This is a genomic window from Mesorhizobium sp. M0626, from assembly GCF_040320665.1.
Taxonomy (GTDB): Bacteria; Pseudomonadota; Alphaproteobacteria; order Rhizobiales; family Rhizobiaceae; genus Mesorhizobium.
Map to the genome: position 1 here is coordinate 1 of NZ_JAMYQD010000024.1, position 97,212 is coordinate 97,212.

The 97,212-nt window shown below is 63.0% G+C and carries 76 protein-coding genes and 4 pseudogenes; 33 read left to right on the top strand and 47 right to left on the bottom strand.

Annotated features, from left to right (window positions below; translation table 11 throughout):
* Positions 1-136: 136 nt before the first annotated feature.
* Positions 137-9,016, bottom strand: a complete 8,880-nt coding sequence (locus NKI37_RS26930) for a Ulp1 family isopeptidase (RefSeq protein WP_352724208.1) — start codon at positions 9,014-9,016, stop codon at positions 137-139.
* Between the two features lie 696 nt (positions 9,017-9,712).
* On the opposite strand from NKI37_RS26930, the pseudogene NKI37_RS26935 reads away from it, so the two are divergent.
* From NKI37_RS26935 to NKI37_RS26965, 7 genes and pseudogenes are all read left to right on the top strand, one after another.
* Positions 9,713-10,090 (top strand): annotated as a pseudogene (locus NKI37_RS26935) (type IV secretory system conjugative DNA transfer family protein); the annotation flags it as partial.
* Between the two features lie 641 nt (positions 10,091-10,731).
* Positions 10,732-13,266: a two-component system VirA-like sensor kinase gene (locus NKI37_RS26940; RefSeq protein ID WP_031210047.1), complete on the top strand. Its 2,535-nt coding sequence runs from the start codon at positions 10,732-10,734 to the stop codon at positions 13,264-13,266.
* A 932-nt stretch (positions 13,267-14,198) separates the two neighbouring features.
* Positions 14,199-14,390: a hypothetical protein gene (locus NKI37_RS26945; protein WP_023679698.1), complete on the top strand. Its 192-nt coding sequence runs from the start codon at positions 14,199-14,201 to the stop codon at positions 14,388-14,390.
* A 192-nt stretch (positions 14,391-14,582) separates the two neighbouring features.
* Positions 14,583-15,015, top strand: a pseudogene (locus tag NKI37_RS26950) (carbohydrate kinase family protein); the annotation flags it as partial.
* A 181-nt stretch (positions 15,016-15,196) separates the two neighbouring features.
* Positions 15,197-15,739: pseudogene (locus NKI37_RS26955) on the top strand (transposase); the annotation flags it as partial.
* Between the two features lie 128 nt (positions 15,740-15,867).
* Positions 15,868-16,137, top strand: a complete 270-nt coding sequence (locus tag NKI37_RS26960) for a DUF6916 family protein (protein WP_023672960.1) — start codon at positions 15,868-15,870, stop codon at positions 16,135-16,137.
* Between the two features lie 72 nt (positions 16,138-16,209).
* Positions 16,210-16,788 (top strand): 2OG-Fe(II) oxygenase, encoded by a 579-nt coding sequence (locus tag NKI37_RS26965; RefSeq protein ID WP_352791144.1) that lies wholly within the window; start codon positions 16,210-16,212, stop codon positions 16,786-16,788.
* Between the two features lie 15 nt (positions 16,789-16,803).
* On the opposite strand, the gene NKI37_RS26970 is transcribed toward NKI37_RS26965, so the two are convergent.
* The 5 genes from NKI37_RS26970 to NKI37_RS26990 all read right to left on the bottom strand — a co-directional run bounded on the left by NKI37_RS26970 (position 16,804) and on the right by NKI37_RS26990 (position 31,967).
* Positions 16,804-17,331: a GNAT family N-acetyltransferase gene (locus NKI37_RS26970; protein ID WP_023835059.1), complete on the bottom strand. Its 528-nt coding sequence runs from the start codon at positions 17,329-17,331 to the stop codon at positions 16,804-16,806.
* 10 nt (positions 17,332-17,341) lie between these two features.
* Entirely contained in the window at positions 17,342-17,869 is a 528-nt protein-coding gene (locus NKI37_RS26975; protein ID WP_023685706.1) for a phage tail protein, read from the bottom strand.
* A 9-nt stretch (positions 17,870-17,878) separates the two neighbouring features.
* On the bottom strand, positions 17,879-18,400 hold the full coding sequence (locus tag NKI37_RS26980) for a phage tail protein (protein WP_023672956.1): 522 nt from the start codon (positions 18,398-18,400) through the stop codon (positions 17,879-17,881).
* Positions 18,401-18,412: 12 nt separating this feature from the next.
* The gene (locus NKI37_RS26985; RefSeq protein WP_023672955.1) at positions 18,413-18,919 is read right to left on the bottom strand and encodes a phage tail protein; all 507 of its coding nucleotides are present in this window, start codon (positions 18,917-18,919) and stop codon (positions 18,413-18,415) included.
* A 118-nt stretch (positions 18,920-19,037) separates the two neighbouring features.
* Complete coding sequence (locus NKI37_RS26990; protein WP_352791142.1) at positions 19,038-31,967, bottom strand: inverse autotransporter beta domain-containing protein; 12,930 nt, start codon at positions 31,965-31,967, stop codon at positions 19,038-19,040.
* A 270-nt stretch (positions 31,968-32,237) separates the two neighbouring features.
* Here NKI37_RS26990 and NKI37_RS26995 point away from each other — a divergent pair, with 270 nt between their 5' ends.
* On the top strand, positions 32,238-32,777 hold the full coding sequence (locus tag NKI37_RS26995; protein ID WP_502896401.1) for an invasion associated locus B family protein: 540 nt from the start codon (positions 32,238-32,240) through the stop codon (positions 32,775-32,777).
* 55 nt (positions 32,778-32,832) lie between these two features.
* On the opposite strand, the gene NKI37_RS27000 is transcribed toward NKI37_RS26995, so the two are convergent.
* From NKI37_RS27000 to NKI37_RS27040, 9 genes are all read right to left on the bottom strand, one after another.
* On the bottom strand, positions 32,833-34,341 hold the full coding sequence (locus NKI37_RS27000) for an aldehyde dehydrogenase family protein (protein WP_352791140.1): 1,509 nt from the start codon (positions 34,339-34,341) through the stop codon (positions 32,833-32,835).
* A 20-nt stretch (positions 34,342-34,361) separates the two neighbouring features.
* Positions 34,362-34,706: a cupin domain-containing protein gene (locus NKI37_RS27005; protein ID WP_023672951.1), complete on the bottom strand. Its 345-nt coding sequence runs from the start codon at positions 34,704-34,706 to the stop codon at positions 34,362-34,364.
* A gap of 23 nt (positions 34,707-34,729) precedes the next feature.
* A complete protein-coding gene (locus NKI37_RS27010) occupies positions 34,730-35,071 on the bottom strand; it encodes a cupin domain-containing protein (RefSeq protein WP_023672950.1) in 342 nt (113 codons plus the stop codon).
* A gap of 21 nt (positions 35,072-35,092) precedes the next feature.
* Positions 35,093-35,443, bottom strand: coding sequence for a cupin domain-containing protein (locus NKI37_RS27015; RefSeq protein ID WP_023672949.1), 351 nt, complete (start codon positions 35,441-35,443; stop codon positions 35,093-35,095).
* Positions 35,440-36,714, bottom strand: coding sequence for a glycosyltransferase (locus tag NKI37_RS27020; protein ID WP_023672948.1), 1,275 nt, complete (start codon positions 36,712-36,714; stop codon positions 35,440-35,442). The genes NKI37_RS27015 and NKI37_RS27020 overlap by 4 nt, the downstream gene beginning before the upstream one ends.
* 9 nt (positions 36,715-36,723) lie before the next feature.
* On the bottom strand, positions 36,724-37,797 hold the full coding sequence (locus NKI37_RS27025; RefSeq protein ID WP_352757865.1) for an ABC transporter ATP-binding protein: 1,074 nt from the start codon (positions 37,795-37,797) through the stop codon (positions 36,724-36,726).
* Positions 37,794-38,585: an ABC transporter permease gene (locus tag NKI37_RS27030; RefSeq protein ID WP_023672946.1), complete on the bottom strand. Its 792-nt coding sequence runs from the start codon at positions 38,583-38,585 to the stop codon at positions 37,794-37,796. Before NKI37_RS27030 ends, NKI37_RS27025 begins: the two co-directional genes overlap by 4 nt.
* 186 nt (positions 38,586-38,771) lie before the next feature.
* Positions 38,772-39,614, bottom strand: a complete 843-nt coding sequence (locus NKI37_RS27035) for an ABC transporter permease (RefSeq protein ID WP_352791146.1) — start codon at positions 39,612-39,614, stop codon at positions 38,772-38,774.
* Between the two features lie 94 nt (positions 39,615-39,708).
* Positions 39,709-40,773 carry a polyamine ABC transporter substrate-binding protein gene (locus NKI37_RS27040; RefSeq protein ID WP_023698839.1) on the bottom strand — a complete coding sequence of 355 codons (1,065 nt, stop codon included), beginning with the start codon at positions 40,771-40,773 and terminating at the stop codon, positions 39,709-39,711.
* Between the two features lie 235 nt (positions 40,774-41,008).
* On the opposite strand from NKI37_RS27040, the gene NKI37_RS27045 reads away from it, so the two are divergent.
* From NKI37_RS27045 to ggt, 5 genes are read left to right on the top strand one after another with little or no spacing between them, the layout of a single operon-like run.
* Positions 41,009-41,947: a GntR family transcriptional regulator gene (locus tag NKI37_RS27045; protein ID WP_023824664.1), complete on the top strand. Its 939-nt coding sequence runs from the start codon at positions 41,009-41,011 to the stop codon at positions 41,945-41,947.
* Positions 41,948-41,957: 10 nt separating this feature from the next.
* Positions 41,958-43,241 carry a glycosyltransferase gene (locus NKI37_RS27050; RefSeq protein ID WP_023685713.1) on the top strand — a complete coding sequence of 428 codons (1,284 nt, stop codon included), beginning with the start codon at positions 41,958-41,960 and terminating at the stop codon, positions 43,239-43,241.
* 6 nt (positions 43,242-43,247) lie between these two features.
* The gene (locus NKI37_RS27055; protein WP_352791137.1) at positions 43,248-44,630 is read left to right on the top strand and encodes a glutamine synthetase family protein; all 1,383 of its coding nucleotides are present in this window, start codon (positions 43,248-43,250) and stop codon (positions 44,628-44,630) included.
* Positions 44,631-44,632: 2 nt separating this feature from the next.
* Positions 44,633-45,934, top strand: coding sequence for an NAD(P)/FAD-dependent oxidoreductase (locus tag NKI37_RS27060; RefSeq protein ID WP_352791135.1), 1,302 nt, complete (start codon positions 44,633-44,635; stop codon positions 45,932-45,934).
* 35 nt (positions 45,935-45,969) lie between these two features.
* Complete coding sequence (gene ggt / locus NKI37_RS27065) at positions 45,970-47,556, top strand: gamma-glutamyltransferase (RefSeq protein ID WP_352791133.1); 1,587 nt, start codon at positions 45,970-45,972, stop codon at positions 47,554-47,556.
* A 22-nt stretch (positions 47,557-47,578) separates the two neighbouring features.
* Here the strand turns inward: ggt and NKI37_RS27070 are convergent, their stop codons facing one another.
* From NKI37_RS27070 to NKI37_RS27090, 5 genes are all read right to left on the bottom strand, one after another.
* Entirely contained in the window at positions 47,579-47,743 is a 165-nt protein-coding gene (locus tag NKI37_RS27070) for a hypothetical protein (protein ID WP_023701459.1), read from the bottom strand.
* A complete protein-coding gene (locus tag NKI37_RS27075) occupies positions 47,740-48,795 on the bottom strand; it encodes an ABC transporter ATP-binding protein (RefSeq protein WP_023685718.1) in 1,056 nt (351 codons plus the stop codon). The genes NKI37_RS27070 and NKI37_RS27075 overlap by 4 nt, the downstream gene beginning before the upstream one ends.
* Before the next feature lie 11 nt (positions 48,796-48,806).
* Positions 48,807-49,640, bottom strand: coding sequence for a carbohydrate ABC transporter permease (locus NKI37_RS27080; RefSeq protein ID WP_352521611.1), 834 nt, complete (start codon positions 49,638-49,640; stop codon positions 48,807-48,809).
* Positions 49,641-49,650: 10 nt separating this feature from the next.
* Positions 49,651-50,580: a carbohydrate ABC transporter permease gene (locus tag NKI37_RS27085; protein WP_155923309.1), complete on the bottom strand. Its 930-nt coding sequence runs from the start codon at positions 50,578-50,580 to the stop codon at positions 49,651-49,653.
* Positions 50,581-50,647: 67 nt separating this feature from the next.
* Positions 50,648-52,036: an ABC transporter substrate-binding protein gene (locus NKI37_RS27090; RefSeq protein ID WP_352791131.1), complete on the bottom strand. Its 1,389-nt coding sequence runs from the start codon at positions 52,034-52,036 to the stop codon at positions 50,648-50,650.
* A 162-nt stretch (positions 52,037-52,198) separates the two neighbouring features.
* Here NKI37_RS27090 and NKI37_RS27095 point away from each other — a divergent pair, with 162 nt between their 5' ends.
* The 5 genes from NKI37_RS27095 to NKI37_RS27115 are packed head-to-tail and all read left to right on the top strand — an operon-like array spanning position 52,199 to position 57,236.
* On the top strand, positions 52,199-52,876 hold the full coding sequence (locus tag NKI37_RS27095) for a beta/alpha barrel domain-containing protein (RefSeq protein ID WP_023712278.1): 678 nt from the start codon (positions 52,199-52,201) through the stop codon (positions 52,874-52,876).
* Positions 52,876-54,333, top strand: coding sequence for a xylulokinase (locus NKI37_RS27100; RefSeq protein WP_352791129.1), 1,458 nt, complete (start codon positions 52,876-52,878; stop codon positions 54,331-54,333). Before NKI37_RS27095 ends, NKI37_RS27100 begins: the two co-directional genes overlap by 1 nt.
* A 14-nt stretch (positions 54,334-54,347) precedes the next feature.
* Positions 54,348-55,640 (top strand): iron-containing alcohol dehydrogenase, encoded by a 1,293-nt coding sequence (locus NKI37_RS27105; protein WP_352791127.1) that lies wholly within the window; start codon positions 54,348-54,350, stop codon positions 55,638-55,640.
* 7 nt (positions 55,641-55,647) lie between these two features.
* Positions 55,648-56,451, top strand: a complete 804-nt coding sequence (locus tag NKI37_RS27110; RefSeq protein WP_027048953.1) for an HAD-IIB family hydrolase — start codon at positions 55,648-55,650, stop codon at positions 56,449-56,451.
* Between the two features lie 2 nt (positions 56,452-56,453).
* A complete protein-coding gene (locus tag NKI37_RS27115; RefSeq protein WP_352791125.1) occupies positions 56,454-57,236 on the top strand; it encodes a DeoR/GlpR family DNA-binding transcription regulator in 783 nt (260 codons plus the stop codon).
* Between the two features lie 11 nt (positions 57,237-57,247).
* Here the strand turns inward: NKI37_RS27115 and NKI37_RS27120 are convergent, their stop codons facing one another.
* The 6 genes from NKI37_RS27120 to NKI37_RS27145 form a co-directional block, all read right to left on the bottom strand.
* A complete protein-coding gene (locus NKI37_RS27120; protein ID WP_023704257.1) occupies positions 57,248-57,757 on the bottom strand; it encodes an L-2-amino-thiazoline-4-carboxylic acid hydrolase in 510 nt (169 codons plus the stop codon).
* Positions 57,754-58,539, bottom strand: coding sequence for an ATP-binding cassette domain-containing protein (locus NKI37_RS27125; protein WP_352791124.1), 786 nt, complete (start codon positions 58,537-58,539; stop codon positions 57,754-57,756). The genes NKI37_RS27120 and NKI37_RS27125 overlap by 4 nt, the downstream gene beginning before the upstream one ends.
* Entirely contained in the window at positions 58,536-59,531 is a 996-nt protein-coding gene (locus NKI37_RS27130) for an ABC transporter ATP-binding protein (protein WP_352791123.1), read from the bottom strand. Before NKI37_RS27130 ends, NKI37_RS27125 begins: the two co-directional genes overlap by 4 nt.
* A complete protein-coding gene (locus NKI37_RS27135) occupies positions 59,528-60,358 on the bottom strand; it encodes an ABC transporter permease (RefSeq protein ID WP_352794610.1) in 831 nt (276 codons plus the stop codon). Before NKI37_RS27135 ends, NKI37_RS27130 begins: the two co-directional genes overlap by 4 nt.
* Positions 60,355-61,341, bottom strand: coding sequence for an ABC transporter permease (locus NKI37_RS27140; RefSeq protein ID WP_352791119.1), 987 nt, complete (start codon positions 61,339-61,341; stop codon positions 60,355-60,357). Before NKI37_RS27140 ends, NKI37_RS27135 begins: the two co-directional genes overlap by 4 nt.
* Before the next feature lie 249 nt (positions 61,342-61,590).
* A complete protein-coding gene (locus NKI37_RS27145; RefSeq protein ID WP_352791262.1) occupies positions 61,591-63,195 on the bottom strand; it encodes an ABC transporter substrate-binding protein in 1,605 nt (534 codons plus the stop codon).
* A 363-nt stretch (positions 63,196-63,558) separates the two neighbouring features.
* Between NKI37_RS27145 and NKI37_RS27150 the strand changes: the two genes are divergently transcribed.
* On the top strand, positions 63,559-64,749 hold the full coding sequence (locus NKI37_RS27150) for a M24 family metallopeptidase (protein ID WP_023744055.1): 1,191 nt from the start codon (positions 63,559-63,561) through the stop codon (positions 64,747-64,749).
* 169 nt (positions 64,750-64,918) lie between these two features.
* On the opposite strand, the gene NKI37_RS27155 is transcribed toward NKI37_RS27150, so the two are convergent.
* From NKI37_RS27155 to NKI37_RS27165, 3 genes are read right to left on the bottom strand one after another with little or no spacing between them, the layout of a single operon-like run.
* Positions 64,919-65,335: a cupin domain-containing protein gene (locus NKI37_RS27155; protein WP_023753232.1), complete on the bottom strand. Its 417-nt coding sequence runs from the start codon at positions 65,333-65,335 to the stop codon at positions 64,919-64,921.
* 4 nt (positions 65,336-65,339) lie between these two features.
* Positions 65,340-66,194, bottom strand: coding sequence for a phosphoenolpyruvate hydrolase family protein (locus tag NKI37_RS27160; RefSeq protein ID WP_352791265.1), 855 nt, complete (start codon positions 66,192-66,194; stop codon positions 65,340-65,342).
* A 10-nt stretch (positions 66,195-66,204) separates the two neighbouring features.
* Complete coding sequence (locus NKI37_RS27165) at positions 66,205-67,401, bottom strand: Tm-1-like ATP-binding domain-containing protein (protein WP_352791267.1); 1,197 nt, start codon at positions 67,399-67,401, stop codon at positions 66,205-66,207.
* 111 nt (positions 67,402-67,512) lie between these two features.
* Here NKI37_RS27165 and NKI37_RS27170 point away from each other — a divergent pair, with 111 nt between their 5' ends.
* The 8 genes and pseudogenes from NKI37_RS27170 to NKI37_RS27205 form a co-directional block, all read left to right on the top strand.
* Complete coding sequence (locus NKI37_RS27170) at positions 67,513-68,196, top strand: TetR/AcrR family transcriptional regulator (RefSeq protein WP_023704248.1); 684 nt, start codon at positions 67,513-67,515, stop codon at positions 68,194-68,196.
* A 302-nt stretch (positions 68,197-68,498) separates the two neighbouring features.
* Complete coding sequence (locus tag NKI37_RS27175) at positions 68,499-69,611, top strand: ABC transporter ATP-binding protein (RefSeq protein WP_031237758.1); 1,113 nt, start codon at positions 68,499-68,501, stop codon at positions 69,609-69,611.
* A 46-nt stretch (positions 69,612-69,657) separates the two neighbouring features.
* Positions 69,658-71,091: an ABC transporter substrate-binding protein gene (locus tag NKI37_RS27180; RefSeq protein WP_023728574.1), complete on the top strand. Its 1,434-nt coding sequence runs from the start codon at positions 69,658-69,660 to the stop codon at positions 71,089-71,091.
* Positions 71,092-71,171: 80 nt separating this feature from the next.
* Positions 71,172-72,233 (top strand): carbohydrate ABC transporter permease, encoded by a 1,062-nt coding sequence (locus NKI37_RS27185; protein WP_023835039.1) that lies wholly within the window; start codon positions 71,172-71,174, stop codon positions 72,231-72,233.
* A gap of 3 nt (positions 72,234-72,236) precedes the next feature.
* The gene (locus NKI37_RS27190) at positions 72,237-73,175 is read left to right on the top strand and encodes a carbohydrate ABC transporter permease (protein ID WP_023728572.1); all 939 of its coding nucleotides are present in this window, start codon (positions 72,237-72,239) and stop codon (positions 73,173-73,175) included.
* Position 73,176: 1 nt separating this feature from the next.
* On the top strand, positions 73,177-74,265 hold the full coding sequence (locus NKI37_RS27195) for an ABC transporter ATP-binding protein (RefSeq protein ID WP_023733630.1): 1,089 nt from the start codon (positions 73,177-73,179) through the stop codon (positions 74,263-74,265).
* Positions 74,262-74,702, top strand: a complete 441-nt coding sequence (locus NKI37_RS27200) for a hypothetical protein (RefSeq protein ID WP_023728570.1) — start codon at positions 74,262-74,264, stop codon at positions 74,700-74,702. Before NKI37_RS27195 ends, NKI37_RS27200 begins: the two co-directional genes overlap by 4 nt.
* 80 nt (positions 74,703-74,782) lie before the next feature.
* Positions 74,783-75,587: pseudogene (locus NKI37_RS27205) on the top strand (ABC transporter ATP-binding protein); the annotation flags it as partial.
* 62 nt (positions 75,588-75,649) lie between these two features.
* Here NKI37_RS27205 and NKI37_RS27210 read toward each other — a convergent pair.
* Together NKI37_RS27210 and NKI37_RS27215 are read right to left on the bottom strand one after the other, a co-directional pair.
* Positions 75,650-76,033, bottom strand: a complete 384-nt coding sequence (locus NKI37_RS27210; RefSeq protein ID WP_352791279.1) for a DUF4437 domain-containing protein — start codon at positions 76,031-76,033, stop codon at positions 75,650-75,652.
* 217 nt (positions 76,034-76,250) lie between these two features.
* Positions 76,251-76,598 (bottom strand): GFA family protein, encoded by a 348-nt coding sequence (locus NKI37_RS27215; protein ID WP_352791269.1) that lies wholly within the window; start codon positions 76,596-76,598, stop codon positions 76,251-76,253.
* Positions 76,599-76,714: 116 nt separating this feature from the next.
* On the opposite strand from NKI37_RS27215, the gene NKI37_RS27220 reads away from it, so the two are divergent.
* Positions 76,715-78,010 (top strand): amidase, encoded by a 1,296-nt coding sequence (locus NKI37_RS27220; protein ID WP_352500401.1) that lies wholly within the window; start codon positions 76,715-76,717, stop codon positions 78,008-78,010.
* A gap of 22 nt (positions 78,011-78,032) precedes the next feature.
* Here NKI37_RS27220 and NKI37_RS27225 read toward each other — a convergent pair whose 3' ends face one another.
* The 5 genes from NKI37_RS27225 to NKI37_RS27245 all read right to left on the bottom strand — a co-directional run bounded on the left by NKI37_RS27225 (position 78,033) and on the right by NKI37_RS27245 (position 82,259).
* Positions 78,033-78,410: a hypothetical protein gene (locus tag NKI37_RS27225; RefSeq protein WP_023692018.1), complete on the bottom strand. Its 378-nt coding sequence runs from the start codon at positions 78,408-78,410 to the stop codon at positions 78,033-78,035.
* A gap of 3 nt (positions 78,411-78,413) precedes the next feature.
* Positions 78,414-79,394, bottom strand: a complete 981-nt coding sequence (locus NKI37_RS27230; protein WP_023686626.1) for an NAD(P)-dependent oxidoreductase — start codon at positions 79,392-79,394, stop codon at positions 78,414-78,416.
* Between the two features lie 79 nt (positions 79,395-79,473).
* On the bottom strand, positions 79,474-80,190 hold the full coding sequence (locus tag NKI37_RS27235) for a FadR/GntR family transcriptional regulator (RefSeq protein WP_023683008.1): 717 nt from the start codon (positions 80,188-80,190) through the stop codon (positions 79,474-79,476).
* Between the two features lie 2 nt (positions 80,191-80,192).
* Positions 80,193-81,362 carry a mandelate racemase/muconate lactonizing enzyme family protein gene (locus tag NKI37_RS27240; RefSeq protein WP_023683009.1) on the bottom strand — a complete coding sequence of 390 codons (1,170 nt, stop codon included), beginning with the start codon at positions 81,360-81,362 and terminating at the stop codon, positions 80,193-80,195.
* A 9-nt stretch (positions 81,363-81,371) separates the two neighbouring features.
* Positions 81,372-82,259, bottom strand: coding sequence for a sugar phosphate isomerase/epimerase family protein (locus NKI37_RS27245; RefSeq protein ID WP_023692016.1), 888 nt, complete (start codon positions 82,257-82,259; stop codon positions 81,372-81,374).
* 398 nt (positions 82,260-82,657) lie between these two features.
* On the opposite strand from NKI37_RS27245, the gene NKI37_RS27250 reads away from it, so the two are divergent.
* From NKI37_RS27250 to NKI37_RS27260, 3 genes are all read left to right on the top strand, one after another.
* A complete protein-coding gene (locus NKI37_RS27250; protein WP_352791271.1) occupies positions 82,658-83,713 on the top strand; it encodes a sugar phosphate isomerase/epimerase family protein in 1,056 nt (351 codons plus the stop codon).
* Positions 83,714-83,731: 18 nt separating this feature from the next.
* Positions 83,732-84,919: a Gfo/Idh/MocA family protein gene (locus NKI37_RS27255; protein WP_023683012.1), complete on the top strand. Its 1,188-nt coding sequence runs from the start codon at positions 83,732-83,734 to the stop codon at positions 84,917-84,919.
* A gap of 125 nt (positions 84,920-85,044) precedes the next feature.
* Positions 85,045-85,896: a sugar phosphate isomerase/epimerase family protein gene (locus tag NKI37_RS27260; RefSeq protein WP_352791273.1), complete on the top strand. Its 852-nt coding sequence runs from the start codon at positions 85,045-85,047 to the stop codon at positions 85,894-85,896.
* An 80-nt stretch (positions 85,897-85,976) separates the two neighbouring features.
* Here NKI37_RS27260 and phnE (NKI37_RS27265) read toward each other — a convergent pair whose 3' ends face one another.
* The 8 genes from phnE (NKI37_RS27265) to NKI37_RS27300 form a co-directional block, all read right to left on the bottom strand.
* Positions 85,977-87,344, bottom strand: coding sequence for a phosphonate ABC transporter, permease protein PhnE (phnE, locus tag NKI37_RS27265; protein ID WP_023669832.1), 1,368 nt, complete (start codon positions 87,342-87,344; stop codon positions 85,977-85,979).
* Positions 87,345-88,301 (bottom strand): phosphonate ABC transporter, permease protein PhnE, encoded by a 957-nt coding sequence (phnE, locus tag NKI37_RS27270; protein ID WP_023669831.1) that lies wholly within the window; start codon positions 88,299-88,301, stop codon positions 87,345-87,347.
* Positions 88,302-88,357: 56 nt separating this feature from the next.
* Positions 88,358-89,266 (bottom strand): phosphonate ABC transporter substrate-binding protein, encoded by a 909-nt coding sequence (gene phnD / locus NKI37_RS27275; protein WP_352791275.1) that lies wholly within the window; start codon positions 89,264-89,266, stop codon positions 88,358-88,360.
* 148 nt (positions 89,267-89,414) lie between these two features.
* On the bottom strand, positions 89,415-90,272 hold the full coding sequence (gene phnC, locus NKI37_RS27280) for a phosphonate ABC transporter ATP-binding protein (RefSeq protein ID WP_023669829.1): 858 nt from the start codon (positions 90,270-90,272) through the stop codon (positions 89,415-89,417).
* Between the two features lie 130 nt (positions 90,273-90,402).
* On the bottom strand, positions 90,403-91,020 hold the full coding sequence (locus tag NKI37_RS27285) for a DapH/DapD/GlmU-related protein (RefSeq protein WP_023669828.1): 618 nt from the start codon (positions 91,018-91,020) through the stop codon (positions 90,403-90,405).
* Complete coding sequence (phnL, locus tag NKI37_RS27290; protein ID WP_352791277.1) at positions 91,017-91,724, bottom strand: phosphonate C-P lyase system protein PhnL; 708 nt, start codon at positions 91,722-91,724, stop codon at positions 91,017-91,019. Before phnL ends, NKI37_RS27285 begins: the two co-directional genes overlap by 4 nt.
* A gap of 208 nt (positions 91,725-91,932) precedes the next feature.
* Positions 91,933-92,709 carry a phosphonate C-P lyase system protein PhnK gene (gene phnK / locus NKI37_RS27295; RefSeq protein WP_023669826.1) on the bottom strand — a complete coding sequence of 259 codons (777 nt, stop codon included), beginning with the start codon at positions 92,707-92,709 and terminating at the stop codon, positions 91,933-91,935.
* A complete protein-coding gene (locus NKI37_RS27300; protein ID WP_023726432.1) occupies positions 92,706-93,605 on the bottom strand; it encodes an alpha-D-ribose 1-methylphosphonate 5-phosphate C-P-lyase PhnJ in 900 nt (299 codons plus the stop codon). Before NKI37_RS27300 ends, phnK begins: the two co-directional genes overlap by 4 nt.
* Before the next feature lie 65 nt (positions 93,606-93,670).
* Here NKI37_RS27300 and NKI37_RS27305 point away from each other — a divergent pair, with 65 nt between their 5' ends.
* The gene (locus NKI37_RS27305) at positions 93,671-93,874 is read left to right on the top strand and encodes a hypothetical protein (protein WP_023669824.1); all 204 of its coding nucleotides are present in this window, start codon (positions 93,671-93,673) and stop codon (positions 93,872-93,874) included.
* A gap of 2 nt (positions 93,875-93,876) precedes the next feature.
* Here the strand turns inward: NKI37_RS27305 and NKI37_RS27310 are convergent, their stop codons facing one another.
* Genes NKI37_RS27310 through phnG form a run of 3 tightly spaced genes read right to left on the bottom strand, consistent with a single transcriptional unit; the run spans position 93,877 to position 96,062 of the window.
* Complete coding sequence (locus NKI37_RS27310; protein ID WP_023669823.1) at positions 93,877-94,989, bottom strand: carbon-phosphorus lyase complex subunit; 1,113 nt, start codon at positions 94,987-94,989, stop codon at positions 93,877-93,879.
* Positions 94,990-95,601 (bottom strand): phosphonate C-P lyase system protein PhnH, encoded by a 612-nt coding sequence (gene phnH, locus NKI37_RS27315; RefSeq protein WP_023669822.1) that lies wholly within the window; start codon positions 95,599-95,601, stop codon positions 94,990-94,992. It lies immediately after the preceding gene.
* Positions 95,601-96,062 (bottom strand): phosphonate C-P lyase system protein PhnG, encoded by a 462-nt coding sequence (gene phnG / locus NKI37_RS27320; RefSeq protein WP_023669821.1) that lies wholly within the window; start codon positions 96,060-96,062, stop codon positions 95,601-95,603. The genes phnH and phnG overlap by 1 nt, the downstream gene beginning before the upstream one ends.
* A gap of 96 nt (positions 96,063-96,158) precedes the next feature.
* Between phnG and phnF the strand changes: the two genes are divergently transcribed.
* Positions 96,159-96,929 (top strand): phosphonate metabolism transcriptional regulator PhnF, encoded by a 771-nt coding sequence (gene phnF / locus NKI37_RS27325; protein ID WP_245261350.1) that lies wholly within the window; start codon positions 96,159-96,161, stop codon positions 96,927-96,929.
* Positions 96,930-97,212: the final 283 nt, after the last annotated feature.

Genomic DNA, 97,212 nt, shown 5'->3' on the forward strand with positions numbered 1-97,212 from the left:
AGATTGGGGTGACGAGGCTGATCAAGCCTTCCAACAGTACCAGCCTGATCAATTACAGCGAGAGCTACCGGTCCGGAGATCGCATCAGCGCCTCTGTCGTCAAGAGAGCTGTTCTGCTTGACCCCAGCCATGGAGCTCAACGCCCCGCGTCGGAGCGCTCCCTGCTTCTGAAGGAAGCCATTAGGTCCGCTCGGGCTTGATCGGAGGCTTGGCTGATGGACGTCGTGGTTGCTTCGCTCAGTTGCCGCCCCATGGCGCGGCTTTGCGGATTATCAGTCCTCTGCCTCTTCGCCGGTCTCAACAGCGCTGTGTAATGTTCATTGTTTATGATGACGCCCCCGCTGTTCACGAGGTTGCTCCTGTCAAGTGTACTCGTCAGTCCGTCCTGGGCCTCACGCTTCTTGCCCAAGTGCCGTTCAAGCGGCGCTGGCGCGACTTGTTGAGCTCGAGAGATGGGTCCCTGCTCTCCTGCGTGGCCATGAGCTTGTGCCGCGGTCTGCGCAGCGGCGTCCCCAATGGCACGAGCCTCCATGCCGACTGCGTCTTCCGGACGAGCAGCAAGGGCAATTTCGCGCCCGAGTGCGAACTTCCGGACATGAGTTAGTGCACTGATGTCAGCGGTTTTCATATAGCGCTTGGCATCTTCATCCAGCGACCGCTCGTGAAGCCGATCCGCAATCCCCGGCTTTTTATTTTCAACCAGGCATTGACTGAAACGTCTAAGAGCAGACCCATAGACCTCAACGGTACGGGGTTTCGGCCCGGTCGGCGCTGCCTCGTACGCTTTGATGAGAGCCGCTGTGTACTCTCTGATGAGCACGGCGTCGGCAGGGTGGGGATTCAGGGCAGGGCGGCCCACCACTGGCGCTCCGCCCGCCCACGTCTTGAGACGACCCAGTGACCCAGCCACGGCCGAGGGGCCGCCACCCCAGATCTCGTACTCCTTGCGATCCCGATCCAGCGACGAATCGTGAAGCCGATCCGCAATCCCCGGCTTGTTATTTTCAACGAGCCAATGACCAAAGCCGAAAAGAATATCTACATGGCGCTTGACCGTGATCTCCCCGACCTTACCGGCATAGAGTGCTGACCTCAGCCCTTCGACAAGGGTCGCATCGTTGGAATAAAGAGGACCCTTGTCGGGACCGGAGACCACTTTTGGGCGATCTGGCTGCACCGCCGCCGGCACAGAACGAGCATGGTCACGCAACTCGGACGGTGCGGGGGGATTCAGATCAACCACTGACGAATCCGGCGCATGATGATGGCGCGCCGTTGAGTGACCCGGCTGCAGCACCGAGGCACCCAGCATCGACCCACTGCCTCCGGCGTACGGCGCCGCGGCGTGTTCTTGTCCGCTCCCTTGCATCATGGGCTGCGCCTCCCATGGCAATGCACCCACTTGATGGGTGGGGGCCTGCATCAGCACGCGAGCGCCTGAATTGCCGATCTCGCTCAGCTGCGGCTCAGTGGCAACGTCCTGCAGACGACTGTTCGGGGTCCTTTGCCTCTTCGCTGGTCTCAACTCCGCTGTATCATGCTCACGGTTGATGAGGACCTCCTCGCTTGGTAGCTGGTTGCTCCTGTCCTGTGCAGCGATCCGCTCGTCCGGCGCGCGCTGGTCGCCGTCGCGCCAGCTCAGGGGACGAAAGGACCCTGCGGGATCCGAGGCTTGGTGATGGGGCCCAGTTGGCACGAAAGACGATGCCAGAACAGCGTCGTCTTCATTAGCTTTCCCAGGGGGGAGATACTCTGGCCAACTGTATTCCTCCTGCGGCCCGCTGCGCTGCGCAGCGGCGTCCCCCTTGCTCTCAAGACTTTGAAATTTAAATGGGTCCCCGGGAGCAACGTCTGGCGCTGACTGGCCGAGCCGCTTGATCTGCTGGTGAAACGTCCCAACGGGGCTTTCCTTAACCGCGTCTCGGGCCTGTCGGTCCATGAGTTCAAAGTTCGTAAGATTATTTGCCGTTCCGAATGTATTGTCACCCCTGAGGCGGGTTTGTAGTGCCTGCCGATTGACGACGAGGTTGTTGAGGTTCAGGTTATCTGGCTGCGATTGCAATCGCCCAACCAGCGCCCGCGTGCCGTCCACCACGTAGACTCCGCAATCCACCACGTTGCTCTGCTGGGCGATGCGGGATACGCCCACGCGGGTCTCCAGGCTGGCGCCCAGATTTTCTGCGAGCTCTTTTGCAAGCGTGTCATTGCATCCGTTGTAGGAGTCATAATGATAGGCAACCGGCCGTTCCCGGTCGCTGCGATCAACGAACAGCAGCGACCAATGGGTGCCGCGCTCCGCAAGAGTCTTACCGCCATCGCTCACTGGCACGAACAGGAAGTCGGCTGTGTCGTTACCGTTCTGATGGACGATGCGCTGGAATGCGCTTAGCATGACGCTCTCGGAGCCCAAGCGCAGATGATAATTGGCTACGAGGGGATCCACGAACCGCGTCCGGGCGGCGAGATCTGGATTGTTCCCCTGCAACTCCTGCTCCAGGAGTTGGTAATCCCTCTGGATATGTTCGTCGCCTAGCCATTCCAATGCGCCGAGCACCCGCCCGTCTTTAGCTTTCCCAGGGGGCCTCTCTGGCCGACCCAATGCCTCCTGCGTCCCGCTGCGCTGCGCAGCGGCGTCCCCAATGGCACGAGCCTCCATGCCGACTGCGTCTTCCGGACGAGCAGCAAGGGCAATTTCGCGCCCGGGTGCGAACTTCCGGAGATGAGCTAGTGCACTGATCCTCCGGTTACCACCGGAGTTCACATAGCGCTTGGCATCTTCATCCAGCGACCCCTCGTGAAGCCGATCCGCAATCCCCGGCTTTTTGTTTTCATGCAGGTATTCACTGAAACGTATAAGAGTAGATCCATAGACCTGAATGGTACCGCGATTCGGCCCGGTCGCAGGCGCTTCTTTGTACTCTTTGATGAGAGCCGCTGTGTAATCTCTGATGAGCGCGGCGTCGGCAGGGTAGGGATTCCGGACAGGGCGGTCGACCACTGGCGCTCCGCCCGCCAACGTCTTGAGACGACCCAGTGCTCTAGCCACGATCGAGGGGCCACCCCTGCTCTCGTACTCCGAGGGGCCACCCCTGCTCTCGTACTCCTTGCGATCCTGATCCAGCGACGATTCGTCAAGCCGAGCAGCAAATCCCGGCCTGTTATTGTCAAAGAGCCAACGACCAAAGCCGAGAAGAGAATTTACATGGCGCTTGACCGTGCTCTCCTTGACCTTACCCGCGTAAGCTGACCTCAGCCCTTCGACAACGGTCGCATCGTTGGAATAGAGGGGACCCTTGTCGCGACCGGAGACCCCTATTGGAGGATCTGGCTGCACCGCCGCCGGCACAGAACGAGCATGGTCACGCAACTCGGACGGTGCGGGGGGATTCAGATCAACCACTGACGAATCCGGCGCATGATGATGGCGCGCCGTTGAGTGACCCGGCTGCAGCACCGAGGCACCCAGCATCGACCCACTGCCTCCGGCATACGGCGCCGCGGCGTGTTCTTGTCCGCTCCCTTGCATCATGGGCTGCGCTTCCCATGGCAATGCACCCACTTGATGGGTGGGGGCCTGCATCAGCACGCGAGCGCCTGAATTGCCGATCTCGCTCAGCTGCGGCTCAGTGGCAACGTCCTGCAGACGACTGTTCAGGGGCCTTTGCCTCTTCGCTGGTCTCAACTCCGCTGTATCATGCTCACGGTTGATGAGGACCTCCTCGCTTGATAGCTGGTTGCTCCTGTCCTGTGCAGCGATCCGCTCGTCCGGCGCGCGCTGGTCGCCGTCGCGCCAGATCAGGGGACGAAAGGACCCTGCGGGATCCGAGGCTTGGTGATGGGGCCCAGTTGGCACGAAAGACAATGGCAGAACAGCGTCGTCTTCATTAGCTTTCCCAGGGAGCTCGCGCCCGAGTTCGGACTTCCGGGGATGAGCTAGTGCACTGATCCCACCGGAGTTGTTATAGCGCTTGGCATCTTCATCCAGCGACCCCTCGTGAAGCCGAGCCGCAATCCCCGGCTTTTTGTTTTCAACCAGGTATTCACTGAAACGTCTAGGAGCAGATCCATAGGTCTGAATGGTAGCGGGATTCGGCCCGGTCGGCGCTGCCTTGTACTCTTTGATGGGAGCCGCTGTGTAATCTCTGATGAGCGCGGCGTCGGCAGGGTCGGGATTATTCAGGACAGCGGCGCGGTCCAGCACTGGCGCTCCGCCCGCCCACGTCTTGAGATGACCCACTGCTCTAGCCACGTCCGAGGAGCCACTCTTGCTCTCGTACTCCTTGAGATCCGGATCCAGCGACTCCTCGTGAAGCCGAGCAGCAAATCCCGGCCTGTTATTATCAAAGAGCCAACGACCAAAGCCGAGAAGAGAATTTACATGGCGCTTGACCGTGCTCTCCAATGCTGACCTCAGCCCTTCGACAACGGTCGCATCGTTGGAATAAAGAGGACGCTTGTCGGGACCGGAGACCCCTATTGGAGGATCTGGCTGCACCGCCGCCGGCACAGAACGAGCAGGGTCACGCAACTCGGACGGTGCGGGGGGATTCAGATCAACCACTGACGAATCCGGCGCATCATGATGGCGCGCCGTTGAGTGACCCGGCTGCAGCACCGAGGCACCCAGCATCGACCCACTGCCTCCGGCGTCGGGCGCCGCGGCGTGTTCTTGTCCGCTCCCTTGCATGAGTTGCGCCTCCCATGGCGATGGTAGAAGGTCCGCGTGCGGAATCGAGTCGAAATATCCCGACAAATCAGCGTCGACCATCTGCTTTTGCGACCGAGCCAGCGTTTCGGCCACCGCGGCCTCGCCAACCGCGGAGGGCGTCTCCTCAGCCCTGGCGAACGCTGGCCCGGCAGGCGCCGCCGGCACAGAACGAGCATGGTCACGCAACTCGAACGGTGCGGGGGGATTCAGATCAACCACTGACGAATCGCGCGCCGTTGAGTGACCAGGCTGCAGCACCGAGGCACCCAGCATCGACCCACTGCCTCCGGCGTAGGGCGCCGCGGCGTGTTCTTGTCCGCTCCCTTGCGTCATGAGTTGCGCCTCCCATGGCGATCGTAGAAGGTCCGCGTGCGGAATCGAGTCGAAATATCCCGACAAATCAGCGTCGACCTTCTGCTTTTGCAACCGAGCCCACCTTTCGGCCACCGCGGCCTCGCCAAGCGCGGAGGGCGTCTCCCCAGCCCTGGCGAACGCTGGCCCGGCAGGCGCCGCCGGCACAGAACGAGCAGAGTCACGCAACTCGGACGGTGAGGGGGGATTCAGATCAACCACTGACGAATCCGGCGCATGATGATGGCGCGCCGTTGAGTGATCCGGCTGCAGCACCGAGGCACCCAGCATCGACCCACTGCCTCCGGCGTAGGGCGCCGCGGCGTGTTCTTGTCCGCTCCCTTGCACCATGAGTTGCGCCTCCCATGGCGATGTATCCACTTGAGGGCCGGGATCATGCACTGGTTCGTCCATTTGCTTTTGCAACCGAGCCCACCTTTCGGCCACCGCGGCCTCGCCAACCGCGGAGGGCGTCTCCTCAGCCCTGGCGAACGCTGGCCCGGCAGGCGCCGCCGGCACAGAACGAGCATGGTCACGCAACTCGAACGGTGCGAGGGGATTCAGATCAACCACTGACGAATCCGGCGCATCATGATGGCGCGCCCTTGAGTGACCCGGCTGCAGCACCGAGGCACCCAGCATCGACCCACTGCCTCCGGTATGCGGTGCCAGGTGCTCGTCCCCCAGCATCATGGGCTGCGCCTCCCATGGCAATGCACCCACTTGATGGGTGGGGGCCTGCATCAGCACGCGAGCGCCTGAATTGCCGATCTCGCTCAGCTGCTTAGCTTTCCCAGGGAGCTTCTCTGGCCGACCCAATGCCTTCTGCGGCCCGCTGTGCTGCGCAGCGGCGTCCCCAATGGCACGAGCCTCCATGCCGACTGCGTCTTCCGGACGAGCAGCAAGGGCAATTTCGCGCCCGAGTGCGGCGTACGGCGGGAACTTCCGGAGATGAGCTAGTGCACTGATCCACCGGTTACCACTGGAGTCCAAATAACGCCTGGCATCTTCATCCAGCGACCCCTCGTAAAGCCGAGCCGCAATCCCCGGCCTGTTGTTTTCATGCAGGTATTGACTGAAACGTCTAAGAGTAGCCGCATAGTCCTGAGTGGTTTTGGGATTCGGCCCGGTCGCAGGCTCTGCCTCGTACTTTTTGATGAGAGCCGCTTTGTAATCTTTGATGAGCACGGCGTCGGCAGGGTCGGGATTCAGGGCAGCGCGGCCCACCATTGGCGCTCCGCCCGCCGACTCTTTGAGACGACCCAGTGCTCTAGCCACGTTCGAGGAGCCACTCTCGCGCTGGTACTCCTTGAGATCCTGATCCAGCAACGGATCGTCAAGCCGAGCAGCAAATCCCGGCTTGTTATTATCAAAGAGCCAACGACCAAAGCCGAGAAGAGAATTTACATGGTCCGTGACCGTGCGCTCCCCGACCTTACCGGCATAGAGTGCTGACCGCAGCCCTTCGACAACGGTCGCATCGTTGGAATAAAGAGGACGCTTGTCGCGACCGGAGACCACTACTGGAGGATCTGGCTGCACCGCCGCCGGCATAGAACGAGCATGGTCACGCAACTCGAACGGTGCGGGGGGATTCAGATCAACCACTGACGAATCCGGCGCATGATGATGGCGTGTTTCCCCGGGAACAACGTCCCGTACGAACACCGAGTCTGGGTTGCCTTGGTCCGGCGCGACTGGAGCCAGGGCTCTGTCGTGCAACGCTCGCGCTGACTGGCCGAGCCGCTTGATCCGCTGGTGAAACGTCCCAACGGGGCTTTCCTTAACCGCGTCTCGCGCCTGTCGGTCCATGAGTTCAAAGTTCGTGAGATAATTTGCCGTTCCAGATGTATCGTCACCCATGAGTCGGGTTTGTAGTGCCTGCCGATTGACGACGAGGTTGTTGAGGTTCAGGTCTGGCAGGTCTGGCAGGTCTGGCTGCCATCTTTGCAATCGCCCAACCAGCGCCCGCGTGCCGTCCACCACGTAGACTCCGCAATCCCACTCGTTGCTCTGCTGGGCGATGCGGGGTAAGTCCACGCGGGTCTCCAGGCTGGCGCCCAGCCTTTCTGCGAGGTGTTTTGCAAGCTTGTCATGCCATCCGCTGACGGAGTCATAATGATAGGCAACCGGCCGTTCCCGGTCGCTGCGATCAACGAACAGCAGCGACCAATGTTTGCCGCGCTCCGCAAGAGTCTTACCGCCATCGCTCACTGGCACGAACAGGAAGTCGGCTGTGTCGTTACCGTTCTGATTATGGACGATGCGCTGGAATGCGCTTAGCTTGTCGCTCTCGGAGCCCAAGCGCAGATGATAATTGGCTACGAGGGGATCCACGAACCGCGTCCGGGCGGCGAGTTCTGGATTGTTCCCCTGCAACTCCTGCTCCAGGAGCTGGTAATCCCTGTGGATATGTTCGTCGCCTAGCAATTGCAATGCGCCGAGCACCCGCCCGCTGGGGTCGCCGAAAACACCAAAAAACCCTTCGACCGCGGGGGACATCCCCTCAGGAAAGAGCTCTGGCGAGGCGGAATTCTCCGCCCGCAAGCTGGGCGGAGCGAATTCCGGTGGCCTCAGCGGCACCTCCTCGCTTGGTAGCAGGTTGCTCCTGTCCTGTGCAGCGATCCGCTCGTCCGGCGCGCGCTGGTCGCCGTCGCGCCAGATCAGGGGACGAAAGGACTCTGCGGGATCCGAGGCTTGGTGATGGTGCCCAGTTGGTACGAAAGACGATGGCAGAACAGCGGCGTCTTCATTAGCTTCCCCAGGGAGCTTCTCTGGCCGACCCAATGCCTTCTGCGGCCCGCGGTGCTGCGCAGCGGCGTCCCCAATGGCACGAGCCTCCATGCCGACTGCGTCTTCCGGACGAGCAGCAAGGGCAATTTCGCGCCCGAGTGCGGCGGACGGCAGGAACTTCCGGAGTTGAGCTAGTGCAATGATCCTCCGGTCACCACTGGAGTCCTTATAGCGCTTGGCATCTTCATCCAGCGACTCCTCGTGAAGCCGAGCCGCAATCCCCGGCTTGTTGTTTTCAACCAGGTATTCACTGAAACGTCTAAGAGTAGCTCCATAGTCGTGAATGGTTTGGCGATTCGGCCCGGTCGCAGGCGCTCCCTTGTACTCTTTGATGAGAGCCGCTTTGTACTCTTTGATGAGCACGGCGTCGGCAGGGTCGGGATTCAGGACAGCGCGGCCCACCATTGGCACTCCGCCCGCCGACTCTCTGAGACGACGCAGTGCCACAGCCACAGTCGAGGAGCCACCACTGCTCTCGTACTCCTTGAGATCTTCATCCAGCGACTCCTCGTGAAGCCGAGCAGCAAATCCCGGCTTGTTATTTTTAAAGAGCCAACGACCAAAGCCGTAAAGAGAATTTACATGGCGCTTGACCGTTTCCTCCTTGGCCTTACCCGCGTAGAGTGACCTCAGCCCTTCGACAACGGTCGCATCGTTGGAATAAAGTGGACGCTTGCAGCCGCGACCGTCGGAGACCACTACTGGAGGATCTGGCTGCACCGCCGCCGGCACGGGGGAACGAGCATGGTCACGCAACTCGAACGGTGCGGAAGGATTCAGATCACCCACTGACGAATCCGGCGCATGATGATGGCGCGCCGTTGAGTGACCCGGCTGCAGCACCGAGGCACCTAGCATCGACCCACTGCCTCCGGCGTACGGCGCCGCGGCGTGTTCTTGTCCGCTCCCTTGCATCATGGGCTGCGCTTCCCATGGGGCCGCGCCTTCGATGAGGCTCAGGTCTCCCTGAGACGGATGAGGATGGAACGGGTCTGGCAGAGCCGGAACGCCGGGGGCGGGAATTTGGGCAGCGGCTTGGCGCGCCTCGCCCGAGCGCTGCTCAAAGCCCTCTTGCCCGGCCTGTGCCGCTTGCTCTTGAGTTGCCGGGGGCTGCACCTGCCGCCAACCTGTTACATTGGATAGGTCAAATTTGTGCCGGTTCACGCTAGCCTCACGTCCACAGATCAGCTGAGCAACCTACTCGGGCATACTTACGAGAAGCTGACGAGGTCCGCGGTCCCGGAGCGGGTAGGCCTAATTTTCTGCGCGCCGATTGCGCTGGCGCGACGTAGCCCGGCCTTTTGCCAGCTCGGCAGCTACGGCTCGCAAAGAGCGCCGTAAGGCTTGCGGAGCCGCCCCTCAGCTCCCGTCAAGGAGCAATCCACAATTCACATATTTGGAGATGGCTCGCTGGTTTACCGGTCTGCGAGCCCCTGCAAGCCCATGCTTCAGATGCCGCCCGTGCAGAGGTATTTCATTTCGAGGTAGTCCTCGAGGCAATGGCGGGAACCCTGCGTCAGCGGGAGCGTCAGCTACATAGTCGATAACACGCGCTTTTTACCTCGGTCTCGGCTCGCAACGATGGATTGCTAACGGCGAACTCATGCTGGTCGGCAAGGCGATACTGGCTGGAGCATCAACTCGGCCGACGAGAGTGGCCACACCATCCTAGACAGGATCGGCCGATATGCCCGGCATCGCCGCTCTGCAAAAAGCACAGCGGGCATCCAGACGTTGCCGGGTTGACTATGGGTGTCCGAACCGCGAAAAGAGGCCGCTCTTTATGAGTGGCGTGCGCTGGCAGTCTAACCCCAAGCCCCCCGCCCGGGCTGCCGGCGCGCTTCTAGGAACATCGAGGTAGATGACGAGACTCCGAACTACATTTCCAAAGCTATCGGTGGATTCACATTTCAAGCCCAATCGATTTCCTACGGCCAGGCGCGAACGTTCGATTGGAACATTCAGAATTCACATCAAGGTGCACCGCTATTGCGTCCCGAACAGGTTCGGCTGCTCGATGACGACTACGAGATTGTTCTCATCAAAGGTCTGCCACCATTAAAAATTGAGGAAGGTGCGATATTTTCGGATCGCATTCTGAAACGCATCTTTGAAAGCCAGACAGGCGCCCTCCCGGAGCCGGCGCCCTTGACGGGAGCAGAGGAGGCGCTCTCCGCAGAATCTCAACTCGATGACCCGCTGTGTGAATTGGCGCAGGACTTTGACGATACAGTTTGATGTGAGGCTAGTATGAACCCGCGAAATAGTAATCCATCCCGTGTAACAGCTTTGTCGCAGGTGCAGGACGCCGGCTTGGAAGACGGGCAAGCGGTCCAGGCCCGGCGAGTGGGCTTTGAGCAGCACGTGTCCGAGGCGCTCCGGCCGCTGTTCGATGGTCGAGCTGACGAGCCGCCTACCGGTCCAGATGAGCTTCTGCGACTGGAAAAGGGGTTTCGCGAGGTGCTTCAGCGAGGGCAGGATCATCAAGCCGCCTCGTCTTTTTTCAGCGATCCAAGGATGCCCGCCGGACGGGATGACCCCAAGGGAAGCGTGTCGGACGCTTTCGCAGCAGCCGGCTCTAGGCACGCCGGAGTTGAGGCCGCCGCCCCGCCAGTGTTAGCTGCCAGCCAACAGCAGATCCGGCCCTCGCCAGTTGCGTTTGACCGACCGGTATCATCCTCGGCTGCTGCAGGCGTGCGCTTGTATGCCCCTTCGATGATCTCTCGGAAGACCAGTTCCGAAAACTGCGATCAGTTGCCCGCCTTGTGCTGCCGCCTCGCCGTCGAGGTCGAAACGCCCGCGAATCAATGGAAGGTCAGCGGGCCATGGGGGCAGAGTGCAACGGCGTCTACACCGCCTATTTGAGGGGAGAGGTACACTTGGCTTTCCTGTTCCAGCAGCATCCGGCCGCACACCGACGCGATGGGGAGCTAGAATTCAAATCGGACCTTCGCAAGGCACGCACCGCGGATCAAACGCCGTTCGTTTGGGAAAAATGGCTCAGTACCGACAAAGCTTCTGTAATGGCCCTAGTGGCCTCGGTCGCGCTCTTGGTCGCGATACAGTGGCAAGACCCCCAGATCAACGAGGCGGTCCTAAGCGAACTGCGGACGATTCAGATCAACTACGCATTGCTCCAGCGAGACGTCGCCCGCGCAGACATGGTATTGGACTTCCGTTCCGTTGCTTCTACCGGGCAAGCATTAAAAAGGAACCTTCAAAACTACCAACGCCTTGTTGAGATCTCGCCCAATGAGAGCTCCGGGGTGCACTCCAGGTTGGTTGCACAGCTCAAAAATTCCCTCGAAAACACAGAAGCTGCCATCTCGGCCTCGGCCGCGCAAAATGAGCTTCTGCAAAGCTCTCTGGTACGCTTTGCTCGCTCGGCTAATCGCCTTCGGGGGGGAGTGTCGAACAGGCCTGAATTTTCCAATCTGATCCTTCAATTTTCGGCCAGACCGGGATTCAGCCTCGCATTACAAATCGATCAGTCTCTCCGCCGACTTCCTCCTAGCCAGGACCAAGTCACGGAGGATGTTGCCCGCGAGGGCCGCGCTATCCTGTCCTCAATGTTGAGGTTGGACCGCGCTGTCAATCGGATCCCATCCTTCGACACGTTCGCCAAGGCTGCCGAATTGGAGCGAGAACATCTGAAAGCCTACAGCTTCGCCAGCGCGCAAGCGCAGCGTACACGACTTTTCTTTGGCTTGGTGTCCATATGCCTCTGCTTGTTTGCGACCATTCGAGCCTCCACGCTGCATGTGCGGACGAACCGGTTGGAAAGGCGGTTAGAGCTTGAAGCGGCGATGAGTGAGATCGAAGCTTGTTTCATCGACAGTCAAGCAACGAAGGCTTCGCGGCGCTTCTCCACCGAAGCAGCGCTTAGACTCATTCAATGCGTTTTCGATGCAGATCAATGCGCGCTTGCTCTGGTGGATCCGAGTATCAGCAGGAATACCGAGTACTTTGTCGCGAACAAGCGCATGCGCGTCTGGAACGCCACGCTAATCCATGAAGTCGTCTCACTTGTACACCCGGAACAGCCAGTGTTTCGCGTCGTTCCGGCGTCGGAAGTGGTTCGGACTGCCGTAGGCACTACCGGTGTTTGTCAAATTGTTGGTTGCAGGGCCTCCGATCAGCAGGCTGCGGTTTGTATCCTTGTTTTTGAAGGAGATCGCTCACCACCCTCCACAGACGACCTCCTGGTTCTGGCGAGCGCTACTGTGCGTTTAGGCAACCATCTTGAAATGCAACGTGTACACACGGAACGTAACCTTTTTGAGAGTCGATGGGAGCATGCGGAAAGGCTGACGGCGGTCGGCACAATCGCAAGCGGCGTTACACATGAATTCAATAATGTTCTAGGAGCAATAGTCGGCTACGCAGAGATGGCTAAAGGTCTTGTGCGCCGCCCCTCGAGAATTCGGGGCCACATCGGCCAAATTATCTTGGCCAGCAACCGAGCCAAGCTGATTATTGATCAAATTTTGTCACTAAGCCGAACTCGGAAGCGCGTGACGATGCCTTTCGACGTCTCGGAGAGTGTAATGGATCTCGCGCCATTGCTGCGGGTTACACTTCGTGCGGATGTTCAGTTGAACTTCAAGATCAACGAGTGGCAAACGGTGATCGAGGGCAGCCCGACCGAGATACAGCAAATCCTTATGAATCTATGCAAGAACGCGTCGGAGGCTCTCTTGAATGAGGGCCGTGTCGAGATTAGCGTTTCTCGCGCTCACGTCTGTCAAACGAAGCCCGTGGCTAAGGGCACCTTGAAACCGGGAGATTACGTTCTCCTCTCCATCAGCGACGATGGCCAAGGAATCGCAAGTTCGGTGCTTCCGCACATCTTTGAGCCCTTTTTTACCACGCGCTCTCGCGTCGGCGGGACCGGACTGGGTCTTGCTGCGGTGGACCGCCATGTGAGCGCGCTCGCAGGATGCCTTGACGTCACCTCGGCTGTTGGCCGAGGTACACGCTTCGATCTCTACTTACCGGCCTGCGCTGAGGAGCAGGTCAGAGCTGATAGCGCTTCCGGTCCATACGATGGATCACTTGGCAATGGAGAAATCATTGCAGTCGTGGAGTCCGATCCAGCAGCGTTGGAGATCTACAACGATAAGATCGCCGCGCTTGGTTATAAGCCTGTCGGCTTCGCGACCTTCGAAAGTCTTTGCGACTGGATCGAGAGCGGGAAGGCAGCCGACCTCCTAATTTTCGATCAAGCGACTTCCCTCGGGCCAGGACAGCCTGAAGCCGTACGTACCACCCTGATGACGGTGCCCATCATCGTCGTTGGTGGAAGCGACCCCATGCCGATCACATCTGGTAATCAGACCTTCGTCCTTTGGCTAGCCAAACCGGTCTCGTCCAGGACGATGGAGCATGCAATCCGTAGGATGATAATGGCATGATGCCGCCGACGCGCTCAGGCTACCGAGCTACCGAGGCAATCGGAGGCGGAGCCGGCTGGGATCCAGCAAATACAAGAGCGTCGGACGATCTCTGCGCACCCGGCTCATGGCGAGTTCCCCTCGAACACTGTCGTCGGCTTCCGCCCAAGGAAGGGCTCCCCGACCACAGCAAACCTGCCGCAGTGCTCGTGACCGTCAAGGACAAGTCGCCGCGCGATGGGGTCTGCGGGCCTCCATCCTTGACAAGTCACTGCGCGCTGGCGGCGACAGGCGACGGGTAATATAGGGTCTGGGCGAGGAGATGGTCGCCAATCGGTCATGCAAGATGGTTGACGAAAAGCAAAGCTTGACAATCATCGCCCCATTCACGCCAGACTCTCCTGTGCGCTCATCACTCGGCTACGGCTCCTCGCCTGCCCCGACAAGGCTATCGCCGCCCGGCCGGGCAAGCGATGTCCCAGGTTCCGACGTGTTCCATTCATGCTTGATGGACCTAGGCCCCGGCAGGGCGGGAGCATGAGGCTGGGTTCTCGGTCGCGGATCTGTGAGGCAAGCACGGGGTAAGCGAAGGCTCGACCCACCATTGGGGAGGCCGGCTTCGGCACGGAGGTGCGGCCTCGGCGTTGAGAGGCATCGGATCGGGTGTAGCAGGACTTTCGAACTAACTGCCGACAACACACTGGATAGGCTGTTCTCGTCGTTCGGTCCAGTTCACCAACGCCTGTGTCGACATTTTACGGCGCTTCACTACTCAGCGCCGCGCCCCTGAGCGCCAGCGAGTGGTCGTCGGCGGGCTCGATGGCGCTATCAGGTCGGGGACTCGACCTCTATGATCATCACCGACTTAATTCAAATTTGTCTGTATATATTGACGATTGCACCACCTTCACCTCGTAAACGGCAATGCGGGCGGATGGAGAGGGTTCTATGATATGACAAGCGATTTTTCCGCCGCCCGAGGGCATTTAGATCGAGCGTATGACTACCTTTGTGGGGATGACCCGATGAGTCAAAGGGGCCGAGAAGCCTTGGATCTGCTGATTGAGGCGGTTGCCGTCGAAGAGTTCAAGCAGCCACGCCAAAGCGCGGAGGTGCTGAGGTTTCCGATCGGGCGCCGCTGCTGAGGTAATCTCCACGGCCGCCATGTAGCCTCAGGTGGCAGGGACTCGCCGCCCCGTGAGGGCCGGGAACGAACGCATTGGCAAAAGGAAAGCCCACTTGCCAGACCCGCGCCCGGCCGGCGTGGTAAGAAGGCCGGCGGGTTCCCAAGCGGAGACATTGACGCCGGACTATGACGTTCTTTGCATCGGCAATGCAGCGCCGGCAACACCGCCGCCGGCGTAGGCAGCTTCGGCGGGCGCGCCGCTTCTTCGGCAGGTGTCGAACGACGCGCTCGGCGAGATCTACGCCCACGACATCCACGCCCAGGGCGTCGCCTTCGACACCGAACCGCTAGTGGGACAACCACCGACGGCATGCTCGATGATCTTCGTAACGCCCGATGGCGAGCGCTTATCTCGGCGCCTGCTTCGAACTCGGCCCGACGATGTCGAACCGGACAAGGCTTCGGGCACCAAGGTCACTTATTTCGAGGGCTATCTGGGGGACCCGCCGCGCGCCAAGCAAGCGATCCGGCAGACCGCGCGGCTGGCGCATGCCGCTGGGCGCGAAGTGTCGATGACGCTGTCGTATTCGTTTTGCGTCGACCCCTACCGCGACGAGTTCGTCGAGCTGATCCGCTCCGGCACGGCAGCAGCAGGTCGTCTGGATCGCCGGGACTATCCGGGTGAGTACGTCGGGGTAGTGTGCTGAGAGTTCTGCAAATTCGCTGAGAGGGGGCGGTCATGGCAGGCTGGTGATTGTTCACGTCACCGATTGCCGCGAAGGAACGCCACCATGACAAGACTGAAGTTAAGACCGCCAGCGCTGCCGTCAAAGCAAGGGCATCGGGTTGGTCGTGTCCGACGATCACGCCGGCCTGGTGGCAGCGATCGGCGAGGTGATCCCCGAAGCCGCCTGGCAACGCTGCTACGTGCACTTCCTCAGGAACGCGCTCGATCATCTGCCGAGGAAGCACGGCGACGACTGCCTGCAGGAATTGCGCTGGCTCTACGACCGGCGCGATCTCGCAGAGGCCAGGGCTGATCTTGCCGCATGGCTTGCCAAATGGTCGGCACGCTATCCGCGCCTGACAGGCTGGGCCGAGGATGCCATCGAACAAACCCTGACCTTCTTCAGGCTGCCGAGACAGCACCACAAGCATCTCAAATCCACCAACATGCTGGAGCGGCTCAACGAGGAAATCCGCCGGCGCACCTATGTCGTGCGCATCTTCCCCAACACCGAAAGCTGCCTGCGCCTGGTCAGGGCGTTGGCCGTCGAGACCAATGAAAACTGGATGGAGGCCAACCGATACATCAACATGGACGACCTGCGCGAGCACAAGAAGCTCGCTCTGCGCCAAGCCGCATGACCAGCATCATGGCCGCCCCTTTTTGCAGAACTTGACGCACACAACCACGCCATGAAGCGGCGAGATTGGCTGACGGGATAGACATCTCAAGAGAGCCGTCTGAAAGACAGACGAACCAGGGCAGGCGCATGGCATCGCTTTCGGATTTCGAGCAGGGGCAGAGCTTTTCCGTCGAAGCCGGCGGTCAGACGCTCACGATGGAACTGAGCGCGGTGCAGCCCATTGCCAACAGCCCGCGCGACGGCGGTGGCTTCACGCTGCTGTTCAGGGGGCCGCGCGACGCGGCGCTGCCGCAGGCTATCTATCGGTTCAACGGCAAAAGCGGCGCCCATGAGATCTTCATCGTGCCGATCGCTGCCGATGAGGCAGGGCGGCTTTACGAGGCGGTATTCAACTGATTTTTTTCGACCGGATCGGCCACGGGGACGCTCCGGCCATCAGGGCGATTTGGCAGCGCGGCGGCTCGACATATGATCGACTATATCGAGATTGCGGACGTATTTGACGGAGCGGCGTGTAGCGCACTGTGCGCGGAAATTCGGGCGGTCGTGGGCCGTCCGGCCGGCCTGCTGGGGCGTGCCGACCAGAAGATGGCATGGCCGGAGATCCGAAAGACCGTGCGCGCCGATGTTTCGCAGGCCACTGAAGAGCGAGTGAGTGCCCTGTTGGCGCAGCAGAAGGCGGCTCTGGAGCGGCATTTCGGGCTGCTGCTCGGCCAGGTCGAGAAACCTCAGTTCCTTCACTATCGGCAAGGCGATTTCTTTGTGCCGCACCAGGATGGCAACACGCCGCTCATTCACGACGAGTCGGGGTTCCGAAAGATCTCGGCGGTGATCTTTCTCAACCGTCAATCGGACAACCCTTCGCCAAAAAGCTATGCAGGCGGCTCGCTGGTCCTGCATGGGCCTTACAGCGGCCCGGGCCTGCGCGTTGCCATGCCCGCGTTGCCGGGCTCTCTCGTCGCCTTTCGTTCGGAAACGACGCATGAAGTCACCCCGGTCACGCGCAACGAACGTTTCACCATCGTCTCCTGGTATCGCGGCACGTGACGACCGGCACGGCCCTTACGGCGAACGGATCATCAGGTCGTAGAGGCCCTTGTCCTCGGCAACGGTGAAGCCGAGGCGTTTGTAGAGCCGCCGCGCTGGATTGTTCTTCTCGACATGGATCGAGACCGACTTGCCGACGGCGGCGGCCTCATCGATGAGATCGGCGAGCAACGCACCGCCAGACCCCTTGCCGCGATGCGCCGGCAGGAAGGCGATATCTATGATGCAATGCTCGCTCGCCGAGCGCTCGATATACAGGCGACCGATATCTTGCCTTGCCTGCTCGATCACCAGCCAGTCGGCGTTGGGATAGTATTTCTGGTAATGCGCGTGCTGCGCTTGAAACTGCATGTCGAGGAACGCCGTTTTCTGCGCATCGCTCCACGGCGTGACGGCAAGTTCTTCGGCGCGGGTCGAGGCGTAGAGCGCCGACAGGAACGGCAGATCGGCGTCCGCCATCGGGCGGAACGTCAGATCAATCCGCGCCGCGCGCACCCAGCAAAATATAACAGGCCCGTTGTCCACAATCGGAAGCTGGATCATGGAGTGGCGCTTACGGACGCGCCGGATAAACGCCTTGCATGGCAATGATGAACGTCATCGCCAGATAGGGAGGCAGGTTGTTGTGAGGCAACGTACTGCCCGCCATGCTCAGTGCCTGGGGGTCCATCTGGACCAGATTTTGCGAAGTGTTGTTCTGATACAGCGTTCCGCCCCCCGACTTCCCCAGAACAACCGCATCGGTAAGAGTTCCCTGGGCGCCACTCTCGGTGGACATCGCGACAAAATGATTATGTTGCGGCATTTCCGTTTGCAGAAGGGTGATGGACGTTTCGCCACCCGTCTCGCCGAGAAACCGCTCCGACAAGCCATTGCCCTGTCCTTGCCCCATGGGCGCGGAGCCAGCCATATTCGGCAACGCGAAGGTCGACTTGCCGTCGCCGCCGTAAACTGTGCCCAGCAGCGAAAACAGCGCCGTATTCTGCGAGATTGGCAGGAGCTGGCCATCGCAGGTCGCCCACCCCGTCGGGGCGAAATCTCCGGCAAAAATTCGAATTTCGGCGACGAACGGATTGGTCATGGCAAGTCTCTAGCTTTGCTGGGGGAAGATGCCAAATAGCGAGATGATGAAACTGACGGCGAGGAACGGCACCATATTGTCGTGAGGCTGGCTGCCGCCGGCCGGCGAAATGGCTCCGGCGGCCATGTTGCCATCAGGTGCGATACCCACATAGGGCGTCAGCAGGCTCGATGTCGCCAGGACACCGCCGGACGGACCCGGATTCTTGGCGATATTCGACGAACCGGTCCAGGTATGGGAATGGTTCGGCATTTGTTGGGTTGAAACAGTGACGGATTCGACCCCGCCCAGTTCTCCGATGATATAGGTCTGGCTGACCAGCGGGCCCTTGCCAGCATGGACGGGGATGCGGGATGCGAGGTTGGGCAGGGCGAATGTTTCCTCCCCGTCGCCGCCATAGGTCGTACCGATCAGATTGAACAAGGTTTCGTTCTCGGAGATCGGCATCAACTGGCCTTGGCAGAACGCCCAGCCATTCGGAGGGAAATTGCCACCGAACATCCTGATCTCGCCGACAAAAGGTTGGCTCATCGAAGCGTCCTCTTAATTTCGCGACGGGAATATGCCTTGGAGGGCAATGATGAAATTCAAGACGAGATAGGGCGATCTGTTCTCATGCGGCTGGCCGCCACCGACGAAAGTGATGTTTTCCTTCGCCATAGCCACCGCGCTGCCAGGCGGCTGATAGATCGGGCTGGCGTTCGCCCCCAACAGCGCGCCGGATGGATTGTTGACGTTGCCGGCAGTGTTCGATGCGTTGACGAAATGGTTGTGTGTCGGCATTTCGCCGAGCGTGAGCGTGTGAAACTCTTCGCCGCCCTGGCCGCCGACAATTGCACCGATAGGGCCGCCCGTATGAACCGGCGCACGTCCCCTCATATCCGGAAGGGCAAAATTTGTCTGGCCGTTGCCGCCGTACCTGGTGCCAAGAAGTGAGAACAATGGCTGGTTCTGGTTAAGCGGCAACAACTGGCCGTTACAAAATGCCCAGCCGCGCGGTGCATAGTTCCAGGAAATGATCTTGACTTCACCTAAATAAGGCTCGCTCATCCCCGTTCCCTCCGTTGGCCGCTTACTGTCTGAATTCTTGTATTATGCCTAAGTAAGACAACAAGTCGATATCAAATTCATAAAATATATTTCCTAGGACGAAATCCAAGGTTGCTGACTACGGTGTCGCGGCAGGCAGCAGTGGCAGCGGCTGGTTGAAGAACGTCCGGGTGTCCGTCAGTGCCGTTGCCCCGCCATTGACGGTTTCGATACCGGCCTCGCTCGCCTGCGGTACGTTGACCGTGCCGTCGGCGCCGCCGAGGCCGTCCGCGAGGAAGCGGATGGCATTGGCGTTGTTGACGTTGGTGATGGTGTTGGCATGAACGTCGGCATTGATGATAGCGCCGGCAAATGTGGCGGTGACCGTGATGCCGCGGCTGTCGGCATTGTCGCGAATGGTGTTGTTGGTGACCGTCGCGTGCACGGTGCCCGGCTGCACGAGCTGCGTGATCGAGACGCTGTCGCCACCGCTTATGCCGTTGACGCCGATGCTCTGGATAATGTTGTTGTCGATCAGCACCTTGGCGACGCCGAGGCTTTCATGCCCAACCCTGATGCCGTTGCCGGTTCGCGATCCCGAGGTTGCTACGCCTTGCGTACCGATGACGTTGTTGGCGATTGTGCCGTCAAGCGTCCGTGCGAGGTCGCCGCTGCTGAACACGTTGATGGCCGTCGAGTCGCTGTTGGTGACGGTGTTGTTCCGGACGGTGAAATTCAGATTGCCGCCCGTGCCGGCGCCGGAATTGCTGCTCTGGGTGAGGTTGATGCCGTTGTTCAGATTGTTGAATAGATTTCCCGTGGTCTCGCCGATGTGAGCGTTGACGGTGCCGTCATTGGCAATGACGAACAGACCGGTTCCAGGGATGACTCCCGGTCCGGGATAGGCGTTGTTGCCGGTGAAGGTTGCGCCGTCGACGGTCAGCGTCATCGTCGGCGCGCCGGCGACACCGGCGCCGTCCGCCTCGAAGATGAAGTCGCTGCCGGCATTGTTCGAGGCGCCGTTGTTCGAGAACGTGCCGCCGCTCACCACCAGGTTCGCCAACGTGCCGCCGGAATTGATGACCTGCACGTTATGGGTGAATGAGTTGGAGACCGTGAGGTTGGTGAACGTGGTGACGTGCGAGGCGTTGCCGGTAAGTTCGTTGAACAGGATTCCGGACTCGGTGTTGGCATCGGCATTGCTGTTCAGGGTCAGACCGTTGAGCACCACGCCGTTGACCCGCAGCCCCTTTATGCCGTTGCCCGCATTGTCGCTGATGATCATGTTGCTCAGGCTGACATCCTGAGTGTCGGTCAGGCTGACGCCATCGCCGGTCGAGTTCTGGATCGTGCCGCCGCTGCCCCCCGTCGCGCCGGTGCCGGTCACCACCAGATTGCCGCTGGTGCCGGTGTTGTTGAGCACGATGCCGTTGGCTGCACCATTGGACGCAATGCTCCTGAACGTCACGTCGCCGGCGCCGATCGTCGTGTTGGCGACATTAAGCGCCGTGCCCGTGCCGGACGCGATGGTGTTGCCGGTGCCCTGCACCGTCACCGTGCCGCCGCCGGTGGCATTGAAACCGGCGCCGCTGGTGGTGGCGATGACCAGCCCGCCATTGGTGAAGTTGATCGTCGCACCGGTATTGTCGCTCAGGCTGACGCCAGCCGCCGTGGTCGAGGTGATCGACTTCGACGCGCCGGAGAAGGTGATGATGCCGGCGACATTGTCGTCCAGCAGGAGGCCGATCTGGCCCGCCGCATTATGCGTGATGTTGCCCGACAGGGTGATGTTGCCGGCGGTCAGGGCGCGATCCTGGATGTTGACCGCCTGGCCGGTGCTGCCGCTGGTGATCGCGCCGGCATAGGTGAAGGCCGCCGTGCCGCCGCTGTTGGCGGTGCCTAGGCCATCGCCGATACGGATCACGGCGCTTGTTCCGCCCACCAGCGCGCCGGTGCCGAGGTCGATCGCTCCCGAACCGGTGACGGTATCGAGGATGACGGCGCTGGTGCCGCCGGCGCCTTTGTTCGTGGAAGCGAAGGTCACGCCGCCCGCCGCGATGGCAACGCTGTCAAGGTTGACCGCGACGCCGCTGCCGGTCGAAATCGTGTTGCCCGAGCCGATAACGGTCACGGTGCCAGTACCGTTGCTCGTGGCGTTGAAGCCGGTGCCGGAGGTGGTGGTGATGGCTAGGCCGCCGCCGGTGAAGTTGACCGCGGTGTTGGTGTTCGCCGTCAGGTCGACGGCATTGTTGGCTCCGGTGGTCAGTATCTTGCTGGCGCCGGAGAAGTTGATCGTGCCGCCGGTGTTGGCGTTGACGAGGATCCCGTTGGCCACGCCGCCGGTGGCGCTGAGAGTGCCCGACAATGTCGTGGTGCCGGCGGTGCGGGTGGAGATGCTGACGACGTTTCCGGCCGTGGTCTTTGTGACCGAGCCGGCATAGCTGACATTGGCCGAGCCGCCGGTGACCAGGAAGGCCGCGCCGGTCGCGCCGCCGAGCGCACCGGAGCCGAGGCTGACAGTGCCGGCGCCGGTGACATTGGTCAGCGACACGTTGTTGGTTCCGCCGGTCGAATTGGTCGAGGTGAAATTGATGCCGGTGGTGGTGGCGATGCCGTTGAGGTTGACCGCCTGCGCGGAAGTGGAGCTCACCGTGCCGGTCGTCACATTGACCGTGCCGCCATTGATGGCGCTGAATCCGGTGGTGCCGTTGGTGACGATGTCGAGGTTTGCGAAGCTGACGGTCGAGGCCGTGGCGCCGTTGTTGATTGCGACTGCGGTGCCGGTCATCGGCGTCGTGGTGCCGAGATCGACCGTACCGGTGAAGCTCACCGTATTGGCCGCCGTCGCGCCGGAAATGCTGATGCCGCTCGCAGCGCCGTTGGCGATCACCGAGCCGGCGAAGGTGAAGCTGCCGCCAGCGCGGGTCGAGATCGTGGCCGCCGCGCCCGACGTGCTGATGATGGAGCTGGCGCCGTCGAAGCTGATCACCGCGTTGCCGCCGGTCACCGAAAGGCCGCTGCCGCCCGATATATCGACATTGGTACCGGCAATCGTGCCGCCAGTGCCCGACGCGCCACCGAAGGCGATGCCGGTTCCGGTCGCCGCCGTGGTGATGTTGACGTTGGTCAGCGTCGTCGTGCCGGTGGTGTTGTCGAGTTTGAAGGCAATGCCGGTGGCGCCGGTGCTGGTGACGTTGGTGATGGTGGTGTTGGACGCGTTCAGCCACACATCGCTGGCGTTGCCGGAGAAAGTAACGTTGTTGATCGTCGTGCTGTTCGACGGCGTGATCTCGATACCCTGCGTGGCGAAATTGCTGATGGTCATGTTGCTGATGACGGTATTCCCAGCACCCGCGCCATTGTCCTTGACGCCACGCGCGGCACCCGCCGGGCTGCCATTCAGGATGAAGCCGTCGATGATGTTGCCGCTGGCGCCGAGCGTGATGACATTGTTGCCGGCGCTCGTCGTCAGCGTCGCGGCGCCATTGGGCGTCTGGTCGATGATCGAGATGCTGTTGCTGGCGAGCTGGATGGTGGAGGGCACCGTCAGCGCCAGATTGATGTTGCCGTTGCCGAAGCCGCGCACCTGCTCGCCGGTGGCGAGAGCCAGCGTGTCGTTGCCATTGCTGCCTGCCGCGGTGATGGTGCCGCCATCGTTGACGAGAACCAGGATGTCCGTCGCCACGGCTGCTGCTTCGGCGGTGGCCAGCGTCGCGAGATTGTTCTGGTCGCGACCGCTGCCGTCACCGGTCGCGGACGCGCCGACGAAATAGACCTTGCCGACTCCGAAGCCCAGGCCGGGAGCCGATTGGAAGTTCACATCCTGGAAATTGTAGGTGCCAGCAACCGGCGCACTGGAGGCATCGATGCCTACATTGGCGCCGATGGTCGAGAGCTGGTCGGTCGCCGATTCGCCGTCGCCATAGGTGAAAGCGAGGTTGGTGGCGCTGTTGAGGAACACGCCGGTGTTGACGCCGGCAATGCTGGAGCTGGCGCCGCCGACAACGGCATCGCCGAGGCGTACCGTCTGGCCGCCAGTGGCGCCACGCAGGTCGACGCCTATCGAGGTGCCGGCGGCGGCGGCATTGGTGACATCGAAGTCATTGGCCGTCACCGCCGCATTGATGGTGGCACCGTTGAGGTCGAAGGCCACGCCCGTGGTGCTGTTCAGGCCGATGTCGAGATCGTTGAAGGACAGCGCCGCGCCAAGCGCGCCGGAAACATCGACACCACGCGTGGTGATGCCTTGCAGGTTGACCGTGCCGAGAATGATGGCGCCGCCGCCCGACGAGGCGATATTGGTCAGCGAGATGCCGGTTGCGGCGGCAGTGGCCGAAACACTGTCGAAATTCATGCCCGCAGCGCCAATCGTAACGCCATTGAGGTTCAACGCGGTGCCGCCGGCCGTCGTGGTGATGCTGTTGTCGCTGAGGAGCGCGCCGACGCTGACCGTGCCACCGCCGCTGGCGTTGAAGCCCGTGCCGGAGGTGGTGGTAATCATCAGGCCACCCGTATCGAAGTTGATCGTCGCGCCGGTGTTGGTCGTCAAGTCGACCGCCGTATTGGCGCCAGTGGTCAGCGTCTTCGTGCCACCGCTGAGAGTGATGGTCCCGCCGGAGTTGCCGTGGACATAAATACCATTGTCGAAACCGCCGGTGGCGCTGAGCGCGCCGGACAGTGTGACCGTGCCGCCGGTGACGCCGGAGATGTCGACGATCTTGCCGGCGGTGGTCTTGGTGACCGTGCCGCCATAGCTGACGGTCGCAGCACCGCCGGTGAGCTGGAATGCGACGCCCGAAGCGCCGCTCAATGCGCCGGATCCGAGGCTGACTGTTCCGGTGACATTGGCCAGGCCAACATTGTTGGTGCCGCCGCCCGACGAGGTCGAGTCGAGCGCAATGCTGGCGGCGACGTTGATGAGGTTGATCGCCTGGCCGCTGGTCGAATTTACCGTCTGGGCTGCAGCGGAAGCGGTGATGCCCATAACGCCACCGGTCCCGACAATGCCGGTGCCGCTGGTGGTATCGATGGTCAGGCCGTTGAGGAAGTTCACCGTGCCGGCGCTTTGCGAGAAGCCGACGCCGCTGCTCGTGTCGATGTTGGCGAGGCCGGCGATGTTGAGGTTGCCGCTGACCCAGTTGATGCCGCCGCCGGTCGTCGCGACGTTGTTCACCGTCACCGTGTTGAAGTTGAAAGTGCCGGGATTGGTGTTGATCGCACTGATGCCGAAGCCTGTGGTGCCGGTGATGGTGGTGGCGCCGCTGACCGTGACGGTGGCGTCAACGCCATTGAGGGCGATGCCGTTGACGCCACCGTAGGCGGTGATGCTGTCGAACTGGATATCGCCGGATACACCGGACAGCGTCAGGCCATAACCGCCGACGCCATTGCTGCTTGTGCCGGCGACGAAGGCGCCGCCGTCGACCTGGTCGATGCCGACGGTCGCTGGAACGGCATCGAAGGTGACACCGCTCACCCCAAAGCCGCCGGTTTCGCCATTGTTGCCCAGAAGCGTGATGTCGGAGAAGGCGCTGACCTTCATCAGCCCGGCGCCGACCGTGCCGTCAACCTTGGCAATGTCGCCGCCGGTTGCCGACAGGATCAGGTTCGACAGTGCGATCTGGCTGGCAGCGGCGCCGTCGGTAAGCGACAGGGCGCCACCGGTGCCGCCGGCGATCGTGGCGCGGCGCAGGATAAGATCGGTGATGTTGGTGCCGGAGATGCCAAGGCCCGCACCGGTGTTCTGCACGATGACATTTTCGATGCCGGCCTTGCCGGAGAAATCGATGGTGTTGCCGTTCGCGGTCGTCAGCGTCGCCAGCACGCTGTCGACATTGGACGCTGCCGTGATGACGGTCGAGGCATTGATGCCGCTGAAGCTGAAATTGCCGCCGAGGCCGCCGCCGACGGCGCCCAGCGGCGCGGTATCGATGGAATCGCCGGCCTTGAGACCGATCAGGATCTGCCCATCGGCAAGGTTGAGCGTGTTGTTGCCGCCGCCATTCTGCTGAGCCTGCATCATGTCGATGAGGTTGCTGGTGCCGTTCTGCGACGTGTCGACAAGGATGACAACCGAGGCGCCCGACGCTTCCGCGCCGGCAATCGAGCCCGGATTGGCGGCGGTGCCGTCGCCGTCGCCGTCCTGGTCGACATAATAGGTGGTCGGTCCCTGGGCCTCGGAGAGGTCGCCGATGAAGCCGCCATTGGCGCCGTCGACATCCTGGAAATTATAGGTGCCGCCGACCGGGAAAACGCCGGTGGAATTGAGGATGTCGATTGCCTTGACCGTCGACAGCTTGTCGACCGCGCTTTCGCCGTCGCCATAGATCAAGTTGATCGCCGTCGTCGGGGTGAACTGGAAGCCGATGCCGGGTCCGGCGCCGCCGATGCTGGAGGATGCGCCGGCCGTGTTCGGATCGCCGAGCTGGATGGTGCCGGTGCCGGTGGTGTTGGACAGGTTGACGGCGGTGGTGCCGGTCGAGGAAGCACTGGTGAGCGTGAAACCGCCAGTCGTGAAGATGCTGTTGACGACTGCATCGGCGAAGGTGATGCCGGTCGAATTGTCGCCGGGCATGGCGATGGTCAGGCTGGCGAAGTTTACCGTCGAGCCGAGCGTGCCGGAAATGTCGACGCCGGTCGAGGTGATGCCTTGCAGGTTCACCGTGCCGAGATTGAGCGTGCCGCCGCTGACATTGTTGAGCGAAACGCCGGTCGCCGCTCCATTGACCGAGATGGAGCTGAAATTGATGCCGCCGGCGCCGACCGTCGCGTTGTCGAGGTTGAGCGCGGTGCCTGTCGTCGTGGTTATCGAGTTGCCCGTGCCGCTGACGCTGACCGTGCCGGCGCCGAAAGTGCTGGCGGTGAAGCCGGCGCCGCTCGAGGTGGTGATGACCAGGCCGCCATTGGTGAAGTTGAGCGTGCCCATGCCCTGGGTCGGGCTGATGCTGGGCAACTTGACGATCGCGTCGTTGGTGCCGCTGCTGGTGTTGAAGATCTTCGACGCACCGGAGAAGGTGGCCGTCCCGTTAGACGATCCGTCAAACCGCACGCCGATGCCCGTGCCGGTATGATCGATCGTGCTTGAAATATTGTAGACGCCGTTGGCGTTGCCGGTGAAGACGAAGGCCGCCGTACCAATGCCAGTTGCTGCCGTAGTCGAAACGACCGAACCGCTCATGTTGAGCTCGCTCCAGTCGGCCACGGCCTGCACGACCATGCCGGTGTCGACCTTGATCGAGCCGTTGTAGTTCAGCGTGGCGTGAATGAGGTCGTTACCGCCGCTGACGGCGATAGCCGCACCGGTGGTGCTTGTCGTCGCGCCGATGCTGGCGACGCCGCCATTGCCGCCAACGTTGATGATTCCTGCCTGCAGGCCGTTCGTGACAATGCCGGCTTCCCCACCGTCGATGGTCAGGGTGGAGCCGGCGACGTTGGCGATGTTTATGGTGCCCACTTGCGGGCCGCCGATATCGAACCCTCGGTAGCTGACGTCGAGATCGGTCGTGCCGGTGAAATTCACCGCACCGGCGCCGAGCAGGGCGTTCAGCGAGGCGCCCATGTAGCCGGTATCTTTCAGGCCGCCAATGTTGACGTCGCCCGCCAGATTGGACCCTGTCAGCAAGACGCCGGCAGCGTCCGATGTCGATACGGCCGAGACGCTGTCGAAGGTGACGCCGGCGACGCCGACGTCGGCGAAGACAATGAACAGACCATTGCCGCCGGAGGCGATCTTGTTGCCGGTGCCGGACACGCTGACGGTGCCGCCGAAGGCGGCGCCGAAGCCTTCTCCGGTCGTTGTCGTTATATCCAGGCCGCCATTGGTGAAGTTGATCGTGCCGTCCGTGTTGTCATACGGGACGATGGCGGAGAGGGGGCCTGTGTAGCCGATCTGTACAGCTGTCGTCGCGCCAGAGCTTATCTTCTTGCTGCTTCCCGAGAAGGTGACGGTCGCCGCCGTGCCGTTGGCGATGCCACCGATGAAGATCTGGCCGCCATCGGCTGCGTTGCCGTCGGTCAGATTGCCCGACACCGTCACCGAGCCGCCGGTCAGTTCCTGGATCGAGACGGCGGCACCGGTGCCGTTGCTGGCGATGGTGCCGGCATAGGAGATGATTGCATTGCCGCCGCTCTGATCGGCCGCCGAGCCGACATTGAAGGCTGTACCCGAACCGGTGTTGGTCAGCGTGCCGGTGCCGAGCGCGACCGTACCGGTCAGATGCTGCAGGTCGACACCGCTGCCGGAATTGAAGCTGGCGCTTGTCGAGGCGAAATTGATGTTGGCCGCAATGCCGTCGAGCGCCACCGCTCCCGCATTGGTGGCATTGATCGTTCCGGTCGTGACGTTGACCGAGCCGCCTCCGGTTGCAGTGAACGCCGTTGCGGCGTCCGTGGTGATGTCGACATCGGCGAAGGTGATTGTGGCGCCGGTGTTGTTGGTCAGCGATACGCCGCTGCCGCCGATCGTCGCCTTGTCCGTGAAGTTGACCAAGCCGCCGGTGCGGTTGGCGATTGCGATGCCGCCACCGGTCAGCGTGCCGGGCGTCGCGCTGTTGGGCAAGGTGCCGCGGGTGACCGTAATGTTGCCGTTGCCGCCGTCGACATCGAGCAGCGTGCCGGCAACGTTGATATTGTTGTTGATAATCGACAGGTTGCCGGTGAGGCCGTCGACGTTGAACGCCGTCTGGCCGGCAGCGACATTGCTGACGGTGACGCCTTCGATAACGATGCCGCCGGAATTGTTGAAGCCACCCACGCTCTGGTCGATGGCGAACACCGAGCCGCTGCCGCCGCTGTAGTCGAAGGCGGTGTTGCGCACCTGATTGCTGCCGAGCAGATGAAGGGTGTCGCCCGTGCTCTTGACCACGCCCTCATCGCCGGTGACATTGCCGCCGGTGGCGCCGAGATTGCCCTGCACATTGACCGGCTGGAACGTACCGGAGGTGAGGATGGAATTGCCGTTGCCGAAACCGGTGATCGACTGTCCCGAATCGAGCGTGAACGGCGTCGCGCTGAGGTCGACGATGCCGACAAAGGCGAAGGTCTGCGTGCCAACCATGGCATCGGCCTGGGCGGCCGTCACGGTGGTGACATCGGCGCTCAGCCCGTTCGTGCCCGCGTGAATAGTGCCGCCTGTCTGCGAGATCATGACGACCCCGCCGACAGTTACCGCCAGTTGGGCATCGCCGGTGAAGACGACATCGTCGAAGTCGTAGTTGCCGAGCGCCGGATCCAGCCCGATCGTATTGACAGTGTAGCCGCCGGTTGCGGCGGTGATGAAGGATTCCAGCCCATCGGCGGAATTGCCGTCGCCGAAGGTGAAGTTGGCGTTGGCCGACGTGGCCGTGGTGCCGCCTGACGACAATTCGACACCGACGCCGACATTGTCGATCTTGGAGCCCTGCAGGAAGGTGATCGTCTTGTTGCCGGTCGTCGACGACAGGTCGATGCCGCGCGAGGTCAGGTCGCCGGTGCCGGTAATGCTGGTCAGCCCGAAATCGGCTGTCGTTGACGAGCCGCTGAAGTCAATGCCCGTCTGGTTCAGCCCTTCGCCGAGCAACACCGTCGTCGTACCGAAACTGACGTCGTTGTTTGTGCCGCTGAAGTTGATGCCCGCGCTGCCATCGGCAGAACCGATGACAACGATGGTGGGGCCAGAGAATGTGACTGACCCGGTATTCCCCCCAATATCGATGCCGTTGAGGCCGGCCTGGCTGATTTCCGCATAGCCGAAGCTGACTGCCCCGGTATTGCCGCTTAGCGCAATGCCATTGCCAAGCACCTGGCTGATGAGCACGTCGCCGCTGAAGCCGACCGTTGCCGTGCTGCCGCTGATCGAGATGCCGTCGCCGGTGGTGCTGCCGATCGTCGTCGGGCCGGTAACGCTGACGCTGCCGCTGACGCCCGAAAGGCTGACGCCGGTTGTGCCGCCGACGTGGCCGATGTTGGAGAGCGTGACACCGAGCCCGATATTCGACGCCGTAAAGGCGGATGTGGTGTTGTTGTTGACGGTACCGCCGTCGATCGAAAGCGAGCCGGTGCCAGTTGACGTGGCCTGGACGCCGCTGCCGCCATTGCTGGTCGCGTTGAGCGTCTGGAAGCTGGTGATGGCATTGCTGTTGATCAGCAAGCCGTCGCCGGCATTATCCGACACCGTCGTCGTGCCGGTGAAATTGTAGGTGCCGTCGCCCTGGATCGACAGCCCAGCGCCGCCATTACCGGTCGAGCTCAGATTGCTGCCGGAAACGTCGTTGGCGCCATCGAACAGCACGCCATTGAGGGCGGTCCCCGACACGGTCATGCCGGTCAGCACGACGCCGGTAATGCCGCTGCCATGGATGCCGTTGGCGGTACCGCCGGAGATGTTGAAGTCCTGGAGCGAGGTATTGTTGGCCAGCGTGACGACGTCGCCGCTGCCCGAAGCGGTCAGCGTTGCGGCACCGGCCGCATCCGAGATGGTGCTGCCGTGATCGACGTTGTCGCCGGTCACATTGATCGGCAGGCCACCGAGCGAGAAGGTGCGGCCGTTGCCGAAAGAGGCCAGGGTCTGCCCCGCTTCGAGCGTAAAGCCGTCGGTGTCGTCGATGACACCGCGATTGACCAGCACGAAAATCGCGGTGCCGTCGGTATTGTTGTCGGCGTCGGTGATCGAAGCCAGGTCCGAAAGCGAGGTACCGTCGCCTGTGCCGCCTGCGGCGACAAAGATCAGCTGCGTCTGGTCGAACAGTTGCGGCCCGTTGAACGTCGCCGTGCCGAATGCGTATTGGCCCGAACCGGAATTGAGGCCGCGTGCGTCGAGCGAGGCGAGGTTGCCGCCGATCGAGCCGCCACCGAAGGTGAATTGGGCGTTGGCGGTGTCGGCCGGCGAGCCGGCAATGCCGAGCCGCACGCCGGTGCCGACATTGGCGATGATGCCGCCATTGGTAATGATGATCGTGCCGCCGTTGGTCTGGACAAGGTCGATGCCGATGGACGTCGTGCCGCCGGTGCCGTTTATGTTCAGCGCCTGCGCCGTGAAATTGGTCTGGCTGTTCGAGAAGTCGAGGCCGATGCCGGAGCCGAGCCCGGAGATGATGATGTTGCCGGCGATGACGGACGCATTGAGGCCGGTAAACACCATGCCGTCGGTGCCGGGATCGGTGATGTCGATGTCGCCGAAGCGGATCGCGGCCGGCGAATCCGTGATCGCGATGCCCGGTCCGGTCGTGTTCGAGATCGTCGTCGCGCCGTTGACGGTGAAGCTGCCCGAAAGATTCTCGAGCACGACGCCCGATGCGCCGCCGGTCTGGGTGATCGAATCCAGCACGATATGGGCGGTGATCGGATCGATGAAGACACCGACGCCGTCGTCGCCGAGCGCCTTGTTGGCCGACACCTGGCCGCCGCTGATGGTGATCGAGCCGGCGACCCCGGTGCCCTTCACGGTAATGCCGGCATCGTTGTTGTCGAGCGCGTTGAGGGTGGCGAAAGTGTAGGTGCCGTGGCCGGTTATATCCAGGCCGTCGTCGCCATTGCCCTGCAGCAGCGTCGTGCCGGTGAAGTTATAGGTGCCGTCGCCTTCGATATGCAGTCCGTCGAGGCCGTTGCCGGTCGCGGTGAAGTTCGAGCCATTGACGCCGGTCGAGGTGCCGGTGAAGTCGGAGCCGTGGCCGCCGGTGCCGGTGACCGTGACGTTGGTCAGCGTGGCGCCGGCGATGTTGTTGCCGAAGATGCCGTCCTTGCCGCCGGTGATGGTGATACCGCTCAGCGTGTTGCCATTGGCGAGCGTCAGGACGTTGTTGGCGGGGTTGGTGCCCTGGATGGTGCCGTTGGAGCCGCCGAAATTGTAGGTGCCGATGCTGCCGTCGGCGAGCCGCGCCTGGACACCGCCGCCACCGCCGATAACGGTCTGTCCGTTGGCGAGCGTCACGCCGGCTGTCGTAATGTTGCCCTTGCCGCCCAGCGCGACGACGACGCCGTTAGCGCCGGCGCCGGCGACTGCATTGTCGAGCGTGGTCGGGTCGCCGATCGTGCCGAGGCCGAGGGCGTCGTTGTCACCATCGGCAAAGAAGAACTGGCCGAATGCCGTGTTGGTGGCGGCATTGATCGCCACCCGCGTCGACGTGCCGGTAACTTTGTCCTGGCTCTCGATGCGAACGCCGATGTCGCCACGCACGCGCTCGTTGACGCGTTTGCGCAGGCCGGGGCTGACCGGATAGACCGGCTCGGCGCCGTCATCGGCCGAAGACGAGCCCTTGTCGAAAGCGTTGAGCGGCACCGTCAGCCGGATGCTGCCGGCGAACTGGGTGTCATCGCGGTTGTCGTTGCGCACCTCGCCGGTGAAGGTCAGCGACGTGCCTTTGCCGATGACGTCGCCGATCGAATATTCCAGGCCGGCCTTGGCGCCGGTGATGCTGCCGTCGTCGCCGTCGGGATCGCCGAAATGGTAGGCGCCGACATCGAAACGCAGTGAATGGTTCTCGGGCAGGTTGAGCGGCACCTGAACGCCGACCTCGCCCTCTATGCCCCAGGCCGCGTAATCGCGGTGGGCGATGGCCGATATCTGCTCGATCAGCTGATGACCGACCAGCGACAGGCTCGACTCTTGCCCGGCCGTGCTGCGGTCGCCGCTGATCGGCAGATAGACGTTTACGTGCGCATCGTATTTTGAGGTGATGGCCTCGAGGCCGAGCGTCGAGGCGACGAACTGGTGACTGTCGTGGTTCTGGATGTTGAGATAGGCGTAGCCGCCGATCATCAGATCCGGATTCACGATGCGGCGAACGCCGAGGCCGACGTCCTGGCCGAAGCCGTCGTCGAAATCGTATTTCGAGCGCACATCGAGAAAGAGAACGGATTCGAGGTTCTGCTTCAGCGGCAGGAAACCCTCGATCGCCGTGTTGCCGCCATTGTTGTTGGCGCCGATGATGGCGCGGACCTGCGGCTGCCACAGTCCGGTGTCGCCGGCATGGGCGGCTATGCCGGTAAGGGCAAGTGCCAGAGTGGACAGCGCAGTCGTCTTCCAGAGATGCCTGGAAAAACCTGACCGGCGATACTTGCTATTCGCCCGGAAGCTTCTTCCGTGCGTCGCCATGTCATTGATCTGCCGAGTTTTCTCGGTCGTCTCCATCCCTTGCGAACCCCGACGAGTACACGCTCCGTCGCTAATACTATCCGAATCCCAGTGTATAGCGAGCATGATTGTTTGCTTTACACGTACAAGATTTCAAAGTTGTTTATTGTGGTAATCCAGCAACAGTAATTTAGCCGGCGCTCATGTACCGTATTGGCTTCCCCGCCAGGCTCGGCTGTTGTATCAACGCGCTGGGCGAAACCCTGACACGACGAGGATCGGGTGGCTTCATTGCTGAGAACCGTTTGTGGGCGGGCCGCCTGGGTCGGCGCGCTATGGCTGGTCGTGTCGGCAGGGTCGGCGCTTGCCGAAGAGCCGAAGTCAACCAAATCTGCCGAGACAAAGCCTGCAGAAGGCAATCCATGGTCGCTAAACTGCGCTAGCGGATCGGCCGGCACCGAGCTTCAATGCCAGGTCTCCCAAAACCTTACCGAGGCCAAGACGGGGCAGCGCGTTCTTACCGTTACGGTTCGCCGCGACAACGGCAATGGCAACCTCGCGATGCTGCTGGCCTTGCCGCACGGGCTGTTCCTGCCTTCCGGCGCCTCGTACCAGATCGACCAGGGGCAGAAGACGACCATCGCCATCCAGACCAGTGACCAGAACGGCGCCTATGCGGCGACCCCTTTGTCGGCGGACCTCCTCAAGGCGATGAAATCGGGAACCAACCTGAACATCGGCATCGAGTCGGTGACGCGCAAGCCGGTGACCATTCCGGTCTCGCTTGCCGGATTCACTGCCGCGATCGACAAGCTTCAAGCGTTGAAATAGCCGGCCTATCTCGGCAGATGCGTAAGCATCAGCTTACGTTATAGTCTAGCCGGGCTCACACGTGCTTGCGGCCGCCTGTCTCGCGGAACCAGCTGTCGGGGTAGGGGTACCACCAGTCCTTGATCGCCGGTCTGTGGTCGATGATGACCATCTTGGAGCGTCGGAAGGCGTCGAGTCCCTGGCGTCCCAGCTCGCGGCCAAGGCCTGATGCCTTCCAGCCGCCGAAGGGCAGGGCGTCATTGTCGATCAGCGGGTTGTTGACCCAGACCATGCCGGCCTCGAGCCGCTCGGCCGCTTCATGCGCCTCGGCGAGGTCGGTGGTGAAGACCGAGGCGCCGAGCCCGAACGGGCTGTCATTGGCAAGCCGGATCGCTTCGTCGAAATCCTTTACGCGGCAGATCGCTGCGACCGGCCCGAAAAACTCTTCGCGCACGATCGCCATATCGGGTGTAACCCCGGTCAGGATCGTTGGCTCGTAGAACCAGCCATTGTTGTGCGCCGGCGGAATGCGCCCGCCGGCAACGGCTATAGCGCCGTTGCTGATAGCATCATCGACCAGCCGCATCACTTTCGCCCGGGCGGCTTCGCTGACCAGCGGGCCGATCTCGGTCTTGTCCATGCCATTGCCGATGCGCAGCGCCCGCGTCTTCTCGGCGAACAGCTCGACGAAGCGATCGTGAACCGAGTCGACGACAAAGAAGCGTTCGGCCGAGGTGCAGACCTGGCCGGTCAGGTGGAAGGCGGCGGTGACGCTGCCGGCTGCCGCCACGTCGAGCGGCGCGTGCTCGCTGATGATCAGCGGATCGCTGCCGCCGGCTTCGATGACGCAAGGCTTCATGCGCTCGGCGCAGGCGACTGCCACGGCTTTGCCGGCGGCGACCGAGCCGGTGAAGGCGACAGCGTGGGTGCGCTCGGAGGCGATCAGCGCCTGCGCGGTGGCGGCCGTGCCAGGCAGGCAGGCGACCAGCCCTTCCGGCAGTGAACGGAACACCGTCATGTAGTCCAGCGTCGACAGCGTCGTCGCTTCGGCCGGCTTGATGACGCAGCCATTGCCGGCGGCAAGCGAGGCCGCAACGGTCCAGCACATCAGCAGGATCGGGAAGTTGTAAGGCATGATGTGCACGGAGACGCCATACGGCTCGTAGCGCGCATACTGGAACGACCCGGCCTGCGTCGTACCGGCGATCTTGCCGGCGTCGTCGCGCGCCATCTCGGCATAGTAGCGGAAGATCGGCGCGCAATTGGCGATCTCGCCGATTGCTTCGGGATAAGGCTTGCCCATCTCGCGCACCATCAGCTCTGCGCAGCGGGTGAAGTCCGCCGCCTCGATGGCGTTGGCGACCGCATGCAGATGCTTTGCCCGGCTCTTGGCATCGAGCTTCTTCCAGGCGGCTTGTGCCGTGGTTGCGGCACACAGCACCGCATCGACCTCACCGTCCGTTGCGGCGGAGATCGAGCCGACGGTCTCCAGCGTCGCCGGATCGATCACCGGTTTTGCCGTGCCGGTCATCGGCCGGTAGTCCGGATTGACGAAGAAAGCCGGCCGTTCAGCGGAGAATTGCATGGTCGTCCTTTCAGGTCCGCTCAGCGGATCATGTAGACCTTCTTGATGGTCTCATGGACGGTGCAGACGCCTTTCCAATTCTGAGGAAAGAACGCCGCCGTGTCCGGCTCGATCTGGATGACCTCGCCCGATTCGTGCACATAGGTGCAGCGGCCCTCGAGGAAGTGGCAGAACTCGTCGCGGGTGACATGGCAGTGCCATTTGCCGGGGGTGCAGACCCACAGGCCGCATTCCGAACGGCCCTCCGGCCCCTTGTAGAGCAGCTTGCCCGAGGTGTGGGACACGCCCTCGATCATGGTCGGGATGACGCCCCAGTCGACGAGGTCGGTGATGGCAAGCGGGGATTGCATGATGGGCGTGGTCATGGCGATTTCCTCTAAAAAAGTGCTCAGCGGCACATGAAGGCCTTGGTCAGTGTTTGCGTGATGGTGGAGGTGCCGGCCCAGCCGGCGGGGAAGAACACCAGCATGCCGGCCTCGACCGGGATCTCTTCGCCATTCTCGCGGACATAGGTCCCGCGGCCCGACAGGAAATGGCAGAACTCGTCGGCGGCAAAGGTAACCTTGCGGCTGCCTGGCGTGCACGACCACAGGCCGCATTCGCTTGAGCCGTCCGGGTTCTGCGAGAGGATCCTGCCCGAGGCGCGCGGCGAGCCGGCAAGCGTGTTGCTGCCCCCGCCCCAGTCCTCCAGTTTCACGGTCGAGGCCTTTGGCCAGTGCGGTGTCGGCATATTGGGAAGCTCCGTTGCTGTTCAAGCCAGCATGTAGACGTTGCGCATGGTCTCATGCACGGTGCATTCGCCTGTCCAGCCGGCAGGGAACATGACCACGGTCCCGGCTGCGACTTCTACCACCTCCCCGGCATCCGACCGGTACGTCGCGCGGCCGGCGACGAAATGGCACAATTCGTCGCGCGGAATCGAGAGCCGCCAGCGGCCGGGCGTGCAGACCCAGATGCCGGATTCCGGCTGGTTGTTGGGTCCTTTGTGGACAAGCCTGCCGGTCGAGTGCGACGCGCCGTCGAGCGCGTCGGACTGGGCGCCCCAGTCGACGAGGTCGGTGCGGGTGGAGGCTTGGTAAAGGTGCGGGGCGGAGGAGGTCACAGCAACTTCTCCAGCAACCCTGCGGCCTTTTCCGGTCCGTTCTGTGCCCGCATCTGCGACGAGGTCTTCGCCAGCTTGGCCTTCATCTTGGGGTCGGTCAGGCAAGCCTCGATCCTGCTGACCAACTGGGCGTCGCTCCAGTCGTAGCGCGGCATGCCGAAGCCGTGGCCGGTTTCCTGGACGCGGGTGGCGTTGTCGTGGCCGTCCCAGACATAGGGCATGATGATGGCCGGCTTGCCGAAATAGAGGCACTCCGTGAACGAGTTGTTGCCGCCATGGTGGATGACGGCATCGACCTGCGGGATGACTGAAGGCTGCGGAAACCAGCTCTCGACGATGACGTTGTCCGGCACATCCGTGTACAGGTCCTTGTAGCCGCCGACATTGACCAGCGCGCGGTAACGGGTCTTGCCCAGTGTTGTGATGATGCGCTTCAACAAATCGACATCGCCAGCGCCGAGGCTGCCGAAGGAGACATAGAGCAGCGGCCCGTCATTGTTCTCGGCGAAGGTCGGCACGGCGTATGGCTTTTCCTGCCGCACGCAGCCTTCGAGATACTGGAATTTCGTCGTATCAAGCGGATGGCGGCGTTTGAACTTTGCCGCTTCGGGATAGAGCAGCAGATTGAGATAGGGCGAGGCCTCGAAGAACTGACCGACCGGGTATGGCGCTTCATTGTTTGCGGTGAGGAAGGCGTTGAAGTCGTCGTGGATGGGCTTGATCACCGCATTGAAATGATCGCGATAGCGCTGGTGGCCGACATGGTCGTTCTCGCCGCAACCGGAGAGATGCGGCGGGATGTCCTCATCCTCGATCTCGTTTTCCGAGCAGGAGATGACGCGCACCCAAGGCTTGCCGAACTGTTTGATGGCCGGAAACAGGATCACATTGTCGACGCAAATGACATCAGGCTTGATGGCGGCCAGGACTCGCGGCAAATCCTTCTGCGCCCATTTGGCGCTGTCGACGATCGCGGTCCAGCAATCCTTCACGTAATTGTCGACCTGATCGTAGGGCGATTTGCGGAAGTTCGGGATGTGGCCGTTGATGAAGTCTTCCCAGAATTTCGCCATCTGCTCGGGCGGCATCGGCTCCGACAGGTTCACCGGATGCGCTTCGAAGCCGTAACCCTTGTAGACATCGACAAAGCCGGGGTCGGACAGGAACACTGCCTTATGGCCGCGCGCCTCGACCGCTTGCGCGATGCCGACCGAATTGAGCGCCGGGCCGTAGGCCGCTTCGGGAAAAAACGCGATCGTCTTCTGCGCCATCAAGCTCTCCTATTCCTGAAAAATTCTGACATCGGCGGCGTCCCAGCCGAGTTCGACCTGATCGCCCGACGAGACCGGCCGGCGGTCGGCGGCATCGGCGGTGACACGCACCAGAAATGGTTTTGGCGACAGAGGCGTGCGGATATGCAACTGCAGGTCCAGCCCGTGATAGGCCAGCGCCTCGACCATGCCGGCGGTGCGGTTGGCGGTCTCGGGTGACGGGAACAGCCGGATGCGTTCGGGTCGCACCGAGGCCACGGCGGAAGCGCCGGGTGAAAGCGCGGCGGGAACCTTGCCGGCAATGCGCGCGCCGTTCGCGGCGATCACGCCATCCGCAGACACCTTGCCCGGTACGAAATTCATCACGCCGATGAAGTCGGCGACGAAACGGTCGGCGGGATGCTCGTAGATCGCATGCGGCGCGTCGCATTGCAGCAACTGGCCGTCCTTGAGCACCGCCATGCGGTCGGCCATGACGAGTGACTCTTCCTGGTCGTGGGTGACGATGACGAAGGTGATGCCGACTTCGTGCTGCAGGCGCTTCAGCTCCAACTGCATGGCGCCGCGCAGTTTCTTGTCGAGCGCCCCAAGCGGTTCGTCGAGCAGCAGCAACCGAGGCCGTTTGACCAGCGCGCGGGCGAGCGCGACGCGCTGCTTCTGGCCACCCGACAATTGCTCAGGCTTACGGTCGGCGAAGGGGACAAGCTCGGTGGTGGCCAGAATGGCCTCGACGCGGGAACGGATTTCAGCTTTCGGCAAGCGCTCCATCTCCAGCCCGTAGGAGACATTGGCGCGCACGCTCATATGCGGGAACAGCGCGTAGGACTGGAACATCAGATTGACCGGCCGCTTGTTGGGCGGGGTCCGGGCGATGTCTTTGCCATCGAGCAGTATGCGGCCGTCGGTTGGCGTCTCGAAGCCGGCCAGCATGCGCAGCAGCGTGGTCTTGCCGCAGCCGGAGGGTCCAAGCAGCGCGAAGAACTCGTTTTCGCGGATGTCGAGCGAGATGCCGTCGACGGCGGTGACCCGGCCGAACTTCTTCGAAACGTTATCAATGGCCAGCAGCGTGCGCGGTTCGCTCATTGGCCGATGATCCCACGGTTGAGCCGCTGCGACAGGGTCAGCGCGGTGATGGATACCGCCATGACGATGGTCGCCAGCGCGTTGATCTCCGGCGTGATGCCGAAGCGGATCATGGCGTAGATCTGCATAGGCAGCGTCGTCGAGGCGCGGCCGGCACCGGCGGTGAAGAAGGCGATGATGAACTCGTCGACCGAGAGCGTGAAGGCAAGCAGAGCGCCGGCAATCACTGCCGGCGCGATGACCGGCAATGTCACACGCCGGAAGGTGGTCAGAGCCGAGGCGCCGAGGTCGGCGGAGGCCTCGACGATCGACCAGTCGAAACTCTTTAGCCTTGCGCGCACCACCGAGCAGACGAAGGCGAGGTTGAAGACGACATGGGCGAGGATGATGGTGTGCAGGCCCATGGTCAGGTTTAGCATGGAGAAGAACGACAGCAGAGCGATCGCCAGGACGATGTCGGGGATGATCATCGGTGCGAAGATCAGCGCCTCGAGACCCCTGCCGTATTGCCGGCGCATCTCGATGCCGATGGCCAGCAGCGTGCCGAGCAGCGTGGCGATGGCCGTGGAGACCAACGCCACGATCAGCGTGTTGAGCGCAGCGGAAAGGATGGCGGAATTGCCGGCCAGCGAGGCATACCATTTCAGCGAAAAGCCCGACCATGCCGTCGGCAATCCGCCTTCGTTGAAGGACAGCGCCACCAGCACGGCGATGGGGATGTAGAGGAAGGCGAAGACGAGGGTGAGGATCGTCCGCATGCCGAGCGTACGGGTGAAGGAATGGGTCATCGCCGGCCTCCGACAATTGGAAGGCAAGCGAACGACCAGAGTCCTTCTCCCTGTTCACGGGTAGAAGATACCGGCAGGCAGATGAGGGGCAGCGCTGAGCGTCGCAAAGGTTGACGCCGCCCCTCATCCGCCCCTTCGGGGCACCTTCTCCCGGTGAACGGGGAGAAGGCAAGAATTGCGCAGCGCTCAGCCATCGGCGTCACCCTTTGCCTCAGCCGCACGCCCCGCGGCGCGGTCGGCGGCGAGCGCCTGCGCCATCAGCACCAGAAGCATGATGGCCATCAGCGCCATGGCGAGCGCTGCGCCGAACGGCCAGTCATTGGCAGTCAGGAACTGGTCGTAAACGAGGTTGCCGATCATCTGGAAGCGGCCGCCACCGAGCAGCGCCGGGGTGACGAAATTGCCGATCGACAGCACGAAGACGAAGACAGCACCCGCAGCGATGCCGGGCACGGTCAGCGGCAGGATGACACGTCGGAAAGTGGTGGCAGCGGAGGCGCCGAGATCGCGCGATGCCTCGGCCAGTTCCGGGTTGAGGCGCGACAGCGGCGCGTAGCAGGCGAGGATGACGAAGGGCAGATAGTTGTAGACGAGGCCCGCGATGACCGAGCCTTCGGTATAGAGCATCGAGGGCGGTTCGCCGGTGTAGCCGAACCAGCGCAGCAACTGGGTGATCAGCCCTTCGCGGTTCAGCAGCACGATCCAGGCATAGGTGCGGATCAGATAGTTGGACCAGAACGGCAGCACGGCGAAGAACAGGAAAATTGGCTGCCACCGGCGCGGTGCGGCCGCGATCGCATAGGCTGCGGCATAGCCAATCACCACCGCAATCAAGGTCGCGGTGCCGGCGAGACGTGCTGAGTTGAGGAAGATGCCGGCATAGAGCGGGTCGAAGACCAACCCGAAATTTTCCAGCGTCAAAGTGTAGTCGATGCCGCCATAGACGCCGCGCCGGAAGAAGGCGAGCGCCAGCACCAGGGCGCATGGCACCACCATCAGCGCGGTCAGCCAGACCAGCGCCGGGGCCATCAGCAGAGAGGAACGAAGTCGGGTCTGGGACAATTTCTCGGGTACCGCTCAGGGCCGGCGGCAGAAGTGCTGCCGGCCGTGAAGTCTGCGCCGCTTACTGCGCGGCCTTGATCTCGCTGACGATCTTGGAATAGTCGCGCTGGGCTTCGCCGACGTCACGCAACTGCTCGAACTTGACGAGATCGGCCACCGGCATCGCCATGTTGGGGAATTTGGCCAGGAAGTCGGCCGGCAGGCTTTCCATCGCCGGCTTGTTCGGCACCTTGTAGTCGATGTTCTGCGCCGCCCAGGCGTGGTTCTTGGCGTCGAGCATGAAGTTGATGAACTTGAAGGCGTCGTCCTTGTGCTCGGACGCCTTCATCACCACCATCGTGTCGACCCACAGGTCCGAACCTTCTTTAGGGATGACGTATTTGATCTCCGGCTTGTCGGCGATGCCGTAATTGCACCAGCCGTCCCAGGCCTGCACCATCAGCGCCTCGCCGGAAACCAGCTTGGAATAGAAGGTGGTGTCGTCATAGGCGAGCAGGGTCTTCTTGGCGGAGATCAAGAGGTCCTTGACCTCGGCCATCTTGGCCGGGTCGGTCTCGTTGACCGAATAGCCCTTGTCGAGCTGCCCGGCGGCCAGCAGCCAGCGATCGGTCGCCAGCATGGTGGTCTTGCCCTTCATCTCGTCGGAAGGGGCGAGCAGGTCGCTCCAGCTCGTGGGCGCCGTCTTGACAAGGTCAGAGCGGTAGCAGAGGCCCGTCGTGCCCCAGGTGTAAGGCACGGAGAAAGCGTTGCCGGCATCGTGCGGCAGCTTGGTCGCTTCGGGATAGAGGTTGGCGAGGTTGGGGATCTTGGCATGGTCGATCGGCTCGGTCAGGCCAAGCTTGTTTAATACTTCGGCGAAGGGCGAGGAGACGAAGACCACGTCATAGCCCTTGCCGCCGGCGGCAATCAGCTTGCCCATGATCTCTTCATTGGTGGCGTGCACCACCACTTCGCCGGCAACGCCGGTGGCGGTCTTGAAAGCGGCCATGGCGTCGGGTGCCATGTACCCATCCCAGTTCGAAATAACGAGGTCGGCTGCGGCGGCCGGCCCCGAGAGCGTCAGGGCGAGACCGAGAGCGATTGAGGATGTATTGAGCGCACGGCGCCGCAGGCTGGTAGCGGTCATGGCAGTCTCCCATTCGGTTTGATCGTCGAAATCATTTGCCGGACCAAGGCCGGCGACGCGCGCGCCTGCCTCGATCCTGTTCCCTCGGTCTTTTCTCGCCGATTGTGCCGACAGTACTATTGCAGAAAAAAGTACGTCAATCCATAATCTGTCAGCCGACGGAGGAATTTGGCCGATTGTCCCTGTTCCGGCGATCAGCCAGACCAATGCGCCACATTCGCATTCGAGAAAAGTCATGCAAGCCGTAGCCAGACGACCTCGCACCAACCATCTCGATCTGGCGCAGCGCATCCTGGATGTGGCGCGGCAGCGTGGCTTCGAGCCTGGCGCCCGCCTGCCCGAACAGCAGATCGCCTCGCTGTGCAATGTCTCGCGCACGCCCGTACGCGCCGCACTCGGCCTGCTCGCGGAACGGGGCGTGGCGCGCTGGGAGGCCGACAGCGGTTATCATCTGACGGTCGACCTCGCCGCCCAGCCCGCCATTGCCGCCGAACTACCCAGTGCGGAGGAAGACGAGCTCGCCGAAGCCATCCTGCGCGACCGCTCGGCGCGACGGTTGGACCAGACGGTGACCATCGCGGGGCTGATGCGACGCTACGACGCTGATCGCAAGACGGTACTAAAAGCACTTAACAAACTGACCGACGAGAATCTTCTGGATCGTGCGCCTGGGCAATCCTGGTTGTTTCGCCGCGCGCCGGACGATCCGGAGGCGCAAGGCGAAAGCTACGAGTTCCGCCTGGTGCTAGAGCCGGCGGCCATCCTGACGCCAGGCTTTCGGCTGGACGGGGCGCGGGCAGCAATGTTGCGGCAAGGCATGGAAGCGCTTGCAGCGCTGCCGGACGAGACATTCGACACGCGCGAGTTCCAGCGGCTGGACATGGATTTTCATGGCATGATCGCCGAGGGCTGCGCCAACCGTTTTGTGTCGGATGCATTGGCCGATCATCTCCGCCTGCGCCGGCTGCCGGGCATCTATTCCGGCGTCAACGTGTTTCGGCTGCGGCAATCGTTGCGCGAACACTCGGGCATACTCGACTATCTTGAAAGCCGGCAGTATGAGGTGGCTGCCGATCTGCTTCGCATCCACCTGCGGCTCTCCCGCAGCCAGCGACCGCAAGCAGCCAGCCGCGGAGCTCCCGCACTGTTCGGCATGATCAGCCGGCCGGATTGAAGAGGAATAATTGACGCGTAAAGCCAGCCCGACCATCGCGCTGTTTCCCGAAGCCAGTTTCGGCGCCGCGTTGAATTGCGTCGGTATCGCACAGGCATTGCGCGCACGGGGCGCTCGCCCCGTCTTCATCTGCCATGCCGGCTTCTCCGGCGTCTTTACCGACTATGGCTTCCAGGAATACCATCTGCCGACGGATGAGCCGCTGAGCGACAGCGAGCGGCAGAGCTATTGGCAGGCCTTCGTGCGCCGGCACCTGCCGCATTTCCGGCTGAGCCCGATCGACCAGCTCGAGACCTATGTCGCGCCGACCTGGCAAGCGATCGTCGACACCGCCGTCAACGCCGAGGCGCCGCTGCGCCAATTGCTGGCGCGGCTGAAGCCGGATGTGGTGGTGCTCGACAACGTCATCATGTTCCCGGCGATCGCCGCCGCCGGCTGCCCGTGGGTGCGCGTCGTCTCCTGTGCCGAGACGGAACTGCCGGATGCCGAGGTGCCGCCCTATCTCTCGGGGATGGGTGCCGACGACCCGCAACGTGCGGCGTTCGAAGCGCGCTATCTCGCGGCCTCCGCACCCGCGCATGAGCGCTTCAACCGTTTTCGCGCGGATGCCGGCCTGGCGCCGTTGCCCAAGGGCCTGTTCCTCGAGACATCACCCGACCTCAATCTGCTGCTGACGCCAGCGATCGTACGGCGTGAGCGGGCCGAGCCGCTCGACCCCAAACGCTTCGTTTATCTCGAAGGCTGCGTGCGCTCGGAAGGGCCGTTCGAGGTGCCGGTGTTTCCGCGCAATGGCGGGCCGCTGGTCTATGTCAGCTTCGGCAGTCTCGGCGCGATGGATGTCGGGCTGATCGAACGCATGCTCGCCGTCTTCGACCGGCTGCCGGCGCGCTTCATCGTCAATGCCGGCGGCCTGCGCGACGCCTACCGCGCGGTGCCGGACAATGTCTATCTCGACGCCTGGTTTCCGCAGCCTTCGGTGGTGGCGAAGTCGGACCTGTTTATTCATCACGGAGGAAACAACAGTTTTTGCGAGGCGCTGCGCTTCGGCGTGCCGTCGCTGATCATGCCCTATTGCTGGGACGGACATGACAATGCGCAACGCGCGGGAGAGACGGGCGTGGGCGACCATATCGGCCGCGACGCCTGGACCGAAGGGGGATTGGAGAGAGCCATTCTCGGCCTGCTGGCCGACGATGCGATGCGCGCCCGCCTCAGGGACAATGCTGCCAAGATGGCGCTGACCCCTGGAACGGATGTGGCCGCGCAAGCCATACTCTCTCTCATAGGTACGTGAACCAAAATGCAGGACAAAAATACCAACACCGCTCTCTTCACCGGCAACGATCCCAAGGCCTGGCTCGCCCAGCACGGCATAACGGAGGTCGAGTGCCTGGTGCCCGACATGAATGGCGTGCTGCGCGGCAAGGCGCTGCCGACGGTGAAATTCCTCAAGGCGCTGGAAGACCGCGCGCTCTACCTGCCGAGCAGCGCTTTCCTGGTCAGCATCGATGGCCGCTACTCCGGTTCCATCGACGAAGGCTTTGCCTATCAAGACCCGGATATGCGCATGGTGCCTGATATGTCGACGCTGTGCCTGGCGCCGGGCGGTGGCGCTGGCAAAGCCTATGTCTTCGCCGACGCCTTCCACATGGAAGGCAAGCCCTGGATGGCCTCGCCACGACATGTGCTGCGCGCCGTGCTCGATCTCTACCGGAAGCGCGGTTGGCGCGCGGTGGTGGCGCCGGAAGTCGAATTCTATCTGACCGCGCCCAATCCGAATCCCGACCAGCCGCTGACGGCACCGGTTGGCGCCAATGGCCGCGCCGAGGGCTCGCAGCATCCCTATGACATGGTGGCGCTGGAAGAATTCGAGCCGGTGATAAGGCGCGTCTATGATTATGCCGCAGCCGCCGGCCTGCCGCTCGACACGCTGATCCATGAATCGGGCACCGCGCAGCTGGAGATCAATCTGCTGCACGGCGACGCGGTGCCACTCGCCGACCAGGTGCTGCTGTTCAAGCGGCTGACTCGCCAGGCGGCGCAGCAGAGCGGCATGCACGGCACCTTCATGGCCAAGCCGATCGCCGCGCAGGCCGGCAGCTCGATGCATCTGCACATGTCTGTCGTCGATGAAACGACAGGCGCCGCGCTGTTTGCCGACAGAGATGATGCAGACACCGAAATGTTCGGCCATTTCATCGGCGGCCTGCAGAAATATGTGCCCGAGATCATGCCGCTGTTCGCACCCAACGTGAACTCGTTCCGCCGCATCCGGCCGAACCACAGCGCGCCGGCCAACATCGAATGGTCGCATGACAACCGCTCCTGCGGCCTGCGCGTGCCGGCAGGTGGCCGCGCCGCCCGGCGGGTAGAGAACCGCTTGCCGGGTGCGGATTGCAATCCCTATCTGGCGATCGCCGGTTCGCTGCTTGCCGGCTATCTCGGCGTCGAGCAGAAGCTGGCGCGCTCGGCTGAGGCCTCGGGCAATGCCTACAGGATCAAAAGCACGCTGCCGAAAACGATGGAGGAGGCGCTTGATCGTTTCACTGCTTGCGAGCCGGTGCGGGCATTGCTCGGCGAGGATTTTTTCCAGACCTATCTGCGCGTCAAGAGCGTCGAACTCGACCTGTTCCAAAGCGTGGTGACGAGTTGGGAACGCGACCATTTGCTGCTGAAGGTGTGATCATGGCCTCCGGCTCAACGGGTTTCAATTCGGGCCTCGATATCGGCAAATCCTACTATGTCGCCACCGCCAATCCGGCGCCGGACCATCCGGCGCTGGTGGGAGATGTCGGCGCCGATCTGGTGGTGGTCGGCGGCGGCTGCACCGGCCTGTCGGCCGCTCTTCATGCCGCCGAGCGCGGCCTGAAGGTGGTGCTGCTCGAAGGCGGCAAGATTGGCTGGGGCGCGTCGGGCCGCAATGGCGGCCAGATGATCCCTGGCCTGCGCAAAGGCGCCAAGGGGTTGGTCAAGCTTTACGGCCCCGAGCGGGCTAAGGCGCTGTTCGACCTCGCCTTCGAGGCGCGGGGCCTGGTGCTCGACATCATCGAGCGCCACGCCATCGATTGCGATCTGCGGCTGACCGGCCATCTCGTCGGTGCCGTTAATGGCTCCGACCTCAGGGATCTCGAAGACGAGGCCAAATGCCTCGAGAGCGTGATGAAGTTCCGCGACGTCGAGATCCTGTCGGCGGCGCAGGCACGCGGCAAGGTGGACACGCCCTATCATGGCGCGATGTATGAGCCGCTCGGCGGCCATATGCATCCGCTGAACTACACGCTCGGCCTTGCCCGTGCCGCCGTGGCGGCCGGTGTCGTCATCCACGAAAATTCGGTGGCGGTGAAACTTGAGCGCGAACCTTCGATCCGGGTCTCGACATCAAAGGGTTCGGTCAGGGCCAGGCATGTCGTGCTGGCGGGCGATGCGCTGCTGCATGGGCTGGAGCCGCGCGTCAACAGCTGCATCATGCCGGTAGGCAACTATATCGTCGCCACCGAACCGCTGGAGGGCAAACACAATGTGATCCCGGCCAATGTCGCCGTGTCCGACACACGCTTCGTCGTCAACTACTACCGCATGTCGGCGGACGGTCGGCTGCTGTTCGGCGGCGGCGAGCGCTACACGCCATCGCCGCCGGCCGACATCGCCGGCTTCGTGCGGCCGCACATGGAGGCCACCTTCCCGCAACTGAAGGGCTGCCGCATCGATCATGCCTGGGGCGGCCTGGTGTCGGTGACCACGTCGCGGCTGCCGCATGTCGGGCACTATGGCGAGGTCTATTTCGCGCATGGCTATTCCGGCAAGGGCGTCATCCTGTCAACGCTGTCGGGCAAGCTCTTGGCCGAAGCGATTACGGGCGACGCCTCGCGGCTGGACCTGTTCTCGACGCTGACGCCGATGCCGTTCCCGGGCGGTACGGCGCTGCGGGGCCCGCTCTATGTGCTGGGGATGTTGTGGTACGCCATGCGCGACCGTATCAAGCATTGAGGTTAGTACCGGCGGGCGGATCATCGGAGGATTGCATGCGTGATTTTCAGTTCCCCGGCCGCTCGCCGGTTCGCGCAACGGAAGTTATGGCGGCGACATCGCATCCGCTGGCGACGCTGGCCGCCATCGACATGCTGCGCTCAGGCGGAAATGCGATGGACGCCGCCGTCTGCGCGGCGGCGGTGCAAGGCGTCGTCGAGCCGCAATCGACCGGCATCGGCGGCGACTGTTTTGTGCTCTACAGCCCCAAAGGCGAGGGCGAGATGCTGGCCTTCAACGGCTCGGGGCGATCGCCTGCTGCTGCAAATGCCGATTGGTTTCTGGAGCGGGGCCATGGCGAACTGCCTGGAACCGGACCGCATGCCGTCACCGTTCCGGGCGCCATCGACGCGTGGTGCCGGCTGCTTGAAGATCACGGCAGGAAGGGCATCGACGCCGCGCTGGCTCCGGCCATTCGCTATGCCGAACAAGGCTATGTCGTTCATGATCGCGTCGCCTTCGACTGGGCTGACGAGGTCGCCCTGCTTTCAGCCGATGAACATGCCGCGCGCATATTCCTGCCCGAGGGAAGGGCGCCGCAAGCCGGCGATGTGCATCGGCAGCCGCACTTGGCGGACACCTTGCGCATCATCGCCAACCGAGGCCGTGCAGGGTTTTATGAAGGTGAAGTCGCGGACGATCTGGTGGAACGTCTTCGCGCGCTGGGCGGGCTGCATGCATTGGAGGATTTCGCCGAGACCCAAGGCGACTACGTCACGTCGGTGAATACGTCCTATCGCGGCTACGATATCCATCAGATGCCACCGAACAATCAGGGCATGACGGCGCTGATCATGCTGAATGTGCTTTCGGGCTTCAGCCTTGGTTCGTTGGAGCCGAACAGTGCCCAGCGGCTGCATCTCGAGATCGAAGCCGGCCGGCTTGCCTACCAGGACCGCGATACTTTCATCGGCGACCAGGATTTCGTCCAGGTCCCCGTCGAACAACTGCTGTCGGCAGCTTATGCGGAGCGGCTGCGCGCCGCCATCGATCCGGCCCTCGCCATGACGCATCTGCCGCGGCTTGAGCTGCCGCGCAGCGACACCGTCTATATCTCCGTGGTCGACCGCGACCGCAATGCAGTCAGCTTCATCAACTCGACCTTCGGTTCCTTCGGCAGCGGCGTCGTCGGTCCCAAGACAGGCGTCGTGCTGCAGAATCGCGGCAGCAGTTTTCGCCTCACGGAAGGCCATCCAAATCGTATCGCGCCGCGAAAGCGACCGATGCACACCATCATGCCTGGCATGGCGACGCGAGGGGGTAAGGTGGTGATGCCGTTCGGGGTGATGGGCGGCGGCTACCAGCCGTTCGGCCATGTCCATCTGTTGACCAACATGATCGATTTCGGGATGGACCCGCAGCAGGCACTGGATGCGCCACGGGTGTTCTACAAGGACAATGCCGTGCTGGCCGAGCGCGGGATTCCGGCTGAGGCGATCGCCGGCCTGCGTCAGAGCGGTCATCAGGTTTCGATCGCCGAGGAGCCGCATGGCGGCGGCCAGCTGGTGCTGATCGATTGGGAAAAGGGCACGCTCACCGGTGCCTCCGATCCTCGCAAGGACGGTTGTGCGCTGGGCTACTGATCTGCGTTGCTGGAATGCGCATTCAGAACCAGATCAGCCAGACAAGCTGCAGGGTTACCAGTGCAATGGCGTCCCAGAAGATGAGTTCGCCTGTCGAGAACCAGCGCCGCGACCGGTTGAAGCTGTAGAACAGCCACCAGACCAAGGCTGCGGCGGCCAGCGGCACCAAAGCGAGCAGCGTGCTCACGGCAGCCGCGCTCCCGACACAGCATCGAATGTGTGCAGCGCTGCCGGCGGAAAGCGTAGATAAAGCGGCTGGCCGGGATCGAAAGCGCGATCGTCATTCACAGTCCTGACGATCAGCGCGTTGGCCTCGCTATTGGCGAAGATCAGCACGTCCGGCTCGACCGGTTCGACGACGTCGACGGCAAACAGGATGGCGTCGCCGGCAGTCGCGTCGACAAGCTGGATCTGCTCCGGGCGAATGCCGAGCACGATGGGACCATCAGGCTTTCCCGGAAGCGGGCAAGTGAAACCGCTGGCGTGGAAGACGCCGGCGCGGACATCGCCATCGAACGTGTTCATCGCTGGACGGCCGATGAATTCGGCGATGAAGCGATTGGCAGGCCGCCGATAGATCTCGCGCGGGTCGTCGTACTGGATCAGTGCGCCTTCGCGCAACACCGCGACCCTGGTCGCCAGCGTCATCGCCTCTTCCTGGTCGTGGGTGACGAAGACGAAGGTCTTTTTCAGCTCGCGATGCAGACGCTTCAGCTCGGTGCGCATGTGGAGCCGCAACAAGGCGTCGAGATTGGACAGCGGCTCGTCCATCAGACAGAGGCTCGGCTGCCAGACGAGTGCGCGGGCCACAGCCACGCGCTGCGCCTGGCCGCCCGACAATTGCGAAGGGCGGCGGTCGAGGTAACGGGTGATTTCGAGCAGCTCGGCCATGGCGCGGACGCAGCGGTCAAGCTCGGCGGCCGGCATCTTTCGGATGCGCAAGGGATAGGCGATGTTCTCGTAGACGCTCTTATGGCTGTAGAGCGCATAGTTCTGGAACACCATGCCCATGCCGCGCAGGCGCGGCGGCAGGTCGGTGACATCGAGGCCCTCGACCATGATGCGCCCGGCGGTCGGCCGCTCCAGCCCGGCGAGCAGCCGGCAGGCTGTCGTCTTGCCGGAACCGGACGGGCCGAGCAGAACCAGGAATTCGCCGGGCTCGAAAGCAAGATCGAGCGCCTGCAGCGCCACCGTCCCGTCCGGGAAGGCCTTGGTGACGCCGTCGAAAACAATTGCCATACAAGATCCCTTCAACCCTTGACCGCGCCGAAGGTGAGGCCGCGGACGAGCTGTTTCTGGACAAGGAACGTGAAAAGCACGATCGGCAGCGTTGCCACGATCGCGACTGCCGCGACCTGTCCCCAGAGCGTGCCATGCGGCGTCACCAGCCCCGGTATGCCGACGGTCAGCGGCCGCCCGTCGAAAGCGACGAGGATGAAGGCATAGAGGAACTCGTTCCACGACAGGATGAAGCAGAGCACCGCTGTGGCGCCGATGCCGGGTGCGGCCAGCGGCGCGACGACGAAGAAGAATGCGCCGAGCCGCGAGCGGCCGTCCATCATCGCGGCCTCGTCGATCTCCCTGGGGATTTCGGCGAAGAAGCCGCGCATCATCCAGACGACGAGCGACAGGTTGAAGGAGGTGTGGGCGATCACAACGGCGTAGATGGTGTCGATCAGGCCCAGCGAGGTGAAGAACAGGAACAGCGGCACGGCGATTGAGATCGGCGGCGCCATGCGCGTGGTCAGGAAGAAGAAGAACAGGTCTTCCTTGCCGGGGAAATTGGAGCGGGCAAAGCCGTAGGCAGCCGGCGCGCCGATGACGATGCAGAGCACCGTAGACGACACCGAGATCAGCACCGAGTTGATTGCCAGCGGCCAGTATTCCTTGTCGATGAAGACGGCGGGATAGTTGGCAAGCGTCGGCGAAAAAATCCATTTCGGCACAGAAGACAGAAGATCGACGCGGTTCTTGAACGACGCCAGCACCATCCAGACATAAGGCGTCAGCGCCACCACGACGGCGACGAGCAACACCGCCCAGGCAAAGCTTTTCCAGGCGCGGTTGGTGGACTGATCGATCATCGCAGCGCCCTCAAAACGCCCCCACCTGCTTGCGGCTCGACCAGTAGACGGCCTTGTAGAAGACCGAGCACAGGATCAGCACGACGAGATAGATCATGAAGGCGACCGCGGCGCCGTAGCCGAGGTCCCAGTTACGGAAATTGACGCGGTAGGCGTAGATCGAGACCAGCTCGGTCAGCGTTCCCGGTCCGCCGCCGGTCATCAGGAAAACCTTGTCGAACTCCTTGAAGGCGTCGATGCCGCGCAGCAGCAGCACGAGCGCGATGACCGGCCGCAGCAGCGGCAGCATGACGTTTCGGAAAATCTGGAACGGTTTGGCGCCATCCATCATCGCCGCCTCGAACGGCGCGCGCGGCAGGCTCATCATCCCGGCGAGCATGATCAGGGTGACGAAAGGCGTCCACTGCCAGACATCGATGGCGACGATGGTCGGAAACACCAGGTCGGGTGCCGAAAGCACCGCCGAATTCTGCGCCAGCAGGCCGACCTTGCGCATGTAGAAGGTGAGCATGCCGAAATCGCCCTGCAACAGCAGCCGCCAGATCAGCCCGACGGCGACCGGCGCGATCATCATCGGGATGAGCAGCAGTGTGGTGAGAAGCCGCTGGCTGGCGACGAAGCGGAAGATCAGGAAGGCCAGCGCAAAGCCGAGCAGGAATTCCAGGCCGACGGCGATGATGACGAATTTCAGCGTCAGCAGGAACGATGCCCAGAAGAATGGGTCGTTGCGCATCAGCTTGCGGAAATTGTCGAAACCGACGAAGGCGCCGGCATGGCTGGCGTCGGCGAAGCTGAGGTCGGTCAGCGCGGTGTAGACCATGTAGTAGAACGGGCCGACCAGGAAGACGACGACGAGCAGCGTCGCCGGCAGCATCAAGAGCGGCCCCACCCCACGGTCGAGAAGCGGCATTCCGCGCGGCGATGGAGTGCGGTTCGTCACTGGCGTTTCCTGCGGACAAGAACGGCTACCCGCTTGTGCGGGTAGCCTCTGCGCGACATCTCAAGGCCTATCGTGCCGGATAGGTCATGGGTGCGCAAGAACCGAGCAGTGTCGAGATGTCGGTGGCGGCGGTGTCGAGGGCGGCCTGCGCCTCCTTTTCGCCGGCGAGGTAGGATGACAGTTCGCGCACTAGTATGTCGGTCATCTCGGCCGATTGCGGCAGCGTCGCCTTCGGCACCGCATGCTCGTTGGCCTCCATCGAAGCCTTGGCATAGGGCAGCTTCTGCACCTCGGCGGAGGCATAGACATCCGGCCGACCTGAAGCGCCGCCATTGAGATGCTGTTCGAGCTGGCGGTCATAGCCCATCATCCACTGGACGAAGAGGAAGGCGGCCTGCTGGTTCTTCGAATAGACCGGGATGAGATAGGTCCAGCCCTCGACCTGGCCGATCTTCCCGCCGTCGCCTTGCGGCACGAGATCGAAGCCAACCTTGCCGACCACGGTGGAGGCCGTGGTGTCGACCGACACGGCATAGGTTGCGTCGTTCCACATGATCAGCTCGGCGACCTTGGCTTGCTGCATCAGCGCCATGACATCATCCCAGAAATAGTTGAGGCTGTCCGGCGGCGAGAATTGCAGCAGGCTCTTGTAATATTCGAGCGAGGCGACGGCCTTGGGGCTGTTGACGATGACCGGGCCGCAGGCCGAGCCGCTCTTCACGTCGAGCACGTCGCCGCCGAAGGAATAAAGGAAATTGAGCCACTCATACCACAGTGCCTCATGGCGCTTGCCCTGCAGGGCGGTGCCGTAAAAACCCTGGTCGGGGCGATAGAACCATTCGGCGATATCGCGGTATTGCTTCCAGTCCTTGGCGGGAGCGAGGCCGTAGCCATACTTGGCCTTGAAGCCTGCCTGCTCCTTGGGATCGGCGAGCAGGTCCGAGCGATACCACATGAACATGTTGAGCACTGTGAAGGGGAAGCCGTACTCCTTGCCGTCATACCAGGAGATTTCGTGCCAGGCGGTCTGGTAGAGCTGCTTCTCCGGCTCGAAGCTCGGATCGCGCAAAGCCGGGTCGGCCATCATCTTGGCGATTTCGACCAGATGGTTGTTGGTGGCGAACTTGCCGAGTTCGCGATGCGGCTGGATGATGACGTCGTAGCGGCCGCGGTGCGAGTTGAGATCGAGCTGCACCTTGTTGACGGCTTCCGAGTGCTCGTACATCTCGACTTCGACATGGATGCCGGTCTGTTTTTCAAACTCCGGCGCCATCTTCTTCAGCGCTTCGAGCGGCGGCAGCGCCTCGCCGACCATGCGGATGGTCTGGCCGCTATAGGGTTTCGACGCCTCTTTCAGATCCCACGCGGCCGCTTGTGTCACTTGCCACGTCAGGGGCCACATGAATACGGCTGCGACGAGCAGTCTGGACGCGGTACGTCTCAGCGGCTTGAGCATTCTTCCCTCTCCCTAGAAGTCGTGCCTGGCGGGCCGGCGCCCGTTCTGTCATAAAATGTGTGGTACTGCAAATCAAAATGTGGCACCTTGCAACAAATGGTTGGGAGGTGTTAACAGACCGGCAGCAAACCGGCTTTCCCGACCAGGCGAGGGACCTTTCGGATGGACTTCATCTTCATGCTGACGCGCCACGATCGCACGGTCGAGGACTGTCTCGACCTGGTCGATTTGATTGAGCCGGTCGGCCTGAAGCATGTCGGCTTCAAGGATATTGGCGTCGCGCCGGATGTGCTGCGCAAGCTCGCTGTCGCCATTGGCCGGACAGGCGCCACCACTTACATGGAAGTTGTCTCGACGACGGCTGAGGCCTGCCTTAATTCCGCGCGCATCGCCAGGGATCTCGGCATCCAGCGCCTGCTCGGTGGTACCCAGGTCGACGAGATCATGGCGTTGCTGGAGGGGAGCGGCACCGAATACTACCCTTTTCCCGGGCGGCCGGTCGGCCATCCGACCAAGCTCGGCGGTTCGGCCGAGGATGTCGAGGCCGACTGCCGCGCCTTCGCCGAGAAGGGTTGTGCGGGATGCGACATCCTCGCCTATCGCGCCACCGAGGCCGACCCGGCCGAACTGGTGCGCGCAGCCCGGCGCGGGCTTGGTCCGTCGCGGCATCTGATCGTCGCCGGCGCTGTGGCATCAGCCGATCGGATCAAGGCAATCAAGCTGGCCGGCGCCAACGCTTTTACCATTGGCACAGCGGTTTTCGATGGCTCCTATTCGCCGACGAAAGGTTCTATCCTCTCGCAACTGCGGGATGTCCTCGCGGATTGCGAGCGCGTCTAATGCCAGTCATCGGCATCGATCTCGGCACACAAAGCCTGAAGGCGATCGTTGTCGATGACGAATTGCGGCTGCGTGGCGAGGCCGCTGTGTTGTACCAGCCGGCCTTCCCGGCGCCCGGCTGGGCCGAACAGAACCCGGCGCTGTGGCTGGCGGCGCTCAAGCCGGCCATTGCCGGCGCGCTCGACAAGGCTGGGCTTGCGCCGTCCGACATCAAGGGCATTGCCATTGCCGGCCAGCTCGACGGCTGCGTCGCGGTCGATGGCAATGGTGAGGCGCTGGCTCCGTGCATCATCTGGATGGACCGGCGGGCGGCAGGAGAGATCGCCGGCATCGATCCGGACTTCATCCGTGAGCGCACCGGTCTCGTTCTGGACGCCACTCATATGGCGGCGAAAATCCGCTGGGCAGCGCGCAACCTGCCCGAAGCGCGCCGGGTGGCGCTCTGGCATCAACCGGTATCGTTCGTGGTCGCGGCGCTGTGCGGTCGTGCCGTCATCGATCACGCGCTGGCCTCGACAACCATGCTCTATGGACTGAAGGAGCACAACTACGCCGGCGATCTGCTGGCCGCCTTCGACATCGATGCAGATAAATTGCCCGGCATCGACGATGCATCTGAGATCGCCGGCGCCTTGACGCACGCCGGCGCCGAGCTCACCGGTTTGCCTGTGGGCACGCCGCTGGCGGTCGGCACCGGCGATGATTTTTCGGCCGCCATAGGCGCCGGGGTCGTCGTGCCCGGTGTCGTCGCCTGCAATCTCGGCACGGCCGAAGTGGTCGGCGCGGTGTCCGGCACGCTTCGCCTCGACCCCGGCGGCCTGGTCGAGACCCATGGCTTTCTCGGCGACGGCTATTTCATCTCCAATCCCGGATGGCTCTCGGGCGGCGCGGTGACGTGGTTTCTAACAACCTTCGGCGTCGATTCGCCGGCGGCGATGTCGGAACTGGCGGCGACGGTGGTTGCCGGCAGCGACGATTTGCTGTTCCTGCCGGCCTTGTCCGGTGCCATGGCGCCGCGCTGGATCGCCGAAGCGCGTGCCGCTTTCTACGGCCTGACATCCTTCCACGGCAAAGCGGCCTGCGCTCGCGCAGTGCTGGAAGGCTGCGCCTTCGCCATGCGCGACGTTGTCGACCGGCTGGACGAGCTCGGCATAACAACCGGGCGCATCCGGCTCTCAGGCGGTGGCGCGCGCAGCCGGGTGTGGGGGCAAATCCGGGCCGATGTCAGCGGCAGGCCGGTCGAGATCGCGGGTGCGGCCGATGCCTCGCCGATCGGTGCGGCAATCCTTGCCGCCGCGGCCGTCGGCCTTACCTCCTCAGTGCAGCAGGCGGCTGAAAGGCTGGCCGGCCACGTCGAGACGATCGACCCTGATCCTTCCGCCAAGGCCGCCTACGACAGAAGTTACCGCCGGTATCGCACCTTGTTCGATGCCCTGACCCCGCTTCATGCTGACTGACCGGACTGCATCCTATGTCCAGACAAATGCTCGATCGCCTTATTGCCGGCACGCTGCCTGACCCGGACAGCCAGGGAATGCTGTCGGTGCCGCTGAAGACCATCGTCATAGGGCGCGGTCTCGGCGACGAGGCCGATGCGCTGGTCAAGCCGCTGCCGCTCGGCCGCAAGCTCGCCGTGGTCATGGATCCCGACACAAGGCTGGCGCTGGGTGAGAGGGTGTCGATCGCACTGCGTGGCAGCAGCGATGTCGACAAGATCATCCTGCCGCGCCATCCGCATCCGGACATGGACGCGGTGCGATCGGTGATCGCACGCACGAAAGACGCCAGCGGCCTGGTCGCGGTCGGATCTGGCTCGATCAACGACATCACCAAATATGCTGCCCATCTCACCCAAAAACCTTATGCGGTGTTCGGCACCGCGCCATCGATGAACGGCTACACCTCGGTGTCGGCGGCAATCACCGAGGACGGCCTCAAGAAATCGCTGACGGCCAGCCTGCCGGTCGGCGTCTTCCTCGATCTCGATGTCATGGCGCGGGCGCCGCACCGGCTGATCGCTGCCGGCTTCGGCGATTCGATGGCGCGGCCGACCGCGCAGACCGATTGGCTGATGGCGCATCTGTTGCTCGGCACGCCCTACAGGCAGGCGCCGTTCATGCTTCTGGCCGAGGACGAGAAGGCGCTCATCGCCAAGGCCGGCGAACTCGGGACCGGCGACCTTGAGGCGATGGAAGTGCTGGTGCGCACGCTGGTCATGTCCGGTCTCGGCATGACACTGTGCGGCGGCTCTTATCCGGCCAGCCAGGGCGAACATCTGATCGCCCACTATATCGACATGCGGGGCCAGGGATTGCCTGAGGCGCATCACGGCGAACACATAGCGGTGACGACGTTGACGATGGCGCGGCTGCAGGAGCGCGTGCTGGCACTGCCGGAGCTGCAGCTCGCGCCGTTCGCGGATACGCCAGAACGCTTCATCGAGATCTTCGGCGAAACGCTCGGACGTTCCTGCTGGGCGGCATTCAAGCCCAAGCTGCTGGACCGCGAACGGGCAGACGTCATCAACACCATGCTGGCCAGGCAGTGGCGCTCGCATCGCGAAAGGCTGCTGCGGGTGGCACGCCCGGCGCGCGAGATCGCGGCAGCACTGCGTGCCGCCGGCGCGCCGACCACGCCGCAAGAGGTCGCCATACCCGCTGGCTTCTACGACGAGGCGGTCGCCAATGCGCGGCTGATCCGCGACAGGTTCACCATGCTCGACGTCGCTGCTGCCTCGCTCGAAACGGTTGCGGCGGGAGCCTGAGCGGGTGCTGCGTCCGCTCACCGACTTCACCGCGCCGGACCGGCGCAACATCGCTGTCGTGCTGACCGACATAGACGACACCTTGACCGACAAGGGTCGGTTGCCGGCAAAAGCCTATGCGGCGCTCGAGCGGCTGAAGCAGGCCGGCTTCATTGTCGCGCCGGTTACCGGCCGCCCTGCCGGCTGGTGCGACCTGATCGCCCGGCAATGGCCGGTGGACGGCGTGATCGGCGAGAACGGCGCCTTCTATTTCCGCTACGACGACGCCAAAAAGCGGATTGTTCGCCACTACGCCAAGAGCGCTGCCGAACGGCAGGCCGATGCCGCGCGCCTCAAGGAGATCGAGCAAACCGTTCTGCGCGAAGTTCCGGGTGCGGCGGTCGCGGCCGACCAGGCCTATCGCGAGGCCGATCTGGCGATCGATTTTTGCGAGGACGTGGCGCCGCTGCCCAAAACCGAGGTTCTGAAGATCGTCGGCATCTTCCAGCGCTATGGCGCGACGGCGAAAATCTCGTCCATCCACGTCAATGGCTGGTTCGGCAAATACGACAAACTGTCGACAAGCCGGCTATTCTTGCAGGACTGTTTCGGTATAGATATCGACCACGACAAGGACAGCATTGTCTTCGTCGGCGATAGTCCAAACGATGCGCCAATGTTCGGCTTCTTCCCCAACAGCGTCGGCGTCGCTAATGTGCTGGACTTCGCCGGCGAGCTTCCGGCGTCTCCCGCCTTCGTCACAAGCGGGCGCGGCGCGAAGGGATTTGCCGAGTTTGGCGACGCGCTGATTGCTGCAAAGGGAATGGAATAGTCATGGACCAAGGCCGACTGACGAAGAAGGAGCGGCACGCGCTTATCCTTTCGGAAGTGCGCCGGTCGGCGTCGATACGCATCTCCAAGCTCGCACGGCGCATCGGCGTCGCCGGCGAGACCATCCGCCGCGATCTCATCGAACTCGGCGATGCCGGGCTGATCAACCGCACCTATGGCGGTGCGACGATCTCGCTGGTGACATCAGAACCGGTGATTTCGGAGCGTGGCCTGACCCTGATCGAGGAGCGCGCCCGCATCGGCCGCGGCGCGGCAAGCCTTGTCGAGAAGGGCCAGATCGTGATGATCGATGGCGGTTCGACCACCTATGAGGTGGCGCGCAACCTTTCGCAGCTGAAGCGCGACCTGACCATCATCACCAATTCCACCGGAGTGGCCTCTGTGGCCGGCGCCAATCCGACCTTTCGGGTGCTGCTCTGCCCCGGGACCTATGATAGCCGGGAAGGCAGCGTGTTGGGCGAAGACACCGTCGAGTTCCTGCGCCGCTACAATGCCGACGTCGCCATTATCGGGGCATCGGGGATAAGCGCCGATGGTCCGAGCGACATGATCTCGGGCGCCGCAGCCGTTAAACGCGCGATGATATCGCGTTCATTGTCGACGGTGCTGGTGGTGACCCACGACAAGTTTGGCCGCAGCAGTCTCGAACGCATCTGCGGGCTCGATGACATTGCCGATATCGTCACCGACACCGAACCGAAGGCCGACCTGCGCACTGCTGCCGAACAGGCGGGCACGGAGCTGCATGTGTTTGCCGCCGACTGATCAGCAACTGCCTATCCGGCGGCATCCCGGTTGGTCAGCGCGATGTGGCAGCAGCCGGGGCCGTGGCCCGGCGTCCAGGTGACATTGTCGAAGCGCACGCCCGTTGCCTCGAACAGACCACGGTCGAAAGCGCCGGCGATGCGGCAGAGCGTGGCGAGTTTTTCATCACCGACACCGGCCTCGACCCAGGCGTCCTTCAGCGGACAACGCTTCACCTTGAAGGCGATGTGGTCCGGCCCGCGCTCGACATCGGTCGGATACATCAGGCCGCCATCCGGGCTGACGGCCAAAAATGCCTCGCCGATGGCCGGCGCGTCGTTAGGTCCGAAACGGGCGAAGGCGGCCGCCGCCACCTCCTTGCCGCGCTGCTCGATGGTGCGGATCATGATCGCCTCGGCCTTTTCCGCGCCGAGTTCGCCGGTCAGCTCGTCGAGAAACAGACGGTAGAGATCGGCGCGGTTGCGGAAGGCGGAATCGAGTTCGCGCGAGAGTTTTTCGGCTCTGGCTTCTGGTTCGGTCATGGTACTTGCCTGCTGCTTCTGTCCAATCTTGGCGCCGCCGCAACCAGCGCCTTGCCGATTGCCGACTGCGGCGCGTCGATAACGTTGCGGGCGTCGCCGCTCTCGGCGATCCGCCCGGCGTTGAGAAGAACGACGCGGTGGGCGATGGCCCGTACGACGCCGAGATCATGCGAAATGAAGAGATAGGCGATCCGTTCCCTGGCTTGCAGGTCGAGCAGCAACTCAAGGATCTGTCCACGGACCGAAACGTCGAGCGCCGACACCGCCTCGTCGAGCACGATCAGCGACGGTTTGGTCGCGATGGCTCGGGCGATGGCGACGCGCTGGCGCTGGCCGCCGGAGATTTCGTGAATGGCGCGCGGGGCGAGATCGGCTGCCAGCCCGACGCGATCCAGCAAGGCAGCAATGCGGGCCGGCCTCTCGGCGCGGGAAGCGATGGCATGGATGCGCAAGGGATCGTCAAGCACGCGAGCCACCGTGGCGCGCGGGTTGAACGCGGCGAGCGGATCCTGGAACACCATTTGCAGGCGCGCGCGCTTGGTGCGCAGGGCCGCACCCTTCAAGAGCAGAAAGTCATCGCCTTCGAACTGGACGGTGCCGGCGTCGGGCTCGATCAACCTAAGCACCAGCCGCGCGATCGTCGACTTGCCGCTGCCGGAGGGCCCGGCCAGCGCCAGCGTCTCGCCGGGTTCGATGGCGAAGGAGACACCGTCGACGGCCGCGATGGCCTTGCCGCCACGACGGTATCGCTTGGTAAGACCGGAGACGGTGAGCAAGTTCATGCCGGCGCCCGTCGTAGCAGCGGATCGGCGTCGAGGCCGAGATGGGCGTCGAGCAGCGTTCGCGTATAGGCATGGCGCGGGGCGTTTATGATTTGCTCCGTCGGGCCGAGTTCGATCAGTTCGGCGTTCCGGAATACAGCGATACGCTCTGCGAGTTCGGCGGCCAGCGCGATGTCGTGGCTGATGAACAGCAGCGTCATGCCGTCCTCCGCCACCAGTTGCCGAATGAGGCTGACGATTTCGGCTTGCACAATGGTGTCCAGCGCGCTGGTCGCCTCATCGGCGATCAGCAATTTCGGTCCGGCGGCAATCGCCGCGGCGATCGCCACGCGCTGCTTCTGGCCGCCGGAGAGCTGGTGCGGGAAAGCACGCATGGCGGTTTGTGGGTCGGGCAGCCGGACACGTTGGAGCAGGGTTTTGGCTTTGGCGTAAGCTTGTGGCCAGTCGAGGCCGAGGTGGGTGCAGGCGACTTCGGCGATCTGTTTGCCGACGGTCATGACGGGGTCGAGGCTGGCGGAGGGGTCCTGGAAGACGAAACCAATGTCGCGGCCGGGAAGGGGGCTTGCGACGGATAGTTTGCGCTCTACGGCGCCCCCCTCTGTCCTGCCGGACATCTCCCCCGCAAGGGGGGAGATTGCTCTCTCATCTCCGCCTTCGCCAACCACGAACGTTGCAGAAGGGAAGCCGTCGGCAAAGCTGCTGATCTCCCCCCTTGCGGGGGAGATGTCCGGCAGGACAGAGGGGGGTGCCTTGACGCCTGCCTCTCCTGTAGATCTCAGGAACCAATCGATCCTTCCCTTAACCTTGGCTGACCCCGGCAGCAGTCCAGCCACCGCCAGCGCCAGCGTGCTCTTGCCCGAACCGCTTTCGCCAATGATCGCCAGCCGCTCGCCGGCAATAACATCCAGGCTGACCCCCTTCAGCGCCGTCACCTCGCTGCCATCTCGCCGATAGCGCACTGACAGATCGCGTATCTCAGCCAGTGCGGTCACGACAGGCTCCTCCGCACCGCCGTCGTTTCGACCACGCCTTCGCCGGTGAGATAGACGCCAAGCACGGTCAGCACCAAGGCGATGCCCGGAACGATCGACAGAAAGGGCGCGGTGCGCAGCACAGTGCGGCCCTCGGCGATCATGCCGCCCCAAGTGACGCGATTGGGGTCGCCGAGACCGAGGAAGGACAGCGCTGCCTCGGTGAGGATCGCGGCGGCCACGATCACCGAGGACAAGGCCAGCACCGGCGGCAACGCGTTGGGCAACACCTCGCGAAAAGCGATCTCAAGCGGATGCATGCCGATGACGCGAGCGCCGGCGACGTAATCGCGCTCGCGGATCGACAGCACTTCGGCGCGCGCTACACGCGCCGGTCCGGTCCAGGTGCCAAGCGCTATTGCCGTGACGACGACGCCGAGCGACGGCCCGACGACGCTGACGAAGGCCAGCGCCAGGAGAAAACTCGGCACGGTCTGGAAGGCATCGGTGATGCGCATCAGCCCCTCGTCCACAAGGCCGCCGGCAAAGCCGGCCAGCGTGCCGACGACCGCGCCGATGAAGAGTGCCGCCGCTGCCGCCGCCAGGCCGACCGCCAGCGAGGTGCGGGCGCCGTGGAACAGTTCGGCCAGCACGTCACGGCCGAGCCGGTCGGTGCCGAGCGGCAGCGACCAGTCCTGGAAGGGCGGCAGCAGTGCTGGTCCGGCAATGGCCTGCGGGTCGCCGGGGAAGAGCAGCGACGCAAACAGCGCCATGGCGAACAGAAGCGCCAGGATGATCGCGCCGGCGACCGCTTCCGGCCGGCGCAGGAACCGCGGCAGCGCGCTCACGCGCTGGCCTCGCCGGCGCCGACGCGCGGGTCGAGGAAGGCGTAGGCGATGTCGACGGCAAGGTTGACGGCAATGACGAGGACGGCGCTGGTGAGGATGATGCCGAGCAGCAGCGGCGTGTCGCGCGAAGCGACCGCTTCCTGCGCCAGCCGGCCGAGCCCGGGCACGGCAAAGACGCTTTCGATGACGACGCTGCCGCCCAGCATCTGCGCCGATTGCAGGCCGAGCATGGTGACCAGCGGCAAGAGCGCGTTGCGGGCGACATGGGCGAGCACGATGCGGCGGCGTGACAGCCCCCTGGCGCGGGCGGCGAGCACAAAATCCTGCCGCCACGCCTCGGCCATGCCGGCGCGCATCATGCGCAGATAGAGCGCGAGATAGATGAAGCCGAGCGCGGAAACCGGCAGGACGAGGTGGACGGCGACGTCGGTGGCGCGGTCAAAACCGGTCTTGTCCGAGGCCAGGCTCTCGATGCCGCCGATCGGCAGCCAGCGCAGGTCGACGGCAAAGACGACGATCAGCACCAGGCCAAGCCAGAAACCCGGCACGGCATAAAGCGCCAGCGAGCCGATCGACAGGAAGCAGTCGCGAAAGCTGCCGGGTCTGGCGCCGGCGTGGATGCCGAGCGCCGAGCCCAAACCGAAGGAGAGCGCGGTGGCGGTCACCATCAAGAGCAGTGTCGTCGGCAGGCGTTCCAGGATGACATCGCGAATTGGCCGCGAGAAGGTAACGGACTGGCCGAGGTCGAAATGCAGCAGCGCCCAGAGATAGTTCGCGAGCCGTGTCAGCTCGGACTGGTCGAGGCCCCAGCGATGACGCAGCAATTCGATCATGCCGGCGTCGCCGCCGGTCGAGACGATGTAGGCGTCGACCGCGTCACCGGGGGCGGCTTCCAGGAGGAGGAATGTGCCGATGATGACGATCAGCAGCACGAAGATGCTGCCGACGAGGCGACGGCGAATGAGGGTGAGGGCACGGGTCATGGCTGCCTTACCCTCCCCCTTGTGGGGAGGGTCGATCCGCGAAGCGGAGCGGGGTGGGGGTTCTCGTAGGGCGCTACCCCCACCCCGTCGAGCGGCTGCCGCTGCGCAGCAACCGCTCGCCGACCCTCCCCACAAGGGGGAGGGTGAAGGTTGGCGCTATCCGGCAGGACAGAACAGAGGCGTGAAGGAACTCTCATCCCTGATGATGAGCATTCGTCCAACCGATGCGCAAGCATGCCGGGCTGATCGCTAGCCAGCCAGATAGGTGTCCGCCCAGTTCGACGCCGCCCATCGCGGGTTGTTGGCGATGTTGCCCACGGTATCGCGCGCGACGCTGATGAAGCTCCATTCGGCGACGTTGATCAGCGGCAGGTCCGCCGCGACCTGTTTCTGGAATTCCTTGTAGAGGTCGGTGCGCGCTGACGTATCCAGCGTCTCCGAAGCCTTGGCGATCAGCGCGTCGAGCGCGGCGTTCTTGTAGCCGCCCTGGTTGGAGAACGGCACGCCGTCGGGAATGCCGCTCTGCACCAGGATGGTGGTCGAGATCGCCGGGTCGCCGCGGAACACCGGCGGGCCGACGGCGAGGTCGAAGGTGTGGTCGGTGTAGACGGCCTTGATGTGCGCGGCCGAGTCGTTGTTGACGATCACGGCGTCGATGCCGATTGCCGCCAGCGCCTGGCGCAGATAGTCGCCGAACTGCTTCGTCTCGTTGAAATAGGGTGCCGGCAGGAGTTTCAGCGCAAAACGCTTGCCGTCATCGGCGCGCTTGTACCCCGCGTCGTCGAGCAAGGCGTTGGCCTTGGCGACGTCGAATGGATAGATCGGCACGTCGGCAGTGTAGAATTGCGGATCGTTCTTCGGCACCGGGCCGGTGGCGGTGGCGGCATAGCCGAGGAACACCGTCTTGACGACGAAGTCCTTGTCGATGGCATGCGCGATCGCCTGGCGGACCTTCACGTCGGCCAGTTCCTTGCGGCGATGGTTGATCTCGACGACGAGCTGATAGGTCAGCCCCTCATAGCCCTTGGAGATCACCTTCAGGCCCGGCACCTTGGAGATGCGGTCGAGGTCGGCCAAGGGCACGGCGGAGAAGGCGGCGAGCTGGATCTCTTCGGCCTCGAGCGCCGCTGCAGCCGACGTGCGGTCGGGTAGCACCTGGTAGATGATCTCGTCGAGATACGGCTCGTCCTTGGCCCAGTAATCCGCATTCCTGGTCAGCTTGTAATACTGGCCGGCCTTGTATTCGCCGAACTTGAACGGCCCGGTGCCGATGGGTGCATTGTTGGCCGGGTTGTCCTCGATCTTGCCGACCTCGTAGATGTGCTTCGGCACCACGCTTGACAGCGCCGGCAGCGCGTTGCGGATCAGCTGGAACGGCGTTGGCTTGGCGAATTTGAAGACGGCGGTCAGATCGTCAGGGGTGTCGACGCTGGCCAGATCCTTGAACACGGTGCGGCCGAGATTCTGCAGCGGCTTCCAGATCTGCAGCGCGGAGAAGGCGACGTCGGCCGAGGTGAACGGCTCGCCGTCATGCCATTTGACGCCGTCGCGCAGTTTGAAGGTCACCGACAGCCCATCGGCAGCACCTTCCCAGGAGAGCGCAAGGCGGGGTTCCAGTCCGTCCTTGCCTTCGAACGAGGCTTCGGCCAGCGTTTCGACGATCTTGCTGGAAATGAAGAAGACGCCGTTGGAGGCGACGATGGCCGGATTGAGGTTGCGCGGTTCGGAATCGGCGGCGAGCACGAGGCGGCCGCCCTTCTTCGGCGTCTGCGCCCAGCTGAATGTGGGCATGGCGGTGGAGGCCAGCAGCAAAACTGAGCCGCCAAGCAGCGTGCGTCTGGAAATATCCGACATGATCAACCTCCGTCCTCTCCGCGACCAGATGGGCGCACCCCTCGAAGCTGGCCGCACCCGCCAGCATCCTCGCGGCGATTATGGCCCTTGCCAAGGGTTTCGCCAGAGACGGAATTGGCGCATCCTTGCTTGGCTTTGAAATTTTCGTCCTCTGGACCAGTTTTAGAGGTGGCCCTTTCATTCTGGTATTCTGGTAGGACCAGATTGCCTTAGTGTGCAGCAATGACGAGTGGTGACAGCCTGCCGAAGCAATCTAACCTGTTTCTGGCTGGACCAGAGTTAACGAAATGGTGCAGATTTGATCGAAGCCAAGGGATTGGACGCAGTACGGCCGGCGATCCCACTGATATCAGGGAGAGAAAGATGAACATCGCCCCGGGCAAGAGCGCCGTCAGCAATATCCCGTTCGATCAGGTGAGGGTCGACCGGCTGATGGAAGAGGCCGGCATCGATGTTCTGCTCGCGACCTCCAAGCACAACACGCAGTATCTGCTTGGCGGCTACAAGTTCATCTTCTTTGCCGCCATGGATGCGATCGGCCATAGCCGTTACCTGCCTATCGTCCTCTATGAAAAGGGCGGGCCCGGTCATGCCGCCTATATCGGCAACCGCATGGAAGGCGCCGAGCACCAGAACAGCCCGTTCTGGACGCCGACGCTGCATGCCGCCTGCTGGGGCACGCTCGATGCTGCCAATCTTGCGGTCGAGCACATCAGCAAGATCGGCAAGGCCGGCGCCCGCCTCGGCATCGAGCCGGCCTTCCTGCCGTCGGACGCCTATGCGCTGATCCGCAAGGCGTTGCCGGATGCCAGGCTGATCGACGCGACCGGCATGCTGGAGAGCATGCGCGCCATCAAGACGGACGCCGAGCTGGAAAAGCTGCGTATCGCCTCCGAGCTGATCACCGATTCCATGTTGGCGACCATCCGGTGGGCGCATGAAGGCACGACCAAGGCGGAGATCATCGAGCAGCTGCGGCGTGAGGAAACCAATCGCGGCGCGCATTTCGAATATTGCCTGCTGACGTTGGGCGCCAGCTACAACCGCGCGGCGTCACCGCAGGCGTGGAAAAAGGGCGAAGTGCTGTCGATCGATTCCGGCGGCAATTATCACGGCTATATTGGCGATCTCTGCCGCATGGGCATTCTGGGCGAACCGGATGCCGAGCTTGAGGATCTATTGGCCGAGGTCGAGACGGTGCAGCAGGCGGCGTTCTCGAAGGTGAGGGCGGGCACCATCGGCGGCGACATGATTTCGCATGCCGAGGGTGTGCTGAAGGCCTCCAAAGTCGCGCCCTACACGGATTTCTTCGCCCACGGCATGGGCCTGATCACGCATGAGGCTCCGTTCCTGATGACCAACCATCCGGTGACCTATGAAGGCACCTATGCCGCCAAGCCGCTGGAGACAAACATGGTGCTGTCGGTGGAGACGACCATGCTTCACCCGACGCGGGGGTTCATCAAGTTGGAGGACACGTTGGCGGTGACGGATGCGGGATATGTGATGTTTGGGGATCGGGCGCGGGGCTGGAATAGAGGTGGGATAGCCTAGCTCGGCGCTACTCCCTCACCCGGATTGTCATCCGAATTGCGAAGGGCAATTCGGGCTATCCGACCTCTCCCCGAGGGGAGAGGAGTTTGCGCCGGCGCTGGCTCCTGCCTCTTCTCCCCTCGGGGAGAAGGTGGCCGCGAAGCGGCCGGATGAAGGGGGCCTTTCGCGATTACTTCCCCGCCGGGATCAGCCTGAAATCCGGCAGCTCCCGCAGCACCAGTTCCGGTCCGGCCGGCGAATAGACGACGAAGAGCTGCATCGGCCCATCGCCGGTATTCAGCGTCGAATGGAAACGGCTTTCCGGCACATAGATGGTGCAGCCGGGGCCGACCTTGGCGACGACCGGATTGCCGTTCTCGTCTTCGACCATTTGTTCGCCATTGCCTGAGATGACGAAGATGATTTCTTCCGCGCCGGGGTGGTTGTGGCGGGTGTGGCCCTTGCCTGAGGGCAGGTCGACGACGCCGCCGGAAAAGCGCTCAGCGCCATTCACTTCAGGCGCGACCGTCAGCGACAGCTTGCCCCAGTCAAAGCCGAAGGCGCTCACGTCCTTCGGGTATACGAACACCTTGCTCTTGTCGGTCATGATCTCATCCCTTCTTTTTCTTCTGGTCGTGCGGCGTGACGGCCTTGAAATCCGCCGTCTGCCTGGCGATCGCGGCTTCAGCCGGCAGCCGTTCCATCGAACTCGCGCCATAAAAGCCGTGCAGGCCCTTGCAGCGGTCGAGGATGTAGCGGGCATCATCCGGCATCGAGATCGGCCCGCCATGGCAAAGCAGGATGACATCCTTGCGCACCGAGCGCGCCGCGTTGGCGATGGCGTCGATCTCGACCACGCAGTCGTCGAGCGACTTGGCCGACGTGGCTCCGATCGAGCCGCCGGTCGTCACCCCCATATGGGCAACGACGATGTCGGCGCCGGCTTTTGTCATGGCGCGCGCCTCGTCGGGGTTGAAGATATAGGGCGTGGTCAGAAGATCGAGCTTGTGCGCCTCGGCGATCATGTCGACCTCCAGCCCGAAGCCCATGCCGGTTTCCTCAAAACTCTGGCGCATGCTGCCATCGAACAGGCCGATGGTCGGGAAATTCTGCACGCCGGAAAAGCCCATCGTCTTCAGCTCGGCAAGCAGCAGCGGCATGATGACGAAGGGATCGGTGCCGTTGACACCGGCCAGCACCGGCGTCTTTTTGACCACCGGCAGCACCTCATAGGCCATTTCCTTGACGATCTCATTGGCGTTGCCATAGGCGAGCAGGCCGGCAGCCGAGCCGCGCCCGGCCATGCGGTAGCGGCCGGAATTGTAGATGATGATGAGGTCGATGCCGCCGGCTTCCTCGGCCTTGGCCGACAGGCCGGTGCCGGCGCCGCCCCCGACGATGGGCACGCCGTCGGCGATCATCGCCTTGAACTTCTTCAATATGTCCTTGCGCGGTATTGCGGGCATTTGTTGGCTCTCACTGTCTGGCGATGTCGAGGAAGGCCGCGGTTGCGGCTTTGGCAAATTCCGGATCGTTGATGTGCAACGGCAGGCGTGTGACCCGGCGTGTGGCGCTCGGCCTGATGGTGCGCTCGATGGCACCGAACAGCACGGCGTCGGCTTCGGGGTCGAAGAAGGCGCCGCCCTCGATATCGAGTGCCGAGACACCTTTTTCGGGGATCAGGAAATGCACAGGGCCCTCGCAGCGAGCGAGCCTGGTGCCGATCCACTCGCCTATACCGCGGCATTCGTCCACCGTGGTGCGCATCAGTGTGACGTTGGGATTGTGCTCGTAGAACAGCCGGCCCCTAAACTTCTCGGGAATGGTCGGCGGCGCCCAGAAATTGACCATGTCCAGCGCGCCGACCGAGCCTACATAGGGCAGCTTGGTGCGGGCGATGGCGCCGAAGCGGTCCTCCGTCGCCGGCAGCACGCCGCCGAACAGCAGGTCGCAGACTTCCGTCGTGGTGATGTCGATGACGCCGGCGAGCAGGCCCGAGTCCGCGAGCTTCTCCATCGAGCGGCCGCCGGTGCCGGTGGCGTGGAAAACCATGCAGTCATAGTTGGCGCGCAACTGATCCGCGATGGCGGTCACGCAAGGCGTGGTGACGCCGAACATGGTGAACCCGAGTGCCGGCTTGCCGGTGGCAGTCGGCGCCGGCCTGGCGGCCATGCCGGCGATTGCCTGCGCCGCATTGTGCAGCACGACGCGTGACAGCCGGTTCAGTCCCGCCATATCGGTGACCGATGGCATCATGATGATGTCGGAGACGTCGACATAGGGCGCGGTGTCGCCGGAGGCGAGCGTCGAGACCATGATCTTGGGCAGCCCAAGCGGCAGCGCGCGCATGCCGGCAGTGATGATCGACGTGCCGCCGCCGCCGCCAATGCCGATCACGCCTGATATGTCGTCGCGCGACTGAATGAAATTTGTGAAGGCGGCGCTCATGCCGGCCACTGCCGTGCCGCGATCATCGATGCCGAGCACGCCACTGGCTCCACCCGGATGATGCGCCGCGACCTCGCTGGCCGGGATATCGACCGGCACCGTGGCACCGCGCGTTCCGATGTCGACGCGGGCAACCGAACTGCCGGTGGCGGCAATAGCATCGGCCAGGAAGGCAAGTTCCTCGCCCTTGGTGTCGGCTGTGCCCACCACGTAGATGCGCTTCATCGCGTTTCTCCCGTCACCGGCCGACCGGCGCCGGGCCGCCTGTCGCCCTTTGCCGGCCTTTCGGTGGGCAAAGGTCATTGCAATTTTTCGAGACGCGCGTATCGTATTGACATGGAAGTCTCACGTCAACAAGCCGCTGGGAACGACGACGCCAACGAGGCTGCAGAACGCGGCCCACGGGCCCGCACAAAACGGCTGATGCTGAAGACGGCGACGCGGCTGATGCAGGCGGGCGTCACCCCGTCGGTCAGCGAAGTCGCGGAGGCGGCGCAAGTGTCGCGCGCCACCGCCTATCGCTATTTCCCCAGCCAGGCAGCCCTGGTGCAGGCGGTGGTTGACGAGGGGCTTGGGCCGATCCTGACCTGGCAATCGACGTCCACCGATGCCGGGCGGCGCGTTGCCGAATTGTTCGATACGGCCATGCCGCGCATCGAAGCTTTCGAGGCAACTTTCAAGGCAGCGCTGAAACTGTCGCTCGACCAATGGGCGCAGCGGCAGGCGGGCACGCTGGGCGGCGAGCCGCAATTCACGCGCGGACATCGCGTCCAGCTGCTGAAGGATGCCATCGCACCGCTCAAGGGCCGGCTGCCGCCGCGCGAGTTCAAGCGCCTGGCGCAGGCGCTGTCGATGATGTTCGGCGTCGAAGTGCTGATCGTGCTGAAGGATATATGGGGGCTCGATAGCCGCGGCATGCGGTCGGTCGCGCAATGGGCGGCGGGCGCCCTTGTGCGCGCCGCGGTGGCGGAATCAACGGCTGAAATCGATGCGGCCCCGACGGCGGCATTGGCGAAATAGCGCCAATCTGGTTCGACCAGATTTGGATGCCCACTATTGATGTTAACCGGGATGGCAGTGCCGAAACAAGGCTCTCCTATATCAACGAGTAGGAAAATTCAGGGAAAACAGTCGGATACATGAAAAATCCGGTTATACAAGGTCCGGTGGTGATCCAAGAAAGAGCTTGACGGCTATCCAAAATTGGTAATACCAGATCAGGAAAGAAAAGGCGGATCGAGAATGACAGCCGCAGTCCATTTCGGCAGGACGAGGAGAATCATACGGATGGCGCGTGTTCCGTCCGCACGAGGTGGCGCATCGTGACGCAGACGTCGCCTCGCGCCAGTGACGGCAAGGGGATTGCGCTGCGCCTCGATGGGCTCAGCAAGGCCTATGGATCCGTGCGCGCCATCAACGACCTGAGCTTCGCCGTCGACGAAGGCCGCTTCTTCGTACTCTTCGGGCCGAGCTCCGTTGGCAAGACGACGACGCTGCGCACTATCGCCGGCCTCGTCCAGGCCGACTCCGGCACGCTTGAGATCGGCGGCCGCGACATGGCCCATGCGCCGATCGCCGGCCGAGGCATCTCGATGGTCTTCCAGTCTTTCGCGCTTTACCCCCACCTCACGGTCTATGACAATCTCGCCTACCCGCTGCGCGAGGAGAAAGCCGCGCGCGCCGAGATTGACAAGCGGGTGAAAGAGACCGCCGAGATCCTGAAGCTGACACACCGCCTGAAGGCCAAGCCGGCAACCCTGTCCGGCGGAGAGCAGCAGCGCGTCGCGCTCGGCCGCTCCCTGATCCGCCGGCCAAAGATTCTTCTGCTCGATGAGCCGCTCACCAATCTCGACGCCAAGCTTCGGCACGAGACGCGCGCCGAGCTGAAGCGGCTGCACCGCCAGTTCGGCATGACCGTGATCTATGCCACGCCCGACGAGCTCGAGGCTCTCTCGATGGGCGAGACGATCGCCGTCATGCGCGATGGGGGCATCGTCCAGATCGGCACGCCAGACGAGCTTTACGAGCAGCCGATCAATACCTATGTCGCCAGCAAGATCGGCTCGCCGCACATGAATCTGTTCACGGCCTCGGTGCGCGCCGACACCAGATCTTTCGACACGCCGCTCGGGACTCTGGTTCCGGCGACGGCGCCAAAGACTGCCGATGCCAACGAGGCCGCGCTGATCGGCATTCGCCCGAGCGACATTCGGCTCGCCGCCAAGGGCGAAGCCGGGGTTGCCTCGAAGGTGCATCTGGTCGAACCGCTCGGCGACATAACGATCGTCTCGGTCGAGGCCGGCGGCGAGATGTTGCGCATGGTGCTGCCGGAAGCGATCGCCGCCAGCATCAGGACCGGCGATTCGGCATCGATCGCCATCGATAACAGGAAAATCCACGTCTTCCGCGCCGCGAGCGGCCAGGCAATGACCTGACTCGAACGGCGAGAAGCAATCCGGTTAACCAAGGGAGGAAACGCGAATGACGGCGATGACCAAACTGAAAGGGCTAGCGACAGCCGCAAGCTTCGCTGCCACACTACTGGTGGGAGGCGTGACCTATGCCTCTGCCGAAGAAGTGACGTTGACGATGGCGGTGCCGGATTGGCCCCCGACCCGCATTATGAAGAAGTTCTTCGACGAGCAGTACAAGCCGAAGTCTGGCAATACTGTGAAGCTCGATGTGGACTTCATTCCGTGGCCGGATTTCTACACCCGCGTCAACGCCTCGTTGACCTCGGGCGAAAAGAAGTACAACTTCATCGTGTCGGACTCGCAGTGGCTGGGCGCCTTCGTCGAAGGCGGCTACTTCCGCAAGATCAACGATCTCATCGATGCCGACCCGGAACTCAAGGCGACGATGGAGTCGATGCATCCCGCCGTGCTCAACGCCTACTCGACCTATCCCAACAGCACGCCGAACTACTACGGCTTCCCGCAGTTCCCGGACGTGCTGGTCACCTACGGCCGCAAGGACGTGCTCTGCAACAACGACGAGCAGGCCGCCTACAAGGCGAAGTACAATGAGAAGCTGCCCTGCACCGGCGAAGAAATCGACGCCATGGACTGGAACACGTTCGAGCATGTTGGCGAATTCTTCCAGCGCAAGAAGGGCGACAAGCTCGCCGGCCAGGTGCTGGATGACGATTTCTATGGCATCGCCTATCAGGCAGGCAAAGGCTACGACTTCTCGACGAGCTCGGTCCACACGTTCGTCTGGGAGCATGGCGGCGGCATCTGGGATGAAACCAAGGCCCCGACCGGACATGCCGAAGGCGTCGTAAACTCCCCGAAGTCCATCGAGGGCATGGAGCATTTCCTCAAATTGCTGAAGTTCATGCCGCCGGTGGTCAAGACCGGCACCATGGACATCTTCGTCTCGGACCAGTTGTTCCGTGAAGGCAAGGTGGCCATGAACATCGACTGGATCGGTCTCGCCGAAGCCTCGCTCGATCCCAAGACGTCGAAGGTTGCCGACAAGCTGGTGTTCGGATTGGCGCCAGGCCTGCGCGGTGCCGACGGCAAGGTGAATCGTACGTCACAGATCGGCGGACAGCCTTTCGTTCTCACCACCTGGACGACGCCTGAGCAAATCAAGGAAGCGGTTGGCTTCGTGAAGTGGTGGCTCTCGCCTGATATCCAGCACCAGTTCGCCGCCGGCGGCGGCCAGTCCGCGATCAAGTCGGTCTACAGCGATCCGAAGTATGTGACCTATCGTCCGTGGGACCGCGCCTGGGCGAACTCGCTCGACTGGCAGAAGGACATGTGGCACGTGCCGCAGTTCTTCGAACTGCTCACCCAGCAGCAGGACCAGTACGACCTAGCCATCACTGGCAAGCAGGACGCCAAGACCACCTTGGATAACATCGCCAAGTTCCAGGAGGACCTCCTGAAGAACGATGGTCTTATCCAGTAACCTTCCGACATAGCTGCGGGGAGCGGGCAAAAGCCGCTCCCCGTCATTGCCACTTCAGGCGCTCCATATTTCGGACTCCCATGACCGCTGTTTCAAGCACGCTGCTGACACCACGCCTTACCGCGGTTGTTGCCCACAACTGGAAACTCGCCATCGCTGTCGCTGTCGTCGTGTCGGCCATATCAATGGCGGGCTTGCCTGCGGCTGTCTCCTTCTGGGTGGTGGGCGCCGCGGTGGCGTTGGTCGCGGCCGCATTTACCGTCAACGCGTATCGCCGCCACTACTTCGGCGCCTTGCTGGTCGCTCCGGCAATCGCCGTTCTGTTTGTGATGAATATCTTCCCCCTGCTGTGGTCGCTGGGCCTTTCGTTCTTCGCCTACCAGGCAAACCAGCAGACGATCCGCTTCGTCGGACTCGGGAACTACATCCGGATCCTTACCAACGATCTCGCTGCTCACGCGACTTGGGGCGCGCTGATCAACACCGCCATGTTCGTCGTGTTCACCGTCTCCGCGCAGATGATCGTCGGCTTTCTGCTGGCCATCCTGTTCGCCAAGCAATTTCCGCTGCGCAAGTATTTGTTGATCCTGGTGCTGACACCGATGATGCTTTCGGTTGTCGCCTCTGGCGTGTTCTTCACCTACTACTATGACCCGACATTCGGGATTCTCAGCTACGTCATCAATTCCATCTCCGGCAACCAGTTCATCCTGATGAGCAACAAAGTCGGTGCCGTGGCGGGAATCGTTTTCGCCGACGCATGGATGTGGTCGCCCTTTGTCATGCTCCTTGTGCTTGCGGGCCTCGTCTCGGTGCCGAAATACCTTTACGAGGCCGCTGCCATCGACCGTATTTCCAGCTGGCGGCAATTCTGGATGATCACCTTCCCCTACATCCGCGGCCTTCTGATGTTGGCCCTTCTCTTCCGCACCATCGAGGCATTCAAGCTGGCGGATCTCGTCATCCTCCTCACCAAGGGCGGCAACGACACGCTGACGATCTCCTATCACTTGATCCGCATCGCCAACGAGCAGAACAAGACGAGTGAGGGCGCGTCGATCTCCTACCTGATGCTGTTCATGGTGATCGTTCTCACCAACCTCTACCTGTACCTCGCAAACCGCCGTACGCAGGGAGCCTAACCCGTGACCGAATCGATATTGGGAAAGCTCGGCTTCCGCAGGGCCAGCGGAGTAGACGAGGCCGGCTGGGGGCGGACGCTCGCCGTGGCCGTCGTCGCCTTTATCTATTTTCTGCCGGTGCTGTTCATCATATTCACCGCCTTCAAACCGCAGGGCGACGCGCTTCTGGTGCCTCCGACGCTGTCGCCCACGTCGCTGTTCGGCTTGATTCCGGATCATTTTGTGTTCAAGCCCACGCTCGAAAATTTTGGGTCCGTCTTTTCTCGCTCGATGACGTCGGGCGGTGCCCCGGAAGCGACAGGATTCGACCGTTATTTCTTCAACTCGATCTTCATCGCCTCGGCTTCGGTGCTGCTGGCGCTGGTCATCGGCACCCTGGCGGCCTTCGGCTTCTCGCGCTATCCGCTGAAAGGCAATGACACCTACCTGTTCATCATCCTGACCACGCGCATGCTGCCGGCGATTGTGGTGATCATTCCGGTGATCCTGATGTTCCGCGTAGTGGGCCTGTCGGGCTCGTATCTCGGCATCATCATGCTCTACACCGCCTTCAACCTGGCCTTCACCATCTGGATGATGAAGAGCTTCTTCGATGAATTGTCGCCAGACGTCGAGGATGCCGCCCGCCTCGACGGATCGTCCGGAATGCGGGTGTTCTTCAAGATTTGCCTGCCCCAGGTCATTGCCGGGCTCGCCGCCACGTTCGTGTTCGGCCTGATCCTCACCTGGAACGAGTTCCTCTTCGCCCTCTTGCTCTCGGGGCCCGACACGAGGACGGTCCCGGTCGCCATGAACCAGGCCGTGTCGTCGGGTGGACGCGGCACCGACTGGACTTTGCTTGCCGCCATCGAAACCCTGTTCCTCGTCCCAGTCTTCCTGGTCACCTTCTTCTTGCAAAACCATCTGTTGCGCGGTGTTACCTTCGGCACGGTGAAGCGCTGAGATGTCAACCATCGAACTCCGCAAAGTCACCAAGCGCTTCGGCTCCTTCACCGCGGTCAAGGACGTTGACCTGTCGGTGGCCGCCGGTGAGGTCGTCTGCCTTCTCGGCCCGTCCGGCTGTGGCAAGACGACGACCTTACGCGTCATCGCCGGGCTGGAAAGCGTCACTGACGGCGAGGTCGTCGTCGCCGGCAAGGTGATGAACAAACTGCCGCCCGAAAAGCGCGACATCGCCATGGTGTTCCAGTTCTACGCGCTCTACCCGTCGGCATCGATCGCCGAGAACATCGCCTTCCCGCTCTATCATGACGGCATTTCCGGGGCTGAGCGGACTGCCCGCGTCAACCGCGTCGCCGCGATCCTTCACTTGGAGCACGTTCTCGACCGGCTGCCGAACCAGATATCCGAGGGCGAAAAGCAGCGCGCCGCCATGGCCCGCGCCATCGTCCGCGACCCCAATTGCTTCCTCTTCGACGAGCCCTTGTCGCGTCTCGATGTCGAACTGCGCCAAACCATGCGTGGCCAGATCAAGGAAGTGCTGCAGGGCCTCTCCAAAGCGACCGTGATCGTGACCCATGACCAGCTCGAAGCGCTCACCATGGCCAACCGCATCGCCATCATGAAGGACGGCCTGATCGAGCAAGTCGGCTCACCGCACGAGGTATTTGCCAAGCCCGCCAATGCTTTCGTGGCGAGCTTCATCGGCACGCCGCAGATGAATCTTCTCGAGGCCGACCTCAAGGCCTTCGCCGATGGCACGGCGGACATGACCGTGGCCGGCATTAGTCTGGCGATCCGCACGGACGCGGCGGTCGCGCGCCTGCAGCCCGGCAAGGTGACGATCGGTGTCCGCCCCCGTGCTTTCACCGTGACCGATACAGGGGACCGTGGCACCATCTCCGCCAGAGCCGAGCTCATCGAGCCCATGGGCGCCGAAACCCTTATTCATGCCCGCACGGCGGCAGGCGCCGACATCCGCGTCGTGGTGACGAGAAGCCAGTGGGTCAAGGTCGGCGAGGCGCTGAATCTACGCCCCGATCCCAGGCAAACCCATGTCTTCGATGGCGCCGGAAAGGCGGTGCGGTCATGAGCGACAGTTCTTCCGGCATGAGCCGCGCCGGCGCGTTCCGCCTCGAGCTCTTCATCATTGGCCTCGGCGTCTTGGCGCTGGTGCTGATCTTTCAACCCTTTTCCATCGGCCTGTACGCGGTCGGCAGCGGTCTCGTGGTGCTTGCCGGGCTCATCAACAACCTGCTGCCGTTGGCCCAGCCGGGCGTCAAGGTGCGCAGTGTGGTGACCGTAGCGCTGGTCGTGGCGCTGGTCTTCTGCATTGCGCTGCTGGTATCGATCACGGCGGCGCATCTCTACGGCGTCTTCTTCCTCAATCCACCGGACCCCAACACTCTCGCCGGCAAGGCGCAGCTCGCCACGCCGCCTTTCTACAAGCAGGCTTTCGTGTGGGAAATCGCCGCCGCGGCGGTGATTCTCGCGCTGATCGTCACCGCTCTCAACAAGACAGCGCGATGATCAGCAGCTGACGCTATCCGGCAGGTCGCGCTCGCGCCCGTCCGCGACGGTCGGTGTGCGTCGCCCTCTCAACTCTCACGCCGTCATCCTCCGGCTTGACCGGAGGACCCGACGCCGAGATCAAAGACCGGGTCGACCGCGCCGCCAAGACACTGCGGATCGAGCATCTGCTCGACCGTAAGACCGATCGTCTGTCCGGCGGCGAGATGCAGCGCGTTTCGGCCGCGCCATCGTGCGCAAGCCGCGCGTATTCCTGATGGACGAGCCGCTGTCGGCGCTCGACGCCAAACTGCGAGAGGCGCTGCGCACGGAACTGAAGAACCTGCACATACAGCTCGGCGCCAACTTCCTGTTCGTCACCCACGACCAGATCGAGGCGATGTCGATGGGCGACAAGGTGGGCGTGCTGAACCATGGCCGCATCGTCCAGACCGGCACGCTGCACGAGATCTACAACAATCCGCGCGACACCTATGTGGCGAGCTTTGTCGGCTCGCCGCCGATGAACCTCATCGACGGCCGGTTGATCAACAACCGCGCGGTGATGGCGCCGACGAATTTCGAGCTGCCGCTTTCAGCAGGAGCCAAGGGTTTTGGAGGGGCGAAGACTGGTGCGGCAACGGAAGGGCGCCCGCTCGTCTTCGGCATCCGTCCCGAGGACGTCTATCTCGAGAGCGGCGCGCCGGTCGAGGCGCGCGTCTACGATGTCGAGAACCATGGCGTGGAAAAGATCCTGACTCTGCGGGTCGGCGACGCCACGCTGCGCGCTACCGTGCCGGCGCGGACCGATGTGGCGATCGAGCAATCGGTGCGCTTTGCCTGGAACGCGGACAAGGTGGTGCTGTTCGACAAGGCAGCGGCGTGAGCTTGCGGCACGCCGGATAGGCTCTCCTGCAGACTCCCGCCGGCGCCAATCCGCCCGCGAAAATCTGCAGGCGATCGTCCAGCTATTTCTGGAAGTAGGTCTCGTAAGGCGTATCGTTGATCAGCAGGATCACGCACTCCGTCTCTGAGAGGCAGGCGTCGTCGTGCATCTCGTTGGCCTTCTGGATCCAGTAGGCTTCGCCGCCGTCCATTTGCCAATGCGCCCACAGTCCCTTGATGACCACTGCGCGATAGTCGGCGGTGTGCGCATGAACCGGCGCGCGCCAGTTGCCGGGAACTTTCAGCAAGGTGCCCGCCGGGCCTTTGGCCCGGTCACCCCACAACGGGCCAAGGCGATGCGGCTGGTCTGGCACTTCGGCGACATAGGGGATCTTGTCGGCCGGGAGATAGCTGTCCTCGAGGGCAAAGGCGCGAGCGGGAAAGACACAAGAAACGGCGAGCGCCAGAAACGCGCCGTCTTCGGCGGCCTGGTGGTCGACAATGCCGGTGTGGCCAGCGCCTTCGCCTATTGTGGCGCTGCGACCTTGCTGGCGGCGATCGTTGTGTTCGCGCGCGGCCCTAAGCGCGTCGAATAGCCGATAGCCATCCTTGGCTAAAGCAGCGGGCCCGAGAACTATCAGGGTTTTCGGGGCGTTGCTTTTGTGGTGAGAGGCCACCGTAGGGTCAGACCGCGCGGCCGTCGAAGTCGAAGACCGGCAGGCCGGTGGGATCGAAATCGCCGACGCAGTTGAGGTTGATGTAGGCGCTGCGTTCGCTGCCCTGACTGACATCCTCGGCAAAGGGATGGATGCCGCAGGTGCGGCAGAAGCGATGCGCCATTGCATGATTGCCGAATGTGTAGGTGCCGAGATCGTCGCCCCACGCCAGCACCGTCAGGCTGTCATGCGGGATGGCGGCCAACAGCGCGCCCTTGCGCGAGCAGATCGAACAATTGCACCGCACGGCGCCTGTCAGCTGCGCCTTGAATTCGAACGCAACCTTGCCGCAGTGGCAGCTGCCTTTGTACAGCATCAGTCCCTTCCTATCGCTGGCAGGTGCAAAGGCACGCTGTCCGGGCTATTCCTTCCGCTGACCTAGCGGCCCATATGCCTTAAAGACGCTCCACCTTGACGGAATCCGACATCGACATGCAATCAATCCGCGATCGTCTCGAGATCATCCTGTCACGTCTTGCCAGTTGCGCGGCAGGCGAGAAGGTGTTCACCAAACTCTATGCCGAGGCGGCGCGCGCAGCGGCCGAGGCCACCGATGCGCGCAAGAAGGCCGGCGTATCGCTCGGGCCGCTCGACGGCACCATCGTGTCGATCAAGGATCTGTTCGATGTCGCCGGCGAGCCGACCACGGCCGGGTCGCTGATGCTGAGGGACACCGCGCCCCGTCGGCACGACGCTGCGGTCGTCAGCCGTCTGCGCCAGGCCGGCGCCGTCATCATCGGCAAGACCAACATGACCGAATTCGCCTTCACCGCTATCGGCGACAACATGCACTACGGCACACCGGGCAATGCCGCCGACACCAGCCGCATTCCAGGCGGTTCGTCGTCGGGCGCCGCCGTGTCCGTTGGCGAGGGGACAAGCGACATTTCCATCGGCTCCGACACCGGCGGTTCGGTGCGCATCCCGGCATCGCTGAACGGCGTCGTCGGTTTCAAGCCGACGGCGCGGCGCGTGCCGCTGACTGGTGCCTATCCCCTTTCCGCGACGCTGGATTCGATCGGGCCGCTGGCGCTGAGTGTTGCTGCGTGTGCCCTGGCTGACGCCGCGATGACGGGCGAGCAGATGCCGCAACTGCACCTGCCGTTAGCGCTTGCCGGGCTTCGTGTCGGCATTCCGCGCGGCCTGCTTTTCGAAGACACGGAAACGGAGATTGCCGCCGCGTTCGATCGCAGCCTTGCCGGGATCGAGCAGGCAGGCGCGTGGCTCACGGACATTTCGATCGACGACCTCATTGCCGATCTGCGCCTGGCCACCAAACGCGGCTCGATCGCGGCCATGGAAGGTTCTGAAATCCATGCCGACTGGCTGGCGACGGGCGCATCGGTGCCGGTCGATCCCCATGTCAGCGGGCCGCTGTCGCGGGCGGCGGCCATACCGACGCCGGTTTATATCAGGGCAATGCGTCGTCGCGCGGCACTGTGCATAGCCATGGACGAGCGGTTGGGTTCGGTCGATGTGCTAGCTCTGCCGACCACGCCGGTGACAGCGCCGACTATCGTTTCGATGGCCGAGGATACGGCTCTGCGTGAACGCACCGAAGGTCTGCTGCTGCGCAATACCCAGGTCGCCAACCAGTTCGACCTCTGCGCGATCTCGCTGCCGATGCCCGGCATGACGCTGCCGGCCGGACTGATGCTGGTGGCGCGCAATGGCCACGACCACCATCTGCTGCGCATCGCGGCTGAAGTCGAGCGGCTGCTCCGATAGGCAGCGAGCCGTAGGTCGGCAGTCAACGTGCCGCGCAGCGCTTGCGCTCGCTTTTCTTGGAGGAGCGTTCGATTTTGGTAACGACCAGCATCGGCGGATCGTTCGGCTGGCCGCGATGCTGGATCGATCCTCGGACGACGAGTTTTCCAGCATAAAGCTTGTCGGAGAGGTCAGGTGCCGATCTGTCCAGCGGCGGCAATTCCGTAGTGTTGAGCTCCACGCCTTTAACGACATTGCCGGTGGTCAGATCCAGCGCATTGCCTGACGGGCAGGGCGCCATCATGCAGACGATCCCATTGCTGCAATAGACATAATCGCTGCTTTGTGCCGCCGCGAGCGAAGGTAAGGCCACGATCGACGACACTGCCAGAACCAGAGATGCGAAGCGAAAACCGGACATGGTTCACGCGTCCGCCGGGAACCGTCTGCGGTAATGCTCGACCACGTCGGGATTGCGCAGATTGACAGGCAGCCGGTTGGCCAGCACCAGCAAGGTCTCGCCGGCCGCGCCCACGCCCATGCGCATCATCGATTGCTCGGTAATCCCCGCCATATGCGGGGTGACGATAACATTGTCGAAACCGAAATAGGGATGGTTTGCCGGCAGCGGCTGCGTGGCAAAGACGTCGAGTGCGGCGCCGCCGATCCGGTCTTGGCGCAAGGCCTCGATCAGCGCCTCGTCGTCGATCACCGGTCCGCGCGAAATGTTGATCAAAAGCGCGTCCGGCTTCATGCGGGCAATGCGTTCGCGGCTGATCAGGCCGCGCGTTTCCGGCGTCAGCGGGCAGCAGAGCACGATGATGTCGCTCTGTTCGATCAGCGCATCGATCGACAGGAAGCCGATCCTGTCGGGTGCCGGCTGCATGCTGCGGGTCGTCGCCACGACGTCGAGGCCGAAGCCGTGCGCGGCGATATGGGCGACCGCCTGACCGATGGCGCCGAAGCCGATGATGCCGATGGTCTTGCCGGCAAGCTCGCTGGCATGGCTGGCGTGGTCGCGGCCGGCATTCCAGCCCTTGGCGCGCAAGTCGCGGTCGACCGAACGGAAGCGCCGAAGCAGGGCAAGGGCCGCGAACATCACATATTCAGCGACCGAACGCGCATTGACCGCCGGCACGTTGGCGACCAGCACGCCGGCCGCGGCCGCGGCCTCCATGGGCACCATGTCGAGCCCGGCGCCGTGGCGGACCGCGGCTCTGAGTTTCGTGGCGTTTTCGAACAGCGACGGCGGCAGCGGTGCGCGAACGATGATGACGTCGGCATGCTTCGCCTCGGCGGTCAGCGTTGCCGCATCGAGCGCTGAGGCGACGACGAGTTCACCGGCGCCCGCCAGCATTGCGGAGGCACGCGGATGCAGCGTGTGCGTCGACAGGATTCTGGGCATGGGGCTCTCGTGTTTGTCGCAAGGGAAAGCGCTGCGCGCTTTCCCGGGAAAACCGTTTCACACTTTTCCTGGAATTGCTCTAGGCTTTCTCAAATGCTAGGCTTTGCGCTTGCGCCTCGCGGCCCTCGATGATCCCCTTCCAGTAGCTTTCCGCGCCTTGCAGGTGGGCGCTCATCAGCGCCTGGGCGAGATTGCCGTCGCGACGCAGCAGCGCCTCGTAGATCTGGATATGCTCGGCATGCGAGCGCACTGAGCGCTCGGGATCGTTGAAGTAGATCGGCAGCCGCTGCTCGCCCATCAGGTAATAGACGCTGCAGATATTGTGGAAGACGCCGTTCTTGGTCGCCCGCACGATTTCGAGGTGGAATTCGCGGTCTTCCTTGGCGAGGCCTTCGCCGGCGGCGATGCACTCCTCCGAGGCTTTCAGGATCTCCCGCAGGCGTTCGAAATTCTCTTCGGTGGCACGCGAACAGGCAAGTTCGGCGGCCTTGATCTCGTGGATCTTGCGCAGTTCGACGGTCTCGTAGATCTGCACCGGATCGAGCGGCAGGCCCGCGCGGGCGAAAAGAGCCAAGGCTTCTACACTGGCCTGCCTGGTGTCGACATAGATGCCGGATTTGGCGCGGCGCTCGACGATGCGCATGGCCTCCAGAATGGCCAGCGCCTCGCGGATCTGGCCGCGGCTGACACCGAAATGCTCCGCCAGCTCGCGCTCCGAGGGCGTGCGGCCGCTCTCCTTGTCCGAATGGGCGAACAGATAGGCGGCGAGTTCGGCGAGAAGGTTCTTTTCTTTCATCGTCAACCGCGTTGCGCGTGCGCCTCCAGGAACCGCTCCGAAATGGTGAATCCCAGACCCGGCTTTTCAGGGATCGCTATCATACCGTCCCTTGCTTCGACAGTCTCTTCGATAAGATCGTGGATCATGGGGTTGGCGCCGAGCGAATATTCGACGGTAAAACTGGCAGGCGAGGCCGCACAAACATGCAGGCCGGCGAAAAAGCATGGCGCGCCGGCCCACAGATGCGGGGCAAAGCGCAGATTGAAGGCACTGGCGATGGTGCCGATCTTCATCGCCTCGCTGATACCGCCGCAAAAGGCCGGATCCGGCTGGAAGATGTCGGCGGATTTCAGCACCGCGAGATCGCGGAAGGCGTAGCGCGTCGCTTCGCTTTCGCCGGTGGCGATCGGGATCGAGCCCGAGGCGCGCACCTCGGCCATACCAGCCTTGTCGTCGGCGATAACAGGCTCCTCGAACCAGGCGAGGTCGAGATCGCTGGCCAGGCTGATGAAGCGCTTGGCCTCGGCCACCGTGTAGGTGCCGTGCGCGTCGACCATCAACTCGACGTCAGGACCGAGCGCCTGCCGTGCGGCGCGGACGCGGGCGGCGGAAATGTGCGGGGCGCCGTCCATGGCGCCGACGCGCATCTTCAGCGCCTTGAAGCCGCCTTTGGCGATGTAGGATTTGAGCTGCTCGCCGATAGCGTCGGCGGCAGCCCAGCCGCCGGAGGCGTAGGCCGGCATGCGGTCGAGCTTGCGGCCGCCGATGAGCCGCCACACCGGCTGTCCCAACGACTTGCCCAGAATATCCCAGAGCGCGATATCGACGGCGCTGATTGCCGCAATGCTCATGCCGCGCCGCGCCAGCTGCGGCATGGCATGGCCGGCGCGCGCGGCACTGTCATGGCGCACGCCGTTGTAGAGCATCTCCCAGATCATGCCGATGTCGGCGGGGTCGCGGCCGATCAGCTGCGGCCCGACCTCGTGATTCAGCATGTAGACCAGCGCACCATAGCTGCCGGCGCTGCCGGCGGCGTTCTTGCCCTCGCCCCAGCCGATCAGCCCGTCGTCAGTCTCAATGCGCAGGATGGCGGCGTCGAACGTCGTCACCTGGCCAAAGTCGCTGCGATGCTGCTTCGCGGCCTCAATCGGCACGCGGACCCACCACGCCTGGACCGTTTTGATGCGCATCCCGATCGGCTACTTGATTAGCGGCAGCAGCGTTTCGGCCGTGATGCGCATCTGGTCGGTGTAGAATTTCTCCGTCAGCACGCTGGAGCCGTGATCCTGGATGAACTTCAGCTGTTCGGGAGAAATGTCGACCGGATTGCGCTCGACCATGTCGGGATAGGGCGCGGCGGGTGTGCGGTCGACTGGCGCGACAAATTCGTTCGTCAGCGCGCCGTCATAGCCGACTTCCTTCAGCGTCTGCACGATCCGTGGCCAATCAATCTGGCCAAGGCCGGCGGCAAAGCGGTTGTTGTCGGCGACGTGGAAGTCGAACAGCCGTTTGCCGACCTGACGGATCGCGTCATGGACGTTAAATTCTTCCATATGGATGTGATAGGCGTCGAGGCAGACGCCGCATTCGGGGCTGACCGCATCGGCCAGGGCCAACGCCTGCGCGCCGCGGTTGAACAGATAGGTCTCGAAGCGGTTGAGCGGCTCGACCGCGATCTTGACGCCGACCTTCTTGGCATGGGTGAAGCATTCGCGGGTGGCGTCGACCACCCACTTCCATTCCTCTTCCTCGGTGCCGTCCGGCACCACTTTGCCGACGGTCGCGGGCACCAGCGTTATGATCTCGCCATCAAGTTCGCTGACCATGGTCAGCACGTCCTTGACGTACTGCACCGAGCGTTCGCGCTGGCCCTGGTCCCTGGCGGCAAGGTTGCGTTCGCCCAGCATCAGCGTCACCGACCCCCAGCAGCGGATGCCGTATTCTTTCAGCAGCGCGCGGGTCTCCTTGGTCTTGTATTGCTCGGGCTCGCCGGAAATCTCGATCGACTCGTAGCCGAATTTCTTGATGCGCTTCAGCGTCACCTCCAACGGTTCCGCGCGCATCCAGTTGTGCGTCGAAAGATGCATGGTCTATCCTTCCCAGAATTCGTCTGTGCCAGTTCGCCTGCGATGCGCCCCACAAGGCGCGTCGCGTGTTTCCTCCCCAAGGCGCTCCAGCGTTTTTGCGCAACTGGTTCGACCAATTGGGCCCTAATGGAGGTCTACAGCAATTTTTGTCGCGCGGCAAGAACCGCCGCGATGCGATATCGGCATCTGTGTACCGTATTGATTATGCTGGTATATATCGCCAAAAATGGAATGCCCCGGCAGCTTTGCGCGTGAGTCAAATGGCTTGACCCATTTCCGGTATTTGGTAATACCAGAATGCCATACGAGAATGCACATCACAAGAGACCAAAGAGGCTGGCCCTGCTTTCATCAGGCGCTATGCTTGGTCCTTGGAAAAATGAATTGGGAGGATGCCGATGCCGTCGACAATGAAGGGTCCGGGGCTGTTTCTGGCGCAGTTCGCGGGGGATACCGCGCCGTTCAATTCGCTGGCCTCGATCACCAAATGGGCGGCCGGTCTCGGTTACAAGGGCGTGCAGATCCCGACCTGGGATGCACGCCTGTTCGACCTCAAGAAGGCGGCGTCTTCCAAGACCTATTGCGACGAGGTGAAAGGCGTCTGCACTGATGCCGGCGTCGAGATCACCGAGCTGTCGACGCATCTTCAAGGGCAGCTGGTGGCGGTGCACCCGGCCTATGATGCCCAGTTCGACGGCTTTGCACCGCCTGCGGTGCACAACAACCCCAAGGCCAGGCAGAAATGGGCGGTCGAACAGATGGAGTTCGGCGCCAAGGCCTCGAAGAATCTTGGCCTGAAAACCTCGGTGACGTTTTCCGGCGCTCTGGCCTTCCCGTATCTCTATCCCTGGCCACAGCGGCCGGCCGGGCTGATCGAGGAGGCCTTTGCCGAACTCGGCAAGCGCTGGAAGCCGATCCTCGACGTCTATGACGAGAACGGCGTCGACGTCGGCTATGAGATCCATCCCGGCGAGGACATCTTCGACGGCGCAACCTTCGAGATGTTCCTAGATGCGGTTGGCGGTCACAAGCGCTGCAACATCAACTACGACCCGTCGCATTTCCTTTTGCAGCAGCTCGACTATCTCGAATTCATCGACATCTATCACGAGCGGATCAAGGCCTTCCATGCCAAGGATGCCGAGTTCAATCCGACGGGGCGGCAAGGCGTCTATTCCGGCTATCAGAGCTGGACCAATCGCGCCGGCCGCTTCCGCTCGCTTGGCGACGGGCAGGTCGATTTCGGCGGCATCTTCTCCAAGCTTACCCAGTATGGCTACGATTCCTGGGCGGTGCTGGAATGGGAGTGTTGCCTCAAGCATCCGGAGGACGGCGCGGCCGAAGGCGCGCCCTTCATCCAGCACCACATTATCCGGGGGACGGAAAAGGCCTTTGATGATTTCGCCGGCGGCACCACCGACAAGAAGATGCTGCGCGCCATGATGGGTATTTGACACAAGCAGGAGAAAGACATGGTCGGCGCATCGAAGTCGGAAGCGGGGGGCGGCCCGATCCGCTATGGTATGGTCGGCGGCGGCCAAGGCGCCTTCATCGGCGCGGTGCACCGGATCGCGGCGCGCATGGACAATGACTTCGTGCTGGTGGCCGGCGCCCTGTCGGCCAATCCCGAGCGCGCCAAGGCTTCCGCCGCCGAACTCGGTCTCGACCCGGCGCGCAGCTACGCCTCCTATGCCGAGATGGCCAAGGCCGAGGCCAAGCGCCCGGACGGCATCGAGGCGGTGGCGATCGTCACCCCCAACAATGTGCACGTGCCGGCGGCCAAGGTCTTCCTCGAGGCGGGCATCCACGTCATCTGCGACAAGCCGCTGGCGACGACTTTGGCCGAGGCCAAGAAGCTCGCGGCCGTGGTTGAAAAGACCGGCAAGGTGTTCGTGCTGACGCACAATTACACTGCCTATCCGATGATCCGGCAGGCGCGCGAGATGGTGGCCAAGGGGCAGCTTGGCGACATCCGCATCGTTCAGTCCGAGTACCCGCAGGACTGGCTGACCGAGGATCTTGCCGCCACCGGCCAGAAGCAGGCGGCGTGGCGCTCCGACCCCAAGCAGGCGGGCGCGGGCGGCGCGCTCGGCGACATCGGCACGCATGCCTACAATCTGGCGCGCTTCGTCTCGGGTCTGGAGCTCGATTCCCTGTCGGCCGATCTCGACGCTTTCGTGCCGGGGCGACTGCTCGACGACAATGTCAATGTCATGCTGCGCTTCAAGCCGGTCGGCAAGGTGCATCCGGCCAAGGGCATGATCTGGGCGAGCCAGGTGGCGCCGGGCCACGAGAACGGGCTGAAGCTGCGCATCTATGGCTCTAAAGGCGGGCTGGAATGGGTGCAGGCCGATCCGAACTATCTCTGGTACACGCCGTTTGGCCAGCCCAAGCAGCTGCTCACCCGCAACGGCGCCGGCGCGCTGCCAGTTGCGGGACGCGTCAGCCGCGTTCCGTCTGGCCATCCGGAAGGCTATCTCGAAGGCTTCGCCAACATCTACCAGGAGGCGGCGCGGGCGATCCGCGCGGCACGCAAGAAGGGCGGCAAGCCGGGCAAGGACGTGGTGTTCCCGACCATCCAGGACGGCGTCGAAGGTATGGCGTTCATCGAGGCCTGCGTGAAGTCATCGAAGAAGAACGGGGCGTGGACGAAACTTTAGGTAGCGCCGGCGCCAAGTCTCTTCTCCCTTCGGGGAGAAGGTGGCCGCGAAGCGGCCGAATGAGGGCGCATGGTGCGAGGTGCGAAAGAAACCAGCGCGCGCCGTCAAACGGGGAGGGGCTGTCGATGAAAATCGGCATGTGCATGTTTTTGTGGACGACTTCCGTGTCTAAGAAACACGAGCCGTTGCTGCGCGACATCAAGGCGACCGGCTTCGACGGCGTCGAGATACCGATCTTCTCAGGCACGCCAGAGGACTACAAGAACCTTGGCGATTTGCTCGACCGCATCGGGTTGGAGCGCACGGCTGTTACGGCGATGGGCGACCCGGCGATGAATCTGATTTCGCCGGATGCCGCGACCCGCAAGGCCGGCATCGGCTACATGAAATGGGCGATCGATTGCGCCCAGGCGCTCGGCGCGAGTACGCTGAGCGGGCCGCTGCATTCGACGCTCGGCGCCTTCTCCGGCAGCGGGCCGACCGCTGCCGAGAAGAAGCGCTCGATCGCCTCGCAGCGCGCCATTGGCGATCATGCCGGCAAGCGGAACGTTACCATCGGGTTGGAGGCGCTCAACCGTTTCGAGTGCTATCTGCTGAACACGATGGCCGATCTGTCCGAGCACGTCGATGCCATCGACCGGCCGCACATCAAGGCGATGTACGACACCTTCCACGCCAATATCGAGGAAGCCGACCCGATCGGCGCCTATACGAAGCACCGCAGGAATGTCGTGCACATCCACATTTCGGAGAACGATCGCGGCGTGCCGGGACGCGGGAACATTCCGTGGAAAGAGACTTTCGCGGCCATCCGCAAGAGCGGCTATGACGACTGGCTGACGATCGAGGCGTTTGGCAGGTCGCTGAAGGATCTGGCGGCGGCGACCAAGGTGTGGCGGGATTTTTCCGAGACGCCGGAAGCGGTTTATCGCGAGGGATACAGGCATATCAGGGATGGGTGGAAGCGGGCGGCTTAGCCGCGCCGCCCAAGGAGTGCTGCGTTCCTTCACACCCCCCACTGTCCGGCAGGACAGAGGGGGGTGCTGTCCCTCGCACGTCACCCCTCCTCGGCCTGCATCCTGTTGTAATCATGGATGGTCCGGCTGAGCCGGCGCCTCAGGAAATTCGAGATGTTGTCGAACACAAACACGACGAGCAGGATCAGCAGCACCATGTAGAAGACGTTGGCCCAGTTGGAATTGGTGCGCATGGCTTCCCAGAGTTTCAGGCCGATGCCGCCAGCGCCGACGGCGCCGATGATGGTGGCGCCTCTTGTGTTGGATTCCCACTGGTAGAGCGTCTGGCTGATGAAGACCGGGATCACTTCCGGCATGACCCCATAGCGCTGCACCAGCAGGCCGTTGGCGCCGGTCGACTTGATGCCCTCGCGCGGTTTGTCGTCGATGTTTTCCAGGCTTTCCGAATAGATTTTGCCGAGCGTGCCTATTTCGGTGAAGAAGATCGCGGCGCTGCCGGCGAGCGGTCCCGGGCCGAAGGCGCGGGTGAAGAACAGCGCCCAGATCAGCATGTCGACCGATCGCATGAAATCGAAGAAGCGCTTGAGCACCTGGCCGAACAATCCGCTCGGCGTGATGTTGCGGGCGGCGAAGAAGGCGAGCGGGAAGGCGACGAGGCCGCCGAGCAACGTGCCGAGAAAGGCCATGACGATGGTCTGCAGCAGTTTCGTCCAGACGTCGCCATGCTGCCACTGCGCATTGTTCCAGATGTTGTCGCCGGCGAGCGCGAGGTTCGAGGTGCCAGGCTTAAGTTCCGGTCCGGACCAGATCAGCGAGATCACTTCACTGGCCGATTTGCCGAAGAAGGGCGAGCGCGTGTCGAAGACGAAATTTGCCCAGCCGAGGAAGCGCTTGCGGACCTTGACGCGATCGACGGTGACGCGCACTTCGCCGACAAAGCCCATCCTGGCGACGATCTCGTCGTCATGCGCGGTGATCCAGCCAGGCACCGGACCTGTAATTACCGGCTTACCGCTGGTCAGCGCCACCGGCACCATCTCGCCATTGGCGACGATCGTCGCTTTGGTCTTGTCGAAGGTGACGGACCTGGCCGCGCCATCGATCAGGACGGTGAAGGTGCCATCCGCGTTCTTGACAACCCAGTCGGGATCTGGGTTCTCGCCGAGTGCTGAAAACCGCGGGTATTTCGGCGTGATTTCAGGCTGGTCGAGGCGGAATTCAGGCTGCAGATCGTAGCTGATCCATTGCGTCAGGAAGAGCGGCAGGCGCTCCCAATGCGAGTCGCGCATCACCTGCGGCAGGTTGAAAAACCACAAGGCGTAAACGAGGTAGAGCAGGATGCCGCCGAACAGGAACAGCGGCGCGAATCGCTTGTAGGCCGGCCGCCGAAAGATTTGCGGATAGCGTTCCTCGATCGACTGGACCTGATCAGTGGTCAAAGCGGTCATTTAAGCGCTCATCAGAAAAGCTTGCTCGCCGACCAGCTTGCGGCGCAGCCAGGCGGAGAACTGGTCGACGATGAAGATCGTCGTGAACAACAGCAGCACCAACGCCACCGTCTTGGCGCCGAAACCGCGCGATATCGAGAGCTTCAGTTCCTCGCCGATACCGCCGCCGCCGACGGCGCCGATAATGGTCGAGGCCCGCACGTTGATCTCGACGCGCAGCAATGTGTAGGACATGAAATTGGGCAGCACCTGCGGCAGGTCGGCGAAGCGCACGCGCTCGAACCAGTTGCCGCCGACCGCTCTCAGGCCCTCTTCGGCGCGCATGTCGATGTTCTCGTTGATTTCATAGAACAGCTTGCCGAGCGCGCCGATCGAATGCAGGCCGATGGCGATGATGGCTGCGATCGGCCCGGTCGAGACAATGGCGGCGAACAGGCCGGCAATGACGATTTCGGGAAAGGCGCGCAGCAATTCCATGAAGCGCTTGACGACGAGCCGCAGCGCCGGATGCGGCGTCAGGTTGCGCGCGGCGATGAACGAAAACGGCACGGCGAAGATGAAACCGATGAAAGTCGAGACCAGCGCCACGTTGAGTGTGGTCAGCATCAGCTCGAAATATTCGGGGATGTAGAAGCCGCCCCAGACATAGACGCGGCCGAGCGGGAAGTTGAACTCCTGGGTGCCGGTGTCATGCGGCGAGGCGATGTCGAACAGCGCCCGCCAGACGTCGTTCCAGTCCTTCGGGATCAGCCAGCTGAGGAAGTCGAATATATGCGGCAGCCGGTCCCAGAAGTGACCGGCATTGGCCTCGTCGGCGAACCACATGCTCGACAGCGTCGCCGCCAGCAGCAGGCCGATGCCGAGGATGGTATAAAGCCGCCGCAACGATATCTGGCGCTGCCAAGCGTTGGCTACCTGCAGGGTCGCGTTGGAGCGGGCTGTTGCTGAGATGGTCATGATCGGGACATGCAAAAAGGGCGGCGTTTTTCACGTCGCCCTTTCTGATTTTGCCGTCAGCCGCCGATGGCTGCCTTACGGGCTTCGACGATGACGTTGTAGAAGTCAGGCTTGACCGGGACGTAACCGGTGAAGTCGCCGCCTTCGACGCCTTCGAAACAGGCCTTGTCTTTCTTCGGCAGGTCGGTGAAGAAGGCGGCAAGCTTGGCGGTCATGTCGTCGCCGAGCGCGGTGCGCACGACCAGCGGGCCGTTCGGGATCAGGCCCGAGCGCCAGACTTCGACGAAGTCGTTGGGGTCGACGGCGCCCTTGGCGGTGACCTTGTGGAAGGTGCCGGAGGTGTAGCCGTTCTTGAAGTCGCCGATGCCGGAGGAATCGTCAACCGCAACGTCGACCTTGCCGTCGCGAACGGCGAGGATGTTGTTTTCATGGCCGTCATTGAACTGGGTCGAGGCGAAGTAGGCGTCGTTCGAGGCGCCGGTGTCCTTCGGGATCTGGGTCAGCGGGATCAGGTAGCCCGAGGTCGAGTCCGGATCGGCGTAGCCGAGCTTCTTGCCCTTGGCCGACTTGATGTCGGTAATGCCCGAAGACTTCAGCGCCAGGCCGATGGAATAATAGCCGGTGGCGCCGTCGGTCTGCTGGGTGGTGAGGACCGGGGTGACCGCCTTCGGGTCCTTGATGTAGACGCTGGCGTAGCCGGAAGCGCCGAGTTCGGCGAAGTCGAGCGTGCCGCCGAGCAGGCCCTGGATGACGCCGTCATAGTCGGCGGCGGGGAACAGCGAGACCTTTTCGAAGCCGAATTCGGTCTTCAGGTGATCGGCCAGGCACTGATAGTTGCGCAGGCGGTCGGTTTCGTTCTCTCCGCCGAGGATGCCGACGCGGAATTCCTTGAGGTCGGCCGCATGCGCGGCGCTGGTTGCCATGGCGAGAGCCGAAACGGCGCCGAATACCATCTTCCTGAACATTTGATGTCTCTCCTGTAAGTTCCGGCCCCGCGCCGGCAGCGTTCTTGATCTTTGCAAGTGCCCTTGACGCGGGCGGTCGATCCAGTGCGGCTCAGTTTTGGTCCATGATCTTTTCCGAAAACCGGTATCCACTTTTCGGGATCATGGATCAGTACCCGGGGAATGCGGGCTCGAGCGGGCTGGCGGATGCGGCGATCTTTTGCTTGTAGGCGATGCTGGTCGAGGTGATGGCCTCGGAGATATCGACGCCGTTGCCGTCGGCGCCATAGACCAGGCGCACGGCCTCGCGGTTGAGCGCTTCCGGCGGACCGTCGAAGACGATCTTGCCGGCAGCCATGCCGATGATGCGGTTGCAATAGGTGCGGGCGGTGTCCAGCGTGTGCAGATTGGTGACGACGGTGATGCCTTCGCGCAGGTTGATGTCCTGCAGCGAGTCCATCACCACCTTGGCGTTGAGCGGGTCGAGCGAAGCGATCGGCTCATCGGCGAGCAGCACCTTGGGCTGCTGCATCATGGCGCGGGCAATGGCGACGCGCTGCTGCTGGCCGCCAGACAGCGTGCCGGCTGGCTGCAGTGCGGTGCGGGCGATGTCGAGGCGCTCGAGTGCTGCAATCGCCTCAGCGCATTCGGCGCGGGTAAACATGCCGAGCAGGTTGGAAAAGGTCGAGCGATGATTGAGACGGCCGAGCAGCACATTGGTCAGCACATCGAGGCGCGGCACCAGGTTGAACTGCTGGAAGATCATGGCGCAGTCGCGCTGCCAGCGTCGCAGCGGCGAGCCACGCAGTCGCGAGACCTCGGCACCGTCAAAAAAAATCGATCCCTGGCTGGGGTCGATGAGACGGTTGATCATGCGAAGGAGGGTGGATTTGCCGGCGCCGGAACGACCGATGATGCCGACCATCTGGCCCTGCGGGATCGACAGGTCGATGGCGCTGACAGCGGTGTTCTTGCCAAATCGGCGCGAGACGCCGCGGATTTCGAGCGTGGCAGGGGTCGATAACATCGAAGAGTTCCAGACCTGAATTGATCGTCTGGTTCTCGCCTAGCGCAGCGACATGAACCTGCCATGTCATCACGATGTCAGTTTTGTTACGCTCCACAGCCGTGCGGCAAGTGGGGGTGGTCGCACCCGATCAGGCGCCGTATTTCTCGAGGAACGCGTCTGCCTCGAGTACGCGAAAATCGTCGAGAGCGGCGCGCAGCCTGGCGTGGTCCCAGTCCCACCAGGCGAGCGCCTGGTAGCGTTCGGCCGTGCGGCGATCGAAACGCTCGCGGATCGGCTTGGCTGGCACCCCGCCAACGATGGTGTAGGGCGCGACATCCTTCGACACCACAGCGCCGGCGCCTACGGCAGCACCATCGCCGACGGTGACGCCGGGCAGGATGGTCGAGCCGTGGCCGAGCCAGGTGTCGTGGCCGATGGAGACGCGTTTGGCGCGGCGCTGGGCGAAGAATTCTGTTTCGTGCTCGGCGTCGTCCCAATAGTCGGAGGCGCGATAGGTGAAGTGATGCAGCGTCGGCCGCCAGGTCGGGTGGTTTGTGGCGTTGATGCGCACGGCGGCGGCTATGTTGGAGAACTTGCCGATGGTCGCGCACCAGACGACGCAGTCCTGCATGATGTAGGAATAGTCGCCGAGGATGCTTTCGGACACGCGGCTGCGGTCGGCGATCTCTGTCCAGCGCCCCAATGTCGAGTTCTCGACCTGCGCCGTGGCGTGGACCAACGGCGCTTCCGATAGTTTCCTGCTCATGCAGCGATTTTTCCGGCGGCGAAAGAGGTCACGTCGATGATGCGATCGGCGACGGCGTCACGCACATCCGGGTCATGGAAGATGCCGAGCAAGGCGACACCGCCGGCCTTCTTGGCGGCGATCAACGCAACCACAACGTTGCGGTTTTTCGAATCGAGCGAAGCTGTCGGCTCGTCGAGCAGCAAGACCGGATGCTCGGCGATGAAGCCGCGCGCGATATTGACGCGCTGCTGCTCACCGCCCGAGAAAGTCGCCGGCGGCAGCGCCCAGAGCTTTTCCGGCAAATTGAGCTGCCCCAGCAAGGTGCGTGCTTTTTTCCGCGCGCTCTCGCGGTCCTCGCCGCGTTCGACCAGCGGCTCGGCGACCACGTCGAGCGCGGAGACGCGCGGCACGGTGCGCAGGAACTGGCTGACATAGCCGATCGTCTGGCGGCGCACGGAAAGCACCGTGCGCGGGCTGGCGATGGCGAGATCGATCAGGCCGCCCTCATGCTGAACGATGATCTGGCCTTCATCGACGGCATAATTGCCATAGAGCATTTTCAGGATCGAGCTTTTGCCGGCGCCGGAAGGCCCGCCGAGCACGGCGCATTCACCGGCCCGGATCGAGAATGAGACGCCGGCGACAACCGGCAATCTGATGCCGTCGCGCAGATGCATGGTGAAGCTTTTGGCGACGCCGGAAACAACGAGGGGCGTCGGCATCAGAAGGTTCTCCAATCGTTGTTCGTCCGCGGGCCAACACCCCCCTCTGCCTTGCCAGGCATCTCCCCCTCAAGGGGGGAGATTGGCTGTCGCGTTCGACTTCGCCATTCTTCTGCATCGTAGAAGGGGCGGGACATAAAAGCTGCTGATCTCCCCCCTTGAGGGGGAGATGGCCGGCAGGCCAGAGGGGGGTGCCTTGGCGCCATCTTCACACCTGTAGAATCGAGGAAACAAGCAATTGCGTGTAAGGCGCGCGGGGATCGTCGAGCACGCGATCCGTCAGGCCGCTTTCGACGACACGGCCGTCTTTCATCACCATCATACGCTGCGACAGAAGCCGGGCGACGGCGAGATCGTGGGTGACGACGATGGCCGCCAGGCCGAGATCGGTGACCAACCCGCGCAGCAAATCGAGCAGGCGCGCCTGCACCGAGACGTCGAGGCCGCCGGTCGGCTCGTCCATGAACACCAGCCTCGGTCCGGTGACGAGGTTGCGGGCGATTTGCAGGCGCTGGCGCATGCCGCCGGAAAAGGCGCGCGGCTCGTCGTCGATGCGGTCCTCGTCGATCTCGACGCGCGACAGCCAGTCGACGGCAGTGGCGCGGATCTTGCCGTAATGGCGGTCACCGACCGCCATTAGCCGCTCGCCGACATTGGCGCCGGCAGACACCGTCATGCGCAAGCCGTCGGCGGGGTTCTGATGAACAAAGCCCCAGTCGGTGCGCATCAGGAAGCGGCACTCGGCCTCGCTCATACGGTAGAGTTCGCGGAACTGGCCGTCGCGCATGCGGTAGCTGGCGGTGCCAGAAGATGGTAGCAGCCGCGTCGACAGGCAGTTGAGCAGCGTCGTCTTGCCGGAGCCGGATTCGCCGACGACGGCCAGAACCTCACCCGGCCACAGGTCGAAGGTGACATTCTCGCAGCCGACGCGCGAGCCGTAGAATTTGGACAGTTCGGAGACGCGCAGCAGTGGGTCGCCGGTCATTCTGCTGGCCTCATCTTTCCTGCGGTAACATGGCTTTCAGCCGCAAGGTGGCCGCGATGTCCTTCGGCGCGCCGCTTCTCGCAATGGTCGGTGTCGGAGCAGACGAACATGTGGTCGCCATGGTCGTCGAGGATGACCTCGTCGAGATAGACATTTTCCGCCGCGCAGAGCGCACAGGGCAGGTCGAAGGTCTGGACCTCGAAGGGATGATCCTCGAAGTCGAGGCTGACGACATCGGTGAAGGGCGGCACGGCATAGATGCGCTTTTCGCGCCCGGCTCCGAACAGTTGCAGGGCCGGCGAACGGTGCATTTTGGGGTTGTCGAATTTCGGCGTCGGCGAGGGGTCCATGACATAGCGGCCCTCGACCTTGACCGGATAGGCATAGGTGGTGGCGATGCGGCCGTGTTTGGCAATGTCCTCGTAGAGCTTCACATGCATCAGGCCGTATTCCTCGAGCGCATGCATTTTGCGCGTTTCGGTTTCGCGCGGCTCGAGGAAGCGCAACGGCTCGGGTATCGGCACTTGGTAGACTAGAACTTGGCCGGCGCTCAGCGGGTGTTCCGGGACGCGATGGCGGGTCTGGATGATGGTGGCGCTGGCGGTATCGGTCGTCACCGCGACGTTGGCTACCTTCTTGAAGAAGGCGCGGATCGAGACGGCATTGGTGGTGTCGTCGGCGCCCTGGTCGATGACTTTCAGCACATCGTCCGGCCCGATAATCGAGGCGGTGACCTGCACGCCGCCAGTGCCCCAGCCATAGGGCATCGGCATTTCGCGCGAAGCGAAGGGAACCTGATAGCCAGGGATGGCGATGCCCTTGAGGATCGCCCGGCGGATCATCCTTTTGGTCTGCTCGTCGAGATAGGCGAAGTTGTAGGTGGCGATGTCGGTCATGGCGATCAAATCCACTCCCTGCTATTGCATTGACGCCCAGAAAACGGAAATAAAGGCGAAGTCGAATGACTCAGACCGGTTGGATCCAGATTGCAATTCTGCTTCTGGCGTTTGTCTGCGTGGTCGGTTTTGTACCTCGGCGCTTGTTTCTGCCTGCTTCCAGAGATGGCGCGCATGTCACAGGCGGAAACGGCAGCTACGTCGGCGGGCATAGCAGCCATTCCCATGACGGCGGCAACGGGGATGGCGGCAATGGCGGGGGCGATTAGGCTCATTCGGCCGCCTCCCGCTTCTCTTCCACCTTTGCAGGGTTCTCTCGAGCTTCGTATTCGGCGCGCATGCGGCGCACCAAATCGAGCTCGGCCTGGAAGTCGACATAGTGCGGCAGCTTCAAATGCTCCACGAAGCCGGTCGCCTGAACATTGTCGGAGTGCGAGATGACGAACTCCTCGTCCTGCGCGGCGGCGACGACATCTTCGCCGAGTTCCGTTGCGCGCAGCGCGCGGTCGCACAGCGCCATGGCCATCGCCTTGCGCTCGCTTTGGCCGAAGACCAGTCCGTAGCCGCGGGTGAATTGCGGCGGCGCCTTGGCCGAGCCCTTGAACTGGTTGACCATCTGGCATTCGGTGACGCGGACCTTGCCGAGCAGCACGGCGAAGGGCAGTTCCGGCACGTCGAGTTCCAGCTCGACCTCGCCGATACGCACCTCGCCGACAAAGGGGTGGTTGCGGGCATAGCCGCGCTGGGTGGAATAGCCGAGCGCCAGCAGAAACCCTTCATCGCCGCGCGACAGCGCCTGCAGGCGGATGTCGCGCGCCATCGGAAACTCAAGCGGCTCACGGGTGATGTCGCCGGGGACATGGTCCTGCGGCATGTCGCCATCCGGCTCAATCAGCCCTTCGCGGGCGAGGATCGTCGAAACGCGCGGCATGGCCTGCGTTTCCGTCTCGCGCTGCAGCGGTTCGGCGACATCGGCGCCGGCGGCGAGTTCCGGGTCGAGCAGGCGGTGGGTGTAGTCGAAGGTAGGCCCAAGCAGCTGGCCGCCGGGCAAATCCTTGTAGGTCGCCGACACGCGCCGCTCGACCAGCATGGCGCCGGTGTCGATGGCGTTGGTGTAGCCGAAGCGCGGCAGTGTGGTGCGGTAGGCGCGCACCAGGAAGATCGCCTCGATCATGTCGCCGCGCGCCTGGACTATGGCGAGCGCCGCCAGTTCCCGGTCGTAGAGCGATCCTTCGCTCATCACCCGGTCGACGCCGAGCGCCAGCTGTTCGACGATCTGGTCGAGGCGCAGCGCCGGCACCGAACGGTCGCCGCGACGGCGGTCCGCAAGCAGACTGTGGGCATTGGCGATTGCGACTTCGCCGCCTTTTACCGCGACATACATTTATGCCTCCATCGTCTTGATGCGCGTCGTGCGCGGCAGGCAGGCGATACCGTCGGGCGCCGCCAGGATGATGTCGACGCCGCGCGGAAAGCGCTGGCTGTTCTGCTTCCACTGTTCGACGAAATGGCGCGGCATCTGCGCCGGCGCGATGGTCGCCGTCTTTTCGATGCCTGGGCCTTCGAGCAATAGCGGCGCGCCGGAGGTGAGATCGCTGACCTGCAGGATCAGTGTCGTCGAACGGTCGGGATAATCCTGCGTGCCTTGCGAAAGACCGTCGAGGGCGGCCATCTCGGCCGGCGTGGCGACCAACGCGAAATGCGCATCGGCAGGTGTGTTGGCGAGTGGCGCGCCGGCGTGGAAGCCGAGCCAGGATTTGATCGCTGCCGATGCCTGCAAAGCAGGATCGAGCCAGAGCGGTGTGTCGTTGTCGCAGAGCGAAAGTGCAATGGCGCCGGCGGTTGCGGACAGCGGCGAAGGGGGGCGGGCGAAGGCAGGCAGAGGCCGCTCGCTGCCCGGCCGCGCCATGGCATCCATGACCGCGCGGAAGACCGCCTGGGCGTTGAACACCGGATCGGCGAAGCCGCCGTCGATCCATTGGGCTGCGATGTCCATCAGTCTTCTCCGCGCACCATGGTGAAGAAATCCACTTTCGTTGCCGCCGTCTCGGAGCGGCGCTTTTCGCGCGCCTCGCTTTGGGCGGCGCGCAGCGGTGCGACCAGCGCACTCTCGACCGTCTGCCGATGGGCGGGATCCTGCCAAAGTGCATCGGCGATTGCCGCAAGCTTCGCCTTCTGCCTGTCGCGCCCGAGCATGTAGCTGTGGCCGACCTGTCCGGAAGAGAGCCGGACGGTGGCGCGGGTGACGGTCACTTCACCGACATTGAAGGGCGCGCCGCCGCCGCCGATGCGGCCACGCACGGTGACCAGACCGGTTTCCGGGCCGCGCAAAAGCTCTGCTTCCGAGATCAGGCCGGCCTCATTCCACAGCCGGGCGATGTCATCGCCACTGGCCTGCGCCAACGTCGTCATGACGGCTTTGCGCTCGGCCTGGTCGCGGGCTTCCTGTCCTCGCATGGACAACTCCCTGAATGTATATAATTTGTCTAGTGATATAGACAATTATACAAATTATACCTATTATCTAACTTGTGTCCATGACGGGTGGATGACATGGGCGGGAGCGTGGACGAAATGGTGGCTCAAAAGGGCGCGAGCAGCATCGAACGCCGTAGCGGTGTCGCGCTGTGGCGGCAGATTGCGGACCTGATCCTGCATTCGATCGCCGCCGGCGATTTTGCCGAGAATGCCGCGCTGCCGCCGGAAATGGCCTTGGCCGAACGCTACGGCGTCAATCGCCACACGGTGCGCAGCGCCATATCGGCCCTGGTGCAGGACGGCGTGCTGCGGGCCGAGCAGGGACGCGGCACCTTCGTCTTTTCGCGCAAACGGCTGTCCTATCCGATCGGCGCGCGCACTCGGTTTTCGACCGGTCTGCAAGGGCAAACATCGGAACGGCACATCGTGCTGCTAGCTTCTACAGTTGAGTCGGCCAGTCAGCGCGTCGCCGAGGGGCTTGGTCTGGCAAGAGGGGCTGAGGTGATCCGCCTGGAGACGCGCGGCGAAGCCGATGGACGGCCGGTGTCGCGCGCCGCCGCCTGGTACGAGGCGAAGCGTTTCGCCGGCATCAATGCTGCGATGGCCGAAACCGGTTCGGTTACCGCCTCGCTCAAGCGTTTCGGCATTGACGATTATCTCAGGCAATCGACGGTGCTGTCGGCCCGCCATGCCGATGCCGCCGATCTCGCCGACCTCGATCTGCAGCCCGGCGCAATCGTGCTGGTGGCGGTCGCCGTCAACGTCACACCGGACGGCCAGCCGATCCAGTTCGCCGAAACGCGGTTTCCGGCGGAGCGGGTGGAGCTGAAGCTGTCGGCGCTGTAGGGAGCGTCGAGACTCATGCGATATCAGACCAACTCGGTCGCGCTCACTTGTCAGCGGCTTGACGTTTGAGGACCGCCTTCCCCCACTCCGTCTCGGCTTCGCCGAGCCACCTCTCCCCCCTCCGGAGGGAGAGGAAGGGAGCCCGCCTTGCCAAGCTCGCGCCTTTCCTCTCCCCCGTCGATCGGGGGAGAGGTGTCGTGAGCACGACGCGCGAGGGGGGGTGGGCCATCGCCGGGGCTGGGTCATTAAGTCCGGGGTGGCAGCCAGGCTTGATTATTACCAC

Excerpts from the sequence above, each read along its gene's own strand:
- NKI37_RS26945 (WP_023679698.1), top strand. The coding sequence starts at position 14,199 with ATGACAAGCGATTTTTCCGCCGCCCGAGGGCATTTAGATCGAGCGTAT.
- NKI37_RS26960 (WP_023672960.1), top strand. The coding sequence starts at position 15,868 with ATGGCATCGCTTTCGGATTTCGAGCAGGGGCAGAGCTTTTCCGTCGAA.
- NKI37_RS26965 (WP_352791144.1), top strand. The coding sequence starts at position 16,210 with ATGATCGACTATATCGAGATTGCGGACGTATTTGACGGAGCGGCGTGT.
- NKI37_RS26970 (WP_023835059.1), bottom strand. The coding sequence starts at position 17,331 with ATGATCCAGCTTCCGATTGTGGACAACGGGCCTGTTATATTTTGCTGG.
- NKI37_RS26975 (WP_023685706.1), bottom strand. The coding sequence starts at position 17,869 with ATGACCAATCCGTTCGTCGCCGAAATTCGAATTTTTGCCGGAGATTTC.
- NKI37_RS26980 (WP_023672956.1), bottom strand. The coding sequence starts at position 18,400 with ATGAGCCAACCTTTTGTCGGCGAGATCAGGATGTTCGGTGGCAATTTC.
- NKI37_RS26985 (WP_023672955.1), bottom strand. The coding sequence starts at position 18,919 with ATGAGCGAGCCTTATTTAGGTGAAGTCAAGATCATTTCCTGGAACTAT.
- NKI37_RS26990 (WP_352791142.1), bottom strand. The coding sequence starts at position 31,967 with ATGGCGACGCACGGAAGAAGCTTCCGGGCGAATAGCAAGTATCGCCGG.
- NKI37_RS27000 (WP_352791140.1), bottom strand. The coding sequence starts at position 34,341 with ATGCAATTCTCCGCTGAACGGCCGGCTTTCTTCGTCAATCCGGACTAC.
- NKI37_RS27005 (WP_023672951.1), bottom strand. The coding sequence starts at position 34,706 with ATGACCACGCCCATCATGCAATCCCCGCTTGCCATCACCGACCTCGTC.
- NKI37_RS27010 (WP_023672950.1), bottom strand. The coding sequence starts at position 35,071 with ATGCCGACACCGCACTGGCCAAAGGCCTCGACCGTGAAACTGGAGGAC.
- NKI37_RS27020 (WP_023672948.1), bottom strand. The coding sequence starts at position 36,714 with ATGGCGCAGAAGACGATCGCGTTTTTTCCCGAAGCGGCCTACGGCCCG.
- NKI37_RS27025 (WP_352757865.1), bottom strand. The coding sequence starts at position 37,797 with ATGAGCGAACCGCGCACGCTGCTGGCCATTGATAACGTTTCGAAGAAG.
- NKI37_RS27030 (WP_023672946.1), bottom strand. The coding sequence starts at position 38,585 with ATGACCCATTCCTTCACCCGTACGCTCGGCATGCGGACGATCCTCACC.
- NKI37_RS27035 (WP_352791146.1), bottom strand. The coding sequence starts at position 39,614 with ATGGCCCCGGCGCTGGTCTGGCTGACCGCGCTGATGGTGGTGCCATGC.
- NKI37_RS27040 (WP_023698839.1), bottom strand. The coding sequence starts at position 40,773 with ATGACCGCTACCAGCCTGCGGCGCCGTGCGCTCAATACATCCTCAATC.
- NKI37_RS27045 (WP_023824664.1), top strand. The coding sequence starts at position 41,009 with ATGCAAGCCGTAGCCAGACGACCTCGCACCAACCATCTCGATCTGGCG.
- NKI37_RS27055 (WP_352791137.1), top strand. The coding sequence starts at position 43,248 with ATGCAGGACAAAAATACCAACACCGCTCTCTTCACCGGCAACGATCCC.
- NKI37_RS27060 (WP_352791135.1), top strand. The coding sequence starts at position 44,633 with ATGGCCTCCGGCTCAACGGGTTTCAATTCGGGCCTCGATATCGGCAAA.
- ggt (WP_352791133.1), top strand. The coding sequence starts at position 45,970 with ATGCGTGATTTTCAGTTCCCCGGCCGCTCGCCGGTTCGCGCAACGGAA.
- NKI37_RS27075 (WP_023685718.1), bottom strand. The coding sequence starts at position 48,795 with ATGGCAATTGTTTTCGACGGCGTCACCAAGGCCTTCCCGGACGGGACG.
- NKI37_RS27080 (WP_352521611.1), bottom strand. The coding sequence starts at position 49,640 with ATGATCGATCAGTCCACCAACCGCGCCTGGAAAAGCTTTGCCTGGGCG.
- NKI37_RS27090 (WP_352791131.1), bottom strand. The coding sequence starts at position 52,036 with ATGCTCAAGCCGCTGAGACGTACCGCGTCCAGACTGCTCGTCGCAGCC.
- NKI37_RS27095 (WP_023712278.1), top strand. The coding sequence starts at position 52,199 with ATGGACTTCATCTTCATGCTGACGCGCCACGATCGCACGGTCGAGGAC.
- NKI37_RS27100 (WP_352791129.1), top strand. The coding sequence starts at position 52,876 with ATGCCAGTCATCGGCATCGATCTCGGCACACAAAGCCTGAAGGCGATC.
- NKI37_RS27105 (WP_352791127.1), top strand. The coding sequence starts at position 54,348 with ATGTCCAGACAAATGCTCGATCGCCTTATTGCCGGCACGCTGCCTGAC.
- NKI37_RS27115 (WP_352791125.1), top strand. The coding sequence starts at position 56,454 with ATGGACCAAGGCCGACTGACGAAGAAGGAGCGGCACGCGCTTATCCTT.
- NKI37_RS27120 (WP_023704257.1), bottom strand. The coding sequence starts at position 57,757 with ATGACCGAACCAGAAGCCAGAGCCGAAAAACTCTCGCGCGAACTCGAT.
- NKI37_RS27125 (WP_352791124.1), bottom strand. The coding sequence starts at position 58,539 with ATGAACTTGCTCACCGTCTCCGGTCTTACCAAGCGATACCGTCGTGGC.
- NKI37_RS27140 (WP_352791119.1), bottom strand. The coding sequence starts at position 61,341 with ATGACCCGTGCCCTCACCCTCATTCGCCGTCGCCTCGTCGGCAGCATC.
- NKI37_RS27145 (WP_352791262.1), bottom strand. The coding sequence starts at position 63,195 with ATGTCGGATATTTCCAGACGCACGCTGCTTGGCGGCTCAGTTTTGCTG.
- NKI37_RS27150 (WP_023744055.1), top strand. The coding sequence starts at position 63,559 with ATGAACATCGCCCCGGGCAAGAGCGCCGTCAGCAATATCCCGTTCGAT.
- NKI37_RS27155 (WP_023753232.1), bottom strand. The coding sequence starts at position 65,335 with ATGACCGACAAGAGCAAGGTGTTCGTATACCCGAAGGACGTGAGCGCC.
- NKI37_RS27160 (WP_352791265.1), bottom strand. The coding sequence starts at position 66,194 with ATGCCCGCAATACCGCGCAAGGACATATTGAAGAAGTTCAAGGCGATG.
- NKI37_RS27165 (WP_352791267.1), bottom strand. The coding sequence starts at position 67,401 with ATGAAGCGCATCTACGTGGTGGGCACAGCCGACACCAAGGGCGAGGAA.
- NKI37_RS27170 (WP_023704248.1), top strand. The coding sequence starts at position 67,513 with ATGGAAGTCTCACGTCAACAAGCCGCTGGGAACGACGACGCCAACGAG.
- NKI37_RS27180 (WP_023728574.1), top strand. The coding sequence starts at position 69,658 with ATGACGGCGATGACCAAACTGAAAGGGCTAGCGACAGCCGCAAGCTTC.
- NKI37_RS27185 (WP_023835039.1), top strand. The coding sequence starts at position 71,172 with ATGACCGCTGTTTCAAGCACGCTGCTGACACCACGCCTTACCGCGGTT.
- NKI37_RS27195 (WP_023733630.1), top strand. The coding sequence starts at position 73,177 with ATGTCAACCATCGAACTCCGCAAAGTCACCAAGCGCTTCGGCTCCTTC.
- NKI37_RS27200 (WP_023728570.1), top strand. The coding sequence starts at position 74,262 with ATGAGCGACAGTTCTTCCGGCATGAGCCGCGCCGGCGCGTTCCGCCTC.
- NKI37_RS27215 (WP_352791269.1), bottom strand. The coding sequence starts at position 76,598 with ATGCTGTACAAAGGCAGCTGCCACTGCGGCAAGGTTGCGTTCGAATTC.
- NKI37_RS27220 (WP_352500401.1), top strand. The coding sequence starts at position 76,715 with ATGCAATCAATCCGCGATCGTCTCGAGATCATCCTGTCACGTCTTGCC.
- NKI37_RS27225 (WP_023692018.1), bottom strand. The coding sequence starts at position 78,410 with ATGTCCGGTTTTCGCTTCGCATCTCTGGTTCTGGCAGTGTCGTCGATC.
- NKI37_RS27230 (WP_023686626.1), bottom strand. The coding sequence starts at position 79,394 with ATGCCCAGAATCCTGTCGACGCACACGCTGCATCCGCGTGCCTCCGCA.
- NKI37_RS27235 (WP_023683008.1), bottom strand. The coding sequence starts at position 80,190 with ATGAAAGAAAAGAACCTTCTCGCCGAACTCGCCGCCTATCTGTTCGCC.
- NKI37_RS27240 (WP_023683009.1), bottom strand. The coding sequence starts at position 81,362 with ATGCGCATCAAAACGGTCCAGGCGTGGTGGGTCCGCGTGCCGATTGAG.
- NKI37_RS27245 (WP_023692016.1), bottom strand. The coding sequence starts at position 82,259 with ATGCATCTTTCGACGCACAACTGGATGCGCGCGGAACCGTTGGAGGTG.
- NKI37_RS27250 (WP_352791271.1), top strand. The coding sequence starts at position 82,658 with ATGCCGTCGACAATGAAGGGTCCGGGGCTGTTTCTGGCGCAGTTCGCG.
- NKI37_RS27255 (WP_023683012.1), top strand. The coding sequence starts at position 83,732 with ATGGTCGGCGCATCGAAGTCGGAAGCGGGGGGCGGCCCGATCCGCTAT.
- NKI37_RS27260 (WP_352791273.1), top strand. The coding sequence starts at position 85,045 with ATGAAAATCGGCATGTGCATGTTTTTGTGGACGACTTCCGTGTCTAAG.
- phnE (WP_023669832.1), bottom strand. The coding sequence starts at position 87,344 with ATGACCGCTTTGACCACTGATCAGGTCCAGTCGATCGAGGAACGCTAT.
- phnE (WP_023669831.1), bottom strand. The coding sequence starts at position 88,301 with ATGACCATCTCAGCAACAGCCCGCTCCAACGCGACCCTGCAGGTAGCC.
- phnD (WP_352791275.1), bottom strand. The coding sequence starts at position 89,266 with ATGTTCAGGAAGATGGTATTCGGCGCCGTTTCGGCTCTCGCCATGGCA.
- phnC (WP_023669829.1), bottom strand. The coding sequence starts at position 90,272 with ATGTTATCGACCCCTGCCACGCTCGAAATCCGCGGCGTCTCGCGCCGA.
- NKI37_RS27285 (WP_023669828.1), bottom strand. The coding sequence starts at position 91,020 with ATGAGCAGGAAACTATCGGAAGCGCCGTTGGTCCACGCCACGGCGCAG.
- phnL (WP_352791277.1), bottom strand. The coding sequence starts at position 91,724 with ATGCCGACGCCCCTCGTTGTTTCCGGCGTCGCCAAAAGCTTCACCATG.
- phnK (WP_023669826.1), bottom strand. The coding sequence starts at position 92,709 with ATGACCGGCGACCCACTGCTGCGCGTCTCCGAACTGTCCAAATTCTAC.
- NKI37_RS27300 (WP_023726432.1), bottom strand. The coding sequence starts at position 93,605 with ATGACCGACATCGCCACCTACAACTTCGCCTATCTCGACGAGCAGACC.
- NKI37_RS27305 (WP_023669824.1), top strand. The coding sequence starts at position 93,671 with ATGACTCAGACCGGTTGGATCCAGATTGCAATTCTGCTTCTGGCGTTT.
- NKI37_RS27310 (WP_023669823.1), bottom strand. The coding sequence starts at position 94,989 with ATGTATGTCGCGGTAAAAGGCGGCGAAGTCGCAATCGCCAATGCCCAC.
- phnH (WP_023669822.1), bottom strand. The coding sequence starts at position 95,601 with ATGGACATCGCAGCCCAATGGATCGACGGCGGCTTCGCCGATCCGGTG.
- phnG (WP_023669821.1), bottom strand. The coding sequence starts at position 96,062 with ATGCGAGGACAGGAAGCCCGCGACCAGGCCGAGCGCAAAGCCGTCATG.
- phnF (WP_245261350.1), top strand. The coding sequence starts at position 96,159 with ATGGGCGGGAGCGTGGACGAAATGGTGGCTCAAAAGGGCGCGAGCAGC.